Consider the following 112013-nt stretch of genomic DNA (forward strand, 5'->3'; position numbering starts at 1 on the left):
TCGACCCTGCTGCTGAGCGCCGGCGGCATCGCCGACGGCCGGGGCCTGGCCGCCGCGCTGATGCTGGGCGCCGACGGCGTGCTGATGGGCACCCGCTTCTGGGCGACCCGCGAAGCCCTGATCCATCCCAACGCCAAGGCCCTGGTGGTGAAAGCCCGGGGGGCGCAGACCCTGCGCACCTCCGTCTACGACATCGCCCGCGGCCGCCGCTGGCCCGCCGAATACACCGGGCGCCTGCTGGTCAACGACTTCATCCGCCAGTGGCACGGCAAGGAGGAGGCGCTGGCGGCGGTGCAGCCCGAGGAGCAGGCCAGGGTGGAGCAGGCCTACGACGGCGGCGACTGCGACTGCGCCAACGTCACCGTCGGCCAGGCCGTGGGGCTGATCCACGACATCCCTTCGGCGGGCGAGGTGGTGTCGGCCGTGGCGCGGCAGGCCAGCGCCTTGCTGCACCGCGAGCCTGTCGCCGCCTGAGGCCTCGGCCGATCCGCCATCCATCCCCCACATCCCCCACATCCCCCACATCCCCGATACCCCCGGAGCTTCCATGCCAAACACCCCTGATGCACTCGACGACGAAAAGACGGGCCTGGGCCTGCTGCTCACCGCCCTCCAGGTCCTCGTCTATTTCTCCTTCATCGCCTTCTGCTGCTTCCACAGGCCGTCGGCGCCGCCGCAGGGCGTGCCCGCCGTCTTCTATTTCGGCCTCGCCGTCATCGCCAGCGGCGTGGCGATGACCGTCGTCTATGTCCTGGCCACCAACCGAAAAGAGAGCGCCAAATGAAAAAGATCCTTTGCCTGTCGCTCGCCTTCCTGGCGGCCGGCGCCTGGGCGCAGGGCCAGCCGGCGCGGCAGGCCAGCGCCACCTCGCTGTCGCTGTTCGCGGTGGTGATCGCCATCACGCTCGGCATCACCTGGTGGGCGGCGCGCCGCACCAGCTCCACCAGCGACTTCTATGCGGCCGGCGGCGGCATCACCGGCTTCCAGAATGGCCTGGCGATCACCGGCGACGCGCTGTCGGCCGGCGCCTTCCTCGGCCTCACCGCCCTGGTCTTCGGCGCCGGCTTCGACGGCCTGTACTACGCCATCGGCTACACCACCGGCCTGCCCATCGTGGTCTTCCTGATGGCCGGCAAGCTGCGCAAGCTCGGCAAGTACACCTTCACCGACGTGGTCTGCGCCAGGCTGCCGGGCAATGGCGTGCGGGTGTTCTCGGCTTGCGCCTCGCTCACCATCGTCTGCTTCTACCTGATCGCGCAGATGGTCGGCGCGGGGCAGCTGGTGCAGCTGCTCTTCGGCATCGACTACAGCCTGGCCATCACCCTGGTGGGCGCGCTGATGATCCTGTACGTGGTCTTCGGCGGCATGCTGGCCACCACCTGGGTGCAGATCGTGAAGGCGGTGCTGATGCTCTGCGTCGGTGTCGTCATGGCCCTGCTGGTGCTCGGCCGCTTCGGCTTCGATTTCGGCGCGCTGCTGGCGCAGGCGGTGCAGGTGCATCCGCGCGGCATCGACATCCTGGGCTCGGGCACGATGGCCAAGGATCCCTGGTCGGCCTTCTCCCTGGGGCTGGCGCTCATGTTCGGCACCGCCGGCCTGCCGCATGTGCTGATGCGCTTCTTCACCGTGAAGGACGCCCGTGCGGCGCGCAGCTCGGTGATGTGGGCGGCGATCTTCATGAACGGCTTCTATGCGCTGATCTTCGTCATCGGCTTCGGCGCGCTCGCGCTGGTGCGTTCCAACCCGGCCTATCTCGACGCCAGGGGCGCGCTGATTGGCGGCGGCAACACGGCGGCGCTGCATCTCTCGCACCTGCTGGGCGGCGACGTGATGTTCGGCGTGGTGTCGGCGGTGGCCTTCGCCACCATCCTGGCGGTGGTCGCGGGGCTGACGCTGTCGGGCGCCTCGGCCATCAGCCACGACATCTACGGCGCGATCTTCAAGCGCCGCAACGCCTCGGAGGCCGAGGAGTTCCGCATCGTGCGTATCGCCACCGTGGTGCTGGGCGCGCTGGCGGTGGTGCTGGGCATCGCCTTCAAGAGCCAGAACGTGGCCTACATGATCAGCCTGGCGTTCTCCATCGCCTGCTCCTCGACCTTCCCGGTGCTGCTGCTGGCGATCTGCTGGAAGAAGCTGACGGCCTTCGGCGCCATCCTGGGCGGCACGGTCGGCATCCTGGGATCGCTGGTGCTGACGGTGATGGGCCCCTCGGTCTGGGTGAAGGTGCTGGGCCATGCGGCGCCGCTGGTCAGCCTGGACCCGCCGGCGCTCATCACCGTGCCCCTGGCCTTCGCGGCCTGCTGGATCGGCAGCCTGCTCAGCGCCGGGGTGGTCGCCCACCGGCCGGCGCAAGCCACTGCCTAGCAGATTGCGCCGCTGCCCGTGCGCGCCGGTACCGACAAGCCGGGCGTGTTACTGCGGCAAGCAAGAGTCGGCTAGTGGTTAACCCTTGGTTTCCATTAAGCTGGTGGATGGACCCGCCATGCGTGGGTCGTCTTCCACGGGCACATCCGTGCCTTCCTCTTGCTCCAGCCCGGGCCGGTTCCCGGGCTGCACCGTCCCAGGTCGCCCATGTCCACCACGCCTCCCGCGCGTTCCCACACCCGTCTTTGCCTGGCCCTCGCCCTGGCCGCGATCGCGGCGCTTGCCGGATGCGACAGCAAGAAGGCCGCCGCGCCGGCCGCCCAGGTACCGGAGGTGGGTGTCATCACCGTCGCCACCAGCGCGGTTCCCGTGATCAGCGAGCTGCCCGGCCGCACCAGCGCCTACCAGGTGGCCCAGGTGCGCGCGCGGGTCGATGGCATCGTGCTCAGCCGCGACTTCACCGAAGGCGCCAACGTCAAGGCCGGCCAGCGGCTCTACAAGATCGATCCGGCGCCCTACATCGCCACCCTCAACAGCGCCAAGGCCACGCTGGCGCGCGCCCAGGCCAACCTGGTGGCGCAGAACGCCCAGGTGGAACGCTACAAGGTGCTGGTGGCCGGCAACGCGGTCAGCAAGCAGAATTACGACAACGCCCTGGCCACCCAGGGCCAGGCCGCGGCCGACGTGGCCGCCGGCCAGGCCGCGGTGGCCACGGCGCAGATCAACCTGGGCTATACCGACGTGGTCGCGCCGATCAGCGGCCGCATCGGCCTGTCGCAGGTCACGCCCGGCGCCTATGTTCAGGCCAGCGGCGCCACCCTGCTGGCCACGGTGCAGCAGCTCGATCCGATGTACGTGGACCTGACGCAGTCCAGCGTCGACGGCCTGCAGCTGCGCACCGACATCCGCGAAGGCCGGCTGCAGACCAGCGGCGCCAATGCCGCGCAGATCGCACTCACGCTGGAGAACGGCGCCCGCTACGAAGCCGCCGGCAAGCTGCAGTTCTCCGACGTCAGCGTGGACCAGGGCACCGGCTCCGTCACGGTGCGCGCGGTGTTCCCCAACAAGAACAACATCCTGCTGCCCGGCATGTTCGTGCGTGCCCGCCTGGAGCAGGGCGTCAACAACAACGCCATGCTGATTCCCCAGGTTGGCGTGACGCACGACCAGAGCGGCCGCCCGGTCGCGCTGGTGGTGGGCGGCGACGGCAAGGTCAACCAGGTGGTGCTGACCACCTCGGGCACCCGCGGCGCCGACTGGATCGTCACCGACGGCGTCAAGCCGGGTGACCAGGTGGTGGTGCAGGGCACCGACAAGGTCCGCTCCGGCGCCCAGGCCAAGGCCGTGCCCGCCAAGCTGCCCCCGGCCGCGGGCGCGCCCGCCGCAGCCGCCGCGCCCGCGGCCCCGGCCCCCGCCAAAACCGGTTCGGGCTCCTGAGCCGGCCCCACATGAAGAGCGAGTTCCTGCTACATGGCTAATTTCTTCATCGATCGCCCCATCTTCGCGTGGGTCATCGCGATCATCCTGATGCTGACCGGCGTGGGGGCGATCTACACCCTGCCGGTCTCCCAATACCCGACCATCGCGCCGCCCGCCGTGTCGATCCGCGCGAACTACGCGGGCGCCTCGGCCAGCACGGTCGAGAACACGGTCACCCAGGTGATCGAGCAGCAGATGAGCGGCCTCGACCACCTGCTCTACCTCTCCTCCAACAGCGACGACTCCGGCGCCGCCACCATCACCCTGACCTTCGCCGCCGGCACCAACCCCGACATCGCGCAGGTGCAGGTGCAGAACAAGCTGCAGCTGGCCACCCCGCTGCTGCCGACGGCGGTGCAGCAGGCCGGCATCTCGGTGACCAAGTCCAGCTCCAGCTTCCTGATGGTGATGGCCTTCGTCTCCGAAGACGGCAAGATGGACCGCTACGCCCTGGCCAACTACATCGCCTCGAAGATCCAGGACCCGGTCAGCCGCCTCGACGGCGTGGGCACCGTCACCCTGTTCGGCTCGCAGTACGCGATGCGCATCTGGCTCGACGCGGCCAAGCTCAACAACTACAAGCTCAACGCCACCGACGTCACCGCCGCCATCACCGCGCAGAACGTGCAGGTGGCCGGCGGCTCGCTGGGCGGCACGCCGCCGGTGCCGGGCCAGATGCTGCAGGCCACCATCACCGAGGCCACGCTGCTGCGCACGCCCGAGGAGTTCGGCAACATCCTGCTGAAGGTCAACACCGACGGCTCGCAGGTGCGCATCAAGGACGTGGCGCGCATCGGCCTGGGCGGCGAGAACTACAACATCACCACCCAGTACAACGGCATGCCGGCCGCCGGCCTGGGCATCCAGCTGGCCACCGGCGCCAACGCGCTCAACACCGCCGACGTGGTGCGCAAGCGCGTGGCCGAGCTGCAGCCCTTCTTCCCGCCGGGCATGACGGTGAAGTACCCCTACGACACCACGCCCTTCGTCACGCAATCGATCGAGGAAGTGGTCAAGACACTTATCGAAGGCGTGGTGCTGGTGTTCCTGGTTATGTATCTCTTCCTGCAGAACATCCGCGCCACCCTGATCCCCACGATCGCCGTGCCGGTGGTGCTGCTGGGCACCTTCGCCGCCATGTCGGTGGCGGGCTTCTCGATCAACACCCTGTCGATGTTCGGCCTGGTGCTGGCCATCGGCCTGCTGGTGGACGATGCCATCGTGGTGGTGGAGAACGTCGAGCGGGTGATGGCCGAGGAGGGCCTGGGCCCGCGCGACGCCACCCGCAAGGCCATGGGCCAGATCACCGGCGCGCTGGTGGGCGTGGCCCTGGTGCTGTCTGCGGTGTTCGTGCCGGTGGCCTTCTCGGGCGGCTCGGTGGGCGCCATCTACCGCCAGTTCTCGCTGACCATCGTAGTGGCCATGATCCTGTCGGTGCTGACCGCGCTGATCCTGACGCCGGCGCTCTGCGCCACGCTGCTCAAGCCGGTCGAGAAAGGCCACGAGAAGAAGACCGGCTTCTTCGGCTGGTTCAACCGCGTGTTCGACCGCAGCCAGAACAGGTATCACAGCGGCGTGCAGGGCGTGATCAAGCGCTCGGGCCGCTGGCTGATCCTGTACGCGCTGCTGCTGGTGGTGGTGGGCTTCATGTTCACGAAGATCCCCAAGTCCTTCCTGCCGGACGAGGACCAGGGCACCATGTTCGTGATCGTGCAGACCCCGGCCGGCTCCACCCAGGAACGCACCGCCCATGCCCTGAAGGACGTCAGCGCCTATCTGCATGACGACGAGGGCGCGCTGGTCGAATCGACCTTCGAGATCAACGGCTTCAGCTTCGCCGGCCGCGGCCAGAACTCGGGCCTGGTCTTCGTGCGCCTGAAGGGCTATGAAGACCGGCAGGGCGCCGACCAGAAACTGCAGGCCCTGGCCAAGCGCCTGAACATGCATTTCGGCAGCTACAAGGACGCGCTGGTGATCGGCGTCAACCCGCCGTCGATCCCCGAACTGGGCACCGCCTCCGGCTTCGACCTGGAGCTGGTCGACCGCGCCGGCCTCGGCCACGAGGCGCTGATCGCCGCGCGCAACCAGCTGCTCGGCATGGCGGCGCAGGACCCGGCGCTGGCGCAGGTGCGGCCCAACGGCCTGAACGACACGCCCAAGTTCCAGGTCGTCATCGACCGCGAGAAGGCGCAGGCCCTGGGCCTGACCGCCGCCGGCATCGACCAGGCCTTCGCGGTGGCATGGGGCTCCTCGTACGTCAACAACTTCCTCGATACCGACAACCGCATCAAGAAGGTCTACGTGCAGGGCGATTCCAAGTGGCGCATGAACCCGGAGAACCTCAACGACTGGTACCTGCGCAACAGCGCCGGCGCCATGGTGCCCTTCAGCGCCTTCGGCAGCGGCAAGTGGACCTACGGCTCGCCCAAGCTGGAACGCTACAACGGCGTCTCGGCCGTCGAACTCCAGGGCGCGGCCGCGCCCGGCAAGTCGACCGGCGATGCCATGGCCGCGATGGAAGCCCTGGTCGCCAAGCTGCCCGCGGGCATCAGCTACGAATGGACCGGGCTGTCCTTCCAGGAACGCCAGTCCGGCTCGCAGGCGCCCTTCCTCTACGGCGTGTCGATCCTGGTGGTGTTCCTGTGCCTGGCCGCGCTCTACGAGAGCTGGGCGATCCCGGTCTCGGTGATCATGGTGGTGCCCCTGGGCATCCTGGGCGCGCTGGCCGCGACCCTGGTGCGCGGGCTGGAGAACGACGTGTTCTTCCAGGTCGGCCTGCTGACCACCGTCGGCCTGGCGGCGAAGAACGCCATCCTGATCGTGGAGTTCGCCCGCGAGCTGGAGGCCCAGGGCATGGGTGTGGTGGAGGCCGCCGTCGAGGCGGCACGCCTGCGCCTGCGCCCCATCCTGATGACCTCGCTGGCCTTCATCCTGGGCGTGCTGCCGCTGGCCATCAGCAACGGCGCCGGCTCGGGCAGCCAGCATGCGATCGGCACCGGCGTGATCGGCGGCATGCTGACGGCGACCTTCCTGGCCATCTTCATGATCCCGATGTTCTTCGTGGTGATCAGCAAGCTGGCCGGCCAGACCAAACCCAAGGAGCATCCGCACGACGACAAGCCGCCGCCGGACGCCCATGCGCCGCAGGCCGCAGGAGCCCACTGAGATGCGAACCGTCTTCCCCAAGAGCCTGATGGCTTCGGCGGCACTGCTCGCCCTGCTGGCCGGCTGCAGCCTGCAGCCGGTGTACCAACGCCCGGCCGCGCCGGTGGGCGCGGCCTTCCCCGCGGGTGCTGTGTACGAGCGCCAGCCCGGCGCCGCCTCGCCCGAGGGCCAGGCGCGTTCGGCGGACGGCCGCGCCGCCGCCGACATCGGCTGGCGCGACTTCTTCGCCGACCCGCGCCTGCAGGCCATCGTCGGCCTGGCGCTGCAGAACAACCGCGACCTGCGGGTGTCCATGCTCAACGTCGAGGCCGCGCGGGCCCAGTACCAGATCACCCGCGCCTCGCTGCTGCCCACGGTGGACGGCACCGCCTCGGCCACCCGCCAGCGCACGCCGACCAACCTGTCCTCCTCGGGCCGCAACTACAGCACCGTGTATTCGGTGGGCGCTTCCGTGTCCTGGGAGATCGACTTCTTCGGCCGCGTGGGCAGCCTGCGCGACCAGGCCCTGGCGCAGTACCTCTCGCTGGCCGAGACCCGCAAGGCCGCCGAGATCGCGCTGGTCTCCCAGGTGGCGGTGCAGTACCTCACCATGCTGGGCGACGAGGACCAGCTCGCCGTCACCCGGGCCACGCTGAAGAACGCGCAGGAATCCCTGCGCATCAACCAGCTGAGCTACGACAACGGCGTGGCCACCGAACTCGACCTGCAGCAGGCGCAAGGCATCTTCGAGCAGGCCTCGGCCAGCCTGGAGGCTTACAGCCGCGCCCGCGCGCAGGACGAGAACGCCCTGGTGCTGCTGGTGGGCCAGCAACTGCCGGCCGACCTGCCGGCGGGCCTGCCGCTGGTAGGCCAGCAGCTGCTGACCGACATCCCGGCCGGCCTGCCCTCCGAACTGCTGCAGCGCCGCCCCGACATCGCTGCGGCCGAGCAGGCGCTGCGGGCCGCCAACGCCAACATCGGCGCGGCGCGCGCGGCTTTCTTCCCCAGCGTTTCGCTGACCGGGGATTTCGGCACGCTCTCGCCCACCACCGGCGGCCTGTTCCGCGGCGCCCAGCGCTCGTGGAGCTTCGCGCCGCAGATCTCGGTGCCCATCTTCAGCGGCGGCGCCCTCGCGGCCAACCTGGAGCTGGCCCAGGTGCAGAAACGCATCGAGATCGCCGACTACGAACGCAGCATCCAGACGGCCTTCCGCGAAGTGTCCGACGGCCTGGCCGCGCGCGGCACCTACGACCGGCAAATCCAGTCGCTGCAGCGCTACGAGGCCAGCCAGCGGCGCCGGCTGGAGCTGTCGGACATGCGCTACAAGAACGGCGTGGACGACTACCTGTCGGTGCTGCAGGCGCAGACCGACCTGTTCGGCGCGCAGCAGAGTCTGGTGTCGGCCCGGCTGGCGCGGGCGGCCAACCTGGTCACGCTGTACAAGGCGCTGGGCGGAGGATGGATCGCGAATTCGGGCGAGCCGCCGCGCGATGCGGCTGCCGCGGATCCTGTACTGTCCAGCGCTGCACCGAAACTGAAACCGACCACGGAATCCCGATGAGCATCCAAAGACTGACCCGCGACGCCGCCCTGGCCCTTCCCCTGCAGGCGCTCGACAGCGTCAACGGCGCCCCGCGCAGCGCCACCGAACTCCAGCTGCCCGGCCGCGAGAAGGCCGAATTCGGCATCTGGGAATCCGAGCCCGGCCGCTTCCAGCGCACGGTGGAAGAGGGCGAGATCATGGTGATCCTGTCCGGCTACGCCGTCTTCACCGGCACCGACGGCCAGCGCACCGAGATGGCCGAGGGCGACACGCTGATGTTCCCGCCGATGACCAAGGGCGAGTGGGTGGTCGAGAAGAAGCTGCGCAAGCTCTACGTGCTGCTCTGAGCCTCTTGCGTCCGCCGGGCCGAAGCCATCGGCCGGCGGGCGCCCGACGCCCGGCTACTTGAAGATGACGGTCTTGTGGCCGTTCTGCAGCACCCGGTGCTCGCTGTGCCACTTCACGGCGCGGGCCAGCACCTGGCTCTCGGTGTCGCGGCCCTGGGCGGTGAAGTCTTCCACCGTCTTGCTGTGGTCCACCCGGGCCACGTCCTGTTCGATGATCGGGCCTTCGTCGAGGTCGGCCGTCACGTAGTGGGCGGTGGCGCCGATCAGCTTCACGCCCCGGTCGTGCGCCTGGTAGTAGGGCTTGGCGCCCTTGAAGCTCGGCAGGAAGCTGTGGTGGATGTTGATCGCCCGGCCGTCGAGCTTGCGGCACAGGTCGTCCGACAGCACCTGCATGTAGCGCGCCAGCACCACCAGCTCGGCGCCCTCGGCCTGGATGATCTCGAACTGCTTGGCTTCGGCCTGCGGCTTGGTCGCGGCCGTCACCGGGATGTGGTGGAAGGGCACGTTGTAGCTGGCCGCCAGCTGGTAGAAATCGCGGTGGTTGCTGACGATGGCGCGGATGTCCAGCGCCAGCAGGCCGCTCTTCCAGCGGAACAGCAGGTCGTTGAGGCAGTGGCCCTCCTTGCTCACCATGATGACCGTCTTCATCGGCTCGTCCTGGCGGTGCAGGCTCCAGGCCATCGGATGCTGGGCGGCGAAACCGCCCAGGGCCTCGCGCAGGGCCGGCGTGTCGAGTTCGCAGCGGAACTGCATGCGCATGAAGAAGAGGCCGGTGGCGTGGTCGTTGTACTGGGCCGCCTCTTCGATGTTGGCGCCGCGCTCGAACAGGAAACCGGAGACGGCGTGGACGATGCCCGGACGGTCGGGGCAGGACAGCGTGAGGATGTAGGCGTGCGTCATAGGGCGGCGATTGTCGCAGGGCAGGCCTAAACTTCCGGCGCGTGGTGGCGAGAACTCTCGGAACAGCACGGGATTTGACGAATCCCGAACTTCAACCGAGCCGCGAAACCACCCATGACCGACCTGGCGGAATCCACACCCTGTCTGCTGCAGCAGACCGAACTGCAGGCCCAGCGAGAGAGCCTGCGCCAGGCCATCGTGCGCGACGCACTGCGCCTGGGCCCCACGCTCACCTTCGACCTCAAGCGGGTGCTGACCCAGGCCGGCCTCTGCCACACCGCCGGCCGGCTGCTGTGGCAGGCCATCCGGCACCTGCAGCCCCGGCTGCTGATCGGCCCCGGCTTCGGCGGCCTGCCCCTGGCCTATGCGGTCGCCCACCATGCGCTGGAAGCCGACGGCGTGGACCTGGCCCTGTGGCTGGTGCGGGACAAACGCAAGACCTACTACTCCCAGCGCTGGATCGAGGGGCCGGAGCTGCCCGCCGACGTGCGGGCGGTCGTCATCGACGACTTCCTGGGCGCCGGCTCGGTGCTCGACCTGGTCGAGCAGGCCATGGCCGACGAGAAACGCCAGGCCCGGCTGTGCGGCCTGGGTGTGCTGCTCGACAACTGGACCCCGCTGGGCTCGCGCCAGATCGGCCTGCGGCTGTTCCCGGTGCTGTCGGTCTTCCGGCGCCACGACCTGGGCCTGAGCCGCGACTGCTTCGACGCCCGCCCGCCCGACATGCAGGGCGCGGCACCGCCCTTCGTGCGCCGCATGGCCTGGTGGCGCTTCGCCTTCAACGGGCATACCCGCCATCCCTTCAAGTCCTCGCCCGCCGTCGCCGACGACTCGGTGTTCGCGGTGGACGACGGCGGCACGGCCTGGCGTTTCGACGGCGCCAGCGGCGAGGCGCTCTGGCGCACCCCGCCCGCCGGCGTCCACTACAAGGGCGTGGTGCAGCGCCTGCAGCATGTGGACGGCAGCATCGTCTACGGCAGCTACGACGGCACCCTGACACGGCTGTGCGCGCGCAGCGGTGCCATCGTCTGGCGGCTGCGGGTGGATTCGAGTGTGCATGCCACATCCTGGGTCGATGCTGCTTCGGGCCGGCTGTTCATCAACACCGAGCAGTCGAACCGGGGCGAGCCGTGCGGCCATCTGCAGGCCCTGGACTGGGCCTGCGGCCGGCCGCTGTGGCGCCGCCCGCAGGCTTTCTGGCCGCCGGGCTCACCGGTGTTCGACCGGCAGGCTGCGGCGGTGCTGGCCACCGCCAACGACGGCTTGCTGGTCTGTGTGGACGCGGCCAGCGGTGAACTGCGCTGGTCGGTGCAGACCCAGGGGCTGGTGCGCGGGCAGCCGGTGGTCACGCCGGACCGGCGGGTGGCCGTCGCGACCGAGGACGGCCATCTGCAGGCCTTCGACCTCGCCACCGGCGCCTTGCTGGCATCCCGGCCTTACGGGCCCGGGCTGCGGCACCAGGTGCTGCTGTCCTCGGCGTCATGCCTCTACGCCTTCGACGCCCGGTCCCATCTGCTGGCCTTGCGGCATGGCGACCTGGCGCTGCAGTGGCTGTCGCGCCTGCGCAGCCCCGGCGCGGTCGGCCCGCTGCGCTGGGGGCGGTACCTGCTGGTGCTGTCCGAAGAAGGGCACCTGGCCGTCTTCGACGAGAGCCGCGGCCTGAAGTTGTGGGAAGGCGCGATCAAGGGACAGTACCGCCAGCTGCCCGCGTTGGGCACGGTGGCGGGCCGCCCGGTGCTGGCCTGCGCGAGCGAGGCCTCGGGCCTGCTGCTCTACGAAATCGATGCTTTTTACGGAGATTCGCCCGATGCCTGAGCTTGCCGAAACCGCCGCCCGCTGGTTCATCGTGTCCCAGGTGAAGTCCAACCGCGTCGTGTACTTCACGGACGACCCGGACTACCAGCCGCCGATGGAAGGCAACTGGTACTTCGTCTCGGTCTTCCAGGGCGATCTGCCCGAGGCCATGACCTTGCGCAACTGCTGGAGCTGGCGCTTCAATGGCGACAGCTTCCAGGATGCGCAGGAGCCCCCTGTGCCCGAGCCGCAGCAGGCACTGCTGGCCGCCAACCGCTCGGCCTTGCGCTACCTGCTGCGCGAGAAGATCAACCGCTGGCGCACCCCCACGGCCGCCAACTGCTACCTGGGCGAAATGCTGTGGGCCGACAAGCTGGAGGAGGCTCGCCGTCATGCAGCGGCGGCCGGGGAAGGGCGCTTCGTGCTGCTGCAGAGCCTGGCCGCCGCGCGCGGGATCGGCCTGGCCGAGGCGGCGGAGCTGATCCTGGCGGCATCCGCCCGGCGCGAGGCGGTCCTGCACGAGAGCGAGGCGGTACGCGAGCGTTTTGCCCATGCCATCGAGCAGGCCGACTCGCAGGAAGCCTTGATGGCCCTGCGCCAGGACTTGATGGACATGGTGCATCCCCACGACGCCCCGCGGACCGCCATGACCATCAACCCGATGACGCCCCAGGAATGGACCCGGCCGCTCGCGCCGCAGCAGCTGCTGCAGGAGGTGCAGCGCCTGCGCACCCAGCTGCGGCTGGCCATCGACCAGCTGCGCCGGCAGGGCAGTGTGGGCTGCCTCTTCGACGAGACGCTGGCTGCCGCCCGCCTGCATGCCGCGCTGGAGCTGCTGGCGGGCAGGGCGCCTTCCGGAAGCATGGAGCACCGGGCCCTGGCGCAGTTCGCCGCCGCACGCGATCTGCCGCTGCAGGAAGCGGCCCGGCTGGTGAAGGCCCAAGCCGAGCAGATGCAGGAACTGCTGCTGTCGACCGAGGCGCGACGCGACGAGATCGATGCGGCCATCGGCCGCATGGTCAACCTGCGTGATCTCCAGGCGGTACAGAAAGCGATCGCCGCGATCGCCGTGCTCGCTTCGCCTGCCGCGTCATGACACCGGCTGCGGCGCTGGAATGTCGTCCAGCGAACGGCCGGCCGGCGCCCGCAGGCCCTCAGGGTGCAGCAGGTCGAAGATGAGGTGGACCCGTGGCGAAGACGAATCGTTGAAGGCCGCATGCACCTGGCGGTTGTCGAACCACCAGCATTCGCCTTCGCGCATCACGACTTCCTCACCGCCGCACACCATGCGGCTGCCCTCCGTGCTCTGCAGCACCAGGTGGTAGCGGCCCCGGCGGGCGTAGTAGGAGCCGCCATCCCGGTGCGGATAGACCTGCCCGCCGGGCGGCAGCCGGGCCAGCAGCGCCCGGCCCGGTTCACCTTGCAGGGCCGTGGCCGCGTCGTGCAGCCAGGCCGTCAGCAGGGGGAAACGCATTGCCGTCGGTGTTGCGCGAGACTCCTGCACATCCGCCAGCAACATCCCCGGGCCGGGATCGACGCCACAGCGCAGGAAGATCGACTCTGTCTCGCGCTGGCAGGCCAGGGTGCGCTGCCGGATGGTGTTGATGGCCCAGGCCTCGGGCTGCGACAGGACCTCGGTGCGCAAGGCCTGGCATGCCCGCGCTGCTTGGCCGAGGAGTGCGAAGTTTTTCATGCGCTATCGCCGCCGCCGCCGTTGTTGTTCCACTGGTCGTCTTTATCTCCGCTACCGCCGCCTGACCCGCCGCTGCCTCCAATTACTTCATCCATCGATTCGCAGTCCGGGACTTGTACGTAACCCATGGAATACGGTAGATCCCACAGTTCATCGTTGTCCATCGTCGGGTAGTGGGCCTCGGAGGCCGGGTACATCTCGGGGTTCATGCTCATGCTCCTTCAGTTGATCGACTCGTGTTGCGGCTGCGGGTTGAGCAGCCGGGCCTGTGACTCGGTACCGGGCACCATGGCGGCCAGCATGGGTCCGTAGACCAGGGGATGCACAGCCGGATTGCTGTTCATCTCCAGGAACCAGATGCGCCCGTCCTGCTCCCGCACCGCATCGACGGTGTAGACCGTCAGTGGACGGATCGGAGCAGGAATCAGGGTGTCGAAAAAGTGGCCGGCCTGTTGCAGCAGCCCGTCGCCAAACCAGGGTTCGCGCGCCAGCGACACGAGCTTGTAGTCACGTCCGAGGAGAAAGGGCGAGCCATAGCGGAAGTCCGCCGCTTGTCGCTCGCCCTCGGGCAATACCGTGTCGATCGTCCGGCCGGCCAGGGCGAACAGCTCCAGGCTGCGTTGCGTCATGGCGGTGCATTCGTCCGCGGCGATGCGGACCGACAGGCCCAGGCGCTCTGCCATCAACTGCCCCAGCGTGCTGCGCCCATCACCGACGATGGTGGGCGTGGCTTCCCGCTCCACCGCCACCGCCTGGGTGTTGAGGTACCAGATCTTCAAGGACTCGCCTCGCACGAATTTCTCGTAGAACTGACCCGGCTGCAGCGGCTGTTCAGCCACCGATGCGAAAGCCCAGGGCCCGCCGATGCCTCGCCCGAACGAAGACGCCGTGCTCTTGACCAGGCAGGGCGAGGGCGCATCGCCGGCCTCCTGCGACCAGCGCGGCGTGGGCAGCCCGGCCTTGTGCACCTCGGCCTTGAACAAAAGCTTGTCCGAAGCCGCGGGCCAGCGTTTGTTGCGATAGGGCAGCCAGCCGGCGAAGGCCACGGTCTGCTCGTCCGGCGCGGCGCGGTACTGCGCCACGCCATCGGCCTCGGCATGGAATTGCGGATGCAGGGCCCAGTGCACGGCACCCCGGCGCACCAGCGCGCGCACCGAGTCGCCGGTCACCAGGAACTCGCCGCCCAGCGCCTGCATGGCCGCACGCATCGCCAGGACGTGATGCAGGAAATTGTTTCTGACGAAGCGCAAAAAAAGTCCCCCTTGCTTGCGGCCAGGCCGCTTCGACGCGCGATCGCACAAGCGCGATGAACACCTCGGTCTGCTGGAGTTGTCGCCTTCCGCCAGGCTTTGTTTAGGCCTGCAAAAAAATTTTCCGCAGCCCTAAACCTTGCGCCGCCGATCCAGATAACTCCCGCAGATGCCCAGGTCAGTCTGACGCGGGCCATGGGCCTGCATGGGCCAAGGAGCACAAGCAAGATGGTGGCGATCGTCAGCGGCAACAGCCTGGGTCTCAATCTCACATCCGCGGCCCAACTCGGCGATGCCGGCGTGCTGGGCAATGCCGCGCTCGGCCAGGCGCGGGAGGCGGCTTATCTCAACGTGGCCAACGGCAATCTCGTCCTGCAGGACCAGGACGGCCTGCTGCAGGGCCGGGGCGACAGCGACATCGCCAACCCGCGCACCTACAACTCGCAGGGCCAGTACGGCGGCGGCGCCTGGCAGGTCGGCGGCTACAAGACCCTGACCGTCAGCGGCCTCACGGCGCTGCGCACCGACAGCGACGGCGCCACCGCCGCCTATGCCTGGAACAGCGTTTCGCGCAGCTACGTGGAGACCGATGCCCACGGCGGCGCGCTCGACGAGGTGAAGATCGCCTCTGACGGCTCCCTGCTCTGGACCGACGGCAGCACCGGCCGCACCGAGCGCTACCAGGGCGGCGGCGCCGGCCTGCTGCTGCAGCAGACCGACACGGCGGGCAACACCACCAGCTTCGCCTACGACACCAGCGGCCACCTGAGCAGCGTCACCGACGCCAGCGGGGAAAGCATCCGCTACACCTACACCTCCATCGCCGGAACCCTGCGGCTGGCCTCGGCCACCTGTGTGCTATCCGGCGGCGCCACGGCCCGCGGCGTGCAATACGGCTACGACACACTCGCCCGCCTGGTGGACGTGGCCCTCACCGTCGGTGTCGGTGTGCAGTACCACACCCGCTACAGCTACGACGGCGCCAGCCAGCGGGTGGCCGGCATCCGGCAGAGCGATAGCAGCGCGCTCGGCTTCGGCTATGTGCTGGCCGGCGGCAGCTACCGCATCGCCAGCATCACCTCCAGCATCGACGGCGCCGCACGCACCACACGGATCGACTACGACCTCGCCCGGCGCGTCACCACCGTCACCGAGCCCAACGGCGTGGCCAGCAGCTACGCCTGCGACAGCCAGGGCCGGCTGGTGCAGATCAACACCGGTGTCACCGCCTCCCGGCCCGCCGGCGGCACGCAGGTGGCCTATGCCTACAACGCGCTCGGCGAAGTCTCCCGCATCACCGACGGCATGGGCCGCCAGACCGTCCTGCAATACGACGCCAGGGGCAATCTCACCAGCCAGGTCGATGCTCTCGGCGACACCCTGCAGCGCAGCTACAACACGCAGAACCAGCTGCTGACCGAGACCCGCTCCGGCGCGGGCCAGGCGCTGTCCACCGAGCGGCGGGTGTACGCGGCGGCCCAGGGTACCCAGCTGCGCTTCACCATCGATGCCGACGGCGCCGTCACCGAATACCGCTGGAACGGCAGCGGCCTGCTGGCCTCCACCGTCGTCTATGCCGGTGCCCCTTACGCCATCGCCGCGCTGGCGCAGACCGCCTCGCCCAGCGAAGCCCAACTGCAGTCCTGGGCCGCGCTGCAGGACCTGAGCACCACCCAGCGCCGGGACTTCAGCTACGACTTCCGCGGCCAGCTGCAGGCCAGCGTCCGCTACGGCCAGGTCGATGCCTACGGTGTCGGCGATGCGTCCACCGCATCCATCACCCACTACGTGCGCGATGCCCACGGCCAGCTGCTGCAGACCTTGTCTCCCGATGGCGCCGGCATGGAGGTCTATACCTACGACGGCCTCGGCCGCGTGCTCTCCAGCAGCCAACGTTCGGCCGACGGCTTGCAGGACATCACCACCCTGGTCCAGTACGACGACGCCCACGGCCGGGTGCTCACGCAGTACGCCAGCGGCCTGCAGTCCATCGCCAGTTACGACGGCTCGGGCCGGTTGATTGATCTGCAGCAGCTCGCGGCCGGCGACCTCTTGCCCGGCGGCGACACCACCCACCACCACTACGACGCCGAAGGCCGCCTGCTCAGCACCACCAGCGCCGCCGGCACGGTGAGCTACCTCTACGACGACAGCGGCAACCGCATCGCCAGGATCGACGCGGCCGGTGGTTTGACCGAGTTCAGCTACGACCGCAGCGGCCAGTTGGTCCACAGCATCGGGTATGCCAGGCCCGTGGATGCGCAGGGCCTGCAGTTGCTGCGCGAGCAGGCGGACGCCCAGCCCGGCAATACCCTCCTCGCGCAGATCCGCCCCGATCCCGAGCCCTCGGACAGCAGCACCTGGCACCTCTACGACGCGGCCGGCCGGCTGGCCTGGCAGGTCGATGGCCTGGGCTACGTCACCGAGACGGTCTACGACAGCGCATCGCGCATCACCGATGTGCGCCGGCTGGCCACGCCCATCGACACCCACCGCCTGGGCGACGGCATCGGGGTGGTGCTGGCGCCGGTGCTGGGCCTGCGGTCGAGCAGCACCACCTTCAGCGATGCGGTCAGCGGCAGCGGGCCGACCGCCGTCCACACGCTGACCGCGCAGGTGACCGTCTCGGACGGCAGCGCTGCGCAGGGGAGCGTGAGTTTCTTCGGCGGCAACGCGGGCGACACCCTGTTGGGCACCGCTGCCCTGATCGACGGAGTGGCCCGCTTCACCGCCACCGGCCTGGCCGCGCACCAGGAACTGCTGAGTGCGGTCTACAGCGGCGCTGCCGACACCCTGGGCAGCACGGCAGAGCCCCTGCTCGAAGAGATCCAGCCGACGGGCGCCGCGCCCCTGCTCGACACCCACGTCACGCTGGCCGTGCGCAGCCTGGGCATGGGCGCGCCGATCGAACTGAGCGCCACCCTCGACGACCCGCAGGCCGGCGGCCAGATCGTGTTCTACAGCGACGACGTGCCCGTGGCCTGGACGGACGTGGTCGATGGCCAGGCCCGCGTCACCGTCGGCACCCTGACCGCGGGCAGCCACCGGCTGCAGGCCGTCTACCAGGGTGATGACCAGCACTACGGCTGCACCTCCACCGAGTGGGTGCAAAGCATCGGCGCCACGGCCACCACCGCGACCAGCACGACCACCACCCTGCAGGTGCACCGGGATCCCCTCGCCACGGGCGCCAAGGTCGTGCTGACAGCGGCCGTCACCGGCAACATCAGTGGCGGTGGTGGTGGTGGCACCGTCAGCTTCTACAACGGCACCCGCCTGCTCGGCAGCGCCCGGCTCGTTGCCGGCATCGCCAGCCTGAGCTTGCCCGACCTGCCCCCGGGCACCGACACCCTTACCGCGGCCTACGGCGGCGACAGCCTCAACCTGGCCAGCCGTTCGGACCAGGTCGCGCTGGTGGTGCCCACACCGTCGCAGCTGAGCCTGTCGCTGTCCTCTCCCGAGCCCACCCTGGGCAGCGCGCTGGTGCTGACGGCCACGCTGGGCATGTTCGGGGCCGGCACGCCGCAGCCCACCGGCAGCGTCACGTTCTTCAACGGCGCCACGCTGCTGGGCAGCGCCGAGATGCACGGGGGCATCGCCCGGCTGCCCCTCTCCACGCTGCCGGTCGGCAACGCCGCGCTGCGTGCGGTGTACGGCGGGGATGCCGTCACCGACGCCGCTGCCTCGGCCGTGGTCACCACCGCCGTGCGCGCGGCACCCACCGGCACCCGGCTGGCCGTGACCCTGTCGGCGGATGGCTCCGCGCTGGATCTGCAGGCGAGCGTGGCCGCATCCCTTGGCGATATCGATGCGACCGGCGGACTGCCGGGCGGCACGGTGAGTTTCTACAGCGGCGGTGTGCTGCTCGGCCAGGTCGCGGCCGTCGATGCTGCGGCCCGCCTGCAGGTGGCCCGGTCGGCGGTGACCAGCGATCTGCTCACCGCCGTCTATGCCGGCGATGCGCTGCATGCCGCCAGCACTTCGGCTGTTGCCAGTGCCAGTGCGGCACTGATGCCGACCCGCCTGAGCCTGGTGTCGTCAACGGCCAGTACCGCACAAGGCAATGCCGTGACCTTCACGGCCACGGTGGCAGAGGCAGGTAGTCCAAGTAGCGCGGCACCCGGCGGCACCGTCACCTTTCTCAACGGCAGCACCGTGCTCGGCACGGCCGTCCTCAGCCAGGGTAAAGCCAGCCTGACCGTGACCGGCCTGCTGGCGGGCAGCCAGAACATCACCGCAAGCTACGGCGGTGACCCGCTGCATGCCGGCAGCGTGGCGGCTGCCTTGCCCCAGGCCATCACCGCAGCACCCACCACAACGGTACTCTCGCTCGGCAGCAACAACGTCGTGGCCGGCACACCGCTGGTGCTCACCGCCCAGATCGGCCAGCCGGCAACGCCCGGCGCCCTGCCGCCCACCGGCACGGCGAACTTCTACGTCGGCAGCCGCCTGCTGGGCAGCGCGAGTGTGGTCAACGGCGTGGCGGCCTTGACCGTGAGCAGCCTGCCCGCCGGCAGCAGCTCCCTCAGCGTGCGCTACGAAGGCGATGCCAACCATGCCCCCAGCGTATCGGCCGCCACGACCGCCACCCTCGTGGCCACCACCAGCGCCACCCTGTTCGCATCGGCCACCACCGCGCCGCGCAGCGCCACCGTGAGTTTTACCGTCCGGGTGGACGGTGCCGTCAACGGCGGCCTGGTGACCTTTTTCAACGGCAGCACGGTGCTGGGCACGGCGTCTGTCTCGGGCGGCGTGGCGAGCCTGTCGACCCGGCTGCTGCCCGCAGGTGTCAACAGCATCGGCGCCACTTATGCGGACACCACCGGTGCCGCGACCTGCGTCAGCGCGCGGGTCAATGTGAACATCACCCTGGCCGGCGGCATTAGCCCCAAGCCGCCCAGCCCGCCGGCGACGGCCTTGGCGCTGGCCTTGTCCACGACCGGCACCGCCCGGGGCACGCCGGTGCAACTCAGCGCGACCGTCTCGGGCGGCACGGCGGGGCAAGTGCCGGGAGGCAGCGTGTCCTTCTTCGCGGGCGCCACCTTGCTGGGCAGTGCGGTGGTGGTCAAGGGTGTGGCCAGGCTGTCGGTCAGCACGCTGGGCTTGGGCACCAGCGCGATCCAGGCGGTGTATTCGGGTGACGGCTACTCCGCCACCAGCACCTCGGCCGTCGCCAACGAGACCGTGTCGCTGGCGACCCCCACCGTGGCGCTGCGGGCCTCGGCCACGCAACTCATCCAGGGCACACCCGTCACCCTGCTGGCCCAGGTGAGCAGCGCGACCGGCGCGGTGGGCCCGGCCAGCGGCAAGGTGACCTTCTACGACGGCAGCACGGTGCTGGGCACGGTCAACCTGATCGATGGGCTGGCCAGTTTGACCACCAGCAGCCTGCCGGCCGGCAGCTCGCGCATCGTCGCGCGCTACCTGGGGGATGCCAACCACAGCAGCGCCGATGCGCCGGTGTTCTCGTTGGCCATCAGCCCGGCGCCGGTGAGCAGCCGGACCAGCCTGTCGGCCTCCAGCACCGCCGCCCGTGCAGGGGCGCCGGTGGTGCTCACGGCCACGATCACCGGCACGGCACCGCAGGGCACTGTGAGCTTCTTCAACGGTACTCAACTGCTGGGCAGCGCCAGCGTGAACAGCGGCACGGCGCGCCTGACGGTGTCCGATCTGCCGGTGGGGCTGGACACGCTGCGAGCGGTGTATTGCGGCGATGGGGTCAACGCGGCCAGCAGTTCGTCGGCGCTCACCGAGACCGTCCAGGCCGCCGTCAGCACGGTCCGCCTGGACACCGCCTGGTCGGGCGCCGATCTGGTCCTGACCGCCCGGGTGTCCTCGGCCACCGCATCGGCGGCCACCAGCGGCAGCGTCACCTTCTACCGCAATGGCCGGGCCATCGGCACTGCCAGCCTCAACCAGGGCGTGGCGAGCCTCACGCTGCGCGCCGAAGCGGCCAGCGCCGATCTCTTCACGGCCTCTTATGCCGGGGACGCCCTGAACCTCTCCAGCGCCTCCATCGCCGCAGCCGAGCCCGCGGTGGCCGCACCGCTGATGACCCTCTCCAGCACCGCCTCGGTGGCGCTGGACGGCAGCATCGAGATCCAGCTCACGCCAGAAGCCGGCGGCAGCGTCACCCTGCTGCGCGACGGCGTTGCGCTCCAGACCGCGCCGGTGCTGCACGGCCAGGCCCGCTTCGATGCCAGCCTGCTGCCTGTGGGCACCACCAAAGGCCTGGTGCTCAGCTACACCGGCGCCGGCGGCCTGGCCTGCAGCAGCCTGACGTTCAGCCAGACGGTGACCCCGGCCACCAGCAGCGTGGCCCTGCGCCTGGTGGCCAGCGACTACACCCCGCAAGGCGCGGTGTATCAGCTCCGCGCCCAGGTCCACGGCAGCGAGCCGGGCGGGCTGGTGCGCTTCTACCGGGGCGACACGCTTCTGGGCAGCGCCACCGTGGTCGATGGCATCGCGGCGATCAGCCTGCGCGAGCTGCCGCTTGGCACCTTGTCCTTCAGCGCCGCCTACACCGGAGATGCCCGCAACACCGCGAGCACCTCCGCTGCGCTGTCGCGACAGATCGAGGCGCTGCCCGGCACCGTCACGCTCAAGACCTCCAGCACGGCGCTGGCTCAAGGCTCGGCCCTCACGTTGACGGCCCATGTGGGCGGTACGACCCCTACCGGCCTGGTCACCTTCCTCTGCGGCCAGGTGGTGCTCGGCACGGCCACGGTCGATGCGTCCGGCAACGCGGTGCTGGCGGTTCCGGCGCTCAGCCTGCCGGCCGGCCGCGAGGAGATCTTCGCCATCTACAGCGGCGACGAACACCACGTAGAGGCGCGCTCCGCCCCGGTCACCGAGCAGCTCTCCACCGGCGTTTTCGCCGTGCAGGCTCTGCGCAGCGCCGCCGACGAGGTCACCAGCCAGATCCTCACCGCGGCCGGCCACCTGGCGGCCAGCGTGGACGCCGAGGGCTATCTCACCGAATACCGCTACAACGCGGCGGGCCAGCTGGTGCAGACCATCGCTTATGCCAACCGCATCCCCGGCGCCACCGACCCGCAGGCCAGAACGCAGGCCATCACCCAGGCCGTGGCCCAGGCCCGCGCCGCCCACTCGGTCCAGAACCTGCTGCCCGCGGCCTCCGACCAGGACATCCGCAGCTTCACCTACTACGACGCCAGCGGGCGTGTCATCGGCCAGATCGACGGCGAGGGCTATCTCACCGAGACCGTCTACGACACCAACGGCCACATCGCGCGCAGCATCCGCTACGCCCGTGCGGTCACCACGAAGCCCACCCCGTCGGCCACCCTCGCCGCCCTGCGCCCCGCCTCCGACCCGCAGGACCACATCCAGTCCAACCGCTACGACACCCTCGGCCGCCTGGCCTCCCAGGTCAACGCCGAAGGCACGCTCACCCGCTACACCTACGACGCAGCCGGCCGGCTCGTGCAGACCAGCGTCGCCGCCAACACCGAGGACCAGGCCAGCACCACCGCCCGCTATGACGCCCGCGGCCGGCTCGTCGCCGAACTCGACGCCGCCGGCACCGCCCGGCTCACCGGCAACCTGACCCAGGCGCAGATCGAGGCGATCTGGCAGGCCCAGGCCGTGCACCACCGCTACGACGCCGCCGGCCGCCGCACCAGCAGCACCGACGCGCTGGGCCATCGAACCTTCTTCTTCTACGACGAGGCCGGCCGCCTGCGTCTGACGCTCGACGCCGCGGGCGATGTGACCGAACAGCGCTACGACGCCCTGGGCCGCACCGTCGCCACCATCGCCTACGGCCAGCGGCTGGACGCCGCCACCCTCGCCAGCCTCGACCCCCAGGCCGGCGGCGTGCTCAGCGACACGGTCAACGCCTCCGTGATCGCCGCCCTGAAGGCCCTGCAGGCTCGCGACGCCGCCACCGCCAGCACCGCCACGACCACCGTCGCCTACGACGCCGACGGGCGAGCCCGCCGCAGCACCGATGCGCTGGGCAACGTGACCACGCTCCGCTACGACGCCTTTGGCAACCTCGTCTCCCGCCAGTTGACGGACGCCACCGGCACCGTGGCCGCGGCCAGCACAAGCAGCTTCGACCACCGCAACCAGCAGACGAGCAGCACGACCCAGGCGCTGAAGCCAGACCAGTCAATCGCCACCCAGTCCGCCACCTACGACGCCTTCGGCCGCCTCGTCTCCCGCACCGACACGCTAGGCCGCACCACCACCGCCCGCTACGACCGCGACGGCCGCGTCGTGCAAGCCTTCGATCCCGCCACCGGCGCCGCCACCAGCACCTACGACGCCTTCGACCAGATCCTCACCCGCACCGACGCCCTGGGCCAGTTGACCACCTGGCGCTACGACCTGGCCGCACGCAGCAGCACCCTCACCACCCCCGAGGGCCTCACGGTCAAGACCGTGCACACCCGCCGCGGCCAGACCCGCTCCATCACCGACGGCCTGGGCAACACCACCAGCTACCAATACGACGGCGAAGGCCGCCTGCTCTCGACGAGCACACCGCTGAGCTTCCAATCCCAGCGCTACGACACGACCGGCAACCTGGTCGAGAGCACCGACGCCGCCGGCAGCACCGTCGCCTACCGCTACGACCCCGCCCACCGCCTGCTCGAACGGGTGGTCGACCCGCAAGGCCTGGCGCTCACCACCCGCTACACCTACAACGGCCGCGGCGAAGTCCTCACCACCACCGACCCCGACGGCACCGTCACCGCCACCGGCCACGACCTGGCCGGCCACACCGTCAGCGAGACACGCGACCCCGGCGGTCTCGCGCTGACCACCCGCTACCAATCCGACCCGCTCGGCCAGGTGCTGTCGGTCACCGATGCACGCGGCAGCGTCACCCGCTACACCTACGACCACCAGGGCCGGCGTGTCTCCATGGTGGTCGATGCCGAGGGCCTGGCGCTGACCACCCGCTACGACTACGACGACAGCGGCAACCTCGCGGTCACCGACCCGGCCGGCGGGCGCAGCCTCACGGTCTATGACGCGGGCGGACACCTGGCCTATACCGTCTCGGCCGAGGGGCGGGTGGAACAGCATGTCTACGACGCGGCCGGCCGCGAGGTGCGCACCATCCACTACCTCGAGGCCCTGAGCCCGCAGAGCCTGGCGGGCCCCGTCACCAGTGAAGCCCTGCAGCGCCTGCTGGCCGACCGGCAGGACACCGCCCAGCAGACCAGCGACCACCGCGTCTACGACCACGACAACCGCCTGCGCTACCGCATCGATGCCGCCGGCGGCGTGACCGAACTGCGCTACGACGCCAACGGCCAAGTGGTGCAGCAGACCCGCTACGCCACCCGCATCGACCTGGCCCAGTGGACCCCCGGCACCCCACCTGCCGTCCAGCCCGACCCCGGCCAGGACCAGACCACCCGCACCGTCCACGACGAACTCGGCCGTGCGATCTACACGCTCTCCAGCGCCGGCGACGGCAGCCTGGCCAGCGTGGTGGGCCGCAGCTACGACCAGACCGGCCGCGTGATCGCCAGCACCGCCTATGCGGGCTTCATCCCGAGCAGCACCCAGGCCACGGCCACCGGCGTGGCCGCCGCCATCGCCACCCTGCGTCAACCCGGCGTCGATGCCGCCTCCCGCAACATCTACGACGCCGCCGGCCGCCTGGCCTGGACCGTGGACGGCCTGGGCGGCGTCACCCAATACCGCTACGACGCCAACGGTAATGTGCTGAACCAGCGCGAGTACGCCCAGCCCCTCGGCGACGGCCAGTCGCCCACGGAAGTACGGCCCTCGGCCGCGGACCGCCTCACCCTCCACGCCTACGACGCCGCCAACCGCCTCGTCGTCACCGTCGATGCGGCCGGCGACGTCACCCGCAACACCTACGACAACAACGGCAACCTGAGCAGCCAGCGGGTCTACGCACAGGCCGCCAGCGCACCGCTGGCCAGACCCGACGCCACCGCCCTGGAGCTGGCCGCAGAAGTCGACCCCAGCGCCGCCGACCGCCTGACCCACTTCGCCTACGACGCAGACAACCGCCGCATCTACACCGTCGATGCCGAAGGCGCCGTCATCCGCACCGAGTACCTCGACGGCGGCCGCACGCAGCGCATCACCGCTTACGCCAACCGCCTCGACCCCATGGCGCTGCCCGATGCGGTATCGGCCCCGCAGATCCAGAGCCTGCTGCACCCCGATGCGGCACAGGACCGCAGCACCTCGCGCCGCTACGACGCCGACGGCCTGCTGACCGAAGAACGCGACGGCGAGAACGGCCTCACCACCCACCGCTACGACACCCTCGGCCGCCTCACCCAACTGAGCACCGGCAGCACCGACGGCACCCAGCGCCACGACCAGATCTTTGTCTACGACGCCGCCGGCTACGTCATCGAAGAACGCCAGTCCGGGCAAGAAAGCCAATACCACGACCGCAACGCCCTGGGCCAGACCACCCGCGACCACAGCGAACACAGCGCCACCACCGACTACCGCCACGACGCCGCCGGCCAGCTCATCGTGTCCGAGGCGCACGACAGCGCCAACACCGCCATCCGCACCCGCATCAGCTACGACGCCCTGGGCCGCGTCCTCACCCGCACCGAGGCCGCCGACTCCGCCCAGAGCCGCACCACCGGCTACCGCTACGACGCCCTCGGCCACCAGGTCCAGACCCTGTTCCCCACCATCACCGGCGACACGACGATCGAAGTCGTTCTTGAGGACGGCAGCCCCGGGCGGATCCAGGGCGCATCCAGCACCGTCGCCTACAACCGCTTCGGCGAGGCCATCACCAACACCGACACCGCCGGCAATGTGAGCGCCAAGGCCTACGACAGCCTGGGCCGTGTGCGCTTCGACATCGATGCCCTGGGCTACGTCAGCGCCTACAGCTACGACACCTTCGGCAACGTGGCGGGCCTCACGCGCTACGCCAACGGCATCGGCATCGGCGATGGAAGACGCGACGCAACAGCCGTCAGCGCCGCCCTGCAGCACTCGGGCGCCGACCGCACCATCACCACGCAGTACGACCGCAACGGCCGGGCAGTGCAGACCACCCAGCCGCAGGCCTGGGCCAGCACGGGTCTTCCCGGCGTCATCGGCAGCCTGCAAAGCGCCGTCACCCGCACCAGCTACAACGCCTTCGGCGAAGCCGTCCTCACCAGCGCCTTGCTCGATGGCCCCAGCCAGCGCTGGGCCACGACCCGAGCCTTCTTCGACCATGCTGCGCGCCAGACCGCCTCCATCGATGCCATGGGCTACGCCACGGCCACCGCCTACGACAGCTTCGGCAACGTGGTGCGGGTCACCGAATACGCCAGCTTCGGCGCCTCCCAGGATGCCCAGGGCCGCTTCCTGCCGCCCGTCTCCAGCGTGGACGACCGCAGCACCGTCTTCACCTACGACGTCGCCCACCACCTCATCGGCCAGACCCGCCTGGCCGCGCAGATCCACGAAGACGGCAGCCGCTCCGACCTCGCCACCCGCTACACCTATGACCTGCTCGGCCGCCAGACCTCCGTCGCCGACCCGCTCGACCAGGTCACCTTCACCTACTACGACGCCTTCGGCTACATCCGCGCCACCGCCGGCCCCGCCACCGTCGTCAACGGCCGCGCCTTCATCCCCCTCACCGAATACACCCGCGACAGCCTCGGCCAGGTCATCCGCCAGATCGAATACGCCGCCGGCGCCGAACAAGCCGACCTGCAGGGCTACCAGCGCCACGCCCCCGCCACCGGCGCGGACCCAGCCTACTTCGCCTTTCCGCAAACCGCCAACACCTTCGGATCGAGCTTCGACGGCTCCATCGTCGACCACGAGACCCACTACACCTACGACCGCCTGGGCCACCTCACCGACCTCACCACCCCCGACGGCCAGCACCAGTACCGCGCCTACGACACCCGCGGCCAGCTCATACTGCAGTGGCAGAACGACGCTGGCCTGCTGCGCTACACCGAATACCGCTACGACGCCCTCGGCCGCCAGACCGCCGTCATCACCCCGAGTTCGGCCAGCACCATCGGCGGCGCACCGGGCCGCCAGCTCACCGGCCTGCTCTGGAACGCCTTCGGCGAACTCACCGCCCGCGGCACCTGGGCCGAGGGCAGTGCGGCGTCCTTCAGCGAGTTCTTCCAGTACGACAACGCCGGCCACCTCTGGCGCAGCAACGCGGGCGACGGCCAGACCACGGTGATGCTGTACGACCTGCTGGGCCGCCAGACCGCGCAGATCACCAGCGCCGGCAGCCTCGACCTGCTGCGCTCCTTCGGCGATGCGGGAAGCGTCGACGCCCAGGGCCACAACGGCCTGCGCCGCACCGACTTCGAACTCGACGCCCTCGGCCGCGCCCTCGTCCAGCGTGAAGCCGCCCGCGCCAACCCCCAGCACACCGAGACCTACCGCCCCACCACCTTCAGAACCTTCGACCGCTGGGGCAACACCCTCAGCCAGAGCGACCCGCGCGACGCCCGCATCCTCACCCGCTTCGCCTACAACGCCGCCAACCAGCTCGTCCGCCAGGTCCAGCCCGACGCCGACGGCAACATCTCCGCGGCCAGCCCCCTCACCATCCTCGTCTACGACGCGCTGGGCCGGCAGGTCGCGCTCAACGACGCCAACGGCCACATCAGCCGCCAGGTCTGGGATGCCACGAACCACCTGCTGGCCGAAGTACACGCCGACGGCGGCGTCGTCCAGCACAGCTACGACGCCTTCGGCGACGAGACCCGCACCCAGGACGCCGAGAACTTCGTCACCCTCAGCGACTACGACCGCATGGGCCGGCTCACCTACCGCGAACATGTCGGCGACGGCCGCTTCCAGGTCGTCGTCGACGGTGCCGGCGCCCCCCAGCTCCAGCAGACCGGCAACAGCAGCTGGCAGCTCTTCGCCTACGACGCGGCCGGCCACCGCACGCTGCAGGTCGACGGCGAAGGCGCCCTCACCCAGTACCGCTACGACGCCCGCGGCAACCTCGCCGCCACCATCGACGCCGACGGTTTTACGACCCGCAACGCCTACGACCTGCACGACCGCCTCGCCGCCACCCAGGACCCCAACGGCGCCATCGCCACCTGGGCCTATGACGACTTCGGCCAGCTGCAGAGCCACACCGACATCGGCGGCGCCGGCTACTGGTTCCTGTACGACAGCGCAAGAGAACTCATCGCCCAGGGCAGCAGCCGCGGCGAGTCCATCGCCTACACCTACGACGCCGCCGGCCAGCTCGTGCGCATCGACGACGCTGGCACCGACCGCCACACCTACTACGAATACGACAGCGCCGGCCGCCACACCTACGAACAGGTGATGCAGGGCGGCGGCGGCTACCAGGGCCAGGCACTCGCCTACGACAGCCTGGGCCGGCTGTCGCGCGTGAGCAGCTTCGACGGCGTGAACATCGCCATGGCCTACGACGCCGTCGGCAACAAGATCTTCCAGTCCACCGGCTACCCCGGCGGCGGCCAGGCCGCCTGGTTCGCCTACGACGCCATGAACCGGCAGATCCTCTCGGACGGCGCAGTCGACGGCAACGCGCAGAACCTGGCCAACATCACCGTCAACCGCGGCCACATCCTGGCCTACGACCACAACGGCAACCGCATCCAGGACACCTCCTGGGGCCAGCGGGTGGTGGCGCAGTACGCCCAGCATGTGGACGAGTCCGGCACCCCGGTGGGCCCGGTCGGCTTTACCGGCTACCAGGCCTACGCGGGCCCCGTCACCCATTACTACGGCTACGACAGCGCCAACCGCCTGTCGGGCGTGGCGGTCGAGGCCTATGCCGATGTGTTCACCACCCTCGACGAGTCCGGCCGGGCGATCTCCGTCAGCGGCATCGAACCGATCCCGCTGGGCCGTTCGCAGGCCGTCTTCATCGACAGGCGCTACTACGACAACGCCGGCCGCCTGGCGCAGAGCGGCCCCGGCGGCACCGTGCCGGCCGCCTACCTCGCCGCCCTGGCCATCGCCAACCCCGGCACCGTCGGCACCAGCACCCTGCAGAACCGCTACGACCCCGCCGGCCGTCTGGAGTGGCAGCGCACCGTCGACGAGACCAGGCCCATCCCCGACGCCGCGCGCACCCGCGACACCTGGTTCGTGCACGCCGTCGACATCACCGAGCAGGTCCTCACCGGCCACGACGAGTCCGGCGTGCCGACCTACCAGACGGTCACCCGCACCGACAGCAGCACCGGCTACGACCCCGCCGGCAACCTGATCTACAGCCGCAGCGTGCAGGTCATCCCGGACGAGGGCACCATCGTCACCGACACCGTCACCGGCCTGGAGCGGGCCGAGGGCTACCGGCAGGCCTTCCAGCACACCTTCAGCCGCAACGCGAACTCCGGCAACCACCAGGAGGCGCGGGTCAGCCAGTACTACGACGCCGACGGGTTCCTGAGCAGCATCACCGACAGCAGCAGTGCGCAGGGCAACCGGCAGATCTACACCGATGCCAATGGCGTGGTTCTGCTCAACGTGCAGAACGGCACGTACCTGCGCCAGTTGGTGGTCAACGGCGAGGTTCTCGGGGTGTATGGCGCAGGCGTCGACCCGCACAACCCGAGCGCGGGCAACGGCAACCTGAACTTCGTCTCGCAAGCCGACTTCAACCTTGGCTACAAACCGGTCACGGCAAGCTATCCCGAAACCAGCACCGGGCAGTACACGGTCCGCGGCGGCGACACCCTCCGAAGCATCGCCCAGTCGGCCTACGGAGATGCCGACCTCTGGTACCAGATCGCCCTGGCCAACGGGCTGGAGGGCGACAGCGATCTAAGGATCGGCGCCAGCCTCACCATCCCGACGCAGATCGCCGGCACGCACAACAGCGCCGGCACCTTCAGTCCCTACGACCCGAGCCGTGTGGTGGGCTCGACGAGTCCGGTGAACCTGCCGATCCCGCTGGGCAACCACCCGAGCGGTGGTGGTGGGTGCGGGGGTGTGGGCAAGATCATCACGGTGGTGGTCGCCGTGGTGGCGACGTACATCACCGTGGGTGCCACCGCGGAATACCTGGCGTTCACGCTGGAAACGGGCTTTGCCGCCACAGCCGCAGCCAGCGCCGCCATCGCAGCTGCAGCCGGCTCGATTGCGAGCCAAGTGGTTGGCAATCTCACCGGGGTACAGGACGGCTTCAGCTGGCAGGCCGTCGCGCTCAGCGCGATCAGTGCCGGGGTGGGGCAGAGCGTAGCCGAGCTGATACCGGCCGCGGGCGGGCCGATCACGACGGCGATGGCCCGGCAAGCCGCGGCCAGCATGCTGATCCAGGGCGCCGCAGTAGCCCTGGGTGCGCAGAAGAGCTTCAGCTGGACCCAGGTGGCCGCATCTGCTGCGGGGGCTGGCGTTGGCGCGGGACTCAACTCAGCCATGAGCAACAACCCAATGACCGACTTCGATTGGGTCAATCGTTCGTTGTCGGCTACGGCTGCGTCGGCCACCACGGCTGTGATGCACGGTGGCAGGGTATCGATTACGCAAGTTGCGGTGGATGCGTTTGGAAATGTGCTGGCTAATGGGTTGGCCGAAGTCAACACCCAGAGTTCCAAAAGTATTGCTCGCGGTGACTCTTTAAGCGCGCTCTTGGTGTTGAACGACAACTTCAGCGGAGAGGACACTACCGGTAATTTTTCAGTGGTCAACGATCGTTTTTCCGGACTGAAATCTGGGATAACACATGACGTTATTGATTCGCCCAACGTGACCGGCAGCGAGGCGTTTGACTTTATGTATGATTCTCGCAACGGCAGCGATATCGCCAGCGACAATTACAACGGCAGTCGTCGCACAGCCTTCGTGGGTATGGGGCAGGGGCCACTCGCTGCGTTGGCGGAAATAGGGCTTGACCAAGCGCAGCGGCTTGCAGCATACGGGTATTTGCTGAGTACTGGGCAGGTTCAACTCAGCCATAAAGGCGTGTCGATGGTGCAGCCGGGTCAAGAACTCCATATTGATCTTGACAACGCGAACGAAACGAATTTGGCTATGGCCGCAATTGTCCAGGAAAATACTGCTAGAGCAGCAAGGTCAACTATTTTCGATTTCGAACCGGTTTCTTACTCTAACTCCCAGTTTCCATCCTTAAATAATTTCAATAATATTGATCCGCTATTGAGTACCGGTCACAGTGTCCATGCAGGCGTCACTCAGAATTCCAACGACAAGACAGAAAGCCAAAGCATTCACCAGAAATTAATGGAGGAACGCTACGGGTGGATATTTGACGGAGGCAGCTTTTATGTGCCCGATCGTTTGTCGCTGAATGCTGCTGCAACCCATTTTATGCAGGGGAACGGCGAGTTGGTTAAAGTTCGTGGCGACACGGTAAACTTGAACTATATAGAGCCAGAAAAAATTGACGCCGTCCTACAGGCTCAAATTAATACACGTGGCAAACCACAAACGTCACTAACAGCGTCTTGGGGTGGAGGCATGCGCGGCGCCGCCTTGGAAGATCGTTATGTTTACGGTAGTGTTACAGCGAATCCAGACGGCAAGGGCGGGTTGCTTCTCCGCGACAACTACGATTTTGAAAGCCATAGTCAATCAGGGGAGTTTTTGCGTAATGTTGCGACTGCTGGCGGAGACATGATGAATCGATTTATTGGCGGAAAATTTGGCAACGGCAGTCCGCTGAATTTTTTCACTCGGGGGACGCCATTTAAAATTGAGTTCATAGGCTCGACGCCAAAACCAGGAAAATAACGGCAATGATTAAAAAAGAAATGTTAATTAAATGTATTTGTTGGGCATGGCGATTGATTGTTGTGATGCCTGTTTTGCTTGTTGTGATGGCTTTTGTCTGGTATTTGCTAGCAGCTTATGATCGCCAAGGTCTAAATCGAAAGGTAGCCCATGCGCGCGCAACGAATTTAATGATCAATCTATGTAAGGATAATTGCGAAAAATTAGGGATTCAACCTGTTGATTTGAAAGAGCGTGCCAGCCCCTCCGGCATGCTGACAGACTACGAGCTAGCATTAAAAGCTGAAGATTTACAAAAAAAATACATGTTCAGCTGGCTATCGAAAAATGGAGTCGAACTAAATATTATGGTCTGGGATAACGGGTTGTACGTTGACTCCCAATATTCGTGGGATGTGTCCGCCCAACATTAGGATCAAAGACTCCTGAATCTTGACCCGCTTCGCCGACACCCAGCTCGCCCAGCAAATCCAGCCCGACACCAACGGCCGTACCAGCCGCCCAGGTGTGGAATGCCGGCGATCACGTCCTCACCGAGATCCACGCCGACGGCGACACCGTCGAACACCGCTACGACGCCTTCGGCGACGAGACCCGCACCCAGGACGCCGAGAACTTCGTCACCCTCAGCGACTACGACCGCGGCACCAGCACCGCCGACAACATCTACGACCCCGCCGGCCGCCTGCTGTGGCAGCGCACTGTCGATGAAACCAAGGCCAGGAACGACGCCTTGCGTGTCCGCGACACCGCCTTCTCCCACGGCATAGACACCACCGAGCAGGTCCTCACCGGCCACGACGAGTCCGGCGTGCCGACCTACCAGACGGTCACCCGCACCGACAGCAGCACCGGCTACGACCCCGCCGGCAACCTGATCTACAGCCGCAGCGTGCAGGTCATCCCGGACGAGGGCACCATCGTCACCGACACCGTCACCGGCCTGGAGCGGGCCGAGGGCTACCGGCAGGCCTTCCAGCACACCTTCAGCCGCAACGCGAACTCCGGCAACCACCAGGAAGCGCGGGTCAGCCAGTACTACGACGCCGACGGCTTCCTCGCCAGCATCAACGACAGCAGCAGTGCGCAGGGCAACCGGCAGATCTACACCGATGCCAATGGCGTGGTCCTGCTCAACGTGCAGAACGGCACCTACCTGCGCCAGTTGGTGGTCAATGGCGAGGTCCTCGGGGTGTATGGCGCAGGCGTCGATCCGCACAACCCGAGCGCGGGCAACGGCAACCTGAACTTCGTCTCGCAAGCCGACTTCAACCTTGGCTACAAGCCGGTCACGGCGAGTTACCCGGAGGCCAGCACCGTGCAGTACACGGTCCGCGGCGGCGACACCCTCCGAAGCATCGCCCAGGCGGCCTACGGCGATGCCGACCTCTGGTACCAGATCGCCCTGGCCAACGGGCTGGAAGGCGACAGCGATCTCAGGATTGGCGCCAGCCTCACCATCCCGACCCAGATCGCGGGCACGCACAACAGCGCCGGCACCTTCAGTCCCTACGACCCGAGCCGTGTGGTGGGCTCGACGAGTCCGGTGAACCTGCCGATCCCGCTGGGCAACCACCCGAGCGGTGGTGGTGGGTGCGGGGGTGTGGGCAGGATCATCACGGTGGTGGTCGCCGTGGTGGCGACGGTGTATCTGGGACCTATTGCAGGCAACCTGATTGGTCAGGTGGTCGGCAACATCACCGGCGTGCAGCATGGAATCAGCTGGAACAGCGTCGCCATTGCAGACATCACAGCAGGAATAGGCGCGCAGTTCACGCAGGGCGCGGGTGCTGTCATCAACACGGGCAGCACTGCTGCCGATGCCTTCATCGCGCAAGCAGCGACCAATACTATCGCGCAGGGCATCTCCGTAGCGCTGGGACTGCAGAAAGACTTCAGCTGGATGCAGGTCGCGGCATCCGCTGCAGGTGCCGCCGTGGGGGCCGGCGTGAACTCGGCCTTGCACTACAACGCATCGACCAGCTTTGACTGGATCAAGAGTTCCTTGTCTGCAACGGCCGCGTCCGCCACAACGGCTGTGATGCATGGCGGCAGGGTGTCGATCACGCAAGTCGCTGTGGATGCGTTTGGGAATGTGCTGGGTAGCCGCCTGGCGGCCACTGCGAGTAGCGGCTCGGACATGAGCCCGTACAGCCTGGCGAGCGCATCCGATGCATCGGGCCAGGGCATGGGTCTGATGCCTGGCGCGGGCGGATTGGGTTTGGGTGATGTCAATAGCGGCGTGGCTGGCAGCGGCACGGGACTCAATGGGTCTGACGTACAGGATGACCTGTATGTAGCCCGCAATGGGCTGGGCATCGTGAGCAATGTGCAGATATCCACTGCTGGGGACGACGCATCTGCAGCCATCAATGACGGCCGAAGCATGTTTGCGGAGGTCCGGAGCGCGATATCCACTCCGGTTGCAATGGGCAGCGCTGTCGGCACACCGCTGCCGAGCAGCCCGTATCACTGGGTTTCTGCATCGATTGGCTCAGATGGGCAGACGGTTGCCGCGCACTGGTCAGACGATGGCAGTAATCCGGCATTCTTGGCCGGGATGATCCCCACTTCTGGGTATCCTGCCGCTCCGCCGCCAACCCCAAGGCTGACGGGTGTGCTTGGGGCCGCGGCAGACTGGCTGGACTACTCAGAGCCGGGCAAGGCGTTGCAAGGAATCATGCCTGGCGAGTCCTTCGTGGCGGGCGGAGCCAAGGCCACCATGTTGTTCCTGGCTGGGCACATCGGTGTTGGCGACGTTGGCAAGGCTGCGCAGGTCGCCGACAATTTGCTGAGAATTGGAAACTCCGAAAAAATAGGCGCGTTTTACAACGTGTCCTCGGAAGGCTTGCGTGGAGAAGTTCCGCTGATGCTAGAACAGCGGGCGCAAATCCAAAGTTATCTATCCAAATTCAATATGGACGATGTAACCGTTAGATGGGTTGATGACCGAAATTTGAATACGGCTTATGGAAACATCTTCGGCGAGCGAATACTTAATATCGGTTCAGACGTTGTTCCGGGGAATCTAGCCGTGGGAACCTTGACAGCAAATTCACGTGTCAGCATCAACGCTACCTTGGCACACGAATTGGTGGGGCACATGGAAGCCGGAATGGCGGGATATACGCAGGACCTTTTGTATTTAGAAGAAGCGCAAGCCAGTATTCGCGCCGCTCGCTTTGGTCCGGACCTTACTTCGACTGAAAGGTTTACCCTCTTGCGGGATGCTATTACCCGGCTGCAGAGTGTGCCCGGCGGCCCCGTGAAAATTAGGGATGTCAAGGCCTCACTCTACATTCAGCATCGTTAAGGAAGTAAATTATGGAACTTATGATCGTGAAGGATGTGATGCTCGCTAAAAGTGGTCAAACCATTCTTACAGGGCCTTTGTTATTAAAAACGTTCTCGCGGCGGAGTGAGATCGAACGCTTCTTCGGATCGAGTGTGAAGGTGTCAAGCATCAGCGGCGAGCATGCGCCCGTGCCGGTACTGGGTTTTTCGATAAGTCAAGCAATGTCCGGAACTTGGCAGGTTAGCTTGGCAATTGCTTACCCGGGGGGAATTCATGAAATATCTCTCAACAGTTTGGTTGTTAATGATGAGGCGATTCAGAGCGAAAAAACAGCTTAAAAAACAAACTCATTGAAAACACGTGTGTGCTTGCAGTCCTGCCGAACTGGCATTCGAGTGCCAGCCAATCTGCGTAGTTTTTGGAGTTCCATATCGGCGGCTCCAAAACTCTCCTATTCAGTGCGATCGCGGTGGAAAAGTCTGTACTTGAAAGAACGGCTGCGCTCATTGCCAAGAGCAACCTTAGCCCACGGGTCGCTGGCGTCTGCGTAGCGTGGGAAGAAGCCTCGGCCAAGTTGGTAGTTTGATACTTTATCGACGGGAAAGTGCATGAAGACGAAAAAGAATTTTGTGAGTTAGCCGTAGCTGAACTGATAGCGGAGTTCCCTGAAATACGCGTTGCTGATACAGAGTGCCTTATATATCCCCAAGGCGGTCTATCCATATTCGACGGGGTTGTTTTTCAACGCGCATGATTTGCGCACGAAAATATGAGTAAAGTTGGCGGGGTCTAAAAGACGAACGCCCTCGTCAAGCCGTTGGGAATCTCATCGTTGCACAGGACCATCAGCGTGGGCGTCAGCGCCGAGGTCGGCACGCCATTCCGATTAGCATCGGCTCGACCCTCGGCGCCGCAGCGCTCCACCAAGCTGTGAGTCTGGATGGTGGAGTGCGGCGCTTTGATGCTGACCCTGATATGGTTAATTCCTGGTAGAGCCTGTTTCAACACGAATTTGTCCAAGACCACCTTTACTTTTCACAGCACGAACGCTTCGAGGTAAAGTTCGAATCGATCTTTCAGACCAACTATAGAACTGCTTGCGACGCTGCAATCCGGTCGGGCAGGACTTCGATATTGGAGTAATCATGACCTTCTATGTAAAGCTCGAAAAGCAGGTTGAAAATGAAGTGTCTGCTGTATATCCGTTTTGGTCAATGGTGGGGAGTGTTGGCTCCTTAGAGGTTAGCAAAAACTCTGGCGAGATTACGCTGCTAAAGCCGGTGTTGAATGACAACCATGGGCGCCTATTCATTCGTGCCGCCGCCAAGCTCAAACGCGAATGGCAAGAGGGTCTATTCCCCGAAATTATAGAGTGGGCATCCTGAGTCGGCTTGATGATCGGCCCACCTATCTTGAAAGAGGTTTCGCGTCCAAGTGAATTCGAGCTAGCTTGTCCTGATAACGTCATCGATTGGGTGGCGGAAAGCAGCTTTTTGTAGCCGTGAAGGGGTATCGATTACCTAAGCCATGCCGGGAAGTTGGCAGGTGAGCTTGGCCGTCAACCATCGACAAGACCCGAAGCGACAATCGACGCATTTGGCTTTAAAAAGCAGGTTCCCACGCTGCGCAAATCGGAGGTCATCGGACAATGACTGAATTGAAGCAAGACCCGACGCCCTATGTCGCAATGAAGAATGCAGGGGCGTCCGCCGAAGATGTGTTCGTTAAGGCACTGGTAGATGGCTACAAGAACTTCGAGTGCATCGCCCTAGTTTGTGGAGTGTTCGACCTGTCGCTTCACGAGGCTAGAAACATTGCGCACAAACTACACCAGGCGAGTCAGGGCGCATAGCTGCACGAGCAGCCCACGGCGCGGCCAGCAGCGGCATGGGGCTCAATGGATTTGACGTGCAGGATGACCTGTATGTAGCCCGTAATGAGCAGGGCATCGTGAGCAATGTCCAGATCTCCACTGCTGGGGACTGCGTCTTAAGCCATCCATGACGGCCGAAGCATGTTTGCCGAGGTTCGGAGCGCTACATCCACTCCGGTTGCGTTGGGAAGCGCTGTCGGCATATCGCTGCCGAGCAGCCCGTATCACTGGGTTTCTGCATCGATTGGTTCAGATGGGCAGACGGTTGCCGCGCACTGGTCAGACGGTGGCAGTAATCCGGCATTCTTGGCCGGGATGATCCCCACTTCTGGGTATCCTGCCGCTCCGCCGCCAACCCCAAAGCTGACGGGTGTGCTTGGGGCCCCGGCAGACTGGCTGGACTACTCAGAGCCGGGCAAGGCGTTGCAAGGAATCATGCCTGGCGAGTCCTTCGTTGCGGGCGGAGCCAAGGCCACCATGTTGTTCCTGGCTGGGCACATCGGTGTTGGCGACGTTGGCAAGGCTGCGCAGGTTGCTGACGATATTTTGAGAGTTGGCAAGACCGGCCTGAACCCTGCCTCCGATTTGACGCTTGGTCTTCGCACCCTTGACCCCGCTGCGGTCAGCTTCACTCAAAGTTCGGTTTCATTCGCCAAGGCGGGCGCGGAATACAACTTGGACACCCTGGTAAAAAACATGTCGACGGAAGGCTGGATCGGAAAGCCCATTGACGTTGTGGCGATGCCGGACGGCACGCTCGCGTCCATTGACAACACGCGTGTTCTTGCAGCCCGCCGAGCTGGCATTGACGTGGAAGCCAATGTGCGCGGTTTTGATGAAGCAATCACCGATCCGGCGAGACAGCTATCGCTGATCGAAAGGGGGCAACGTTCCAAATACATGGGGTGACGCGGCACTCCTGCGCATCAACAAGCCCATTCAGAACGCGACGTTTCCTGGAATGAACCCTGGGTGGTCTGTACGATTTCCCTATGGGTCTATCTATGACCCGGTCGTGAAGTATTGAGGAGGAAGATGATGGCCAAGTTTGAACTTTACGCAGCCGAACAATTGCCCCAAGGGTTTGAATTTCCCGCCGAGATCAAAGATTTCGCCGCTACTGGGAAGCATCCTGACTTGGGGCCTTGGTGGTTCATTGATGCGAATTCCAGGGCTGGCAAGCTTGCCTATTCAGCTAGACAACATGATGGGCGGAACCTGATTCCGTTTGCCAAGGTCGATGACGGCCGTGGGGATGTGGCCTGTTTTGATGGTGATGACCTCTCTGGTGACCCAAAGGTGTTAATGCTTGTGCTCGATGACTCGGGACGAAGCTATTCCTTCACGAACTTCTCGCAGTGGAAAGCAGCTGCCCTGAAGGACGCCGCGAACTGAATGGCGCAGAAATTTTGGAGGTGCCGCCGGCTCGATTGCCAGCCAGCTTTCAAAAGTGCAGCCATGAGCAGAGATTGAGGGCCACTTCGATGGCCTGTTTTTTGCGGGATGCATCCTCAGCCCTGCGCAGGTGCAATGCCAAAGTGAATCGCGCAGATTTCCCTACTTCATGGTGTGGAGCAACGCGCTTTCATAGCTGCTGCCTTCGCTGTTTGCCGAAGGCGCGTTTCAAGAGTTGAGGCCTGTTCAAACCCCTGAGGGATTCATACCGCAGGCGATGGCCAACAGGCGCGATATGACGGAGCCAAGCGTCATGTCTGCCCTTCCTCGGAATCGTCGGACGAGGAGTCGTCATGACGGCGATTCGTCTGCTGCCCCATCACCCTCCGCGCCAACTCCCGCAAACGCACCGGATCCCGCATCTCCCCCGACAGCACCGCCTGGGCATACAGCGCCGACGGTCCCTGCGGGTCCAGCCCCTGGGCCAGCCGGATGCTGGCCTGCGCCTCGGTCACCTTGCCCTGCAGCGCCTGCGCGGCGGCCAGCCCGCCGTGGCTTTCGGCGAAGTTGCGGTCCAGCGAAATCGCCGCCGCGAAGGCTGCTTCGGCGGCCGGCAGGCGGCCCTGCGCGATCTCGGTCCATGCCAGGGCGAGCCGGGTGCCGATGTGCTGCGGCATCAGGGCGACGGCGCGGGTCAGGGCCTGGTGGGCCAGGTCCAGGCGGCCGGCCAGCATATGGGCCAGGCCGGTGGCGGACCAGCTCCGGCCGTCCTGGTCATGGCGCTGCGTGGCCGGCAGCAGCATCTGCAGGGCGGCGTCGGGCTGTTCCTGCTCGACCAGCAAGGTGCCCTGGGCGACGCAGGCTTCCCACTGGGTCGGGTCGCGGGCCAGCGCGCGTGATGCCAGCTCGCCGGCCACCTCGAACTTCTCCAGGTCCAGCGCCAGCAGGCTGGCGGCGCCCAGGGCGTCGGCGGTCCAGCAGGATGGGTCGGCCTTGCCGATGGCCTGCCAGGCCTCGTCGAGCCGGTGCAGCTGGTGCAGGGCGCGCAGCTGCAGCGAGAAGGCCTGCGGCAGGCTGCCGCTGCTGCCGGGGCGCAGCGCGGCGATGCGCTCCAGTGCGCCGGCATGGTCGCCCAGCGCATGGTGGGTGTAGGCCAGGTGGTAGCTGAGGGTGGTGGTGTCCTGGCTGCCCTGGCTGTTCTGGCCGTGGGCCGGTGCATCGGTGACCAGGGCTTGCAGCAGGCTTCGTGCGTCCTCCCAGTCGCCTTGCTGCATGGCGAGCAAGGCGGTGTTGTGGCGCCAGGCCGGGTCGGCGGCGCAGCGCGGGCGGGACCATTCGATCTGCTCGCGGGCCAGCGTGGCATTGCCCTCGGCCAGGGCGGCGTGGAAGACCTCCTTGCGCAGGGCCTGGTTGTCCGGGTCGGTGACGAGGAAGCGGCAGAGCAGGGCCAGCCGGGCGGCCGGGGATGGAGCGGCGGATGGTGCGGGGGATGGGCTGGGGAATGCAGTGTGGGTGTTCATGGATGGCTTTCTTCATGCGCCCAGCAGCAGGCGCAGTTTGCGCAGGGCCTGTTCATGCAGCTGGCTGATGCGGCCCTTGGTGAGGGCCAGGGAGCGGGCGATGGATTCGAATGGAAGGCCTTGCAGGTAGTGCAGCCGGATCACGCTTTGCTCGCGCTGCGTGAGCTGGCCGAGCAGGTCCAGCACACGCTGGCGTTCCTGCTTGAAGCACAGCGCCCGGTAGCCGCCGTCGGGTATGCCGGCGGTGTCGTCCTGGTACATGCCGGTGCCGTCCAGCATGAATCCCAGCATCAGGCCGACGGCGACTTCGGCCATGTCCTCCATCAGCGCCGGTCCGTCGTGGAGTTTGCCGGCTGGAAGGGCGGCCTTGGCGGCGGCGATGCGTTCGGCGACGAGGCGGCGTTTGAGCGCGAGCTGCTCCTGCTGCTCGCTGATGTGTTCCAGGCCGTCGTGGATGGTGCCCTGCATGCGCCGGTGGGCGTAGGTGCGGAACTGGGCGCCGCGGGTGGGGTCGTAGCGGTCCACCGCCTCGATCAGGCCCAGGGTGGCCAGCTGCAGGTATTCGGCGAATTCGATCCCGTGGTAGCCGTGCCGGCAGAAGAGGCCGGTGGCGATGACCCGGGCGTAGGGCAGGTGCAGCATGATGATTCTTTCGCGCGCCTCGGCGTCCTGCTGTTCGATGTGGCGGCGCCAGAGTCCGGCTTCGATGTCGCGTTGCAGCTGGCGTTGCTGGGCGGCGGTTTCCTCGGCGCTGCTGAGGCTCTGCCGAGCCGCGGCCGGGCCGAGTTCGGGTGCGCCGTAGGGCGCTGTCACCAGGGCGCTGACCATGGCCGTGCCGCATTCAGTGGAACGAGCCGACCAGGGCCTTCAGCAGCAGGCCCCAGCCGTCCATCAGGATGAACATCAGGATCTTCAGCGGCAGGCTGATGGTGGCCGGCGGCATCATCATCATGCCCAGCGCCATGAGGATGCTGGCGACGATCAGGTCGATCAGCAGGAAGGGCAGGAACACTACGAAGCCGATCTGGAAGGCGGCGCGCAGCTCCGACAGCATGAAGGCGGGGATCAGCTGCAGGTTGCCGATGTCGTCCGGGCTGCGGGGCTGCGGCGCCTTGGAGAGTTCCACCATCAGCGCCAGGTCCTGCTCGCGGGTCTGGCGGAACATGAAGTCGCGCAGCGGCGCGCTGCCGCGTTCGTAGGCCTGCTCCACCGTCTGCCTGCCGTTCATGAAGGGGGTGAAGGCGTCCTGGTTGAGCTTCTGCAGCACCGGGGACATGGTGAACAGCGTGAGGAACAGGGCCAGGCCCAGCAGCACGGTGTTGGGCGGCGTCTCCTGCATGCCCAGCGCATGGCGCAGCATCGAGAGAACGATGATGGTGCGCAGGAAGGAGGTGACGCAGACCAGCAGCGCCGGCAGCACGGCCAGCAGGGTCAGGCCGAGCACGATGCGCAGGGCCTGGGTGGTTTCGCCGCTGGCCAGGCCGCCGTGGGGGAAGGCCGATGCGGCCGTGGCGGCGCGGGCGCCGCAGCAGGCGAGTGCCGCCAGTGCCGTCAGGGCGCCGATGGCTGCGGCGCGATGGGCGAGGGCTGGGCGCTTCATGGCTTGGCCGGCTCCGGGCTGTCGGGTGGGCTGTCGGGCAGGGCATCCGGCGCGGAGGCGGGCGCGGGCTGGCGGTCCAGCACGGCGATGCCGGCATCGGTGCAGCCCAGCAGCAGCTGGCGGCCGCGCCATTCCACCAGGTGCAGGCTGGCGCGCGGCGTGAGGCGTCTGGAGGAACGGACGCTGAACTCCGGCGCGGCGAGCACCGGCGCGAACAGGCGGCGCAGTGTGCCGCCGTGCGTCGTCTGCGCCCTGGCCGCGGGCGGCGCCTTGCGTTGGCGCAGCCAGTGCCGCTGCAGCGCGACGGCTGCGATCAGCACCAGCACCAGCAGCACCGCGGCGGCGATGGTGGGTGTGCCCTCGGGCTCCTCGCGGCGCACTGGGATGGAGGAGGGCAGCGGTTCGGCGCTGCCGGTGGATGCGCTGGGCATGTGGGTCTGCTCCTGGCGGATGGATGGCCGGTGCTCAGACCGCCAGCGGCCGGGGCAGCTCGGTGATGCGCACGCCGAAGCAGTCGTCCACCGCCACCAGCACGCCGCGCGCGACCAGCTGGCCTTCGAGCAGGACATCGACCGGCTCTTCGATCGGCTGGTCCATGCGCAGCACCTGCTGCTCGCGCGCGGTGATCAGCTCGCCGATGGAGATGGCGACCGTGCCCAGCTGCACCGTGAGCTGGGTGCGCACGCCGTGCAGCGGGTTGGCGGGCTGGGCCGCGCCGTGCGCCAGTCCGGGGAAGGCGGGGCGGGCGTCGGTTTCGGGCTGGTGGTCGATTTCGGTGAAGGCCAGGGGCTGCACCAGATGCGGCGTGTCGGGATGGGTGTCTTCGGAGTGCATGGTCTTGTTTTGCGAAAGAGGCGGGGAGCGGATCGGCGCCGGGGTTCAGGCCGGCGGCGCGGCGCCCAGGATTTCCACCGCCCGGTGGCCGCGCAGGCGGCCGAGGAAGGCCTGGCCGACGGCGGCCGCGCCGTGCGGGGTGCAGGGGCGGCCCTGCATCAGCAGCTGCACCGGGGTTTCCAGGGAATGCGTGCTGCGCAGCACGTCGCCGGGCTGCAGTGCGCTCAGGGCGCCGATGGCGATTTCCAGCGGCTGCAGCGCCACCTGCAGCTGCAGCGCCGCGCCGCCGGCCGCCTGCAGCACGGGCTGCGGCGCGGGCTGCCGGGGGCGATGCCCGGCTGCGGGCGCGGGCAGGCCACGCATGTCCAGCAGCAGCATCAGGCGGCCGCCCAGCCAGTCGGCGGACAGCACGGCCGCACCCGACCAGGGCCGCAGGGCTTCGGCCGGTGTGCGGAAGCCGGCGAGCCCCGGCACCGCAGCCTGCAATCCGGCGAGGGCGGCGCACAGGGCGTCCCAGGCCTGGTGCAGCAGCCCATGGGCGATCGAGTCCTGGGGCGCGCGGACGGCGGCCAGGCCGGGGCTGTCCGGCAAGGTCATGAGCCGCGCCTGCAGCCGCTCCAGCGGGTCGGCCGTGCGGCCGTCGTGGTCCTGCAGGCACCACCAGAAGCCTTGCTGCGCCTGCCACGCGCACAGGGCCCGGGCCGGGTGGTGGAAGCCGGCATCCGCGCCCGTCTCGCAGCGCACGCCGCTCGCCGCGGGTGCGCCCGCGGGCAGCCAGTCCGCCGACCATGCAGCCGTCGCGTCGAGGAAACCCCCGGCCAATGCCGCACGATCGGCGCCGCGCAGGCAGGCCAGCGTGGCGGGCCCATGCTCCGAAGGCGCTGGCATCACGCGCCCATCATCCCGAACAGCGAGCCGATCATCTCGCCGGCGGTGGAGACGATCTGGGAGCAGGCCTGGTAGCCGCGCTGCATGATCACCAGGTTGCTGAACTCCTGCGACAGGTCGACGTTGGACATCTCCACCGCGCCCGACTGCACGCTGCCGAAGCCGCCGCCGCCGGCCACGCCCAGCCGCCAGTGCGAGCCCGGCCGGGCGCCGTATTCGTTGTTGCCCAGGGCCTCGATGTCATCGACCGAATCGAAGGTGGCCACGGCCAGCTGGCGGCCCTTGACCGTCTGTCCGTTCGAATACACCAGCTGCAGCACGCCGGCGCTGTCGAAGCTCTCGCCCACCAGGGTGCCCGCGCCGTGGCCGTCCTGGCCGGACACGGCCACTGTGGAGCTGGTGCCGGTGTTGTTGGAGCTGACGCCGCTGGAGAAGTCCAGCGTGAGCGCCATGGCGCTGGCGCCCGCGGGCGAGTAGGCGTAGGCCAGCCGGGTGGTGCCGCTGGGCAGGCCGTCGGTGAAGCTCAGGGTGGCGGTGCCGACGGTGTTGCCGCCCTCGCTGAGGGTGGCCGTCCAGCTGCCGGGGCTGCCGGTCTGGGGCGCCAGGGCCAGGCTGAGGGTGTGGGTGCTACCGGCGCTGTCGATCACCTCGATGGCGGACACGCTGGCGCCGGTGCTGGTGGACAGCAGGTTGCCGGCGAAGGTGACGTTGGCGGTGGCCTGCGCCGGGCTGGCGCGCAGCGTGGCCAGCGATACCTCGCCCAGCACACCGCTGGCATCGAAGGCCATGACCTTCTCGCCGCTGCCGTTGACCAGGCTGCCGCTGTCGTCGAAACGGAACTGGCCATCGCGGGTGTAGCGCAGCTGGCCGGCGGCGTCGCGCACCACGAAGAAGCCCTGGCCGTCGACCGCCAGGTCCAGGCTGTTGCCGGTGCTCTGCAGCTCGCCGGCGCTCAGCTGCAGCCGGGTGCCGACGGTGCGCAGGCCCAGGCCGGCAGTGCTGGCGGTGCTGCCGCCGGCGGCAGCAGTGCCATGGGGCGCGAGCATGTCGGCGAAGACGGTGGTCGAACTCCGAAAGCCTGGGGTGTTGAGGTTGGCCGTGTTGTGGGAGATGGTGCGCAGGCCCTGCTCGTAGCCGCGCAGCCCGGTCTGGGCGACGAAGATGGAATCGATCACGGTTGGGTCCTCATGGCACGGCGGTGGTCACGGTGGTGATGCGGGACAGGGCCACGTCCCGCAAGGTGCCGGCGTCGGTGGCGATCGACAGCAGCGGCGCGCTGCCCGCCATGTCGATGCCCTGCACCGTGCCGGTGGCCGTGCCTTCGGCGGTGGTGACGGTGACGGTGCGGCCCAGCAGGCCGACCGACTGCTGCGCCGCCTGGTTGGCCAGCAGGCTCTGCACATTGGTGTTGACCTGCTGGGTCTGCTCCAGGGTGGTGAACTGGGCGATCTGCGCCATGAACTCCTGGTTGTCCATGGGCTTGAGCGGATCCTGATAGGTGAGCTGGGTCATCAGCACCTGCAGGAAGTCCTGCAGGCTGATGGCCGAATTGGCGTGGCTGCTGCTCACGGCCGCGGTGTTGATGCTCATGGGGTCTCCCTGGGGATGAGGGGCGGGTGGGAAGAAAACTCGGGAATGGCGCCGTGCATGGCATGCGCCGGCCGGACGGGGCGGCCGTTGCACATCAGGGACAGCAGCTGCTGGCCGTGAAGCCGCAGCCAGGGGCCGATGGCGGCCTGCACCGAAGGGAGCGAGGGCAGGGCCCGGGCGTCTGCGCCCAGCCAGATGCGGACGCCTTGTGCGGTCCAGTGGGCCGACAGGCGCAGGGGCTCCGGGGTGCCGGTCGGCGGATCGAAGCGGCGGGCGGTGGCGGGGGGCTCGGCCGCTGCTTCGTCGGTGTCCGGCACCGGCGTGCGGGCGATGGCTTGGAGGGCAGTGGGCGAGGTTGGCGCGGGTGGGGCTGCGCACGGGGCGGCGTCCGGCGGGAGGCCGGGCTGAGGCGCGATGGCGGCGTCCACGGATGGGCTTGGCGGCTGCCCTGGCAGGGCTGTGGGTGGCCGGGTTTCGAGTAATGCCTGAGCCGGCATGGGCGCTGGCGGCTGCGCTGGCACGCGCACGGGTGCTGCCGTGCCGGTGGCGGCGGGCGTCTCGCTCATGCGGCGGCTCCACCCGGTGTCTTCGGGGGCGTCGCCAGAGGTCCGGGTGGCCGGGGCATGGACAGGGCCGTCGTGGTCCGGAGCGGCGCTGGAGGGGCGCCCGGTGGCGGCCGCTCCTGGCGCCGCGTCTCGCGACGGCGGGGCGCGGTCGGCCGGTCGGGTGACGGCATGCGTCGATGCCGCTGCCTGCATGGCGGGCGGGGGCGCGGGCGGCAGGCCGCTCCGCATCCGCGTTGGCTGCGGCGGCGGCGCGGCAGGCCCGGGCCGTGGCGGGGCCGGAAAGGGCGCGGCCGCACTGGCGACCGAGGTGGCGAGCCAGCCGGCGTGGTCCTCCCTGCGGGCGCGCTCGAACATGCGGTGCCAGGCCTGCTCGTCATGGGCGCTCAGGCGGCCGATGGGACCGCTCGCGAGCCGACGGGCCTGCGCGCTCGCGGCCTGTGGACCGGCGTCCGGCAGGAGCGGCAGCGTGTTCACGCCGGGTCTTCCTCGTCCGGCAGGCACAGGCGGGCGAGCCAGTCCTGGTCGGACTGCCGGGCCTCGCCTTGCAGGGCGTTGATCAGGAACTCGGCCAGGGCTTCGGCGCGGTGCGCATCCAGCACATCGGCCTTCTGCTGATGGCGCAGGCAGTCGACCAGCACCTGCTTGATCTGCTGGCGCAGCGCGGCGGCCTGGGTCTGCCGCTGGCTGGACTGCTCACGCTCCTGGTCGAACCACTGGCGGGCCTGGAGCTGGCGCGCGGGATCGATCGGCTGGCCGGCGGCCGGCGTCAGCACCGCCTGCTGCGCGGCGGCTTCCTGCTGCGCCGCCCGCTGGTCCGCTTCGAGGCGCTCGAGTTCGGCGCGCAGCTGCGCCAGGCGCGACTGCAGCGTGTTGAGCTCCGCTGCGGTGCAGCCTTGCAGCAGCTCCAGTGCGTAGCGGAAACCGCGGATTTCACCGCTCTTGGGAATGGTGTGGTTCATGCTGTTGCTCCTTGTGGGATGGGGGTGGGGGTGGGGCTCCAGGCGGCGTGCCAGTCCTGGAGCCCTTGCATCGCCTGCGCGCGCGGCATGCCGCCTTCGGTTTGGCGCAGCCATTCGCGCAGGGGTGCTTCGTGGGCCAGGGCGTGATCGAGCTCGGGATTGCTGCCTCTTTCATAGAGGCCGAGCTCCACGGCCTGGCGGTTGCGTTCCAGCAGGGCCAGCACCCGGACGGCGTGCTGCAGCAGGGCGCGTTCATGCGGCCCGACGATGTCGCCCAGCACCCGGCTGGCGCTCTGCAGCACATCGACCGCGGGGTACTGGCCGCGCTGCGCCAGCTGGCGCGACAGCACGATGTGGCCGTCGAGCACGGCGCGCAGCGTGTCCGAGATCGGCTCGTTGAAATCGTCGCCTTCCACCAGCACGGTGAACAGCGCGGTGATGCTGCCGCCCGATGGCGCGGTGCCGCAGCGCTCGCACAGGGCGGGCAGCTCGGCGAAGACCGAGGGGGTGTAGCCGCGTGCGGTGGGCGGCTCGCCGGCGGCCAGGCCCACCTCCCGCCGCGCCATGGCCAGGCGGGTGACCGAGTCCATGGTCAGCACCACATGGCGGCCCAGGGCGCGGAAATGCTCGGCGATGGCCACGGCGGCATGCGCCGCGCGGATGCGCGCCAGCGCCGGCTGGTCGGCCGATGCCACCACCACCACCGAACGCGCCAGGCCTTCGGGGCCGAGTTGCCGGTCGATGAATTCGCGCACCTCGCGGCCACGCTCGCCGATCAGCGCGATCACGTTCACATCGGCCTGCACATGGCGGGCGATCATGCCGAGCAGGGTGCTCTTGCCGACACCGGAGCCGGCGAAGATGCCGACCCGCTGGCCGCGGCCCAGGGTGAGCAGGCCGTCGATGGCGCGCACGCCGGTCTCCAGCACGCTGGCGATGCGCGGGCGCTGCATCGGGTTCTGCGGCGCGGCGTGCAGCGGCACCAGGCGGTCGGTGCGCGGCGCCGCAAGGCCGTCGAGCGGCGCGCCGAAGGCATCGATCACCCGGCCGAGCAAGCCATCGCCCACCCGCACGCCGCCGCTGGCGCCGAGCGCCTGCACGGTGCAGCCCGGCGCCAGGCCCTGCACCGCACCGAAGGGCATCAGCGTGACCAGGCCGGCGCGCACGCCGACGACCTCGGCCAGGGTGGCGGCGCCGTCCCCGGCGTGCGCGCCCGCGCATGGCGGGCCGGCCGTGTCCCGCCCGTCCGGCCAGGGGGAGCCCAGGGGCCATATCGCGCAGAGTTCACCGACGGCGCAGGCCGGTCCTTCGGCCTCGATGGCCAGGCCGCGCAGGGTGCGTACCGTGCCGAACTGGCGCAGCAGGGCGGGCGGGGTGAGCCGTGTGCAGCGGTTGCCGGCCCAGCGGCGCAGGCGGTTTTCAGGCAGGGATGTGGTCATGCGGTGGCGTTCCGTCGGGTGCGGGTTGAGGGGGGTGGTGGTCGGCCTGGCGCAGCAGCTGCGAGAGGGCGGCGAGCTGGGTTTCCAGGCGCGCGTCCACGGTGCCGGCGGCGCTGCGGATCAGGCAGCCGCCGAGGGCCACACGCGCATCGGCCCGCCAGGCGATGGCGGCGCTGCCGCGGTCCTGCAGCCAGGCTTGCAGTTCCGGGTCGGCGGCCAGGGCTTCGTGGTCCTGTGGATGCACGAAGACCGTGACGGCGGTGTTCTCGCGGTCCTGCTGCGCCCAGGTCCGCAGGGCCTGGCGCACGGCGGCCGGGGCGCCGGCGGCGGCGAGTTTGTCGCCCAGCAGCACGCAGACGGCCTGCTGGACCAGGGCGGCCATCGTTTCCTCCAGGCCGAGCAGGCAGTGTTCGCGGGCTTCGGCCAGGGCCTGGGGCAGGGCTTGCAGCAGGGTCTGCAGGCGGGTCTTGTGTTGTTCGCAGCTCTGCTGTGCCGCTTGCAGGGCCTGCCCTGCCTGGCGGGCTTGCTGTTCGCCCTGGGCGCGGGCCTCGGCCAGGCCCTGCCGCAGGCCTTCGGCATGGCCGGCGCGGACCGCTTGTTCGCGGGCTTGTTCAAACAAGGCATGGTGGTGTTCGGACGGCGGGGCGGTCCTCGGATGGGACGCTGCATGCAGGGGCGGCGCGGTCTCGCGTGCGGCGGCCGTGCGGATGGCGCGGGCCGCGGCCGGTGTCATCAGCAGGCGTGCTTCGCCGCGCGGCGCGTGTGTTTTCACGACGGTGGGGGAGCGGCGGTTCATGCGTGCTCCCTGCGGCTGACGCTGCGCCGGCCGGCTGGCCACCAGCGGCGCGGACGGGCGGGGGCCGGGGCAAGCTCCGTTTCCCGTCCAATGCGCAGCACCGCCTGGGCCAGGGTGTCGATGAGGGACCGGGCCAGGGCCGGCGGCAGCGGCGCGGGCATGGGGTGGCGGGACAGCCAGGCCCTGGCGGCGGCGCCGGCCGCGCTGCAGGTGGCCAGCTGCGCCAGCAATGCATCGCGCCACGGCCAGGGATGCAGCGACAGCAGATGCACCAGCAGCATGGCGGGCTCGCGCCGCAGCAGCCGCACCAGGGTGGCGGTGTCCGCCGCCTGGAGCACGGCGCGGCTGTCCTGGGGCGGGCTGGCCGAGCTGTCGGTGATGGCGGGCCGGTCCAGCACGGCCTGGAGCAGGGACGGGTCGCGCGCCAGCCGCAGCTGCCGCAACTCTTGCAGCAGTGCCTGCAGCCGGGTCTGTTGTGGGGTGTCCAGCCGGGCCAGCAGCCAGCGGCGGTCCGCATCGCCGGCCGCGTGCAGCAGCAGCGCGGCGCGGCGTTCGGCCACCGCAACCGCTTCGACTGCGCGGGCGAAGCTGCCGTCCTGCATCACGGCGCCCCCTCTGCATGGGCCGAAGCCGTGCCGGGCGCCGGGCCCTGTCGCAGCCAGCCGCGCAGCTGTTCGAGCGCGGCCTGGCGCTGCTCGGGTGTCATGGCGGCTGGTTCGGCGGGCTGCGCTTGCGGCCGCCGCAGCCCCAGCCAGAGCAGCAGGGCGGCGATCAGCGCGATGGCGGCCACGAGCAGGCGCAGGCCGTAGGGCGGCAGGGCCGGGTCCCGCCGCGGTGGCGCCGCGGCCTCGGCGACCGGGGCCGATATCGGTCCGGTCGCCGGGGCGGCGGCCGGCGCTTCGGCGGCGAAGGCGGCCAGGGTCTGCACCACCACCGTGTCGCCGCGTTCGGTGTTGGCGCCCGTGCTGGCGGCCACGATCTGGCGCAGATGCCCGGCCTGTACCTCGGTCAGCGGCTGGCGCACCACCACGGCCACCTGCAGGCGGCGGATGGAGCCGGGCTGGCGCACCACCTGTTCCACGCGGCGGCCCACGGCGTATTCCACTTCGCGCTGCGAACTGCCGCCACTGGCGGCGGGATCGGAGCCGGCGGCGGCCAGGGGCGGCGCGGTGTCGCGGCTGGTCTCGCGTTCGCGCAGCACCACGCCGGTGGCGGCGCCGCCGGGCCTGGCGGGCGCGCCGATGATCTCCTCGGTGCTGCTCTGGATGCGGTCCAGGTCCAGGCTCACGTCCACGCTGGCCAGCGCCTGGCCCGCGCCCAGCGCATGCTCCAGCACGGCGGTGGCCTTGCGGGCGAGATAGGCCTCGGTTTCCTTCTGCAGGTCGAGCCGGCCGCCGCCGCTTTCGGTGTCGCCCTCGCCCGGCGAACGGGTGAGCGCCACGCCGGCCTGGTCCACCAGGGTGACGTCGGCGGTGGCGATGCCCGGCACCGCGGCCGCCACCAGGCGCTGGATGCCGGCGATCTGCTGCGGCCGCAGCGCGGCGCCGTTGCGCAGGGTCAGGGTGACCGATGCCTTGGCTTTGCTGGCGGCCTGCTTGAACAGGCCCTGCTCCGGCAGCGCCAGCAGCACCCGCGCGTCGCGCACCTCCGCCAGCGACAGGATGGTGCGGGTGAGTTCACCCTGCAGCGCCCGCTGGTAGTTGATCTTCTGGGTGAACTCGGTCATGCCGATGTCGCCGCCGTTGAAGAGTTCGAAGCCGACCGCGCCGTGCAGCGGCAGCTCGCGGCCCATCAGCTTCATGCGGGTGCGCAGCACGTCCTGCGCTTCGACCAGGAGGGTGCCGCCGCCCTGCTCGCCGGGCTCCAGCCGGTAGGGGAGCTTCTGGCGGTCGAGTTCGGCGGCCATGGCGGACATGTCCTGGGCCGTCAGGTCGGCGAACAGCACCTGGTAGTCCGGCCGCAGCAGCCAGGCGCCCAGGGCGGTGGCGCCGGCCAGGATGAGCACGGTGCCGACCCACAGGCCGGTCCAGGCCCGGGGGCCGAGCTGGCGTGCGACGGATTGACGCAGACGATCGATCATTTTCTTGAGACGCTTCGGCGGTGCCCGCGGGGCACGAAGGAAAGAAGGGGCGGCGACAGTGGCAGGGGCGTCGGCGGCTCAGACCTGCATCTTCATGACCTCCTGGTAGGCCTCCAGCACCCGGTTGCGCACCTGCATGAAGAGCTGGAAGGACAGCCGGGTCTCCTCCAGCTTCGCCATGGTTCGGTGCAGGCTGCCCGCCTGGCCGCTGGCCAGGGACTGCAGCTCCGCGGCGGAGGCGGCCAGGTCCTGGTCGACCGACGCGATGCCCTGGGCCACCAGGGCGCCGAAGCCGGTGCCGCCGGGGCTGGCGGCGGTCGCGGCCGTCCATGCGGGCATCGCGGCCGGGGCAAGCTGCGCGACTGGCGCAACTTCCGCGATCGCCTGGAGCGCGTCGATGCTCATGCCGAGCCTCCGATCTCCAGGGCCTTGAGCGCCAGCACCTTGGCGGTGTTCATGGCCACCACATTGGCCTCGTAGGCGCGCAGGGCGTCCATCATGGTGAGCATTTCGCGGGCGGTGTCCGTGCCCGGATAGCTGACGAAACCCTGGGCGTCGGCGAACGGGTTGGCGGGTTCATGGACACGCCGGGGCGCGGTGCCGGCCGGCAGCACGGCGGCTTGCGGCAAGGGGAATGCGGACTGCATCGACGGCCACTCGTCCAGCCCGTCGGCGATCCGGCTGGCGAAGCCCGGCTGCGGTGCCGGCGCCACGCTGCGTGCCGACACCTGCAGCGGCTCGAAGCGGCTGCCGTCGGGCATCTGGATGGTGTGCAGGTTGGCGAGGTTCAGGGTCGCGACCTCGATGCGGGTGCGCTCCAGGTCCATGCCGGCGGCGCTGATGGCGAAGGTTTGGGAATAGGGCATGAAGAGGTCTCCGGCTTCACTTCCTGCCGTCGCCGACGGCGGTGGAAAGCAGCGCGTAGTGATGGGACAGCGCCTTGACCAGGGCCTGGTAGTGCACGGCGTTCTGCGCCAGGGCGGCGGCCTCGCGGTCGAGCTGGACCGGGACAGCGCCGGCCAGGCCTGCGATGCCTGCGGGTAGGGCCGGCACCAGGCGCGGGGCGATGCCGGCAAGGTCGGCCGCGCCGGTGTCGCGCCCGGCCTGCAGGCCGTTGCCGAGCTGGTCCTCGAAGCTCACGGCCAGCGGGCGGTAGCCCGGCGTGCCGGCGTTGGCGATGTTGGCGGCGATGGCCTGCTGGCGCAGTTCGGCGGCGTCCAGGGCCAGGACCGCGAGGCGGGTGTCCAGGCTTGCGATGGCTTCGTTCATGGATCGTTTCAGCGGTTCGGGAAAAGGGGCCGGACAGTGCTACTGCACGATCAGGTCGGCATGCAGGGCACCCGCGGCCTTGATGGCGCGCAGGATGGAAATCACGTCGCGGGTGTTGGTCTTGAGCCGGGCCAGCGACTGCACCAGGTCGGCCACGGTGCTGCTGCCGGGCGGCAGGAATGCGCCGCCGGCTTGTTCGTTGACATCGACGGTGGAATTGGCGACGAGGGCGGTGCGCCCGCCGGCGGCCGCGCCCCAGGCCGCGCCCGGCTGCGACACGCTGTTGACGGTGGCGATGGAAATCCGCAGATCCCCCTGCGACACGGCCACCGGGGAGATGCGCACCTCGCCGCCGGCCACCACCGTGCCGGTGCGTTCGTTGATGACCACCCGGGCATGGCCGTCGGGCTCGACCAGCAGGCCTTCGATGCGGGCGATGAAGCCGACGGGCTGGGCGCGCTGGTCGGCCGGCACCTCGATGTCGATGGCCTCGGCGTCGCGCGCCCGTGCGCTGCCCAGGCCGGGCTGGGCATTGATGGCCGAGGCGATGCGGGCGGCGGTGGTGTAGTCGGGGTTGGCCAGCACGAAGGTCAGCCGGCCGTCTTCTGCCAGCACTGCGGACTGCAGGCCCTTCTCCACCTTGGCGCCGCCGGGGACCGAGCCGACGGTGGGATGGTTCTTCTGCACCACGTTGCCGTTGGCGTCGTAGCGGTAGCCGCCCACCGACAGCGGCCCTTCCGCCAGCGCATAGGTGTGGCCGTCGGCCGCCTTGAGCGGGGCCAGCAGCAGGCTGCCGCCCAGCAGGCTGCGGGCATCGCCGGCCGAGGTGACGGTGATGTCCAGCGTGTCGCCCTCGCGGCTGAAGGGCGGCAGGCTGGCGGCGATCATCACCACCGCCACGTTGCGGCTCTGGATCTGCGCGGCGGGAATCGCGAGATTGAACTGCGAGAACACATTGGCCAGCGCCTGCCGGGTGGCGGCGTTGCCGGGCGAGTCGCCGGTGCCGGCCAAGCCGGTGACGATGCCCCAGCCGACCAGGGCGTTGTCGCGCCACCCCTGGAGCTTGCCGAGGTCCTTCACACGGGTGGCGCCGGCCGCGGGTGCGGCCAGGGCCGTGCAGGCGATCAGGCAGGACAGGACGGCGAGTGCCAGGCCTGGCAGCAGGCGCGGTGGATGACGGCGGGTGGCGGGGGTGAAGGGGGAGACGGTGGTGCCCATGGTCCGCCTCACAGTCCGAGCCAGTCCAGCGCCGCGCGCCACCAGGACCGGCGCTGGCGTTCGCTCAGATCGCCCTCGCCCAGGTAGTCGATGCGGGCGTCGGCCAGGCGGGTGGACAGCACCACGTTGTCGCCGGAGATGTCCTGCGGCCGCACCCGGCCGGTGAGGTCGACCATGCGGTGTTCCTGGTTGACGGTGAGCTGCTGGCGCCCCGAAACCGTCAGGTCGCCGTTGGGCAGCACCTCGCGCACGCTGACACTCAGCGTGGCCAGCAGCTTGCTCGCGCGCTGGGTGGAGCCGCCGCCGGCGAAATTGCCGCCCTGGGCTATGCTGCCGCCGCGCTGGCGGCCGGAGACGACCGAGGCGATGCCCAGGTTCAGGCCGTTGTTGCGCTCGGTGCTGGTGTCGGTGCTGCTGGAGGCGGAGGACTGCTCGTAGACCTGCACTGTCAACAGGTCGCCGACACGCCATGCCTTGTGGTCGCCTGCCAGCGCGCGGTAGCCGTCTTCGCGGAACAGGCTTTCCGCCCAGGCGCCGCCGGGCTGGCAGGCCATGGCGGCCAGCAGCAGGGCGGCTGCGGTGCGCTGCTGTTTCATTCGGCCAGCTCCACGGCGCCGGGGCCGGTCACGCGGGCCTTGAGGGAGGTCGCGGCGCCGGGCAGGCGCACCCGCACGGCCTGGCCGGGGGCTGCGTCGTCCAGCACTTCCGCGCGGCTTTCCAGCGCGACCGGGCCCTGGCCGGTCAGCAGCCGGACGAAGCTGCCCTGGCGGACGGCCGGCACGGCTTCGACGTCCGACTGGGTGAGGGGGCGGCCGGCGGCCACGGGCCTGCGCAGGCGCAGCGCTGCGGTGTCCGGCCGCAGGGCCGCGGGCAGGGGGGCCGACATGCGGCCGGACCACTCCACTTCATGCACGGCTGCCTGGCCGGCGGCGGCGGGATCAGGCGCCAGTTCTTCGCCCGCGCCCAGGTCGCGGGCAGCCAGCAGGCCGGTGCCGTAGAGATGCACATCGAAGACCACCGGCACCAGGCGCAGGAAACGTTCGTCGGCCCACAGTTCCACCCAGACGGTGCGCCGGGTGGGCATGCCGGCCGCCCTGTTGCCGCCCTGTGCGGCCAGGGGCAGGCTGAGGGGCAGCTCGGTCGGGCGCGGGCGCAGCTGGATGTCCTGGCCGGGCGCCTGCACATCCCGCGGCGGCTGGGCGAGTTCGATCTCGGCGCGCAGCGGCTGCTCCTGCAACTGCTGCTGCAGCTGGCCGCGGGCGGCAGCCGCGATGCGGGCGCCGCTGACGGTGTGCAGCGCCAGGCGTACCTGCACGGCCTCGGGCCCGCTCCAGGCCAGTGCCGTTTGCGCCAGGCCTTGCTGCGAGCGGATCCAGCGGGAGACACGGGCGCGTTCCAGCACCGAGGCCTCGCCGTTGACCGCCACCTGGCCGATGGGCAGGGCCATGAGTCGCTGCAGCAGCGGCAGCGAGCTGGTGCGGATCAGCGCCACGTCGGTCAGCCGCACCTCGGCGCGTGTGACGCTGGCTTCGGGGCGCAGCTCCAGGCTGGCCACGGCTTGCGCGGCGCGGCCCGGCGCGGGCCAGGCCGCAAGCAGCAGCAAGCCGGCCAGGGCTGCCGGCAGGGCGTGGAGGGCACGGTGGTGGCGCAGCATCGCGGGCCTCCTGCTACTTGCGCAGGTTGTTGACCAGGCCGAGCATTTCATCGGCCGCCTGCATCACCTTGAGGCTGGCCTCGTAGGCGCGCCTGGCGATCATCAGATCGACCATCTCGTCGCTCATCTTCACGTTCGAGCTTTCCAGAAAGCCTTGCTGCAGCGTGCCCAGGCCCTCCTGGCCCGGCATGCCGGCGATGGGCTCGCCGGCGCTGTCGCCGGCCTTGTAGAGGCCGTCGCCCAGAGCCGTCAGGCCGGCAGGGTTGGCGAAACGCACCAGCTCGATCTGGCCGAGCTGGGCTGGGCGGCTCTGGTGGGGCAGCACGGCGCTGACCTGGCCGTCGGCCGCGATGCTCAGGCTGGTGGCATGCGGCGGGATGGCGATGCCGGGCTTGAGGGCCTGGCCCGACAGTGTTGCCAGTTGGCCGTCGGCATTGGTCTTGAGGCTGCCGCCGCGCGAATAGGCCAGGCTGCCGTCGGCCAGCAGCACCGGCAGGAAACCGTCGCCCTGGATCGCCAGGTCCCAGGCCGAATCGGTCTGGTTGAGGGGGCCGGCGTCGAAGAGCTTGGCCAGGGTGGCGATGCCCACGCCGTCGCCCAGCCGGGCCGCGCCGCCGCCGGCCTGCAGGGGCAGGCGGGGATCGGCCAGCGGATCGGCCATGGCCGCGCGCTGGGCGGCGATCGCATCGGTGGAGACCAGGTCGGTGAAGCTGACCCGCGTCTTCTTGTAGGCCGGCGTGTTGAGGTTGGCCAGGTTGTTGGCGATGGTGTCGATGGACAGCTGCTGGGCCTGCAGGCCCGTGGCGCTGATGGAGAGTGCGTCCAGCATGGGAGGTGGTCGGTAGGGGTGGGAGAAATCAGGACAGCTCGCCGAGCTTGCGCACCGCCGTGCCCATGGCTTCGTCGTAGCTCTGCACTGCCTTCTGCACCGACTCGAAGTGGCGCAGGGTGGACATCAGCTCGGTCATCTCGTGCAGCACGTCGACGTTGGATTTCTCCAGCGCGCCCTGGCGCAGGCGCGGCTGCGGCTCCAGGGCGACCGTGCCGCGGCTCTGCAGCAGGCCGTTGCCGGCGCGCTCCAGGCTGCGCGGGTCGTCGATGTGGACGATCTTGAGTTGCCCGACCGGCTCGGCGGTGGGCGTCTGGGCATCGGGCTCGCTGACCCGGCCCTGGGCATCGATGACGGGGGTGCGGGTGGACAGGACGATCTCGCCGCCCAGCCCCATCACGGCATCGCCCTGGGCGGTCACCAGCCGGCCGCGGGCGTCGGTGTGGAAGTCGCCCTGGCGGGTATAGGCCGGACCGGTGGCGGTGGCGATCTCGAAGAAGCCCTCGCCTTCCAGGGCCAGGTCCAGGCGCTGGCCGGTGCTGGCGAGGGTGCCGGCGCGGGTGTCCAGCCGCACCTGCAACGCCGCGCCGCCGGCGGCCTGCGCCGCATCGAAAGCATCCACCGTCGCGGCGAATGCCGGCACCAGGGGCGGGGATGCCGGCACGCCGCGCTTGTAGCCGGGGGTGGTGGCATGGGCCAGGCTGGAGGCGATGTGGGCCAGCCGCTGGCTGTGCTGGTCCAGGCTGGCGAGGGCGATGGCGAGAGTGGCTTGCATGGCGATACCGGGTGATCAGAGGCCGACGACGGCCCAGGACTTGAGTTCGACGTTCTGCGGCACCTCGGCCATGGAGAGCACCCGCAGATGCGGCATGACCCGTTCGGACATGGCGCGCAGGTGGCGGCGCAGCTCGGGTGCGCACAGCAGCACCGGCAGGAGGTTGTTCTTCATCATTCGTTCGGCCTGCTGCACCAGGCGCAGCAGCAGTTGCTCGGCCAGCTGGGGCTCGATGGCGAACTGCGCCTGGGCCTCCGGGCGCGGCGCGGTGAAGCTGCCCAGCAGGCGGCTTTCGGCGGCCGGGTCCAGCGTCATCACCTGCAGCGCGCCAGGGTCGGCCGCGTCGCCCGGCAGCAGGCTCTGGCAGATGGCGTGGCCCAGGCGCTGGCGCACCTGCTCGGCCAGCAGCACCGCGTCCCGGGTGTGGCGGCCTGCGTCGGCCAGGGTTTCCAGGATGGCTTCGAGATTGCGGATCGAGACCTTTTCCCTGAGCAGGGCCTGCAGCACCTTCTGCACGTCGGTCAGCGAGAGCACGGTGGGCACGATGTCCTCGACCAGGCCGGGCTGGCTGCCGCGCACCCGGGCCAGCAGCTTCTCGACCTCCGCGCGGCTGAGCAGCGTGGCCGCCTCGCGGCGCAGGACTTCGCCCAGGTGGGTGAGGAAGACCGTGGGGCCGTCCACCAGCGTGTAGCGGGCGGCCTGGGCCGCCGCCCTCTGGCTTTCCTCGATCCACAGCGCCGGCAGGTGGTAGGTGGGGTCGCGGGTGAGTTCGCCGGGCACGCTCTTGACGTCGCCGGCCGGGTGGATGGCCAGCAGCCGGTCCTGGCGCACCTCGGCCCGGGCGCAGGCCACGCCGTCGATCAGGATCTCGTAGCGGTCCGGGGCCAGCCGGGACGATTCGCGCAGGCGGATCGGCGGAAGCACCATGCCGAGTTCGAGGGCGAAGCCGCGGCGGAACTCCTGGATGCGCGGCAGCAGGGGGCCGGCATCGCCGGCCAGGCCGGTCCAGCGGCTGCCGATGGCGACCTCCACCGGCGGCACGCGCAGGCTTTCGTAGGCCTGTGCGGCGGCGCTGTCGGGCGCGCTGTTTTCTTCCTGCGGCGGCGTGTCCTGCGTTTGCAGCGCCGCATTCGCGCGGACCCGCATCGACAGGGCGGCCGCGCCCAGCAGGCAGGCGATCAGCAGCGAGGACGGCAGCAGGGGCAGGCCCGGCAGCAAGAGCAGCCCGCCGAGCACGGCGGCCACCAGCACCAGGGTCTTGGGAAAGGAGGTGATCTGGCGCAGCACCTCGGCGCTGAGGTTCCGGTCCGAGGAAGAGCGGGTGACGATGATGCCGGTGCCCACCGCGATCACCAGCGCCGGCACCTGGGTGACGATGCCGTCGCCGATGGTCATCAGGGTGTAGGTCTGCAGCGCCTGGCTCCAGCCGTAGCCGTGCTGCATCACGCCGATCACCAGGCCGCCCACGATGTTGATCAGCATGATGACGATGCCGGCCACGGCATCGCCCTTGACGAACTTGCTGGCGCCGTCCATGGCGCCGTAGAAGCCGGCCTCCTTCTCCAGGTTGCGGCGGCGTGCCTGGGCCTGCTCCTGGTCGATGAAACCCATGTTGAGGTCGGCATCGATGCTCATCTGCTGGCCGGGCATGCTGTCGAGCGTGAAGCGGGCCGCGACTTCCGACACCCGCTGGGCGCCGCTGGTGACCACCACGTACTGCACCACGATCAGGATCAGGAAGACGATCAGGCCGATCACGTAGTTGCCGCCCACCACGAAGGAGCCGATGGCCGAGATGACCCGGCCGGCGCTGGCGTCCGACAGGATGAGGCGGGTGGCCGACACGTTCAGCGAGAGGCGGAACAGGGTGGCGATCAGCAGCAGCGAGGGGAAGGTGGAGAACTCCACCGGGCGCGCCACGTAGAAGGTCAGCAGCAGGATCAGGAAGGCGAAGCTGAAGTTGGTGAGGATGAGGAAATCCAGCAGCGCGGGCGGCACCGGCGCGAACAGCACGATGAGCACACCCAGCACGAGCGCGATCAGCAGGACATCGCCATGGCGGGAGAACAGCTGCTTCATGAGGGGACGGCTCCGCTGGCGGCGGCTGCCGCGTCCCGGCGCCGGGCCAAGACCCAGACGACGATGCGCGCCACCGGGCCGTAGAGATGCGGCGGCACATGGCCATCGACCGGCAGCTCGCGAAACAGCGCGCGTGCGAGCGCGGGGCTGTGCACGACCGGAATCGCATGGCGCGCGGCGATCTTGCGCATCGCCGCCGCCAGCAGGCCCTGGCCCTTGGCGATCAGCTGGGGCGCGGCCATCTCGCCGTGCACATAACGCAGGGCGACGCAGAGGTGGGTGGGGTTGGCGATCAGCACGTCGGCCTCGCCCGTGCGGCGCACCGAGCGGCTGCGTTTGAGGGACTCGCGCATCAGCTTGCGGATACGGGCGCGGATGCGGGGGTCGCCATCGCGGCTCTTGTGCTCGTCGCGCAGCTCGCGGCGGCTCATGCGCATGCGTTGCTGGAAGCTGCGGCGGGTGTAGGCGTAGTCGAGGAGGGCGACCAGGCCTAGGGTGGCGGCCAGCTTCAGGCCGAGCGAGGACAGGTCTTCGACGATGGCCTGCAGCCAGCCCTGCGCCGACAGCGTGGCCAGCCCGAAGAACTGCGGCAGCAAGGCCTGGAGCGCCATCCAAGTCACCACCACCAAGATCGCCAGCTTGAGCAGCGAGCGCAGCAGCTGGAACAGGGTGTGAGTGGAGAACAGGCGCTTGAAGCCGGCGGCCGGATCGAGGCGCTCGAACCGCGGCGACAGGGCTTCGAAGGACAGCACCCAGCCGAACTGCAGCACGTTGCCGAGCACCGCCGCGATGGCGATGGCGCCGAGAAAGGGCGCCGACTGCAACAGCGCGGCCTTCAATCCTTGCGAGGCCAGCCCGGCCAGTTCGATGCCATCGAGCGTCCCGGGCCGGGACAGGAGCCGGCCGCACAGCTGGAAGACCGACTGCCAGTCGTCGAGCCCGCGCCAGGCCATGAAGGCCATGGCGACGGCAAAGACCAGCGCCGCGCTCAGGTGCGGACTGCGCGCCACCTGGCCCTGCTCGCGTGCACGCTGGAGCTTGTGGGCAGTGGCCGGCTGGCTGCGGTCGAGGTCGGACTGCGACATGGGACTTCAGCGGAGTGCGGAGCCGCCCGTGGCGAACCACTGGCTCCATGCCGAGAACAGGGCCGCGTACACCGCCCGCACGGTCGCGCCGCCGACGGCGATCCAGAGCGACAGGGCGCCCAGGCCCACGACGATCTTGGCCGCGATGCCCAGCGCGATTAGGTTCATGCCCGGCAGGCTGCGCGCCAGCACGCCGAGCGCGAATTCCACCAGCAGGATGCAGACGACCACCGGCGCGGCCATGGCGAAACCCAGCGTGGCCATGGCGCCGACCTGGCGCAGCACGGTGGGGGCGGCCCCGGCCAGCGGCCAGGGCGCACCCAGGGGGAACTGCTGCAGGCTGGCGCCGAAGCCGCGCAGCAGCGCATGGTGGGCATCCGACAGGAAGAAGCAGACGACACCCAGCTGGGTGAAGGCGGCGCTCAGCACCGGCTGGCTGGTGTTGGAGAGCGGATCGAGCACCTGTGCCAGGCCGTAGCCGATCTGCACATCCAGCAGCCGGCCGGCCAGCGCGAAGGAGGCGAAGGCCAGGTGGATGCCCAGGGCCAGCGTGGCGCCGAACGCCAGCTCCTGCAGGACGGCCGCCGGGGTGGCCTGGCTCGCGGCCAGGGATGGCGCCGTGCCGCCCACCAGGCAGGCCGCCAGGCCCAGGATGAAGAACACCCGGGCGGTGGCGGGAATGCCGCTGCTGGCGAAGATGGGTGTCAGCAGCAGGGCGCTGCCCAGTCTTGCCGATGCCAGGAGCACCGGCTGCAGCCCGTGCAGCCACTCCTGGGCGCCTGCCGCCAGCGTGTTCATCGCGATCGGGGGACCGGGGCTTAGAAAAGAGCGGGGATGCCGTCCCACAGGCCGGTGGCGAAATGCGTGAGCTTTCGCATCATCCAGGGGCCCAGGAGGATGACCGTGAGGCCCGCGGTGAGCAGCTTGGGCACGAAGGTCAGCGAGGCTTCCTGGATCTGGGTCACCACCTGCAGCATGCTGACGACCACGCCGACCAGCAGGGTCAGCCCCAGGATTGGGCCGCAGATGACGAGGGCCATCCAGCAAAGCTCGCTGGTCATTTTGAGGGCAAGGTCGGAATGCATGGTGAATACGCCGAAGGAAGGGCGCGACGATAACCAAGCGAATCCGCCGGCGGTAATCAGGTGAGCGTAATATTAAAATTAAGTTGAGTTCAAGTATTACGACCGCCTGGTGTACGCGTATGGTGTTTCATGAGATGTGGCATATGACGCAATGTGTTTTTTGTTTTCTTCTAAACTTTCCGCGCGGCACCGCGATAACTGCCAGGTATTCACCTTTCAAGGCACCTCCATGACATCTCCGCAGTTCGACGACCTGATGGCCGAGGCCCTCCGGCGCATGGCGCAGGGCGATACCGAAAACGCCGATGCGGCGCTGCAGAAGGCGGGCAGCCTGCGAGCGGCGGACGGCCTGCCCCATTTCCTGCTGGGCGCCAACGCGGCCCAGGCCGGCGACACGGAACGCGCGCAGGAGGAATTCCGCGCGGCCCTGCTGTTGTCGCCCACGCTGGATATCGCCCGCTTCCAGCTGGGCCTGCTGCAGGCGACCGGCGGGCATTACCACGATGCCCTGCAGACATGGGCGCCATTCCTGAATGCGCAGCCGCAGACTTATCTGGCGCATTTCGCCTGGGCATTACGCGCCTTGTTTCTGGGCGATGCGGCGCAGGCCGGCCGATATTTGCAGTCAGGCCTGGAAATGAATACGGAAAATGCGCCCTTGAATGCCGACATGGTGAATCTGGCCCGGCGGCTGGAGGCCTTGGGGCATGGCGAGAGCGGGCAGGCCGAAAGCGCTTCGGCCTTCCTGATCTCGTCCTACCGAAGCGCCTGATGGTGGGCCCGGTGCGGCTCGGGCCGCTCGATCTTGCGGGGCCGCTGGCGGCCGTGCTGCAGGTGCAGGCCGGGCGGCTGGGGGTGCGGGCCCGGCGCACGGCCGCGGGGGCTGGCAGTGGCGGCGCAGGAGCGGCCGGTGCCAGGCGGCCCGGTCTGCAGGAGGCGGTGGTCGCTCAGGTGGCGCAGGTCGCGAGCCAGGGGCCGGCTTCGCCGCGCGCGCTGCTGGATGCTTTCCTGCGCGGCGTGCTGGTGCATGTTTTCGGCGAGCAGGTGGGCGAGCAAGTGATCGAGGACACGGAGTTTCAGAAGATCGTCGTCGCGACCCGGCAGGCCATCGAGTCGGACCCGCAACTGGCCCGCAAGGCGCACGGATTGACGAGTCATCTGATGGAAGAACTCGCGCGCACCGGGCCGGCGGCCCGGGCGCCTGACCAGGCCTGACGCGCTCAGCGGCCGGCCGGCGCGGGCATGTGGCCGGCCAGGGCCGTGCAGGGGTCGTCGCGCGATGCGGCCGGCGTGGCCCAGGTGGCGTCGAAGCGGCCGGAGGTGCGGTCGCCATCGGCCAGCAGGACGATGCTGCGCACGGTCAGGTGCGTGGGCAGGTGCTGCGGCACGCCGAGGGCGCTGTCGACATGGCCGGAACCCGCCAGCAGCACGGCGGTACGGCCGCTGACCACCGATTCGGCCATGACATGGGCCATGCTGCGGTCGCGGGCGATCTGCACCCGCAGCATGGCGGGGATGCGGCTTTCGGGCAGCAGTCCGCAGTGGCCGTCGCGCAGGGCGACGGCCAGCTGCGCGCGGGCGGGTTCGGCCAGTTGGGCGTCCAGCGACACATCGGCCATCGCCTTGGCCATGTCGGCCCGCGGCAGGTTGGCGCCCAGCACCGGTACGCCGGCCACGACGGCCGCAGTGATGGCGGGGGCGTAACGCTCCCAGGGCCAGGCCTTGTCGTCCCATTGCAGGGCCTGCCGGATGGACAGCGCGGCCGCGCTGCGCGGCAGGGCGGCGGTGCTGGTGCCGGCGGGGGCCATTTCGATGGCGAATGCGGCCAGGCGATCCCGGGCGGCGAGCTGGCGCAGGGCATCGGCCACCCGATCGATCTGTCCCGGCGCGTCGTGGCGTTCGCCGAACAGCAGCAGGTCGGGATCCTCGGCACTGGCGGGGCGGGTGCCGGCACTGGCACCGGCGCCGTCGCGGCGCATCCGGCCAGCATCAGGAAGGAAAAAGCGGCGGTGAGGGCGAGGAGTCGGCGGCGCATGGCCACACTATGCCCGGGTCGCACGCCAAAAAGAAACGCGCCGCCGGATCGCTCCGCGGCGCGTCTTGCGGCAAAAGCCGAATACGGGTTGGATCAGTGGACGATCACCGGGTTCTGCGCCAGCCCGGCGTAGCCGTCCAGCGTGTCTTCGACCTCTTCCTGGGTCGGCGTGTTCTTCTGCCAGTCGAGGATCTTCTCCTGGAACATTTCCGCCCAGGAGCCGTCGAGGTAGACCTCCTTGCCGGAGCGCTTGTCGACGATCTCGAAACCATGGCGCGCGAGTTGCGGGCCGGCGGTGTCGGGTGTGTCCTCGTCTTCGTCGGGGACCATGTGGACTACGACAAAGCTCTCGGAGTCATACAGCATCTGCATGGTGCTTGCCTTTCATCGGTCTCTGACAGATAGCAACCTTGATGCCAGTTTCAAGGGCGCCGGACTTTTCAGGAGGTTGCCGACAGAGCATAACCGGGTAGGACAAAGTCCTCGCGCGGCCGTTGCTTTCAAGGTCTTTCGGCCGATTCCAGGGTCTGCTCGATGTAGTCCCCGGTCTGCTGGGTGATGCGCATGCGCACCGGCAGATAGCCCAACGCCGGGGCGAACCACACTTCCACGCGGGTGTCGTATTCCTTGCGCGGCGCGCGTTCGAGCTTGATGGTGGGCTGGCTGCCGAGGCGCAATTGCAGGGTCTCCGGCGCGCCGACGACGAAGGACCAGTCGGCCAGGTCGCGCGGTCCGGCGGTGGGAATGGTGATGGTGCTGCCCTCCGGGTAGCGCCCGGGATCGCCGGCCAGTTGCGAGGACAGCTGCAGGAACACGCTCAGCCGGTCCTGCACGCCGGGCGGCAGGGGCATCTCCGGCGTGTTGGCGCTGAAGACGATGCGGTGCTGGTCCCGGTCGAAATGCGTGGCCTGCTCGCGCCTGGCCTTGTCGGCGAAGCGTTCGGGTTCGAGCCCGCCGGCGCCGATGGCGCCCTCGCTGGTCTGCACACGCGAGCCGATCAGGAAGGCGCTGACTTCCATGCGCGCCGAGTAGCGCGCGCCGTCCTGCTGCCAGAGCAGTTCGGCGCCGGCGTGGTAGAGCAGCTTCTTGTATTCGCCCTGCATGTCGTACTTCAGGCGCACCGATTGCGGCAGGCCGACCGGTGGTGGCGGGGCGGTGCTGGCCACTGCCGGCTCGGCGGGTGTTTCGGCGGGCGCGGCGGTTTCGGGCGGTGCGCTGGCGGCTTCGGTGGATGCTGGCGCGGCCATGCTGTCCGTGCCGGTATCGGCGGCGGTGGTGGTGGCGGTGTCGGTGCTGGTTTCGCTGGCGGCCGGCTCGGCTGCCGGCGCGGGGACGGCCGGCGCCGGCGGCGTGACCGGCCGGGGGCGCGGGGGCGGCTTGGGCGGTGCCGGAGGCGGCGCGGGCAGCACGCGGGTGACGAGGTGCAGCGTCTTCTCGTCCAGCGCCTGGCCGCGGCTCGAGCCCATCGGCAGCCAGCCCAGCACCGCCAGATGCGCCAGCAGCACCGCCGCCGCCAGCAGGACCAGGCAGGCGATGGGGCGCCGGGTGGGCGTCAGGGCGGGCAGGGAGAACAGGCGCATGGGCGGCGAGGCGGCGTCAGGGGGGCGTCACGGGAGGCCAGAGGCTGCGGCGACAATCGACCGATGAAACTCGCGACCTATCAGGACGGATCGCGCGACGGCCAATTGGTGCTCGTGTCGCGCGATCTGGCTTCGGCTCATTATGCGACCGGTGTCGCCAGCCGCCTGCAGGCGGTGCTGGACGACTGGAACTTCCTCTCGCCGCAGCTGCAGGACCTCTACGACGAACTCAACGCCGGCCGGGCCCGGCATGCATTTCCCTTCGATCCGCGCCACTGCATGGCGCCCCTGCCGCGCGCCTACGGCCATTTCGAAGGCGGTGGTTTCGCGCAGGCCCAGGCCATGCTGCAAGCGGCCGCGGGCACCGATGCCGCGGCGCCGTCCGAACCGCGCATGGCACGCCTGGGCGGCGGCGAACTGCTGGGCGCGACCGAATACCTGCGTTTGCCGCGCGGCGGACTGGAGGCCGACTTCGAAGCGGGCCTGGCCGTCGTCACCGGCGACATTCCGGCCGGCTGCACGGCCGAGCGCGCCATCGAGGGCATCCGGCTGGTCCTGCTGGCCAACGGCCTGGCCTTGCGCGGCCCGGGCGAGGAGGCGGCCGCATTCGACGCACGACCGGCGACCGCGTTCAGCCCCGTGGCGGTGACCGTCGATGAGCTGGGCCCGGCCTGGTCGGGCGGACGCCTGAACGGCACGCTGCAGACGGTGTGGAACGGGCGCAAGGTCGGCCTCAACGAAGCCGGCCCGGAGATGGACTTCCACTTCGGCCAGTTGATCGCCCGTGTCGCGCGCAACGGCCGGCTGCGCGCCGGCACGCTGGTGGGCTGCGGGCCGGTGAGCAACAAGGCGGTGCCGCGCGAGGGCGCCAGGGAAGGCCGGCGCGCGGCCAAGGCGGCAGCCGCCGCGGCCGCCTTGGAGTGGCCGCGCGGCTATGCCTGCATCGCCGACAAACGCGCGATGGAGACCTTGCAGGACGGCAGCGCCAAGACCGGCTGGCTGCAGCCGCACGACACGATCCGCATCGAGATGAAGGGCCGCGACGGGCTGTCGATCTTCGGTGCCATCGAGCAGGAAGTGACGGTCGGCGGGAGCACCGCCGTGGCCGCGGGCTGAGGGCTTCAGCGCGCCGCGGTGGGCGGACGGCGCGAGCCGTCGTCCTGCAACTCGTCGTCGCGCAGCACCGTGCCCGACGCATCCCAGATGCGCTCGCGCACCAGCCGGCCGCGCGGGTCGTACACCGTCTCCGACTTGGGCCGGCCCTGCATGTCGAACTGCCGGTGCGTGCCGACGGGCGTAGGCGCGTAGCGGCCGGTGTCGATGTAGCTGCCCTCGGCCGACAGCACGCCGTTCTCGAAATAGTCCTGCGTTTCCAGGGTGCGGTTGCTGCCGCTGCTGGTGTAGCGCGCCTTGCTGCGCGGCTGGCCGTTGAGATAGAAGGTCTGTTCGCTGGACAGCTCGCCCTGCAGCCAGCGGCGCTCGCGGGTCAGCGAGCCGGTGGCGGAAAACTCCTGCTCGCGGTCGCGCTGGCTCACCCCGTCGCGCAGCGCCCAGTGCACTTCGCGGCGGCGCACGCCGTCGGTGCCGAAGATGCGTTCGATGCGGCCGGCGGCCTGGAGTTCTTCCTGGGTGGCGGGCTGGCCGTTGTCCTGGAAGGTTTCATAGCGCACACGCTTGCCGTTGAGGAAGGTGGCGCGTGCCCGGAGCGCGCCGTTCTCGGCGACGAAGCTCACCTGCGAGCTGCGCGACGCGAAGCCGCAGAGCCGGGCATCGTCGACGGCCGGGCCCAGCAGCGGGCGGTCGGCGCAGCGCAGCGAGCGCAGGTCGCCGCGGCGGGTGAATTCGGCGTAGGCCAGCTCGCCCTCGGGGCCGTAGAAGCTGGCGCGCTGCAGCCGGCCGTCGGGGTGGAAGCTGCGGCTCAGGCCTGCGAGGTTGCCGTTGTCGAAATTGCTCTCGCGCAGCACCTGGCCGTTGGCGCCGTACTCGCGGCTGCGGCCCTGCGGATTGCCCTTGTCGTTGAGGACCTGTTCGCGGCTCAGGCGGCCATTGCTGAACTGGCGCACGGTGCCGGCCAGGCGGCCGTTCTGCACTTCTTCCTCGCGCACGAGCTGCCCGCTGGCCTCGTCGCGGCAGCGCAGCACGCCCGAGCGGCCCTGCAGGCTGCTGCGTTCGGCGGGCTGGACGGCCACGCCGTTGACTTCGCACAGGGTCGCGCCGCAGGCGCCGTGCATCGCCAGCAGGCCCGCCAATGCCACCGCAGCCGCAGTGCTGCTGCGGGCGCCTGGCCGCACCGGGCGTCGGGCCGACCGCGTTCTCTTGCGCATCTCCTGGAATTCGCTTTCGTGTCGATTGCTGCGCAGGTCCCATGCCGGCGAGCGAATCGAGCTTAGCAGCCACTATCGTGGGAAGCCGCGATACAGCGACACTCGTTACATCACGAGACAGACTCATACAACCTTCTGGGTAATAGAGGAGTTCTCACGATTGCCGGCCGCGCCGGACTTGGCCCTGCGGCGCGGCCCCGTGCAGGGCTTGGAGTAAGCTGGCGCGACGCCGGCTTCCGAGACAGGCCTGCGAGTCAGGACACACCCATGAGCGAAAACAAACCGTTCGGCTTCGGTGCATTCGTGCCCGGTTTCGACTTTCTTCAAGGCCTGGTGCAGTCGGCCGCCCAGGGCACGACGGGGGGCCGGCCGCCGGGCATGCCGGACTGGTCCAAGTGGGTGGCGCCCACGCTGCAGCCCGAGGAGATCGAAAAGCGCGTCAGCGAGCTCAAGACCGTGCAGTTCTGGCTGGAGCAGAACGCCAAGGCACTCTCGGCCACCATCCAGGCGCTGGAGGTGCAGAAGATGAGCCTGGCCACCCTGCGCAGCATGAATGTGCCGATGCAGGATTTCAGCCAGGCATTCGGATTCGGCCAGGGTGGCGCGGCGGCGACGGCGGCTGCGCCGACCGGCGGTCCCGGCCGCTACGACGACATGTTCACGCAGCGGCCGGCCGACGCGCCCGCGGCACCTGCGCCAGCCCCGGCGCCCGCGCCAGAGCCCGAAGCCGCCGCGGCGCCCGCGCCGGCCGCATCTCCCGCGGCATCCCCCGCCGTCGATCCGCTGCAGTGGTGGAACGCCCTGGCCGGCCAGTTCCAGCAGATCGCCGCCGGTGCCATGCAGGAAGCCGCGGCGCGGGCCGCCCAGAGCCCGGGCCTGCAGGATGCCGCACGCCAGGCCTTCGACGCGGCCGGCCGCATGGCCGCCGAGGTGGCGTCGGCCGCCGTCAAGCCAGCCGCCCGGCCGCGCGCCAAGGCCGCGCCCCAAGCGCCGGCCCGCAAGCAGGCGGCCGCCGTCAAGAAGAAAGCCGTGCCCCCACGCAAGCAGGCCGCCGCGGCGCCCGCGCGCAAGAAGACCGCCGCCCGCAAGACCAGGCCCTGAGCCGTTCACCATCCACCGGTCCAGGCCATCAGCAGAAGCACCCCTCCATGCAACTTTTTCCTTGCGGGCATGCCACCCACCCCCAGTGGCGGATGGCCGTCGGCCTCGTCGTGGCGCAGCTGCGGGCGCAGCTGGCCCTGCCGGGCCATGCGCACCATCCCACGCTGGGCCTGATCTACATCACCGACCACTACGCCGATGCCGCCGAGGAGATCCTCGCCACGCTGGGCGCCGAGCTGCCGGAGATCACCGACTGGTCCGGCACCGTGGGTGTCGGCGTGGCGGTGAACAACGCCGAGTACCTCGACGAGCCGGCGCTGTGCGTGATGCTCTGCGAGCTGCCGGCGGACCAGTACCGCGTCTTCTCCGGCGTGGCGCCGCTGGGCGCGCTGGCCACCGGCAGTTTCGAGGCCCACACCGCCTTGCTGCATGCCGATGCGCACACGCCCGACATCGCCGAACTGGTGGCCGAGCTGGCCGGCCGCACGGCCACCGGGTATCTTTTCGGCGGGCTGGCGTCGAGCCGGCGCAGCGCGGTGCAGTTCGCCATCGGCGGCGACGGCAACATTCGCGGCCAGGGCGCGGCCAGCGGCGTTTTCATCGGCGGACTATCGGGCGTGGCCTTCGGTGAGGGCGTCTCGGTGATCTCGCGGGTCTCGCAGGGCTGCCAGCCGCTGGGACCGGTGCATACGGTGACCGAGGCGGACGAGCATGTCATCGTGCGCATCGATCACCGGCCGGCCTTGGAGATGCTGCTGTCGGAACTCGACATCACGCTGGAGCAGCCGCAGCAGGCGCTGGCCACGGTGCGCCGCACGCTGGTCGGCATGCTCGATCCCGCGGACGGCGGCGATCTGGAACTGGTCGGGCGCGCCGGCCATTTCGGTGCCGACACCCGCGTGCGCCACATCATCGGCCTGGACACCACACGCGAAGGCGTGGCGGTGGCCGAGAAGGTGAAGCTGGGTGAACGCGTGGCCTTCTGCCAGCGCGATGCGGCGGCGGCGCGGGCCGACCTGGTGCGGGTCTGCGCGGAGATCCGGGAAGAGCTGGAGCCGGAGGAACTGCCGGTGGCGATGGGCGCATCCGGCCCCGCCTATACGCTGCCGAACCAGCCCGGCCGGCACATCATGGGCGGCATCTACGTGAGCTGCGCCGGCCGTGGCGGGCCGCACTTCGGCGCGCCGAATGCCGAGATGCAGATCATCCGCCACGCCCTGGGCGATGTGCCGCTGGTGGGCTTCTTCGCCGGCGGCGAGATCGCCCGCCACCACATCTATGGCTACAGCGGCGTGCTCACCGTCTTCGTGTCGAACGGCTGAGCCGGATTTTCAGTAGCGGCGGGGATTGTTGGGCCGGCGGTCGGCCCGGTTCGGCACGCCGTCGCCGTCGCGGTCCCAGCCGCCGCGCTGCATGGCCCAGCGGTCGCCGCGCTGCTCCCAGGCCGGTGCGCGGTAGACATAGCCGGGGCGGGCACGCATGTAATTGCCGCGCATCCAGACATGGCGGTTGCCACGCCATTCCCAATGTCCCGGTGCCCAGACATAACCCGCCCGCGGTGGCGGCACGCGTTCGTAGCGCGGCGGCGGCGGCGCCACCTGCACGACGATCTGCGCCTGCGCGGCGGTCGGCACGGTGGCCAGGGTGCCCAGCGACAGCAGGGCGATGGCGGCGGCAGTGGCGGTGTTGCGGATGTTCATGGTGTCTCTTTCATGGTGAACACAAGCCCATGCTGGACGCTTTCGGTGAAGACCGTGTAGGTCCGCGACGAAGAATTGTGTGTCCATGTATCGCCGCCAAGGCCCTTGGCTGGCGGGCACAATGCCCCGGCCCTTTGACGTCAGCCGCGCAGGAGACCCCGCCCCCATGACCGCCGCCCCGCCACCCAACCAGTTCGCGCTGCTGCGCCAGCGCCGCTTCGCCCCCTTCTTCTGGACGCAGTTCGCGGGCGCCGCCAACGACAACCTCTTCAAGTTCGCCTTCACCGTGATGGTGACCTACCAGCTCTCGGTGTCCTGGCTGCCGCCGTCGCTGGCAGGCCTGGCGATCGGCGCCCTGTTCGTGCTGCCCTTCCTGCTGTTCTCGGCCACCGCCGGCCAGCTGGCCGACAAGCTCGACAAGACCGGCCTGATGCGCATGGTGAAGAACCTGGAGATCGCCGTCATGCTGCTGGCCGGTTTCGGCTTCTGGATGGGCAACGCGGTGGTGCTGCTGGCCTGCGTGTTCCTGATGGGCCTGCACTCCACCGCCTTCGGGCCGGTGAAGTACGCCTATCTGCCGCAGGTGCTGCAGCCAAGGGAACTCACCGGCGGCAACGGCATGGTGGAGATGGGCACCTTCGTGGCCATCCTGCTGGGCAACCTGGCCGGCGGCGTGCTGGTGGCGATTCCCGAGGTCGGCCATGCCACCGTGGCCGTCGCCTGCGTGACGCTGGCGCTGGTCGGACGGGCCACGGCGCAGCGCATTCCGCCGCTGGGCGCCACCGATGCGGGGCTGCGCATCAACTGGAATCCGGTCACCGAGACCTGGCGCAACCTCAAGCTCGCGGCGGGCAACCCGGTGGTGTTCCGCTCGCTGCTGGGCATCAGCTGGATGTGGTTCTTCGGCGCGGTCTTCCTCAGCCAGTTCCCCAGCTTCGCCAAGGAGGTGCTGCATGGCGATGCGCATGTGGCCTCGCTGCTGCTGGTGGTGTTCTCGGTGGGCATTGGAACGGGCTCGCTGCTGTGCGAGGTGCTGAGCCGGCGCCAGGTGGAGATCGGCCTGGTGCCGCTGGGCGCCATCGGCATGAGTGTGTTCGCCATCGACCTGTATTTCGCCTCGCGGTCGCTGCCGCCTTCGGGCCTGCTGGGCCTGGCCGAATTCGTCTCGCGCGCGGCCCATTGGCGGGTGATGGCCGACCTGCTGCTGCTGTCGCTGTTCGCCGGCCTCTACAGCGTGCCGATGTATGCGCTGATCCAGATGCGCAGCCAGCCCACGCACCGGGCCCGGATCATCGCGGCCAACAACATTCTCAACTCGCTCTTCATGATCGCCAGCGCGCTGCTGGCGGGCGCCCTGCTGTCGGCGGGCTTCAGCGTGCCGCAGGTGTTCCTGTTCACCGGCATCGCCAATGCGCTGGTGGCGGCCTATGTGTTCTGGCTGGTGCCGGAGTACCTGCTGCGTTTCCTGGCCTGGATCGTCTCCAACCTGGTCTACCGCTTCCGGGTGCAGGGCGCCGAACACATTCCCGCCGAGGGCCCGGCGCTGCTCGTCTGCAACCATGTGAGCCTGGCCGATCCGGTGCTGTTGATGGGAGCCAGCCCGCGGCCCATCCATTTCGTGATGGACCACCGCATCTTCGCCACGCCGGTGCTGGGCGGCGTGTTCCGGCTGGCCGGGGCCATTCCCGTCGCGCCGCGCAAGGAAGACCCCGCGATCTACGAAGCCGCCTTCGCCAGCGCCGCCGAGGTGCTGCGCCGTGGCGAGCTGCTGGCGATCTTTCCCGAGGGCGGCCTGACCACCGACGGCGAGCTGCAGGCCTTCCAGCCCGGCCTGATGAAGATCCTGGAGCAGGCACGCGCGGACGGCATAGCTCCGCCGGTCGTGCCCATGGCCCTGCAGGGCCTGTGGGGCTCCTTCTTCAGCCGCATCGAACGCCGCGAGGGCCGGCCCAAGGCCATGGCCCGGCCGTTCCGGCGCGGCTTGTTCAACCGGGTGGCGCTGCGCATCGCCGAGCCGCTGGCAGCGGCCGAAGTACAGCCGGAAACGCTGCGCGCTCGGGTCGCGCAGATGCTGTCGGCTCCCGCATGACTCCTGCTGCAAGACCATGGCCCGTGTCCCCGCCAAAGCCGACTTCCCCCTCGAACAGGTACGCCGCTACCTGGAACCCGGCCCGGTCGTCCTGCTGACCTCGTCCTGGCAGGGCGAGCAGGACGTGATGACCATGGGCTGGCACCTGGTGATGGAGTTCACGCCCGCGCTCATCGGCTGCGTCATCGCCCGCGGCAACCACAGCCGAGAGCTGATCGAGCGGAGCGGCGAATGCGCGATCAACCTGCCGACGCGCGAACTGGCCGACACCGTCGCCCGCATCGGCAATTCCAGCGGTACCGAGATCGACAAGTTCCAGGCCTTCGGACTGACGACCGAGCCAGGCGAGAAGGTCGCCGCCCCGCTGATCCGCGAATGCCACGCCCAGTTCGAATGCAAGGTGCACGACCGGCGTCTGGTGAAGGACTACGACTTCTTCGTGCTCGAAGTCGTGCGTGCCCGCGCCGCGAAGACGCCGCGCGATCCGCGCACCCTGCACTACCAGGGCGAAGGCCGCTTCATGGTGGCGGGCGACAGCATCAGCCGCCGGCGGCTCTTCGACCAGGGCAAGCTGTAGACGCTTCGCTGCATTGCTGCGTTTTTCGCTGAACGCTCGTCCGTGCGCCCGCGCCGCTGGTCCGATGGCCGCCTCGCGGAGACCCACCCATGCTCGACGAACAGAACGATTGCGTCCGAATCATCCGTGTTTCGCAAAGCCGTCTCGACGGCCCGCTACCGGACGGCTCCTCTGCCGGGCCGACCGCCAAGGCATGCACAGAGTCGATGCACATCGCCCTCGCGCCGCTCGAAAGCCTTCCACAGGAACTGAAAGCCCACATCTTCCGCCATATCGACTGGCCGGACTGGGCCGCCCTGCGCCTGACCAGCCGCGCCCTGCGCGACGGTTCCGACCAGGCCGCGCGCGATGCGGTGGCGGCCCGCCTCCACACCATGACGGCCACACCCGACTCGCTGATGTGGGGGATGCGCCGTGTGCTGACACGGTGGTTCGAATGTCCCGGCAGCAATCTGGGCCAGATCGTGGCCTGGGCGCGCATCGCCCTGGGACCGCTGGAGCATCTCGACGCGGAGCGGGTCGCGTGCATTCTCGAGGTCGTCGAATCGCGTCTGTTTTTCCTGCTGAATTTCCCGGGGCAGGGAGGCTCGTCGTGTTCCGAGTGCTACCAGCTGCTGGGCGGTTTCGCACTGGAGCTGGCCGGCCGCTGCGCGGCCATGCTGCCGGCCGATCCGCCACGGCAACTCCGGGACGGCCTCCACCATCGGACATTGAGCCTGCTGCAGCTTGGGCTGTCCGCCATGCACCGGGATCCCGTGGCGATCCTGCACGCCTCGGCCGAGCAGTGCGACAGGGTGCCGCGCTGCGCCTTGCACCTGCTCGCCTTTTTGCGCGACTCTGTGCTGGACGTGCGCCAGACGGAGTACCCCGAGCAGATCCTCCTGATGGCCTCGCCGGTGCATCTGCAGACGGTGCTGCATGTGCTGCGCAAGGTATTCGACGAATACGGCGATGCCTACGAAAGCGTGGTGTACGACAAGCGCGATCTGCTGGATGTCTGCGCGTACTGCCTCCAGGGCCTGACCGACCCGAGATCGCCGGTCGCCAGCGATCCGCAGGTCGTGCAGCTGCAGGCCGAGTGGCGGGCGCTCGATGCGTTCGATCGTGGCGCGCCCCGGTCGCAGTGAGGCCCGCCCTTCAATGCGGCACTTCTGCCGGTCCGCTCGCCGCCGCCCGTTTCGGCCGCTTGATCAGCAGCAGCAGCGGGATGGACACCAGCGTGATCACCATCATGATGCTGAAGTCCTCCAGGTAGCCGATCATGGCCGCCTGCCTGGACAGCTCGACGTTGAGCTGCGCCAGCGCGGCCATGCCGCTGTCCAGCGACAGCCCCGGCGGCAAATCGGCCAGGCCGCGGTTGTCCGGCCCCACCAGAGCGGCCAGGTTGGCGTGTGCGGTGGCGGTGTTCTCGGTGAGCAAGGCCTGCACGATGGAGATGCCCACGCTGCTGCCGATGTTGCGCAGCAGGCTGAAGATGGGCGTGCCCTGGTGGCGCAGCCGCGGCGCCAGGGTGGCGAAGGCGGCGGTCGACAGCGGCACGAAGGTGAAGCCGATGCCCAGGCCCTGCAGGAAGCCCGAGACGATGATCAGCGAGCTGTCCATCTGCGGCGTCAGCCGGGTCATCTGCCACAGCGAGAAGGCGGTCAGGCCGAAGCCCACCGCCATGATGGCGCGCACATCCACCTTCTGCACGATGCGGCCCACCACCAGCATCGCCAGCATGGTGCCCACGCCGCGCGGCGCGGTCACCTCGCCGGTGTAGACCACCGGATAGTCCATCAGCCCCTGCAGGAAGGTCGGCAGCAGCGCCATGGTGGCGAACAGGATCATGCCGACGATGAAGGCGAACAGCAGGCCGGTGAGGAAGTTGCGGTCCTTGAGCAGGTCCCGGTCGAAGAAGGACACGCCGCGCACGGTCGCCGTGTGCACCACGAAGAACAGGAAGGAGACCAGGGCGATGGCCGCCTCGATGCGGATCTCCCAGGAATCGAACCAGTCCATCTGCTCGCCGCGGTCCAGGAACATCTGCAGCATGCCGATCGCCAGGCTCAGCGTGACGAAGCCGAAGATGTCCAGCCGTTCGCCCTGCGGCCGGCTCTCCGGCAGGAAACGCAGGATGCCCCACAGCGCCAGCATGCCCACCGGCAGGTTGATGAAGAAGACCCAGCGCCAGTCCAGGTTCTCGGTCAGCCAGCCGCCCAGCAGCGGCCCCAGGATGGGCCCGACCATGATGCCGGCGCCCCAGATCGCCATCGCCTGGCCGACCTTGTCGGGCGGGTTGATGTCCAGCAGCACCGCCTGCGACAGCGGCACCAGCGCCGCGCCGAACACGCCCTGCAGCAGCCGCGCGGCGACGATGCCGGCCATCGAGGTCGCCATGCCGCACAGGGCCGAGGAAATCGTGAAGCCCACCACCGAGATGATGAAGACCTTGCGCCGCCCCAGTGGCCGCAGAGCCAGCCGGTCAGCGGCAGGGTGATGGCCGAGGCCACGATGTAGGAGGTGAGCACCCAGGTGATCTGGTCCTGCGAGGCCTGCAGGCTGCCCTGCATGTGCGGCAGGGCGACGTTGGCGATGGTGGTGTCCAGCGCCTGCATGATGGTGGCGAGCATCACCGCCACGGTGATCATGCCCTTGTGGCGGGCGGCCTCGGCGAGCGACGGGGCGGGGCTCATGCCTCGTCCTCCGCCTGCCAGGCCTGCAGGCCTGAGCGGGCCTTCTGCAGCAGGGCGACCAGCTGCGTGCGCTCGGCGGCGCTGAGTTCGGCCAGGCCGTTCTTCTGGACTTCGTCGCTGATCTTCAGGGCCTCGTCGAGCGCGCCATGGGCCTTGTCTTCCAGGTGCACCCAGCGGGTGCGGCGGTCGTTGGGCGGCGTCTCGCGGCGCAGCCAGCCGGCGGCTTCCATGCGTTCGCACATGGTGGCGACGGACATGGCGCTCAGCCCCATGCGCTGCGCCAGTTCGGCCTGCGACAGCGGCACCTCGCCGCCATGCATGGCCAGGGTGCCGATCACCTTGCACTGCGCCTTCGACAGGCCGAGCCTGGCGCGCGCCAGGCGGTCGAAGTGTTCGCCGTAGAGCTTGGCGACCTCGCTGACCAGGAAACTGAAACGGTGGGAGAAGTCTCTTTTTTTCATAAGCCTGCTGATTGTAAGCAGGCTTATGAATTCGCGGTCAATTCCCTGCAGAGTTCGGGCAGGCCCAGTGCGCGGATGTCCTTGCCGAGCGGGAAGGACTCGGTGCCCGGGTACACCACCAGCTTGCGGCTGGGCTTCAGGTCCTCGCAGGCCGAGTGGAAGCCGCGTTCGACCTTGGGCGAAGTGCTGCGCTTGATCTCGATCGCCCACAGCACGCCGTCGGGCCAGCTCAGCAGCAGGTCGATCTCGGCGCCGCCGCTGGTGCGGTAGAAAAAGGGCTGGACGGTGGGCGGCACGCAGGCCAGCAGGTTCTCGATCACGAAGCCCTCCCAGCTCGCGCCCACGACGGGGTGCGAGAGCAGGGCGTCGCGGTTGGGTATGTCGAGCAGGGCGTGCACCAGGCCGCTGTCGCGCACGTAGATCTTGGGCGAGCGGGTCAGGCGCTTGCCGATGTTGGCGTGCCAGGGCGGCAGGCGGCGCACCAGCAGCAGGTCGCAGAGCAGGTCGATGTAGCGCTCGGCCGTCTTGGCATCGACGCCCAGGTTGCGCGCCAGCTGCGCCACGTTGAGCAGGCTGCCCTGCAGGTGCGCCAGCATGGTCCAGAAGCGGCGCAGGGTCTGCGGCGGGATGCGCGGGCCGAATTGCGGCACGTCGCGTTCGAGATAGGTGCGGATGAAGTCCTGGCGCCACTTCAGGCTGCGGGCATCGCTGGGCGCCTGCAGGCTGTCGGGAAAGCCGCCGCGCGACCAGAGGCGTTCCAGCGGCTCGGATGCCGCTTCCAGCACGTCGAGCGGATGCAGTTCCAGGAAGGCGATGCGGCCGGCCAGGGTTTCGCCGGACTGCTTGAGCAGCTCGATCGAGGCCGAGCCCAGCAGCAGGTAGAGACCGTTGCGCCGGCCTTCGCGCCGGCCCCGGTCGATCAGGCCGCGCAGCACGCCGAAGAGGTCGGGGGCGAGGTGGACCTCGTCCAGGATCACCAGCTTGTCGAGATGCTCGCTCAGGTACAGCTCGGGCTGGGCGAGGCGGGCGCGGTCGCGTTCGGACTCCAGGTCGAGGTAGATGTTCTGGTCGTTTGGGGCGCAGTCGAGTGCCAGGGTGGTCTTGCCGACCTGGCGCGGCCCCAGCAGCGCCACGGCGGGCGAGTGGGCCAGTTCCTCGTGCAGGAGCGGGGTCAGGCGGCGGGAAAACATCCTTGCAATTCTGGAGTTTGATTCCTGGATTTGCAAGGATAAATTTGCGGAGCCTTTATACGCCCCGGGCCCGTTCAGCCTTGAATTTCGCCCTGAACGCGGTGAACTGCCCCGCATCCAGCGCATCGCGCACTTCCTGCATCAGGTTCAGGTAGTAGTGCAGGTTGTGGATGGTGGTGAGCATCGGCCCGAGCATCTCGCCGCAGCGGTCGAGGTGGTGCAGGTAGGCGCGCGAGAAGCCCTCGCGGCCGCCCTGTTCCCAGGACACGCCGGAGGTGCCCGCGCAGGCGTGGCAGGTGCAGCTGGTGTCCAGCGGCTGGTGGTCGGTCTTGTGGCGGGCGTTGCGGATCTTCAGGTCGCCCCAGCGGGTGAAGATGGTGCCGTTGCGCGCATTGCGGGTGGGCATGACGCAGTCGAACATGTCCACGCCCTGGGCCACGCCTTCCACCAGGTCTTCCGGCGTGCCCACGCCCATCAGGTAGCGGGGCTTTGCGGCCGGCAGGCGGTGCGGCGTGTGGGCCATGATGCGCAGCATCTCGTCCTTGGGCTCGCCCACGCTCACGCCGCCGACGGCGTAGCCGGGGAAGTCCATCTCGACCAGCTGGTCGAGCGACTCCTGGCGCAGGTTCTCGAACATGCCGCCCTGCACGATGCCGAAGAGCGCGTTCGGGTTCTCCAGCCGGGTGAACTCGGCCTGGCAGCGTTTGGCCCAGCGCAGGCTGAGCTCCATCGACTTGCGCGCCTCGTCCTCGGTGGTGATGTGGCCGTTGGTGTCGTAGGGCGTGCACTCGTCGAACTGCATGACGATGTCGCTGTTGAGGATGGCCTGGATCTGCATCGAGACCTCGGGCGTGAGCAGCAGCTTGTCGCCGTTGACCGGCGAGGCGAAACGCACGCCTTCCTCGCTGATCTTGCGCATGGCGCCCAGCGACCAGACCTGGAAGCCGCCCGAGTCGGTGAGGATGGGCTTCTTCCACTGCTCGAAGCCGTGCAGGCCGCCGAAGGACTGCATCACGTCCAGGCCGGGGCGCATCCACAGGTGGAAAGTGTTGCCCAGGATGATCTGCGCGCCCATTTCCTCCAGCGAGCGCGGCATCACGCCCTTGACGGTGCCGTAGGTGCCCACGGGCATGAAGATGGGGGTCTGGACCGGGCCGTGGTTCAGGGTCAGCGTGCCGCGGCGGGCGTGGCTGTCGGGGTCGGTTTTGAGAAGGTCGAACGCAAGCATGGGAGGGATTGTCGGCGAGCGGGCCGCGCGCCTGGTCTGGAAGTCGGATGAAAATGTGAGTGATGACTCACAACGGATCGCGGGATGGGGTTGGCGGCGAGGCGCCGTGGTTCTGGTCGTGCTGGTGCTGCACGGCACCGGTTTCTGGCTGCTGGTGCCGGGGCGGGGAGAGCGTCTGCCGCAGGCTGCGCCGGTGCTGTGGGTGGAGGGCACGCGTGTGCTGGAGCGATCCGTGGCACCGAAGCCGCGCCATGCCCGCGCGCCGCATCTCGCGCCGCCGGGCCGGTCGGCCGCATCGACACCAGCGGCGCCGCCAGCGTTGCCGAACGAACCGGCAGTCGCGATATCCGCCCCGCCGGTTCCAGCGTCTCCGCCGCCCCTGGCCCTCAGCCCGGAAACCTTGGGCCGCATCCTGGACCACGCCCGCCGCGAGGCACCTGCGGCACAAGCACAGGCACAACGCTGGCAGGCTCCCTCGCTCGCATCGGACGGCTCCGTCCGCATGACCGAATCGACAGGCGCCAGCGGCAGCCGTGTCACCCGGGTCGAAGGCCCGTGGGGCGTCTGGTGCATCCGTTCGCCCCAGCCGGGCCGGCCGCCGACGACGGGCGCCGGGCCGGAACTCGCCCTGCCGACCACCTGCCCTTGAGGCTCAGCGCCGCTGCAGCAGCATCGAATCCCCGTAGCTGAAGAACCGGTAGCCGTGTTCCACCGCATGTCGGTACAGCCCCATCACGTGTTCGTAGCCGGCGAAGGCGCTGACCAGCATCATCAGCGTGGACTTGGGCAGGTGGAAGTTGGTCAGCAGCACATCGACCACCTGGAAGGAAAAGCCGGGGGTGATGAAGATGTCGGTATCGCCGCTGGCCTGGCCGGTGGCGGCCCAGCTCTCCAGCGTGCGCACGCTGGTCGTGCCCACCGCCACCACCCGGCCGCCGCGGGCGCGGGTTTCGGCGATGGCCTGCTGCGTGGCCTCGGGCACGGCGTAGCGCTCGTGGTGCATGTGGTGGTCGGCGATGCGCTCCACCTTCACCGGCTGGAAGGTGCCGGCGCCCACATGCAGGGTGACGGCGGCGCGGCGGATGCCGCGGGCTTCCAGCGCGGCCAGCACCTCCTCGTCGAAATGCAGGGCGGCGGTGGGCGCGGCCACGGCGCCGGGCACCCGGGCGAAGACGGTCTGGTAGCGCCGCGCGTCCTCGGCCGAATCGGCGTGGGTGATGTAAGGCGGGAGCGGAACGTGGCCGTGGCGCTCCATCAGGTCGTAGGGGGTGTCGTCCGGGCCGCCTTCGAAGCGGAAGCGGAAGAGGGGCCCGTCGGCATCGGGCCAGCGGCCGAGCAGCACGGCGCGAAAGCCCCCGTCCATCTCCAGCGCGGCGCCGGGCAGGGGGCGTTTGCTCACCCGCATGTGGCAGGCCACGTCGCCGTCGGGCAATACGCGTTCGACCAGCAGCTCGGCCTTGCCGCCGCTGGTCTTCTGGCCGAAGAGCCGGGCCTTCACCACCTGCGTGTCGTTGAAGACCAGCAGGTCGCCCGGCAGTAGCAGGCCGGGCAGGCTGTCGAAGATGCGGTCGACCGGCGCTTCGGCGCGGCCGTCGAGCAGGCGCGAGCCGCTGCGGCGCTCGGCGGGATGCTGGGCGATGAGGGCTTCGGGGAGTTCGAAATCGAAGTCGACGACGGTGAAGTCGCGCACGGTGGGGGAGGCGGTCATGGCGCTTGAGGACGGGACACGTCCGTACCAAGGAAAGGAGGGACGCACGGCGAAAACCGGGCGCATGAAAGGGCAGAATTCTCCCATGTCCGTTTCCGCCGCCCGCCCGCCCGAGTCCGCCTTGCCCGCCGCACCCGCGCGCAAGACCCTCAGCCCGGCCCAGCAGGCGCTGCGCAAGCTCGGCCTGGTGCGCGACATCGACCTGGCCCTGCACCTGCCCCTGCGCTGGGAGGACCAGACCCGCATCGTGCGCATCGCCGACACCCGCAACGGCGATGTCGCCCAGGTCGAGGGCACGGTGGTGCACAGCGACATCTCGCTGCAGGGCCGGCGCCAGCTGAAGGTGCTGATCGACGACGGCAGCGACCAGCTGGAACTGCGCTTCTTCACCTTCTATCCATCGCACCGCAAGGCCCTGGCCGAGGGCCAGCAGGTGCGGGTGCGCGGCGAGGTGCGGGGCGGCTTCATCGGCCGCACCATGCTGCATCCGTCCTTCAGTTCGGTGGAGGCGCCGCTGCCCGAGGCCCTGAGCCCGATCTACCCGGCCAGCGCGCAACTGCCGCAGGCCTATGTACGCCGCGCGGTGCAGTCGGGCCTGCAGCGGGCCGACCTGTCGGAGACCCTGCCGCGCAACGCCGATCCCTATCCCCACGGCCCCGGCCCGTACCAGCCGCCCTGGCTGCTGGCGGATGCCCTGCGTTTCCTACACCACCCGACCGCCGACGTGGCCCTGGCCACGCTGGAGGACCGCAGCCATCCCGCCTGGCGCCGCCTGAAGGCCGAGGAGCTGCTGGCCCAGCAGCTGTCCCAGCTCGAAGCCCGCCGCGCTCGCGACGGCTTGCGCGCACCCCTGTTGCCGATCGCGACCGAGGCCGGCGCGCTGCCCATGCAGCTGCTCGCCGCGCTGCCCTTCGACCTGACGGCCGCCCAGCGCCGGGTGGTGGAGGAAATCGCCGCCGACATGGCCCGGCCGGCTGAGGGCGGCGAGGCCCATCCCATGCACCGCCTGCTGCAGGGCGACGTCGGTGCCGGCAAGACCGTGGTGGCCGCGCTGGCCGCCTGCATCTGCATCGAGGCCGGCCACCAGTGCGCCTTGATGGCGCCCACCGAGATCCTGGCCTCCCAGCATTTCGAGAAGCTGGTCGGCTGGCTGCAGCCCCTGCTGGCGGCACGCGGCCGGCAGGTCGCCTGGCTCACCGGCGGGCAGAAGAAGAAGCAGCGCAGCGAAGCCCTGGCCCTGATCGCCAGCGGCGAGGCCGCGCTGATCGTGGGCACCCATGCGGTGATCCAGGGCCCGGTGGTGTTCGAGAGCCTGGCCCTGGCGGTGATCGACGAGCAGCACCGTTTCGGCGTGGCCCAGCGACTGGCTTTGCGCGAGAAGGCCGGCGGCCATATCGGCGGCGCGCCGCGCGAGCCGCATCTGCTGATGATGACGGCCACGCCCATCCCGCGCACCCTGGCGATGAGCTACTACGCCGACCTGGACGTCTCCACCATCGACGAACTGCCGCCCGGCCGCACGCCGGTGGTCACCAAACTCGTGGCCGACAGCCGGCGCGACGAGGTCGTGGGCCGCATCGCCTCGCAGCTGGCGCAGGGCCGGCAGGTGTACTGGGTGTGCCCGCTGATCGAGGAGAGCGAGGCGGTCGACCTGGTCAACGCCACCCAGACCCATGCCGACCTGCAGGAGGCGCTGCCCGGCACGACGGTGGGCCTGCTGCATTCGCGCATGCCGGCGGCCGAGAAGAAGGCGGTGATGGCCGAGTTCAGCGCTGGCCGCACCGGCGTGCTGGTCAGCACCACGGTGATCGAGGTGGGTGTCGATGTGCCCAATGCCTCGCTGATGGTGATCGAGCATGCCGAGCGCTTCGGCCTTTCGCAGCTGCATCAGCTGCGCGGCCGGGTGGGGCGCGGCGCGGCGGCATCTGCCTGCGTGCTGCTGTATGCGCCCAACGAGGGCGGCCGGGTCAGCGAAGCGGCGCGCGAGCGGCTGCGGGCCATGGCCGAGACCTCGGACGGCTTCGAGATCGCCCGGCGCGATCTGGAGATCCGCGGCCCCGGCGAGTTCCTCGGCGCCCGCCAGTCGGGCGCCGCGCTGCTGCGTTTCGCCGACCTGGAGCAGGATGCCGACCTGCTGGCCTGGGCGCGCGATCTCGCCCCGAAGATGCTGAAGTTCGATCCGGCGCTGGCGGCGCGCCATGTGGCGCGCTGGCTTGGCACCCGCTCGGAATTCCTCAAGGCGTGAACAGGCGGCGCCTCCCATAATCCCTCGCACTGCACCACCACACGGAAATACAAAGATGACGATGCGCCGCCGCCTGCCCCTGTTCGTCGCCCTGGCCGCCGCCTTCTCGGCCGGCATCTTCAGCGCCCGCTGGATGCCCGCCGCCGAGGCCCAGGCCGATGTCCCGCTGGTGCCCACCATCATCCATGTGGGCCAGCTGAGCGACGACGACCTGTCCGCCGCCCGGCCCGGGGTGGATCTGCGCTCGCGCACCTATGTCAACAAGCCGGGCGCCACGGTGGCGGTGCAGTCGGGCAATGTGTTCAAGCACTATCACCGCGATGCCGACGAGATCCAGTTCATCGTCGAAGGCAGCGGCAGTTTCTGGCTGGGCGACAAGCAGCAGCAGATCGGCCCGGGCGACCTGATCATCATTCCCAAGGGCACGGCCCATGCGGGCTCCATGGCGACCACCGGCCGCTTCAAGGCGATCGCGATCAAGACGCCGCCCCAGGCAGCGGACGACACGCATCGGCTCGACTGAAGGCGGCCGGGTGTCCTTCATGGTCATGGCTGCGTATGATCGCCGCCAATCATGACGCTCACCGAACTCAAATACATCGTCGCCGTCGCACGCGAAAAGCACTTCGGCAAGGCGGCTGAGGCCTGCTACGTGTCGCAACCGACGCTGTCGGTCGCGATCCGCAAGCTGGAGGACGAACTCGAGGTCAAGCTCTTCGAACGCAGCGCCAACGAAGTGGCCGTGACCTCGCTCGGCGAGGAGATCGTGCGCCAGGCGCAAAGCGTGCTGGAGCAGGCCGCCGGCATCAAGGAGATCGCCAAGCGCGGCAAGGATCCGCTGGCCGGCGCGCTCACGCTGGGCATCATCTACACCATCGGCCCCTACCTGCTGCCCGACCTGGTGCGCCAGTCGCTCAGCCGCACGCCGCAGATGCCGCTGATGCTGCAGGAGAACTTCACCGTCAAGCTGCTGGAGATGCTGCGCACCGGCGAGATCGACTGCGCCATCGTGGCCGAGCCCTTCCCCGACACCGGCCTGGCCACCGCCGCGCTCTACGACGAACCCTTCCTGGCGGCGGTGCCCAGCACCCATCCGCTGGCGCAGCGCGAGAGCGTCACCGCCGAGGAGATGAAGGGCGAGACCATGCTGCTGCTGGGCACCGGCCACTGCTTTCGCGACCATGTGCTGGAGGTCTGCCCGGAGTTCGCGCGTTTCTCCAGCAATGCCGAAGGCATCCGAAAGAGCTTCGAGGGCTCCTCGCTGGAGACCATCAAACACATGGTGGCCGCCGGCATGGGCGTGACCCTGGTGCCGCGCCTGTCGGTGCCCAAGAGCGCCTTCTCGCCGCGCGTCAAGGCGCGCCGCGCCGACGACGACGCGCCGCATGTGCGCTACATCCCCTTCTCGGGCGCGCCGCCGACGCGCCGTGTCTCCCTGGCCTGGCGCCGCAGCTTCACCCGCTACGAGGCGATCGCCGCGCTGCGCAACGCGATCTACGCCTGCGAGCTGCCGGGCGTGCAGCGGCTGTCCTGAGCCGGGCGCCAATCGCGGCCATAGGCGCTCGCTGTTGTCTGGTGGGTGGTGCCTGGCCTAAAGTCGGGCACATCTGTTTTCTCTCGCAATCCCCGTAGAAGGACGTTCGACATGGCAAGCAAATCGAAGAGCAGCAAGAAGACCGGCGGCACCACCCTGCCCGAAGGCACGGTGCCGACCAAGGGCGACGTCGCGGTCGCGCCGGCATCCGGCAGCCGCCGCGCGCCGGCCATCAACATCGGCATCGGCGATGCCGACCGGGCTTCCATCGCCGAAGGCCTGTCGCGGGTGCTGGCCGATACCTACACGCTCTACCTGACGACCCACAACTTCCACTGGAACGTCACCGGACCGCACTTCAACTCGCTGCACGCCATGTTCATGGCCCAGTACACCGAGCTGTGGAACTCCACCGACGTGATCGCCGAACGCATCCGCTCGCTGGGCCATTACGCGCCGGGCTCGTATGCCGAGTTCAGCAAGATCGCCACCGTGCCCGACGTGCCCGCCACGCCGCCCAAGGCGATGCAGATGGTGGCGATCCTGGTGCAGGGCCACGAGACCGTCTCGCGCATCGCCCGCAGCTTCATCCCGGTGGCGGCTGCCGCCGGCGACGATCCGACGGCCGACATGCTGACCGCCCGCTGCACCGTGCACGACCAGACCGCCTGGATGCTGCGTTCGCTGCTGGAAGACTGATCCGCGCATTCGTCCCTGGAAACGGAGCGGCACAATGGCCGCTCCGTTTTTTTATGCCCGTCTCCCGATGCCCGCTGGCCGCCTTTCGCTCTACCTCGACCTGATCCGATGGAACCGGCCCGCCGGCTGGCTGCTGCTGCTGTGGCCGACGCTGGTGGCGCTGTGGGTGGCGGCCGATGGCTTTCCGGGCTGGCATCTGCTGCTGGTGTTCGTGGCCGGCACGGTGCTGATGCGCAGCGCCGGCTGCTGCGTCAACGACGTGGCCGACCGCGACTTCGACCGCCATGTCAAACGCACGGCGCAGCGGCCCATCACCAGCGGGCGCATCTCCACCCGGGAGGCGCTGCTGCTGGGCGCGGTGCTGGCGCTGGTCGCCTTCGCGTTGGTGCTGACCACCAACACCACCACCGTGCTGTGGTCCTTCGGCGCGCTGGCGGTGACGGTGTTCTATCCCTATGCCAAGCGCTGGGTGTCCATGCCCCAGGCGGTGCTGGGCCTGGCCTTCAGCTTCGGCATTCCGATGGCCTTCACGGCGGTGCGCGGCGCCGTGCCGGCGATGGTGTGGCTGCTGGTGGTGGCCAACCTCTGCTGGGTGCTGGCCTACGACACCGAATACGCCATGGTGGACCGCGACGACGACCTGAAGATCGGCATGAAGACCTCGGCCATCACGCTCGGCCGCCGGGATGTGCCGGCGGTGATGGCCTTCTACGCCGCGGCCATCGTGCTGCAGATCGCGGCGCTGAAGGACGCGGGACTGGGCTGGCCCTTCTGGCTGGCCATGGCCGCGGCGGCGGCGCAGGCCTTCTGGCATTGGCGCCTGATCCGCGACCGCAGCCGCGATGGCTGCTTCCGCGCTTTCCGGCTCAACCATTGGCTGGGCGCCACGGTGTTCGCCGGCGTGGCCCTGGGCTACCTGCTGCGCTGAATCAGCGGCCGAACTCTTCGCCGAGTTCGCGCGCGCGCTGCTCGGCCGCGCGGATCGCCTTCACGAAGCTGGGCTTGACGCCGTCCTGCTCCATCGAACTCAGCGCCGCGTAGGTGGTGCCGCCCTTGGAGGTGACCCGCTGGCGCAGCACCGAGGCCGGCTCGCTCGATTGCGCCGCCAGCGCCGTGGCGCCGGAGAAGGTGGCCACGGCCAGCTGGTAGGCCTGGGCCTCGTCCATGCCCATGTCCACGCCGGCCTGGGTCATGGCTTCCAGGAAATAGAACACATAGGCCGGGCCGGAGCCCGACAGGGCGGTCACCGCATCGAGCTGCGCCTCGGCCTGCATCCAGGCCAGGCGGCCGGTGGCCGACAGCAGCTGCTCGACCAGCTCGCGCTGCGCCTGGCTGACGGCCTCGCGGGCATAGAGCCCGGTCATGCCCTGGCCGACCAGGGCGGGTGTGTTGGGCATGGCGCGAACCACCCGTTCGGTGCCCAGCCAGGCGGCGATGGTGCCGCTCTGGATGCCGGCGGCCACACTCAGGTGCAGGGCCTTGGCCGTCAGCGGCGCGACCGGCGCGGCGGCCTCGCCGAAGACCTGGGGCTTGACGGCCCAGACCACCACGGCGGCGCGTGCCAGCGCGGGGCCGGGCGTCGGCTGGGCGGTGACGCCGAGTTCGCGCGCCAGGCGCTCGCGGGTTTCTTCGAAAGGTTCGACCACGTCGATGCGGGTCGGGTCCATGCCCTGGCGGATCAGGCCGCCCATGATGGCGCTGGCCATGTTGCCGCCGCCGATGAAGGCGATCGGCAGGTCGGGCGCGATGGTGGAGACGGGAGTGGCGATATCGGTTGGGAGCTGCTTGTCAGTCATCCCGCGATTCTTACCCGGCCGTGGCCTGCCGCACCGCGTGTTCCCACTGTTGCATTCTTTGCTCGGCCGCAGCACGGTCGAGAGACGGCTCGAAACGCCGCTCGGCCTGCCACAGCGTGGACAGTTCCCCGGTGCCGCTGAACACGCCGCAGGACAGGCCCGCCAGATAGGCCGCGCCCAGCGCCGTGGTCTCGACCACGGCCGGCCGCACCACCGGAATGCCCAACAGGTCGGCCTGGAACTGCATCAGCAGGTCGTTGACGCAGGCGCCGCCGTCCACCCGCAGTTCACGCATGGGCGCCACGCCGGCCGCGGCCGCGTCGCGCTGCATGGCCAGCAGCAGGGCGGCGCTCTGGAAGGCGATGCTTTCCAGCGCGGCGCGGGCGATGTGGGCCATGGTGGTGCCGCGGGTCAGGCCGGTCAGCGTGCCGCGCGCCTCGGGTTTCCAGTAGGGCGCGCCCAGGCCGGTGAAGGCGGGCACCAGCACCACGCCGCCGGCATCGGGCACGGTCTCGGCCAGGCCCTGCACCTCGCCGCTGCTGCCGATGGCGCGCAGGCCGTCGCGCAGCCATTGCACCACCGCGCCGCCGACGAAGACGCTGCCTTCCAGCGCGAATTCCGGCTTGTCGCCGATCTGCGCGGCGCTGGTGGTGACCAGGCCGTTCTGCGAGGTCTGGAAGCGGTGGCCGGTGTGCATCAGCATGAAGCAGCCGGTGCCGTAGGTGTTCTTGGCCATGCCTTCGTGGAAGCAGGCCTGGCCGTAGGTGGCGGCCTGCTGGTCGCCCGCGATGCCGCCCACGGGCAGGGCGTGGCCGAGCAGGCCGGCGTCGGTGGTGCCGAAGTCGGCGCTGGAAGGCAGCACCTTCGGCATCATGGCCGCGGGGATGTCGAGGGCCTGCAGCAGCTCCTCGTCCCAGCGGTTGTCGTGCACGTTGAAGAGCATGGTGCGCGAGGCATTGGTGACATCGGTGGCATGCACCCGGCCGCCGGTCAGCTGCCAGAGCAGCCAGCTGTCCACCGTGCCGAAGGCCAGCTCGCCGCGCGCGGCCTGCTCGCGGGCGCCCGGCACCTGGTCGAGGATCCAGCGCAGCTTGGTGCCGGAGAAATAGGCGTCGATGCGCAGGCCGGTCTTCTCGCGCACCCGCGGCTCCCAGCCCTGCTCGCGCAGCCGGGCGCAGTCGGGCTCGGCGCGGCGGTCCTGCCAGACGATGGCGTTGTGGATCGGCTCGCCCGTCCTGCGGTTCCACACCAGCGTGGTCTCGCGCTGGTTGGTGATGCCGATGCTGCGGATCTCGGATGCGGCGATGCCGGCCTTGGCCAGCACCTCGCGCGCGGTATCGATCTGGGTCTGCCAGATCAGCCGCGGATCATGCTCCACCCAGCCGGGCTGCGGATAGATCTGCGGCAGCTCCTGCTGGGCCTGGGCGACGATGCGGCCCTGCCGGTCGAAGACGATGCTGCGCGAGCTGGAGGTGCCCTGGTCGAGCGCGAGGAGGTAGGTCATGGGCGATGCAATCTCAGTCGTCTTCGGCGACGTCCAGGCGGACGCCGGCCTCGGCCAGCAGGGCGGGGAAGGGCTCGGGCGGCGGCTGGTCGGTGAACAGCCGCTGGATCTGCGACAGCGTGGCGGCCTCCACCATCGCCGCGCGGTTGAACTTGCTGGCATCGGCCGCCAGCCAGACCTCGCGGGCGTGCTGGATGATGGTCTGCGCCACCTTCACCTCGCGGTAGTCGAAGTCGCGCAGGGTGCCGTCGGCCTCGATGCCGGAGATGCCGATCAGGGCGATGTCGACCTTGAACTGGCGGATGAAATCGACCGCCGCCTCGCCCACGATGCCCAGGTCGCGCGCACGCACCACGCCGCCGGCCACGATCACCTCGCACTCCGGGTTCTGGCTGAGGATGGTGGCCACGTTGAGGTTGTTGGTGATCACGCGCAGCCCCCGGTGCTGCAGCAGCGCCTTGGCGATGGCCTCGGTGGTGGTGCCGATGTTGAGCATCAGCGAGCAGTCGTGCGGCACCTGGCGGGCCACGGCGCGGGCGATGCGCGCCTTGCCCTCGGCGTTGAGCACCTCGCGCTGGCGGTGGCCCAGGTTCTCGATGGTGGAGTGGGGGATGCGCACGCCGCCGTGGAAGCGGGTGAGGGCGCCGTCGTCGGCCAGGCGCTGCACGTCGCGCCGCACCGTCTGCAGTGTCACGCCGAGCATGTCGGCGAGCTGGTCCACGGACATGGAGCCGCGTTCGCGCACGGCGGCCAGCAGTTGGAGTTGTCGGGGGTTGGTGTTCAAGACGGCGGGTGCGGGCAAGGGCGTAAAGGAACCGTCATTGTGCGCACGGTGGTGCCGGACTTTAAAAGCGAACCGAAGCGAACGGATCCAGGGTAAGTACCAGACTTCATCGCGCCAAAAAGAACAAAAATGAAGAAATATGAGCAATAACGAAAGCCGCTGATGGAGCTGACGCTGGACAAGGTCGGCAAGGTCGTGGGAGCCGAAACCTGGCTGCGGGACATCGACCTCACGCTGCAGCCCGGCGCCGTCACGGTGCTGCTGGGCGTGACCCAGGCCGGCAAGACCAGCCTGATGCGGGTGATGGCGGGGCTGGATGCGCCCTCGTCCGGCCAGGTGCGGGTGGATGGCCGCGACGTGACCGGCGTGCCGGTGCGCGAGCGCAATGTCTCCATGGTCTACCAGCAGTTCATCAACTACCCCTCCTTCAAGGTGTTCGACAACATCGCCTCGCCGCTCAAGCTGCGCGGCGAGAAGAACATCGCCGAGCGGGTGCGTGCGCTGGCCGGCCGGCTGCACATCGAGCCCTTCCTCGACCGCTACCCGGCCGAGCTTTCCGGCGGCCAGCAGCAGCGCGTGGCGCTGGCCCGGGCGCTGGCCAAGGGCGCGCCGCTGATGCTGCTGGACGAACCCCTGGTCAACCTCGACTACAAGCTGCGCGAGGGCCTGCGCGAGGAACTCACCCAGCTCTTCGCGGCGGGCGACTCCACCGTCGTCTACGCCACCACCGAGCCGGCCGAGGCCCTGCTGCTGGGCGGCTATACGGCCGTGATGGACAAGGGCCGGGTGCTGCAGTACGGCCCCACCGCCGAGGTCTTCCACGCCCCGCGTTCGCTGCAGGTGGCGCGTGCCTTCAGCGATCCGCCGATGAACCTGCTGGCGGGCGAGGCCGGTGCCGGCCGCCTGCGCCTGCCGGGCGGGCTCGACCTGCCCCTGCCGCGCGCCATGCCCGGCCTGGTCGGCCCGGTGACGCTCGGCGTGCGGGCCGGCGCCCTGCGCACCGCGCCCAGGCTGGGCGACGTGGCGCTGCCGGGCACGGTGGAGCTGAGCGAGATCTCCGGCTCCGACACCTTCGTGCATGTCTCCACCACCGCCGGCGAGATGGTGGCCCAGTTCACCGGCGTGCATCACTTCGCGCTGGGCGACGCGATCACGCTGCACCTGCATCCCGAACACGTCCACCTCTTCGATGCCGCCGGCCTGCTGCTGTCGGCCCCCGAACGTTCTTCCCTGGCTTGACCACATGGCACGCATAGACCTCGACCTGGCGCACGCCTACCGGCCCGATCCGCAACAGGACAGCGACTACGCCCTGCTGCCGCTGAAGATGAGCTTCCGCGACGGCGGCGCCTACGCGCTGCTCGGCCCCTCGGGCTGCGGCAAGACGACCATGCTCAACATCATCTCGGGCCTGGTCACGCCCTCGCAGGGCACGGTGAAGTTCGACGGGCGCGACGTCACCGGCGCATCGCCGCAGCAGCGCAACATCGCCCAGGTGTTCCAGTTCCCGGTGATCTACGACACGATGACCGTGGCTCAGAACCTGGCCTTCCCCCTGCGCAACCGCAAGGTGCCCGAGGCGCAGATCAAGGAGCGTGTCGGCCGCATCGCCGAGATGCTGGACCTGAGCGGCCAGCTCGACCAACGCGCGGCCAACCTGGCGGCCGATGCCAAGCAGAAGATCTCGCTGGGCCGCGGCCTGGTGCGGCCCGATGTGTCGGCGGTGCTGTTCGACGAGCCGCTGACGGTGATCGATCCCCACCTCAAGTGGCAGCTGCGGCGCAAGCTGAAGCAGATCCACCAGGAACTCAAGCTGACGCTGGTTTATGTGACCCACGACCAGGTCGAGGCCCTGACCTTCGCCGAGGAGGTGGTGGTGATGACCCGCGGCCGCGCGGTGCAGGTGGGCTCGGCCGAGGCCCTGTTCGAGCGGCCGCAGCACACCTTCGTCGGCCACTTCATCGGCTCGCCGGGCATGAACTTCCTGAAGGCCGAGGCGCGCGGCGGCTCGATCCAGCTGGGCACGCAGACGCTGCTGGCGCCGGCCAGCCTGGAGCCCGGCGACGGCCCGCTGACCCTGGGCATCCGGCCCGAATACCTGGGCCTGGTCGCCGCCGGCAGCGCCGGTTCGGTGCGCGCCGCCGTGACCCGTGTGCAGGACATCGGCACCTATGTGCTGGTGGCCGCCGAAGTGGAGGGCCAGCCGGTGAAGCTGCGCCTGCCGCTGGACGAGACCGCGCCCGCCGTGGGCGAGCGGGTGGGGCTGCAGGTGCTCAACGAACACACCTGCTTCTATCGCAACGAGGAGCTGGTCGCGTGACTACCAAACCCGTCAACCAGAAAGCCTGGTTCCTGATACTGCCCGTGCTGGTCTGCGTGGCCTTCTCGGCCATCCTGCCGCTGATGACGGTGGTGAACTACTCGGTGCAGGACATCATCTCGCCCGAGCGCCGCGTCTTCGTCGGCACCGAATGGTTCGCCCAGGTGATGCGCGACAGCGAGCTGCACGAGGCGCTGGTGCGCCAGCTGCTGTTCTCGCTGTCGGTGCTGCTGGTGGAGATACCGCTGGGCATCGGCCTGGCGCTGTCCATGCCGGCGCAGGGCTGGAAGTCGTCCGCCGTGCTGGTGCTGGTGTCGCTGTCGCTGCTGATCCCGTGGAACGTGGTGGGCACCATCTGGCAGATCTTCGGCCGTCCCGACATCGGCCTGCTCGGCCGCGCCATGGCGGCGCTGGGCGTGGACTACAACTACACCGGCGATGCCACCTGGGCCTGGCTCACCGTGCTGCTGATGGATGTCTGGCACTGGACGCCGCTGGTGGCGCTGCTGGCCTTCGCCGGGCTGCGCTCCATCCCCGACGCCTACTACCAGGCCGCGCGCATCGACGGCGCCAGCAAGTTCGCGGTGTTCCGCTACATCCAGCTGCCCAAGATGCGCGGGGTGCTGATGATCGCCGTGCTGCTGCGTTTCATGGACAGCTTCATGATCTACACCGAGCCCTTCGTGCTGACCGGCGGCGGGCCCGGCAACGCGACCACCTTCCTGTCGCAGTACCTCACGCAGAAGGCGGTCGGCCAGTTCGACCTGGGCCCGGCCGCGGCCTTCTCGCTGATCTATTTCTTCATCATCCTGCTGCTGTGCTTCGTCCTCTACAACTGGATGCAGCGTGTCGGCACCGCACAGCCGGAGGGCGCTGGCCATGAATGAACGCCGATTCCGCAAGCGCAGCCTGTTCCTGCTGGCCTACCTGGTCTTCGCGCTGCTGCCGATCTACTGGATGCTCAACATGAGCTTCAAGACCAACACCGAGATCCTGTCGGGCTTCTCGCTGTGGCCGGTGGGCTTCACGCTGGACAACTACCGCACCATCCTGACCGATCCGTCCTGGTACCAGGGCTACATCAACTCGATGATCTACGTGGCCATGAACATGGTCATCTCGCTGGCCGTGGCGCTGCCGGCGGCCTATGCGTTCTCGCGCTACAGCTTCCTGGGCGACAAGCATGTCTTCTTCTGGCTGCTGACCAACCGGATGACGCCGCCGGCCGTCTTCCTGCTGCCCTTCTTCCAGCTCTACACCACGCTGGGCCTGATGGACACGCATATCGCCGTGGCCCTGGCCCACCTGCTGTTCAACGTGCCGCTGGCGGTGTGGATCCTGGAAGGCTTCATGAGCGGCATCCCGCGCGAGATCGACGAGACGGCCTATATCGACGGCTACTCCTTCCCGCGCTTCTTCCTCACCGTGTTCCTGCCGCTGATCAAGGCGGGCGTGGGTGTGGCGGCCTTCTTCTGCTTCATGTTCAGCTGGGTGGAGCTGCTGCTGGCGCGCACGCTGACCAGCGTCAACGCCAAGCCCATCGTGGCCACCATGACCCGCACCGTGTCGGCCTCCGGCATGGACTGGGCCACGCTGGCCGCGGCGGGTGTGCTGACCATCGTGCCGGGCGCCATCGTGATCTGGTTCGTGCGCAGCTATATCGCCAAGGGCTTCGCCATGGGCCGCGTCTGAGCCGCCCGGGAAAAAGGAAACAACCATGTTCGATTGGATGGCCTGGACCACCCCGGTGGCCGTGTTCTTCAGCTGCGTCGTGCTGATGCTGGCCGGCATGACGGTCTGGGAAGTGAAGTCGCCCACGCGGGAGCGGCGCGGCTGGCTGCCGATCGCCACCACACGCGGCGACCGGCTCTTCATCGGCCTGCTCGCCGCTGCTTACGTGAACCTGGCCTGGGTGGGCCTGGGCGAAAAGATGATGGCCTGGTTCAGCCTGCAGGCCGAACCCACGGTATGGATCAGCTTCGTGGCCTCGATGGCGCTGCTGGCGCTGGTCATGCGCAAGGGCTGAGCAAGGGCCAAACAAGATTTCCCGCAGCGCGCGGACCCTCCCGTCCCCCGGGGTCCGCATCGCGCCAGGAACGAGAAGAAGGGGGCGTTCCACCAAGAGGAGACAGACATGAAATTGCGCTACACCGTGCTGGCCCTGGCCGCCGCCATGGCCACCGGCCAGATGGCCGCCGCCGCCGAGGCCGATGCCAAGAAATGGATCGACGCCGAGTTCCAGCCCTCGACCCTGTCGAAGGACCAGCAGATGGCCGAGATGAAGTGGTTCATCGACGCGGCCAAGAAGCTGCAGGCCAAGGGTGTCAACAGCATCTCGGTGGTGTCGGAGACGCTCACCACCCACGAATACGAATCCAAGACCCTGGCCAAGGCCTTCACCGAGATCACCGGCATCAAGGTGACGCACGACCTGATCCAGGAAGGCGACGTGGTCGAGAAGCTGCAGACCTCGATGCAGTCCGGCAAGTCGATCTACGACGGCTGGATCAGCGACTCCGACCTGATCGGCACCCACTACCGCTACGGCAAGATCCTCTCGCTGACCGACTACATGAGCGGCGCCGGCAAGGAATACACCAACCCCGGCCTGGACGTGAACGACTTCATCGGCCGCAGCTTCACCACCGCGCCCGACGGCAAGATGTACCAGCTGCCCGACCAGCAGTTCGCCAACCTCTACTGGTTCCGCGCCGACCTGTTCGCCCGCAAGGACCTGCAGGACAAGTTCAAGGCCAAGTACGGCTACGACCTGGGCGTGCCGCAGAACTGGAGCGCCTACGAGGACATCGCCGACTTCTTCACCAACGACGTCAAGCAGATCGACGGCAAGCCGATCTACGGCCACATGGACTACGGCAAGAAGGACCCGTCGCTGGGCTGGCGCTTCACCGATGCCTGGCTGTCCATGGCCGGCGCCGCCGACAAGGGCATCCCCAACGGCCTGCCGGTCGATGAATGGGGCATCCGCGTGGCCGACGACAAGTGCACGCCGGTGGGCGCCAGCGTGTCGCGCGGCGGCGCCACCAACTCGCCCGCGGCCGTCTATGCGCTGACCAAGTACATCGACTGGATGAAGAAGTACGCGCCCAAGGAAGCCATGGGCATGACCTTCGGCGAATCCGGCCCGGTGCCGGCGCAGGGCCATATCGCCCAGCAGATCTTCTGGTACACCGCGTTCACCGCCGACATGAACAAGCCCGGCCTGCCGGTGGTCAATGCCGACGGCACGCCCAAGTGGCGCATGGCGCCCGGCCCCAACGGCCCCTACTGGAAGGCCGGCATGCAGAACGGCTACCAGGACGTGGGCTCCTGGACCTTCTTCAAGGACCACGACGCCAACCGTGTCGCCGCCGCCTGGCTCTACGCCCAGTTCGTGACCGCCAAGACCACTTCGCTGAAGAAGACCATCGTCGGCCTGACGCCGATCCGCGAGTCCGACATCCGCTCCCAGGCCATGACCGACGCCGCGCCCAAGCTCGGCGGCCTGGTCGAGTTCTACCGCAGCCCGGCGCGCGTGGCCTGGACCCCCACCGGCAACAACGTGCCCGACTATCCCAAGCTGGCCCAGCTCTGGTGGAAGAACGTGGCCACGGCCGTCACCGCCGAGAAGACCCCGCAGGCCGCCATGGACAACCTGGCCAAGGAAATGGACGACGTCATGGCGCGCCTGCAACGCGCCGGCATGGCGCGCTGCGCACCCAAGCTCAATCCGGTGAGCGATCCGGCCAAGTGGCTGGGCACCACCGGCGGCGCGCCCTGGGCCAAGCTGGCCAACGAAAAGCCCAAGGGCGAGACGGTGGCCTACGACAAGCTGCTGCAGGCCTGGAAGGACGGCAAGGTCCGCTGAACGAAAATGGCCCGAGCCCGCTGCATCCATGACCCACATCCCCGCACCCATCCCCACCGATCGCGCCGCCCTGATCGCGCGCCTGGCCGAAGGCCGCCGTTATGACATCGCGGTCGTGGGGGGCGGGGCGACGGGGCTGGGGGTGGCCCTGGATGCGGCGGCGCGGGGCCTGTCCGTGGTGCTGCTGGAGGCCACGGACTTCGCCAAGGGCTCGTCCTCGCGCGCCACCAAGCTGGTCCATGGCGGCGTGCGTTATCTCGCCCAGGGCAATGTCGCCCTGGTGCGCGAGGCCCTGCGCGAACGCAGCACCCTGCTGGCCAATGCGCCGCACCTGGCCCAGCCGGTGGCATTCGTCATGCCGGCCTATCGGTTCTGGGAACTGCCCTTCTACGGCATCGGGCTGAAGCTGTACGACGCGCTGGCGGGCAAGGCCGGCCTCGGCAGCACCGAGCTGATGGGCCGGGCCCGGACGCTGGAGCGCATCCCCGGCGTGCGCGCGGAAGGCCTGATGGGCGGCGTGCAGTACTGGGACGGCCAGTTCGACGACGCCCGGCTGGCCGTGGCGCTGGCGCGCACGGCGGCATCGCAAGGTGCGCTGCTGGTCAACCATTGCCCGGTGGAGCGCCTGCTCTACGAGAACGGCAAGGTCAGCGGCCTGACCTGCCGCGACGCGGAAGGCGGCGGCAGCTACACGATCCAGGCCGGCTGCGTGGTGAACGCCACCGGCGTCTGGGTGGATGCCCTGCGCGCCCAGGATTCCGCGGCCGCCGGCCAGACGGCCGAGCCGCTGGTCTCGCCCAGCCAGGGCGTGCACCTGGTGGTCGACGCCGAATTCATGCCCGGCCGCAATGCGCTGCTGGTGCCGCGCACGTCGGACGGCCGTGTGCTCTTTGCCGTGCCCTGGCTCGGCAAGGTCATCCTGGGCACCACCGACACGCCGCGGCCCGACGCCGTGGCCGAGCCCCGGCCCTTCCAGGAAGAGATCGACTTCATCCTCACCGAATCGGCCCGCTACCTGCGGCGCGCGCCCACCGCCGCCGACGTGCGCAGCACCTGGGTCGGCCTGCGCCCCCTGGTGCGGCCCCAGGCCTCGCACGGCTCGGCCGAGGCGACCAAGAAGATCAGCCGCGAGCACACGGTGCTCAGCGGCGCCGGTGGCCTGGTCACCGTCACCGGCGGCAAATGGACCACTTACCGCGCCATGGCCGAGGACGTGCTGCGCCATTGCGAGGGCGAAGGCCTGATCCCCGCCCGGCCCGAGGGCGCCACGCTGGACTTGCCGCTGGTGGGCGCGCCCGCGCCGGGCGGCCAGAAGGTGCCGATCGCGCAGGCGCCGGGCGCACATCTCTATGGCAGCGAGGCGGCGCTGCTCGCGGGTCTGCCGGGCGCGGATGTCTGGCTGGCTCCGGGCCTGTCGGAGGCCATGGTGCGTTTCGCCGCACGTTATGAATACGCCCGCAGCGTCGAGGACGTGCTGGCCCGCCGCAGCCGCCTGCTGTTCCTGGACGCCGCCGCCGCTGCAGCCGTGGCTCCGCGCGTGGCGCAATTGCTGGCCGAGGAGGGCGCCCCCCGGCCGGATGCCGACGCTTTCGCCATTTTGTCGCGGCAATTCAACGCCACTTCGCAAACGGCTGCTTGACGAACCCGCCCGCATTTGCCAGAATCGCGGGCTTCGCCTCTCAAAGGTGAAATATCTGCCCAATAAGAAGCGCCGCAAAATGGTTTTGCAGCGTGGACGACGGGCCCAAGACTGACCTAATTGCCAGGTCGCTGGACGAAGCTCCGGTGAGTGGCGTTCGGTACAAGTTGGGAATATTGCAATGATCCAGACAGAAACCCGGTTGGAAGTCGCCGACAACACCGGCGCCAAGTCCGTGCTGTGCATCAAGGTGCTCGGCGGTTCGAAGCGTCGCTATGCCAGCGTCGGAGACATCATCAAGGTCAGCATCAAAGAAGCTGCCCCGCGTGGTCGCGTCAAAAAAGGCGAGATCTACAGTGCTGTTGTCGTGCGCACCGCCAAGGGCATCCGCCGCGGCGACGGCTCGCTCGTGAAGTTCGACAGCAACGCTGCCGTGCTGCTCAACGCCAAGCTGGAGCCGATTGGCACCCGCATCTTCGGACCCGTGACGCGCGAACTGCGTACCGAGAAGTTCATGAAGATCGTGTCCCTGGCTCCCGAAGTTCTTTAATTTCCAGGACACGCCATGAACAAGATTCGCACCGGCGACGAAGTCATCGTGCTGACCGGCCGTGACAAGGGCAAGCGCGGCACCGTCACCTCGCGTACCGACGACGCCCACCTGCTCATCGACGGCATCAACGTCGTCAAGAAGCACGCCAAGCCCAACCCCATGAAGGGCACGACCGGCGGCATCGTCGAGAAGGCCATGCCGATCCACCAGTCCAACGTGGCCATCTTCAATGCCGCTACCGGCAAGGGCGATCGCGTGGGCATCAAGCTGCTGGCCGACGGAAAGCGCGTTCGCGTTTTCAAGTCCAGCGGCGAACAAATCCAGTCTGCCTGAGGGTTATCGACATGGCACGCCTCCAAGAGTTTTACCGCGACAAGCTCGCACCCGAACTGGTCAAGCAGTTCGGCTACAAGTCGCCGATGCAGGTCCCGCGTCTGCTGAAGATCACCCTGAACATGGGTGTCTCCGAAGCCGTCTCCGACAAGAAGGTCATGGACAACGCCGTCGCCGACCTGACCAAGATCGCCGGCCAGAAGCCCGTCGTCACCAAGGCCAAGAAGGCCATCGCCGGTTTCAAGATCCGCGAACAGCAACCCATCGGCTGCATGGTCACCCTGCGTGGCGTGCAAATGTATGAGTTCCTGGACCGTTTCGTCACCGTGGCCCTGCCCCGTGTGCGTGACTTCCGCGGCATCTCCGGCCGTGCCTTCGACGGCCGCGGCAACTACAACATCGGTGTCAAGGAACAGATCATTTTCCCTGAGATCGAGTACGACAAGGTCGACGCACTGCGCGGCCTGAACATCAGCATCACCACGACGGCCAAGACCGACGCAGAAGCCAAGGCGCTTCTCGCTGGCTTCCGCTTCCCGTTCAAGAACTGAGGTCAGCTGTGGCTAAACAAGCTCTCATCCAGCGCGAACTCAAGCGCGAAAAGCTGGCAGCCAAGTACGCTGCCAAGTACACGGAACTCAAGGCGATCGCTTCTGACATGAAGAAGAGCGATGGCGAGCGCGAAGCTGCACGCCTGGGCCTGCAGAAGCTGCCCCGCAACGCCAACCCGACCCGTCAGCGCAACCGTTGCGAAATGACCGGCCGCCCGCGTGGCACCTTCCGTCAATTCGGCCTGGCTCGCGCCAAGATCCGGGAACTGGCATTCGCCGGTGACATCCCCGGCATCACCAAGGCCAGCTGGTAAGTCGGCAGGAGATATTCAACATGAGCATGAGTGATCCCATTGCCGACCTGCTGACGCGTATCCGTAACGCGCAGATGGTGTCCAAGGCAACCGTGTCGGTGCCGTCTTCCAAAGTGAAGATCGCCATCTCCCAGGTGCTGAAGGACGAAGGCTACATCGACAGCTTCGAAGTCAAGACCGTGGACAACAAGTCCGAGATCGTGATTACCCTGAAGTACTACGCCGGCCGTCCGGTGATCGAGCGCATCGAGCGCGTGAGCCGCCCCGGCCTGCGTGTGTACAAGGGCCACGACGCCATCCCCCAGGTCATGAATGGCCTCGGCGTCGCCATCGTCACCACCCCGCAAGGCGTGATGACCGACCGCAAGGCACGTGCTACCGGTATCGGTGGCGAAGTGCTCTGCTACGTCGCCTAAGCGGGCATCAAGGAGTATTTGAAATGTCCCGCGTAGGAAAAATGCCGGTCGCTATCCCGCAAGGCGTGGATGTCGCGATCAAAGACGACCAGATCAATGTCAAGGGCACCGGCGGTTCGCTGTCGCTGACCCAGCACGCCCTGGTCAAGGTCGTCAACAAGGATGGCAAGCTGAGTTTCACCCCGGCCGACGAGTCGCGTGAAGCCAATGCCATGAGCGGTACGCTGCGCCAGTTGGTCAACAACATGGTGGTCGGCGTGAGCAAGGGCTTCGAGAAGAAGCTGTCGCTCGTCGGCGTGGGCTACAAGGCCAGCGCTTCGGGCACCAAGCTGAACCTCCAGGTCGGCTACTCGCACCCCGTCAACGTGGAGATGCCCGCCGGCATCACGGTGGCCACCCCCACCCCCACGGAAGTCGTGATCAAGGGCGCCGATCGCCAGCGCGTCGGCCAGATCGCCGCGGAAATCCGCGCGATCCGTCCTCCCGAGCCTTACAAGGGCAAGGGCATCCGTTATTCGGATGAAAAGATCACGATCAAAGAGACCAAGAAGAAGTAAGGAGTCGCAGCATGTCTTTGACCAAGAAAGCGCAGCGTCTTCGTCGTTCGCGCCAGACCCGGATCCGCATCGCCAACCAAGGCGTTGCCCGTCTGACCGTGAACCGCACCAACCTGCACATCTACGCCACCGTGATCTCCGGCGACGGCACCAAGGTGCTGGCCTCGGCCTCCACGGCGGAAGCCTCCGTGCGCGCCGAACTCGGCGGCTCCGGCAAGGGTGGCAATGCTGCCGCCGCAACCGCCATCGGCAAACGCATCGCCGAGAAGGCGAAAGCCGCCGGTGTTGAAAAGGTCGCTTTCGACCGCGCCGGTTTCGCCTACCACGGCCGCGTCAAGGCGCTGGCTGACGCTGCCCGCGAAGCGGGTCTGCAGTTCTAAGCAGGACGGATCATCATGGCTAAGTTTCAACCCAAAGTGCAGACCGAGGCACAGGACGACGGTCTCAAGGAAAAGATGATCGCGGTCAACCGCGTCACCAAGGTCGTCAAAGGCGGCCGTATCCTTGGTTTCGCAGCACTGACCGTGGTCGGCGACGGCGACGGCAAGGTCGGCATGGGCAAGGGCAAGTCGAAGGAAGTGCCTGCTGCCGTTCAGAAGGCGATGGAAGAAGCCCGTCGCAACCTGAAGACCGTGGCGCTGAAGAACGGCACCCTGCACCACGCAGTCACCGGTCACCACGGCGCTGCCGTCGTGATGATGGCGCCGGCCCCAAGGGTACCGGCATCATCGCCGGCGGCCCGATGCGCGCCGTCTTCGAAGTGCTGGGCGTGACCGACATCGTGGCCAAGAGCCACGGCTCGTCCAACCCCTACAACATGGTTCGCGCCACGTTCGATGCCCTGACCAAGTCCACCACGCCTGGCCGCATCGCTGCCAAGCGCGGCAAGTCGGTCGAAGACATCTTCGCCGGCTGATCGGAGCAAAGAAATGACCACCGCACAAACCGTCAAGGTTCAACTGGTTCGCAGTCCCATCGGCACCAAGGAATCGCATCGCGCGACCGTCCGCGGCCTGGGCCTGCGCAAGCTGAACAGCGTGAGCGAACTCCAGGACACCCCTGAAGTGCGCGGCATGATCAACAAGATCGCCTACCTGGTCCGCGTGCTGTAAGCGCGCCGACCTGAATGTAGAACAGAGGCTCTCATGGAACTCAACAGCATCAAGCCGGCCGCCGGCGCCAAGCACGCCAAGCGTCGCGTTGGCCGCGGTATCGGCTCTGGCCTGGGCAAGACCGCAGGTCGTGGCCACAAGGGCCAGAAGTCCCGCGCCGGCGGCTACCACAAGGTTGGCTTCGAAGGCGGCCAAATGCCGCTGCAACGTCGCCTGCCCAAGCGTGGCTTCAAGTCGCAGACGCTCAAGTACAACGCCGAAGTCACCCTCGCTTCCCTGGAAGTGCTGGGCCTGGCCGAAGTCGACATGCTCGCGCTCAAGCAAGCTGGCCTCGTCGGCCAGATGGCCAAGGTGGTGAAGATCATCAACACGGGTGCCATCACCCGTTCGGTGAAGCTCACCGGCGTCGGTGCAACGGCAGCCGCCAAGTCGGCTATCGAAGCCGCCGGCGGCAGCGTGGCCTAATCAGCCAAGCCGAGCAGATTCAAGTTCGTCCAGCAGATCAGTTGAAAGAGCATTCACGTGGCTACTAGCGCAGCAACCCTGGCAAAGACCGGCAAGTTCGGCGACCTCCGTCGTCGGCTCGTCTTCTTGCTGCTCGCGCTCGTCGTCTATCGGATCGGCGCGCACATCCCCGTGCCCGGTATCGATCCGACGCAGCTGCAGCAGCTCTTCTCCGGTCAGCAGGGCGGCATCCTGAACCTGTTCAACATGTTCTCCGGCGGCGCGCTCTCACGGTTCACCGTGTTCGCCCTGGGGATCATGCCGTACATCTCGGCCTCGATCATCATGCAGCTGCTGGGCTACGTACTGCCCAGCTTCGAACAGATGAAGAAAGAGGGCGAAGCCGGTCGCCGCAAGATCACCCAGTACACCCGCTACGGCACGCTGGGCCTGGCCTTGTTCCAGTCCTTCGGCATCGCGGTTGCGCTGGAAAGCTCGGCCGGCCTGGTGCTGAGCCCGGGCTTCGGCTTCCGCATGACGGCAGTGGTCAGCCTCACGGCCGGCACCATGTTCCTGATGTGGCTCGGCGAGCAGATCACCGAACGCGGCCTGGGCAACGGGATCTCGATCCTGATCTTCGGCGGTATCGCGGCGGGCCTGCCCAACGCGGTCGGCGGCTTGTTCGAGCTGGTGCGTACCGGTGCGATGAGTGTGCTGGTGGCGCTGTTCATCATCGTGGTGATCGTGCTGGTGACCTACTTCGTCGTGTTCGTCGAACGTGGCCAGCGCAAGATCCTCGTGAACTATGCGCGGCGCCAGGTCGGCAACAAGGTCTACGGCGGCCAGTCCTCGCACCTGCCGCTGAAGCTGAACATGGCTGGCGTGATCCCGCCGATCTTCGCGTCGTCGATCATCCTGCTGCCGGCCACGGTCGTGAACTGGTTCAGCTCCGGCGATTCGATGCGCTGGCTGAAGGATATCGCTGGAGCTCTGACCCCGGCCAGCCGATCTATGTGCTGCTGTATGTCATCGCCATCGTGTTCTTCTGCTTCTTCTACACGGCGTTGGTCTTCAACAGCCGTGAGACCGCGGACAACCTGAAGAAGAGCGGCGCCTTTATCCCCGGGATCCGTCCCGGCGACCAGACGGCCCGCTACATCGACAAGATCCTGCTGCGGCTGACGCTGGCTGGCGCGGTGTACATCACCTTCGTCTGCCTGCTGCCCGAGTTCCTGATTCTGAAATACAACGTGCCGTTCTACTTCGGTGGAACCTCCCTGCTGATCATCGTGGTCGTCACGATGGACTTCATGGCCCAGGTCCAGAACTACCTGATGAGCCAGCAGTACGAGTCGTTGTTGAAGAAGGCCAATTTCAAGCGCTCTCCTGGCTGAACGCCGCGAGGGTTGTAGTTAACCTGCCCAGCGCAACTGTTGCGCGAAGCTGATCGTGTTCCGGGTCTTCGGTTGAGGACAGCGGGGCAGGGAAATGAGTTTTAGGAGAAAGCAATGAGAGTCTCGGCTTCGGTCAAGAAAATCTGCCGCAATTGCAAGATCATCCGCCGCAAAGGTGTGGTGCGTGTGATCTGTATCGACCAGCGCCACAAGCAGCGCCAGGGTTAAAGAGTTTTAGAGGACGAACATGGCACGTATCGCTGGCATCAATATTCCGCCGCACAAGCACGCAGAGATTGGCCTGACGGCCATCTTCGGCATCGGCCGCACCCGCGCTCGCATGATCTGCGAAGCATCCGGTGTCGCTTACTCCAAGAAGATCAAGGATCTGACGGACGGCGACCTGGAAAAAATCCGCGACCAGATCGCGCTGTTCACCATCGAAGGTGACCTGCGTCGCGAAACGACGATGAACATCAAGCGTTTGATGGACATCGGCTGCTACCGCGGCTTTCGTCACCGCCGCGGCCTGCCGATGCGCGGTCAGCGCACCCGCACCAATGCCCGCACCCGCAAGGGTCCGCGCAAGGGCGCAGCGGCTCTGAAGAAATAAAGCCTGAAAGAAGAACATGGCCAAGTCTCCCGCCAATAACGCCGCGCAGCGCGTGCGCAAGAAGGTCCGCAAGAACGTCTCCGACGGTGTGGCCCACGTGCATGCTTCGTTCAACAACACCATCATCACGATCACCGATCGCCAGGGCAACGCCCTGTCGTGGGCTTCGTCGGGTGGCCAAGGCTTCAAGGGCTCGCGCAAGTCGACCCCCTTCGCAGCACAGGTCGCTTCCGAAGTCGCCGGCCGTGCCGCGATGGAACAAGGCATCAAGAACCTGGACGTCGAGATCAAGGGTCCCGGCCCGGGTCGCGAATCCTCGGTTCGCGCCCTGGGCGCACTGGGCATCCGCATCACCTCGATCGCTGATGTGACCCCGGTGCCGCACAACGGCTGCCGTCCGCAGAAGCGTCGTCGTATCTAAGACTGCGTTGTCCGCCCTTTACGGCGGATGAAGCCTGCGGCTATAATCGCAGGCTTTTCGTTTTTCGACGACTGCTGCATATCCACGGATATCTGCAGTCGTTCAATTAAGCCCACCGCCTGGTGCTCAGGCACCAGGCTCCCGCATGGACCACTTTCGTTTCGCGTTCGTGGCCTGCATGCGGCAGCTGATCAAACAAGGACACTCACGTGGCACGCTATCTCGGCCCCAAGGCCAAACTTTCCCGCCGCGAAGGCACCGACCTGTTCCTGAAGAGCGCCCGCCGCTCCATCTCGGACAAGGCCAAGTTCGACTCCAAGCCCGGCCAGCACGGCCGCACCTCGGGTCAGCGCACTTCCGACTTCGGCCTGCAACTGCGTGAAAAGCAGAAGGTCAAGCGCATGTACGGCATCCTGGAAAAGCAGTTCCGCCGCTACTTCGAGGAAGCCGACCGCCGCAAGGGCAACACCGGCGCCAACCTGCTGTTCCTGCTGGAATCGCGCCTGGACAACGTCGTCTACCGCATGGGCTTCGGCTCGACCCGCGCGGAAGCCCGCCAGCTGGTTTCGCACAAGGCCATCACGGTCAACGGCAAGTCGGTCAACATCGCCTCCTTCATGATCAAGGTCGGCGACGTGGTTGCCGTGCGCGAGAAGTCCGCCAAGCAGGCCCGCATCGCCGAGTCGCTGCAGCTGGCCGCACAGGTCGGCATGCCCGCCTGGGTCGAAGTGACCGCCGACAAGGCTACCGGCGTCTTCAAGAAGGTTCCGGATCGCGACGAATTCGGCGCCGACATCAACGAATCGCTGATCGTCGAACTGTATTCGCGTTGATCGCAGCGAGTCGCTCGTTGTCGAGGCGCCCTTGGGCGCCTCTTTTCGATTGTTTTCACTCCTTGTCTCATGGGGCACCGTGCGACAGGGCTTCGCAGCCTTACCGGTGTAACGAGCTGGGGGTATTGAGAGGAAGTCCATGCAAACCAACCTGCTGAAACCTAAAGCGATCAACGTCGAGCAACTGGGCCTGAACCGGGCCAAGGTCGCTCTGGAACCGTTCGAGCGCGGCTATGGCCATACGCTGGGCAACGCGATCCGTCGTGTGCTGCTGTCCTCGATGGTCGGCTACGCCGCCACCGAAGTCACGATCGCCGGCGTTCTGCACGAGTACTCCTCCATCGACGGTGTCCAGGAAGATGTCGTCAACATCCTGCTGAACCTCAAGGGCGTGGTCTTCAAGCTCCACAACCGCGATGAAGTGACCCTGTCCTTGCGCAAGGACGGCGAAGGCGTCGTCACCGCCGGCGACATCCAGACCCCGCACGACGTCGAGATCATCAATCCCGACCACGTGATCGCCCACCTGTCGGCCGGCGGCAAGCTCGACATGCAGATCAAGGTCGAAAAGGGCCGTGGTTATGTGCCGGGCACGATGCGCCGCTATGCGGACGAATCGACCAAGTCGATCGGCCGGATCGTCCTGGACGCCTCGTTCTCGCCGGTCAAGCGCGTCAGCTACACCGTCGAAAGCGCCCGCGTCGAACAGCGTACCGACCTGGACAAGCTGGTCGTCGAGATCGAAACCAACGGTGCCATCTCGGCCGAAGACGCCGTGCGCGCCTCCGCCAAGATCCTGGTCGAGCAGCTGGCCGTGTTCGCCCAGCTCGAAGGCGGCGAACTGGCTGCATTCGATGCGCCGGCTCCGCGCGGCGGCAACACGCCGTTCGATCCGATCCTGCTGCGTCCGGTCGACGAACTCGAACTGACGGTGCGTTCGGCCAACTGCCTGAAGGCCGAAAATATCTACTACATCGGTGACCTGATCCAGCGCACCGAGAACGAGCTGCTCAAGACCCCCAACCTGGGTCGCAAGTCGCTCAACGAAATCAAGGAAGTGCTGGCCTCGCGCGGCCTGACCCTGGGCATGAAGCTGGAAAGCTGGCCGCCCGCAGGTCTGGACAAGCGCTGAGATCCAGCCGGATCCACAACCGAATTCGGCCCATAGGGGGCCGGTGCCCGGGCAGTACCTGATACGGCTGCCTGTTTAACAAAGAAGGAAAAGCACCATGCGCCACGGACACGGTCTCCGTAAACTCAATCGCACCACCTCGCACCGCCTGGCGATGCTTCAGAACATGATGAACTCCCTCATCGAACATGAAGCCATCAAGACCACGCTGCCGAAGGCCAAGGAACTGCGCCGCGTCATCGAACCGATGATCACGCTTGCCAAGGAAGACACGCTGGCCAACCGCCGCCTGGCTTTCGATCGCCTGCGCGACCGCGATTCGGTCACCAAGCTGTTCAACGTCCTGGGCCCGCTGTTCAAGGCGCGTCCGGGCGGCTACACCCGCATTCTGAAGATGGGCTTCCGCGTGGGCGACAACGCCCCCATGGCCTATGTCGAGCTGGTCGAGCGTTCCGCTGCTGCCGAAGATAATTCTTCGGAAGTCGCCAAGAGCGAATAAAATCTGCTATAGTTCATCTCTTGCCGCGCGGTGGAGCAGTCTGGTAGCTCGTTGGGCTCATAACCCAAAGGTCGGAGGTTCAAATCCTTCCCGCGCAACCAACTCAGGGCAGGCAACTGCCCCTCAAAAACGCCAACCTTCGGGTTGGCGTTTTTGTTTGTGCGTTTGATTTCGAGCAAAGACAGTGCTGTGTGCCGGTTGGTATACTGGCCTCGCTTTCAGGAACCCGAAGGACCCCACCATGGCGGAGACCGCCGCATCCGACAGCATCGTCGAGGTCGTGTACGAACAGCTCAAGCGCATGAGCGTCGGATACGAGTTCAAACCCGGCGAGCGTTTGAACGAGGGTGTGCTGGCCAAGTCCCTGGGTGTGAGCCGCACGCCGCTGCGCGAGGCGCTGACCCGGCTGTTCGCCGAAGGGCTGCTGCTCTTCGTGCCGGGCAAGGGCTTCTTCTGCCGCAAGCTCGATGTGACCGAGGTGTTCTCGCTCTACGAGATGCGCAAGGTCATCGAGGTGGAGGCGCTGCGCATCTCCATCGAGCGGGCGAAGGACGAGGACATCGATGCGCTCCTGGCCTTCCTGGACAGCACCGGCCCGGAGCCGGGCGACCGCACGGTCGACGAGCTGGTCCGGCTCGACGAGATTTTCCACGAACGCCTGATGGCCATGTCCGGCAATGCCGAGATGCTGCGGGTGCTGCAGAACATCAATGCCCGCATCCGTTTCGTACGCTGGATCGACATGGAGCAGTGCGACCGCACGGTGAGCCAGCAGACCCACCGCGACATCCTGATCGGCCTGAAGGCGCGGAATGCCGGGGCCTGCGTGCCCGAACTCGGCAGGCACATCAACCGCCGCCTGGACGAGATCTCCGCCGCTCTCAAGGAAGGCTACGCGCAGATCTACATGAACGCGGCGCCGGCCTGAGGCCTGAGCGCCGCGCCGGGCGCTCAGTCGACCTGGGCCCCGGATTCCTTGACGATCTTCGCCCAGCGCACCAGATCGGCCTCCTGCGTCTGCTTGAAGGCGGCCGGCGAGCCGTCGGCGATCGGCGCGATGCCCTGGTCGACCAGCCACTTGCGAAAGCCATCGCTGCCGATGGCACTCAACACCGCCTTCGACATCCTGGCCTGGATCGCGGGCGGAATGCCGGCCGGCCCGAAGAGGCCGTACCAGGTCGTGCTCTCGAAGCCGGGTAGGCCGCAGGCCTCGGCCACCGTCGGCACGTCGGGCAGGGCCGCGATCCGCTGCGTCGAGGTGACGGCCAGCGCGCGTGCCTTGCCCGAATGCACGATCGGAATGCTGGGTGAGCTCTGGTTGAAGAAGAAATCGACCTCGCCGGCCAGCAGCGCGGTCATCGCCGGGCCCTGGCCGCGGTAGGGCACATGGGTGTAGCTGGTGCCGCTGGCGCCGGCGAACTGCACGCCCGCCAGGTGGCCCGATGCGCCATTGCCGGTCGACGCGTAGTTCATCTGGCCAGGCTGCTTGCGCGCGGCGGCCAGCAGATCCTTGCAGGTCTTGATCTCCGGATGCTTCTCGGGATTGACCAGCAGCACGTTCGGCAGATTGCCGAGCAGCGCGATGCGCGAGAAATCGTTCACCGGATCGAAGCCGAGCTTCTTGTACAGCGCAGGGTTGATCGCATGCGTGCCGGCCGTGCCCAGCAGGTAGGTGTAGCCGTCCGGCCGCGCCTGGGCCACATAGGCAGAGGCGATATTGCCGCCAGCGCCGGTCTTGCTGTCCGCCACGAAAGACACACCGAGCACCGGGGCCAGTTCCGCGCCGAGCTTGCGTGCATAGAGGTCGGTCGCCGCACCGCCGGGAAAGCCGCCGATGATGGTGATCGGCTGGCTCGGCCAATTCGCCTCCTGGGCCAGGGCGGCCGTCGAAACCAGGGCCAGCGCGGCCCCGAGAAAACGCAACTTCATGCTGTCACTCCGGTGAGTTGAATCGATGGACATGCCGTTTCCGCCCGATGCGGCGAGCCGTGCTCCGTCCTGAATACAGACTATAACTATTGCGTTGTATTCCAACAAGAGTTACGCTCTGTGCACTATTTTGCGAACCATGCACCGTTCTGGCGTGTTTTCGCAGGTTCCCGATTCACTCTCGCCACCGCCCACCATGACCATGCAGGAATCCAGCCAAGCCGCCAAGGCATGTTTCGTCGACGCCAACGCCACGCTGTCCAAGGTGTTTGCCCAACTCCATCGGCCCGCCGAGTTCGCCCTGGCCGTGAATGGCCAGCCGGATGTGACGTCCGCCGACCTGCCGCGCCTGCTGGCCGGCCAGTCGATCGCCATCGTCGACCACACCGCCGTGCCCACCGACATCGCCCGCCAGTGCCCGGACCTCAAGCACATCGTCTTCCTGGGCACCGGCGCGCGCAGCTACATGAACCCGGAAGCGCTGGCCGAACTCGGCATCGAGGTGCACATCATCAAGGGCTACGGCGATACGGCGGTCGCCGAATGCGCCTTCTCGCTGATGTGGGCGGCGGCCAAGGGCTTCAGCCGCATGGACCGCGAGATGCGCGCCGGCAACTGGCTGCGTACCGATGCGATCCAGCTCAGCGGCAAGACGCTGGGCCTGGTCGGCTTCGGCGGCATCGCCGACGAGATGGCGCGCCTGGCGCTCGGCGCCGGCATGCGGGTGCTGGCCTGGAACCGCACGCCCAAGACCCGTGCGGGCGTGGAGTTCGTCGCCATCGAGGAACTGCTGGCCCGGAGCGACGTGGTCTCGCTGCACCTGCTGCTCAACGACGAGACCAAGGGTTTCCTGTCTGGCGAGCGCATCGCCGGCATGAAGGACGGCGCGATCCTGATCAACACCGCCCGCGGCGCGCTGGTGGACGAAGACGCGATGGTCGCCGCCCTGCAGTCGGGCAAGCTGTTCCACGCGGGCCTGGATGTGTTCACCGTCGAGCCGCTGCCGGCCGGACATGTGCTGACCACGCTGCCCAACGTCACGCTGTCGGCCCATTCGGCCTTCCGCACTCCCGAAGCCAATGCCAACCTGGTCGGCGCCGCGCTCGACCACTGCCGCCGCATCGTCGGCCAGGCCTGAAAGCGAGCGAACACCATGAGCACCCGCAACCCCGACATCCGCCGCATCGACCAGAACGCCCGCCGCAGCCGCGCGGTGGTGGCCGCCGGAATGGCTTACCTGGCTGGCCAGGTCGCCGACGACAAATCCCTGGACATCGCCGGCCAGGCCGCCCAGGTGCTGGCCAAGATCGACGACCTGCTGGCCCAGGCCGGCACCGACAAGTCGCGGCTGATCACCGCGCAGATCTGGCTGTCCTCCATGTCCGATTTCAACGGCTTCAATGCGGTCTGGGACGCCTGGGTGGTGGCCGGCCACACGCCCACCCGCTGCTGCGGCGAGGTGAAACTCGCCGACCCGGGCTACCGCGTCGAGATCGTCGTCAGCGCCTTGCTGCCCTGAGCCCGAGGGAGGACCGCCATGATCTCCACCACCGATCCCCACCGCAACCGCCAGCCGCGCAATGTCAGCGACGCCGAATGGCAGGTGCGTGTGCAGCTGGCCGCCGCCTACCGCCTGGCCGCGAAATTCCAGCTGACCGACCTGATCTACACCCACCTCTCGGTGCGTGTGCCCGGCCGGCACGACCAGTTCCTGATCAACCCGCACGGATGGTTCTTCGACGAGATCACCGCCTCCAGCCTGGTGAAGATCGACGTCGAAGGCCGCCCGGTCGACGACGAGCGCTTCGAGGTCAACGCCGCCGGTTTCACCATCCACAGCGCCCTGCACCAGAGCCGTCCGGACGTGGAATGCGTGGTGCACCTGCACACCGACGCCGGCATGGCCGTGGCCGCGCTGCAGTGCGGCCTGCTGCCGCTCAACCAGATCAGCATGCAGTTCTACAACCGCGTGCACTACCACGACTACGAGGGCATCTCGCTGGACCTGGACGAGCGCTCGCGCATCGTGCAGTCCATGGGCGATGCGCACTACCTGATCCTGCGCAACCACGGCCTGCTGACCACCGGCCGTTCGGTGGCCGAGGCCTTCACCCGCATGTTCTACCTGAACCGGGCCTGCGAGATCCAGGTGAAGACGCTGTCCATGGGCCAGCCCTACGTGCTGCCTTCGCCCGAGGTCTGCGAGCACGCGGCCCAGCAGCACGACGACTACGCCTACCTGGACACGGTGCACCTGGACCGCGAATGGACCGCGCTGCTGCGCCTGATCGACCGCGAGGGCGGCGACTACAAGTGCTGACCCGCCTTCAGGCGGCGCCCAGGCAATCCCGGTTGCGCGGATCGCGCAGCGCGCGCCGGGCGTAGTAGGCGAAGGCGATCGCATTGCGCTGGGGCCGCAGCACCCAGTCGTGCGCCTGACGGGCCAGGTCCGGGTCGATGGCCCGGATCTCGCCCGCCGCCTCCGCCAGCAGCTGCATGCGGGCCGCGCGTTCGAAGGCGATGCCCAGCACCACCGCCTCCTCCACGCTGGCGGCCGCGATCAGCAGGCCATGGTGCGCCAGCATCAGCGCACGTTTGTCGCCCAGGGCCGCGGAGATCAGTTCGCCTTCCTCGTTGCCCACCGGAATGCCCGGCCAATGCGGCACGAAGGCCACGTCCTCGTAGAGCACGCAGTTGTCCATGTGCGAGATCTGCAGCGGCCGCTCCAGCATGCCCAGCGCCGCCGTGTGCGCCGCATGGGTGTGCACGATGCAGTTCACATCCGGCCGTGCCCGGTAGACCCAGGAGTGGAACCGGTTGGCCGGATTGGCCATGCCCCGGCCTTCGAGCACACGCAGGTCCTCGTCGACCAGCAGCAGGTTGTCCTGCGAGATCTCGTCGAAACCCAGGCCCAGGCGCTGGGTGAGATAGGTTCCGGGCGTGTCCGCGCGGGCGGTGATCTGGCCGGCCAGGCCGGAGTCGTGGCCGTTGTCGAAGAGGATGCGGCAGGTCAGCGCGAGCTTCTGGCGCAGGCTGTAGGCGCTGTCCTCGTGATGGGCGTCCATCTGGCGGTAGGAGTCCTGGATCAGGGTCTCCTTGTCCAGCGTGAAGGTGTCTTGCGTGCTCATGGCGGGTCTTTTGTCAGGGATGACGGAAATTCAAAGGGCGGCGGTTTCCGCGGTCGAGAAATTGAGGTCCGGCCGGCCCGGGAACAAGGGCTGGTAGCCGGGCAGGGCCTCGATCCGGCCCAGCCAGCCGAGGATGGCGGGATAGGCCGCCAGATCGATGCCGCCCATGCCCGCCAGCCGGGTATACGGATAGAGGGCGATGTCGGCGATGCTGGGCAGCGTGGGCGTCGCCACCCATGGCGCCGTGCCGGGGCGCGACAGCTGCGCCTCGAGTATCTCCAGCGCCAGGGCGGCTTCGGCCGCATGGTGGCGCATGTCGGCATCCTCCGGCCTGCGGTCGCGGTGCAGGCCCAGGTGCAGGCGGAGCTGGGCCAGGGGTTTCATGTGGCGCTCCTGCTCGAAGGACATCCACGACAGCACCCGTGCCTGCTCCACCGGGGCCAGCGGCCACCAGAGGCTGTCCTGCGCGAGGTAGAACAGGATGGCCATGGACTCGCACAGCGTGCCGCCGCCGTCCAGCTCCAGCACCGGCACCTGGCGCATCGGCGCGATGGCGCAAAAGGACTCGGAGCGCAGCTCGCCGCGGTCGATCGACAGCGTCCGGCGCTCCAGCGTGAGGCCGAGCAGGCCCGCCATCAGCCGCACCTTCCAGGCATTGCCGGATCGTTGGGTGTCGTAGAGGCGCATGGTCGTCAATCGAGTTTGGTGCCGGCCGCCTGGGTCACCCGCGACCACTTCGCGGTCTCCGCCTGCAGGTGTTTCTGATAGGCGGCAACGCCCGCGGGCATCGGCTCGATGCCCAGCTCGGCCAGCCGCGCCACCACCTCCGGCCGCGCCAGCACCCGGCCGAGCGCGGCCGACAGCACCTCGACCACCGCGGCCGGCGTGCCCTGCGGCGCGACGATCGCATTCCAGGACCCGATCTGGAAGCCCGGCACGCCTTGCTCGGCGCTGGTGCGCAGATCGGGCACGGCGGCGTTGCGCCGCGCGTCGGCGATGGCCAGCGCCTTCAGCCGGCCGGCCTTGACCTGCGGCTGGATCACCGGAATCGCGTCGATCACGATCTGCACCTGGCCGGCCAGGGCGGCATTCACCGCCTCGGCGCCGCTCTTGAACGGGATGTGCACGATGTACGAGCGGGTCGACAGCTTCAGCAGCTCGATGCCCAGGTGCGGCGAACTGCCGTTGCCGGCCGAGCCGAAGTTGAGCTGGCCCGGATGCGCATGCGCATAGGCCACCAGCCCCTGCAGGTCGTTCACGCCCGGGATGTCGCCGATCGCCAGCATGTAGGGCGAATTGCTCACCAGCGAGACCGGCGCGAAGGCGGCCGGGTCGTAGGCCAGCTTGCTGTAGATCATCTTGTTGACCACCTGCGTGCCCACCGTGGCCAGCAGCAGGGTGTAGCCGTCCGGCGCCGCCTGAGCCACCGCCTGCGCGGCGATGCTGCCGCCGGCACCGGCGCGGTTGTCGATGATGACCGGTTGCTTGAGCTCCTCGCCCAGCTGCTGCCCGATCAGCCGGCCGACCACGTCGGTGATGCCGCCCGCGCCGAAGGGAATCACCAGCCGGATCGGCCTGGACGGATAGTTGCCCTGGGCGGCGGCCGGCAGCGCCGCGGCGCACAGCGCCAGGGCGCCGAGCGCAGGCGCCAGCAGCGCGGCGCGGCGGGAAAGAAGACGGGAAACAAACGACATGACAATACTCCTGGGTTCCGGGATGGGTGCGTGAGTGGCGCCCTGGAAGCAAGAGGCGGGCCCGAATGACCCAAGTTTAATATCGGACACATGTGTCCAACAAGATCCAGATGTCGATCAAGCTGAAATTGTTGCGGGTGCAGGCGGGGCTGACGCTCGAAGCCCTGGCCCAGGCCTCGGATCTGACCCGAAGTTATGTCTCCAAGGTCGAACGCGGTGCTTCCACGCCCTCGATCGGTGCGGCGCTGAAGCTGGCCAAGGCGCTGAAGGTGCCGGTGGAGGAGTTGTTCGGTGAACCCTCGGAGAGCGATCCGGTGACCATCACCCGCGTGGCCGATGCCCGCGCGCCTGCGCCGGCGCAGGGCGAGCCGCGGGTGGTGGCCGGCACCTCGCCCGGCCACCGCATGCTGGCCTTCGTGCTGCAGCCCGGCAAGGAGCGCGGACGCGGGCATCCGATGAGCCATCACGAGGGCGAGGAGATCCTCTATGTGCTCAAGGGCGCCATTCAGCTGCAGCTGGCCAACCGCACCGAGGCCCTGCAGGCCGGCGACTGCGCGCACTTCAATTCCACGGTGCCGCACAAGATCACCAGCACCGGCGAATCGCCGGCGGAAGTGCTGCTGGTGATCGCGGCTTGAGGCGGCGGGGATAATCCGGCCGGTCCCATCAACCCGTCTCCAGAATCCCCATGAAAATCAGCGCCCGCAACGTCCTCCCCGGCACCGTCATCAAGATCGTGCGTGGTCCGGTCACCACCGAAGTCACCCTGGAGATCGCCGCCGGCGTGCAGATCGTCTCCACCATCACCAGCAGCTCGGCCGAGTCGCTACAACTCGTCGAAGGCGGCAAGGCCTATGGCGTGATCAAGGCTTCCAGCGTAATGGTCGGCACCGACTGAGGACGGTCCGCTCAGCCGGCCAGCAGCTGGCGCAGCCTGCTGCGCAGCGGCGTCTCGGCCGGCCGGGGCGGCAGCAGGTCCTGCAGCGCCA

At 68.3% G+C, this 112013-nt stretch carries 106 protein-coding genes, 1 tRNA gene and 3 pseudogenes (2 of these 110 running past the window's edge); 61 read left to right on the top strand and 49 right to left on the bottom strand.

All coding sequences use genetic code 11. From position 1 onward, the window contains the following. The 7 genes from GT347_RS14750 to GT347_RS14780 all read left to right on the top strand — a co-directional run. Nucleotides 1–474 carry the 3' end of an NAD(P)H-dependent flavin oxidoreductase gene (locus tag GT347_RS14750; RefSeq protein ID WP_160552914.1) on the top strand. 498 nt of this gene lie to the left of the window's left edge, so 474 of the gene's 972 nt are visible here — the last part of the coding sequence; its start codon lies off the left edge, out of view; it ends in the stop codon at nucleotides 472–474. 73 nt (nucleotides 475–547) lie between these two features. Further along, nucleotides 548–784 carry a hypothetical protein gene (locus GT347_RS14755; protein WP_160552915.1) on the top strand — a complete coding sequence of 79 codons (237 nt, stop codon included), beginning with the start codon at nucleotides 548–550 and terminating at the stop codon, nucleotides 782–784. Next, on the top strand, nucleotides 781–2364 hold the full coding sequence (locus GT347_RS14760) for a sodium:solute symporter family transporter (protein ID WP_160552916.1): 1584 nt from the start codon (nucleotides 781–783) through the stop codon (nucleotides 2362–2364). The genes GT347_RS14755 and GT347_RS14760 overlap by 4 nt, the downstream gene beginning before the upstream one ends. Before the next feature lie 207 nt (nucleotides 2365–2571). Next, nucleotides 2572–3801, top strand: a complete 1230-nt coding sequence (locus tag GT347_RS14765; RefSeq protein WP_160552917.1) for an efflux RND transporter periplasmic adaptor subunit — start codon at nucleotides 2572–2574, stop codon at nucleotides 3799–3801. Nucleotides 3802–3834: 33 nt separating this feature from the next. Next, a complete protein-coding gene (locus GT347_RS14770; RefSeq protein WP_160552918.1) occupies nucleotides 3835–7008 on the top strand; it encodes an efflux RND transporter permease subunit in 3174 nt (1057 codons plus the stop codon). A 1-nt stretch (nucleotide 7009) separates the two neighbouring features. Beyond that, nucleotides 7010–8548, top strand: coding sequence for an efflux transporter outer membrane subunit (locus GT347_RS14775; RefSeq protein WP_160552919.1), 1539 nt, complete (start codon nucleotides 7010–7012; stop codon nucleotides 8546–8548). After that, a complete protein-coding gene (locus tag GT347_RS14780; RefSeq protein ID WP_160552920.1) occupies nucleotides 8545–8877 on the top strand; it encodes a cupin domain-containing protein in 333 nt (110 codons plus the stop codon). Before GT347_RS14775 ends, GT347_RS14780 begins: the two co-directional genes overlap by 4 nt. Before the next feature lie 54 nt (nucleotides 8878–8931). Here GT347_RS14780 and purU read toward each other — a convergent pair whose 3' ends face one another. Beyond that, a complete protein-coding gene (purU, locus tag GT347_RS14785) occupies nucleotides 8932–9777 on the bottom strand; it encodes a formyltetrahydrofolate deformylase (protein ID WP_160552921.1) in 846 nt (281 codons plus the stop codon). A gap of 114 nt (nucleotides 9778–9891) precedes the next feature. On the opposite strand from purU, the gene GT347_RS14790 reads away from it, so the two are divergent. Continuing rightward, nucleotides 9892–11592 (top strand): outer membrane protein assembly factor BamB family protein, encoded by a 1701-nt coding sequence (locus GT347_RS14790; RefSeq protein ID WP_160552922.1) that lies wholly within the window; start codon nucleotides 9892–9894, stop codon nucleotides 11590–11592. After that, a complete protein-coding gene (locus GT347_RS14795; protein WP_160552923.1) occupies nucleotides 11585–12667 on the top strand; it encodes a hypothetical protein in 1083 nt (360 codons plus the stop codon). The genes GT347_RS14790 and GT347_RS14795 overlap by 8 nt, the downstream gene beginning before the upstream one ends. Here GT347_RS14795 and GT347_RS14800 read toward each other — a convergent pair. From GT347_RS14800 to GT347_RS14810, 3 genes are read right to left on the bottom strand one after another with little or no spacing between them, the layout of a single operon-like run. Beyond that, nucleotides 12662–13264 carry an aspartyl/asparaginyl beta-hydroxylase domain-containing protein gene (locus GT347_RS14800; protein WP_160552924.1) on the bottom strand — a complete coding sequence of 201 codons (603 nt, stop codon included), beginning with the start codon at nucleotides 13262–13264 and terminating at the stop codon, nucleotides 12662–12664. The genes GT347_RS14795 and GT347_RS14800 overlap by 6 nt on opposite strands. Further along, nucleotides 13261–13473 (bottom strand): hypothetical protein, encoded by a 213-nt coding sequence (locus GT347_RS14805; RefSeq protein ID WP_160552925.1) that lies wholly within the window; start codon nucleotides 13471–13473, stop codon nucleotides 13261–13263. Before GT347_RS14805 ends, GT347_RS14800 begins: the two co-directional genes overlap by 4 nt. Nucleotides 13474–13485: 12 nt before the next feature. Next, entirely contained in the window at nucleotides 13486–14514 is a 1029-nt protein-coding gene (locus GT347_RS14810; protein ID WP_160552926.1) for a hypothetical protein, read from the bottom strand. Nucleotides 14515–14742: 228 nt separating this feature from the next. Here GT347_RS14810 and GT347_RS27290 point away from each other — a divergent pair, with 228 nt between their 5' ends. The 4 genes from GT347_RS27290 to GT347_RS14895 all read left to right on the top strand — a co-directional run bounded on the left by GT347_RS27290 (nucleotide 14743) and on the right by GT347_RS14895 (nucleotide 34848). Then, nucleotides 14743–31215 (top strand): Ig-like domain repeat protein, encoded by a 16473-nt coding sequence (locus tag GT347_RS27290; RefSeq protein ID WP_195812351.1) that lies wholly within the window; start codon nucleotides 14743–14745, stop codon nucleotides 31213–31215. 5 nt (nucleotides 31216–31220) lie between these two features. After that, nucleotides 31221–31628, top strand: coding sequence for a hypothetical protein (locus GT347_RS14885; RefSeq protein WP_160552928.1), 408 nt, complete (start codon nucleotides 31221–31223; stop codon nucleotides 31626–31628). 92 nt (nucleotides 31629–31720) lie between these two features. Then, on the top strand, nucleotides 31721–34528 hold the full coding sequence (locus GT347_RS14890) for a LysM peptidoglycan-binding domain-containing protein (RefSeq protein WP_160552929.1): 2808 nt from the start codon (nucleotides 31721–31723) through the stop codon (nucleotides 34526–34528). Nucleotides 34529–34539: 11 nt separating this feature from the next. Then, complete coding sequence (locus tag GT347_RS14895) at nucleotides 34540–34848, top strand: hypothetical protein (protein WP_160552930.1); 309 nt, start codon at nucleotides 34540–34542, stop codon at nucleotides 34846–34848. 451 nt (nucleotides 34849–35299) lie between these two features. Here GT347_RS14895 and GT347_RS14900 read toward each other — a convergent pair whose 3' ends face one another. Continuing rightward, nucleotides 35300–35530, bottom strand: coding sequence for a hypothetical protein (locus GT347_RS14900; RefSeq protein WP_160552931.1), 231 nt, complete (start codon nucleotides 35528–35530; stop codon nucleotides 35300–35302). 125 nt (nucleotides 35531–35655) lie between these two features. Between GT347_RS14900 and GT347_RS14905 the strand changes: the two genes are divergently transcribed. The 3 genes from GT347_RS14905 to GT347_RS14915 all read left to right on the top strand — a co-directional run bounded on the left by GT347_RS14905 (nucleotide 35656) and on the right by GT347_RS14915 (nucleotide 37778). Further along, nucleotides 35656–35895 carry a hypothetical protein gene (locus tag GT347_RS14905; RefSeq protein ID WP_160552932.1) on the top strand — a complete coding sequence of 80 codons (240 nt, stop codon included), beginning with the start codon at nucleotides 35656–35658 and terminating at the stop codon, nucleotides 35893–35895. A 629-nt stretch (nucleotides 35896–36524) separates the two neighbouring features. Further along, nucleotides 36525–37292, top strand: coding sequence for a hypothetical protein (locus tag GT347_RS27555; RefSeq protein ID WP_160552933.1), 768 nt, complete (start codon nucleotides 36525–36527; stop codon nucleotides 37290–37292). A gap of 129 nt (nucleotides 37293–37421) precedes the next feature. Beyond that, nucleotides 37422–37778, top strand: coding sequence for an SMI1/KNR4 family protein (locus GT347_RS14915; RefSeq protein ID WP_160552934.1), 357 nt, complete (start codon nucleotides 37422–37424; stop codon nucleotides 37776–37778). A 311-nt stretch (nucleotides 37779–38089) separates the two neighbouring features. Here GT347_RS14915 and GT347_RS14920 read toward each other — a convergent pair whose 3' ends face one another. The 26 genes from GT347_RS14920 to GT347_RS15045 form a co-directional block, all read right to left on the bottom strand. Further along, a complete protein-coding gene (locus tag GT347_RS14920; RefSeq protein WP_160552935.1) occupies nucleotides 38090–39298 on the bottom strand; it encodes a tetratricopeptide repeat protein in 1209 nt (402 codons plus the stop codon). A 12-nt stretch (nucleotides 39299–39310) separates the two neighbouring features. Further along, nucleotides 39311–40126, bottom strand: a complete 816-nt coding sequence (locus tag GT347_RS14925; protein ID WP_160552936.1) for a sigma-70 family RNA polymerase sigma factor — start codon at nucleotides 40124–40126, stop codon at nucleotides 39311–39313. Nucleotides 40127–40139: 13 nt separating this feature from the next. Then, complete coding sequence (gene fliP / locus GT347_RS14930; RefSeq protein WP_160552937.1) at nucleotides 40140–40898, bottom strand: flagellar type III secretion system pore protein FliP; 759 nt, start codon at nucleotides 40896–40898, stop codon at nucleotides 40140–40142. Next, complete coding sequence (locus tag GT347_RS14935) at nucleotides 40895–41329, bottom strand: flagellar biosynthetic protein FliO (protein WP_160552938.1); 435 nt, start codon at nucleotides 41327–41329, stop codon at nucleotides 40895–40897. Before GT347_RS14935 ends, fliP begins: the two co-directional genes overlap by 4 nt. A gap of 34 nt (nucleotides 41330–41363) precedes the next feature. Then, on the bottom strand, nucleotides 41364–41732 hold the full coding sequence (locus GT347_RS14940; protein WP_160552939.1) for a FliM/FliN family flagellar motor switch protein: 369 nt from the start codon (nucleotides 41730–41732) through the stop codon (nucleotides 41364–41366). A gap of 45 nt (nucleotides 41733–41777) precedes the next feature. Beyond that, on the bottom strand, nucleotides 41778–42620 hold the full coding sequence (locus GT347_RS14945) for a FliM/FliN family flagellar motor C-terminal domain-containing protein (protein ID WP_160552940.1): 843 nt from the start codon (nucleotides 42618–42620) through the stop codon (nucleotides 41778–41780). Continuing rightward, complete coding sequence (locus GT347_RS14950; RefSeq protein WP_160552941.1) at nucleotides 42620–43795, bottom strand: flagellar hook protein FlgE; 1176 nt, start codon at nucleotides 43793–43795, stop codon at nucleotides 42620–42622. The genes GT347_RS14945 and GT347_RS14950 overlap by 1 nt, the downstream gene beginning before the upstream one ends. 10 nt (nucleotides 43796–43805) lie before the next feature. Further along, on the bottom strand, nucleotides 43806–44210 hold the full coding sequence (locus GT347_RS14955) for a flagellar hook assembly protein FlgD (protein WP_160552942.1): 405 nt from the start codon (nucleotides 44208–44210) through the stop codon (nucleotides 43806–43808). Beyond that, complete coding sequence (locus tag GT347_RS14960) at nucleotides 44207–44638, bottom strand: hypothetical protein (protein ID WP_229722323.1); 432 nt, start codon at nucleotides 44636–44638, stop codon at nucleotides 44207–44209. The genes GT347_RS14955 and GT347_RS14960 overlap by 4 nt, the downstream gene beginning before the upstream one ends. Nucleotides 44639–45246: 608 nt before the next feature. Then, entirely contained in the window at nucleotides 45247–45735 is a 489-nt protein-coding gene (locus tag GT347_RS14965) for a hypothetical protein (RefSeq protein ID WP_160552944.1), read from the bottom strand. Then, on the bottom strand, nucleotides 45732–47174 hold the full coding sequence (locus GT347_RS14970) for a FliI/YscN family ATPase (RefSeq protein ID WP_160552945.1): 1443 nt from the start codon (nucleotides 47172–47174) through the stop codon (nucleotides 45732–45734). Before GT347_RS14970 ends, GT347_RS14965 begins: the two co-directional genes overlap by 4 nt. Further along, the gene (locus GT347_RS14975) at nucleotides 47155–47970 is read right to left on the bottom strand and encodes a FliH/SctL family protein (RefSeq protein WP_160552946.1); all 816 of its coding nucleotides are present in this window, start codon (nucleotides 47968–47970) and stop codon (nucleotides 47155–47157) included. Before GT347_RS14975 ends, GT347_RS14970 begins: the two co-directional genes overlap by 20 nt. Next, nucleotides 47967–48572, bottom strand: a complete 606-nt coding sequence (locus GT347_RS14980) for a hypothetical protein (RefSeq protein ID WP_229722324.1) — start codon at nucleotides 48570–48572, stop codon at nucleotides 47967–47969. The genes GT347_RS14975 and GT347_RS14980 overlap by 4 nt, the downstream gene beginning before the upstream one ends. Then, nucleotides 48572–50050 (bottom strand): flagellar basal-body MS-ring/collar protein FliF, encoded by a 1479-nt coding sequence (fliF, locus tag GT347_RS14985; protein ID WP_160552948.1) that lies wholly within the window; start codon nucleotides 50048–50050, stop codon nucleotides 48572–48574. The genes GT347_RS14980 and fliF overlap by 1 nt, the downstream gene beginning before the upstream one ends. Before the next feature lie 78 nt (nucleotides 50051–50128). Continuing rightward, the gene (locus GT347_RS14990) at nucleotides 50129–50455 is read right to left on the bottom strand and encodes a flagellar hook-basal body complex protein FliE (RefSeq protein ID WP_229722325.1); all 327 of its coding nucleotides are present in this window, start codon (nucleotides 50453–50455) and stop codon (nucleotides 50129–50131) included. Continuing rightward, nucleotides 50452–50916 carry a flagellar basal body rod protein FlgC gene (locus GT347_RS14995; RefSeq protein ID WP_160552949.1) on the bottom strand — a complete coding sequence of 155 codons (465 nt, stop codon included), beginning with the start codon at nucleotides 50914–50916 and terminating at the stop codon, nucleotides 50452–50454. Before GT347_RS14995 ends, GT347_RS14990 begins: the two co-directional genes overlap by 4 nt. A 16-nt stretch (nucleotides 50917–50932) precedes the next feature. After that, nucleotides 50933–51319, bottom strand: a complete 387-nt coding sequence (locus GT347_RS15000; protein ID WP_160552950.1) for a flagellar basal body rod protein FlgB — start codon at nucleotides 51317–51319, stop codon at nucleotides 50933–50935. A gap of 39 nt (nucleotides 51320–51358) precedes the next feature. Next, nucleotides 51359–52537 (bottom strand): flagellar basal body P-ring protein FlgI, encoded by a 1179-nt coding sequence (locus GT347_RS15005; RefSeq protein WP_160552951.1) that lies wholly within the window; start codon nucleotides 52535–52537, stop codon nucleotides 51359–51361. An 8-nt stretch (nucleotides 52538–52545) separates the two neighbouring features. Then, the gene (locus GT347_RS15010) at nucleotides 52546–53133 is read right to left on the bottom strand and encodes a flagellar basal body L-ring protein FlgH (RefSeq protein WP_229722326.1); all 588 of its coding nucleotides are present in this window, start codon (nucleotides 53131–53133) and stop codon (nucleotides 52546–52548) included. Continuing rightward, nucleotides 53130–54191 carry a flagella basal body P-ring formation protein FlgA gene (locus GT347_RS15015; protein WP_160552952.1) on the bottom strand — a complete coding sequence of 354 codons (1062 nt, stop codon included), beginning with the start codon at nucleotides 54189–54191 and terminating at the stop codon, nucleotides 53130–53132. Before GT347_RS15015 ends, GT347_RS15010 begins: the two co-directional genes overlap by 4 nt. Before the next feature lie 13 nt (nucleotides 54192–54204). After that, a complete protein-coding gene (flgG, locus tag GT347_RS15020; protein WP_160552953.1) occupies nucleotides 54205–55020 on the bottom strand; it encodes a flagellar basal-body rod protein FlgG in 816 nt (271 codons plus the stop codon). Nucleotides 55021–55048: 28 nt separating this feature from the next. Continuing rightward, nucleotides 55049–55795, bottom strand: a complete 747-nt coding sequence (locus GT347_RS15025; protein ID WP_160552954.1) for a flagellar hook-basal body protein — start codon at nucleotides 55793–55795, stop codon at nucleotides 55049–55051. A 15-nt stretch (nucleotides 55796–55810) separates the two neighbouring features. Then, the gene (locus GT347_RS15030) at nucleotides 55811–57874 is read right to left on the bottom strand and encodes a flagellar biosynthesis protein FlhA (protein ID WP_160552955.1); all 2064 of its coding nucleotides are present in this window, start codon (nucleotides 57872–57874) and stop codon (nucleotides 55811–55813) included. Further along, a complete protein-coding gene (locus GT347_RS15035; RefSeq protein ID WP_160552956.1) occupies nucleotides 57871–58959 on the bottom strand; it encodes an EscU/YscU/HrcU family type III secretion system export apparatus switch protein in 1089 nt (362 codons plus the stop codon). Before GT347_RS15035 ends, GT347_RS15030 begins: the two co-directional genes overlap by 4 nt. Before the next feature lie 6 nt (nucleotides 58960–58965). Beyond that, entirely contained in the window at nucleotides 58966–59757 is a 792-nt protein-coding gene (locus tag GT347_RS15040; RefSeq protein WP_160552957.1) for a flagellar biosynthetic protein FliR, read from the bottom strand. A gap of 20 nt (nucleotides 59758–59777) precedes the next feature. Next, on the bottom strand, nucleotides 59778–60044 hold the full coding sequence (locus GT347_RS15045) for a flagellar biosynthetic protein FliQ (protein WP_160552958.1): 267 nt from the start codon (nucleotides 60042–60044) through the stop codon (nucleotides 59778–59780). 136 nt (nucleotides 60045–60180) lie between these two features. Between GT347_RS15045 and GT347_RS15050 the strand changes: the two genes are divergently transcribed. Together GT347_RS15050 and GT347_RS15055 are read left to right on the top strand one after the other, a co-directional pair. After that, nucleotides 60181–60816 (top strand): tetratricopeptide repeat protein, encoded by a 636-nt coding sequence (locus GT347_RS15050; RefSeq protein ID WP_160552959.1) that lies wholly within the window; start codon nucleotides 60181–60183, stop codon nucleotides 60814–60816. Further along, complete coding sequence (locus GT347_RS15055; protein WP_160552960.1) at nucleotides 60816–61259, top strand: hypothetical protein; 444 nt, start codon at nucleotides 60816–60818, stop codon at nucleotides 61257–61259. Before GT347_RS15050 ends, GT347_RS15055 begins: the two co-directional genes overlap by 1 nt. A gap of 5 nt (nucleotides 61260–61264) precedes the next feature. On the opposite strand, the gene GT347_RS15060 is transcribed toward GT347_RS15055, so the two are convergent. From GT347_RS15060 to GT347_RS15070, 3 genes are all read right to left on the bottom strand, one after another. After that, entirely contained in the window at nucleotides 61265–62023 is a 759-nt protein-coding gene (locus tag GT347_RS15060) for a ChaN family lipoprotein (protein WP_160552961.1), read from the bottom strand. Nucleotides 62024–62172: 149 nt separating this feature from the next. After that, nucleotides 62173–62451 carry a BTH_I0359 family protein gene (locus tag GT347_RS15065; RefSeq protein ID WP_160552962.1) on the bottom strand — a complete coding sequence of 93 codons (279 nt, stop codon included), beginning with the start codon at nucleotides 62449–62451 and terminating at the stop codon, nucleotides 62173–62175. Nucleotides 62452–62579: 128 nt separating this feature from the next. Then, nucleotides 62580–63659: a DUF3108 domain-containing protein gene (locus tag GT347_RS15070; RefSeq protein WP_160552963.1), complete on the bottom strand. Its 1080-nt coding sequence runs from the start codon at nucleotides 63657–63659 to the stop codon at nucleotides 62580–62582. Nucleotides 63660–63722: 63 nt separating this feature from the next. On the opposite strand from GT347_RS15070, the gene GT347_RS15075 reads away from it, so the two are divergent. After that, entirely contained in the window at nucleotides 63723–64775 is a 1053-nt protein-coding gene (locus GT347_RS15075) for a fumarylacetoacetate hydrolase family protein (protein WP_160552964.1), read from the top strand. Between the two features lie 5 nt (nucleotides 64776–64780). Here GT347_RS15075 and GT347_RS15080 read toward each other — a convergent pair whose 3' ends face one another. Beyond that, nucleotides 64781–65983: a toxin-antitoxin system YwqK family antitoxin gene (locus tag GT347_RS15080; protein ID WP_160552965.1), complete on the bottom strand. Its 1203-nt coding sequence runs from the start codon at nucleotides 65981–65983 to the stop codon at nucleotides 64781–64783. A gap of 267 nt (nucleotides 65984–66250) precedes the next feature. Here GT347_RS15080 and GT347_RS15085 point away from each other — a divergent pair, with 267 nt between their 5' ends. Together GT347_RS15085 and GT347_RS15090 are read left to right on the top strand one after the other, a co-directional pair. Then, nucleotides 66251–67084, top strand: a complete 834-nt coding sequence (locus tag GT347_RS15085; protein ID WP_160552966.1) for a PhaM family polyhydroxyalkanoate granule multifunctional regulatory protein — start codon at nucleotides 66251–66253, stop codon at nucleotides 67082–67084. Between the two features lie 47 nt (nucleotides 67085–67131). After that, nucleotides 67132–68406 carry an FIST signal transduction protein gene (locus GT347_RS15090; protein ID WP_160552967.1) on the top strand — a complete coding sequence of 425 codons (1275 nt, stop codon included), beginning with the start codon at nucleotides 67132–67134 and terminating at the stop codon, nucleotides 68404–68406. 9 nt (nucleotides 68407–68415) lie between these two features. Here the strand turns inward: GT347_RS15090 and GT347_RS15095 are convergent, their stop codons facing one another. Next, nucleotides 68416–68784 (bottom strand): YXWGXW repeat-containing protein, encoded by a 369-nt coding sequence (locus GT347_RS15095; protein ID WP_160552968.1) that lies wholly within the window; start codon nucleotides 68782–68784, stop codon nucleotides 68416–68418. A 166-nt stretch (nucleotides 68785–68950) separates the two neighbouring features. On the opposite strand from GT347_RS15095, the gene GT347_RS15100 reads away from it, so the two are divergent. The 3 genes from GT347_RS15100 (at nucleotide 68951) to GT347_RS15110 (ending at nucleotide 72577) form a co-directional block, all read left to right on the top strand. Beyond that, nucleotides 68951–70873, top strand: coding sequence for an MFS transporter (locus tag GT347_RS15100; protein WP_195812352.1), 1923 nt, complete (start codon nucleotides 68951–68953; stop codon nucleotides 70871–70873). A 16-nt stretch (nucleotides 70874–70889) separates the two neighbouring features. Continuing rightward, a complete protein-coding gene (locus GT347_RS15105; RefSeq protein ID WP_160552970.1) occupies nucleotides 70890–71450 on the top strand; it encodes a flavin reductase family protein in 561 nt (186 codons plus the stop codon). 89 nt (nucleotides 71451–71539) lie between these two features. Beyond that, on the top strand, nucleotides 71540–72577 hold the full coding sequence (locus tag GT347_RS15110) for an F-box protein (RefSeq protein ID WP_160552971.1): 1038 nt from the start codon (nucleotides 71540–71542) through the stop codon (nucleotides 72575–72577). Between the two features lie 10 nt (nucleotides 72578–72587). On the opposite strand, the pseudogene GT347_RS15115 reads toward GT347_RS15110, so the two are convergent. The 4 genes and pseudogenes from GT347_RS15115 to tgt form a co-directional block, all read right to left on the bottom strand. Then, nucleotides 72588–74125 (bottom strand): annotated as a pseudogene (locus tag GT347_RS15115) (DHA2 family efflux MFS transporter permease subunit). Continuing rightward, a complete protein-coding gene (locus tag GT347_RS15120; protein WP_160552972.1) occupies nucleotides 74122–74586 on the bottom strand; it encodes a MarR family winged helix-turn-helix transcriptional regulator in 465 nt (154 codons plus the stop codon). Before GT347_RS15120 ends, GT347_RS15115 begins: the two are co-directional and overlap by 4 nt. A 23-nt stretch (nucleotides 74587–74609) precedes the next feature. After that, on the bottom strand, nucleotides 74610–75776 hold the full coding sequence (locus GT347_RS15125) for an ATP-binding protein (RefSeq protein ID WP_160552973.1): 1167 nt from the start codon (nucleotides 75774–75776) through the stop codon (nucleotides 74610–74612). Nucleotides 75777–75831: 55 nt separating this feature from the next. Next, entirely contained in the window at nucleotides 75832–77004 is a 1173-nt protein-coding gene (tgt, locus tag GT347_RS15130; RefSeq protein WP_160552974.1) for a tRNA guanosine(34) transglycosylase Tgt, read from the bottom strand. Between the two features lie 106 nt (nucleotides 77005–77110). Between tgt and GT347_RS15135 the strand changes: the two genes are divergently transcribed. After that, a complete protein-coding gene (locus GT347_RS15135; protein WP_160552975.1) occupies nucleotides 77111–77653 on the top strand; it encodes a hypothetical protein in 543 nt (180 codons plus the stop codon). A 3-nt stretch (nucleotides 77654–77656) separates the two neighbouring features. On the opposite strand, the gene queA is transcribed toward GT347_RS15135, so the two are convergent. Continuing rightward, nucleotides 77657–78712, bottom strand: coding sequence for a tRNA preQ1(34) S-adenosylmethionine ribosyltransferase-isomerase QueA (queA, locus tag GT347_RS15140; protein ID WP_160552976.1), 1056 nt, complete (start codon nucleotides 78710–78712; stop codon nucleotides 77657–77659). An 85-nt stretch (nucleotides 78713–78797) separates the two neighbouring features. Here queA and recG point away from each other — a divergent pair, with 85 nt between their 5' ends. From recG to ubiA, 5 genes are all read left to right on the top strand, one after another. Next, on the top strand, nucleotides 78798–80957 hold the full coding sequence (recG, locus tag GT347_RS15145) for an ATP-dependent DNA helicase RecG (protein WP_160552977.1): 2160 nt from the start codon (nucleotides 78798–78800) through the stop codon (nucleotides 80955–80957). 55 nt (nucleotides 80958–81012) lie between these two features. Continuing rightward, nucleotides 81013–81480, top strand: coding sequence for a cupin domain-containing protein (locus GT347_RS15150; protein ID WP_229722327.1), 468 nt, complete (start codon nucleotides 81013–81015; stop codon nucleotides 81478–81480). Between the two features lie 51 nt (nucleotides 81481–81531). Continuing rightward, a complete protein-coding gene (locus GT347_RS15155) occupies nucleotides 81532–82491 on the top strand; it encodes a LysR substrate-binding domain-containing protein (protein WP_160552978.1) in 960 nt (319 codons plus the stop codon). A gap of 111 nt (nucleotides 82492–82602) precedes the next feature. Further along, on the top strand, nucleotides 82603–83190 hold the full coding sequence (locus GT347_RS15160; protein ID WP_160552979.1) for a Dps family protein: 588 nt from the start codon (nucleotides 82603–82605) through the stop codon (nucleotides 83188–83190). Nucleotides 83191–83257: 67 nt separating this feature from the next. Next, complete coding sequence (gene ubiA, locus GT347_RS15165; protein ID WP_160552980.1) at nucleotides 83258–84118, top strand: 4-hydroxybenzoate octaprenyltransferase; 861 nt, start codon at nucleotides 83258–83260, stop codon at nucleotides 84116–84118. Between the two features lies 1 nt (nucleotide 84119). Here the strand turns inward: ubiA and proC are convergent, their stop codons facing one another. The 3 genes from proC to GT347_RS15180 are packed head-to-tail and all read right to left on the bottom strand — an operon-like array spanning nucleotide 84120 to nucleotide 87274. Then, nucleotides 84120–84986: a pyrroline-5-carboxylate reductase gene (gene proC / locus GT347_RS15170; RefSeq protein ID WP_160552981.1), complete on the bottom strand. Its 867-nt coding sequence runs from the start codon at nucleotides 84984–84986 to the stop codon at nucleotides 84120–84122. A gap of 10 nt (nucleotides 84987–84996) precedes the next feature. Further along, complete coding sequence (gene glpK / locus GT347_RS15175) at nucleotides 84997–86490, bottom strand: glycerol kinase GlpK (protein WP_160552982.1); 1494 nt, start codon at nucleotides 86488–86490, stop codon at nucleotides 84997–84999. A gap of 13 nt (nucleotides 86491–86503) precedes the next feature. Further along, complete coding sequence (locus tag GT347_RS15180) at nucleotides 86504–87274, bottom strand: DeoR/GlpR family DNA-binding transcription regulator (protein ID WP_160552983.1); 771 nt, start codon at nucleotides 87272–87274, stop codon at nucleotides 86504–86506. 162 nt (nucleotides 87275–87436) lie between these two features. Between GT347_RS15180 and GT347_RS15185 the strand changes: the two genes are divergently transcribed. From GT347_RS15185 to GT347_RS15310, 26 genes and pseudogenes are all read left to right on the top strand, one after another. After that, the gene (locus GT347_RS15185; RefSeq protein WP_160552984.1) at nucleotides 87437–88513 is read left to right on the top strand and encodes an ABC transporter ATP-binding protein; all 1077 of its coding nucleotides are present in this window, start codon (nucleotides 87437–87439) and stop codon (nucleotides 88511–88513) included. Between the two features lie 4 nt (nucleotides 88514–88517). Then, complete coding sequence (locus tag GT347_RS15190) at nucleotides 88518–89594, top strand: ABC transporter ATP-binding protein (protein ID WP_160552985.1); 1077 nt, start codon at nucleotides 88518–88520, stop codon at nucleotides 89592–89594. After that, nucleotides 89591–90481 (top strand): carbohydrate ABC transporter permease, encoded by an 891-nt coding sequence (locus GT347_RS15195; RefSeq protein WP_160552986.1) that lies wholly within the window; start codon nucleotides 89591–89593, stop codon nucleotides 90479–90481. The genes GT347_RS15190 and GT347_RS15195 overlap by 4 nt, the downstream gene beginning before the upstream one ends. Continuing rightward, nucleotides 90474–91286 (top strand): carbohydrate ABC transporter permease, encoded by an 813-nt coding sequence (locus GT347_RS15200; protein ID WP_160552987.1) that lies wholly within the window; start codon nucleotides 90474–90476, stop codon nucleotides 91284–91286. The genes GT347_RS15195 and GT347_RS15200 overlap by 8 nt, the downstream gene beginning before the upstream one ends. 25 nt (nucleotides 91287–91311) lie before the next feature. Beyond that, nucleotides 91312–91620, top strand: coding sequence for a DUF2160 domain-containing protein (locus tag GT347_RS15205; RefSeq protein ID WP_160552988.1), 309 nt, complete (start codon nucleotides 91312–91314; stop codon nucleotides 91618–91620). 108 nt (nucleotides 91621–91728) lie between these two features. Beyond that, complete coding sequence (locus tag GT347_RS15210; protein WP_160552989.1) at nucleotides 91729–93462, top strand: ABC transporter substrate-binding protein; 1734 nt, start codon at nucleotides 91729–91731, stop codon at nucleotides 93460–93462. A gap of 28 nt (nucleotides 93463–93490) precedes the next feature. Beyond that, nucleotides 93491–95101 carry a glycerol-3-phosphate dehydrogenase/oxidase gene (locus GT347_RS15215; RefSeq protein ID WP_160552990.1) on the top strand — a complete coding sequence of 537 codons (1611 nt, stop codon included), beginning with the start codon at nucleotides 93491–93493 and terminating at the stop codon, nucleotides 95099–95101. 181 nt (nucleotides 95102–95282) lie between these two features. Continuing rightward, complete coding sequence (gene rplN / locus GT347_RS15220) at nucleotides 95283–95651, top strand: 50S ribosomal protein L14 (protein ID WP_160552991.1); 369 nt, start codon at nucleotides 95283–95285, stop codon at nucleotides 95649–95651. A 15-nt stretch (nucleotides 95652–95666) separates the two neighbouring features. Next, nucleotides 95667–95987, top strand: coding sequence for a 50S ribosomal protein L24 (gene rplX, locus GT347_RS15225; RefSeq protein ID WP_160552992.1), 321 nt, complete (start codon nucleotides 95667–95669; stop codon nucleotides 95985–95987). An 11-nt stretch (nucleotides 95988–95998) separates the two neighbouring features. Next, a complete protein-coding gene (gene rplE / locus GT347_RS15230) occupies nucleotides 95999–96538 on the top strand; it encodes a 50S ribosomal protein L5 (RefSeq protein WP_160552993.1) in 540 nt (179 codons plus the stop codon). An 8-nt stretch (nucleotides 96539–96546) separates the two neighbouring features. Further along, entirely contained in the window at nucleotides 96547–96852 is a 306-nt protein-coding gene (gene rpsN, locus GT347_RS15235; RefSeq protein ID WP_160552994.1) for a 30S ribosomal protein S14, read from the top strand. Nucleotides 96853–96872: 20 nt separating this feature from the next. Further along, complete coding sequence (rpsH, locus tag GT347_RS15240; protein WP_160552995.1) at nucleotides 96873–97268, top strand: 30S ribosomal protein S8; 396 nt, start codon at nucleotides 96873–96875, stop codon at nucleotides 97266–97268. Nucleotides 97269–97291: 23 nt separating this feature from the next. Beyond that, nucleotides 97292–97825, top strand: coding sequence for a 50S ribosomal protein L6 (gene rplF / locus GT347_RS15245; protein ID WP_160552996.1), 534 nt, complete (start codon nucleotides 97292–97294; stop codon nucleotides 97823–97825). Between the two features lie 11 nt (nucleotides 97826–97836). Beyond that, nucleotides 97837–98205, top strand: a complete 369-nt coding sequence (gene rplR, locus GT347_RS15250; RefSeq protein ID WP_160552997.1) for a 50S ribosomal protein L18 — start codon at nucleotides 97837–97839, stop codon at nucleotides 98203–98205. A 15-nt stretch (nucleotides 98206–98220) separates the two neighbouring features. Then, nucleotides 98221–98741 (top strand): annotated as a pseudogene (gene rpsE, locus GT347_RS15255) (30S ribosomal protein S5). A gap of 13 nt (nucleotides 98742–98754) precedes the next feature. Further along, nucleotides 98755–98937, top strand: a complete 183-nt coding sequence (gene rpmD / locus GT347_RS15260) for a 50S ribosomal protein L30 (RefSeq protein WP_160552998.1) — start codon at nucleotides 98755–98757, stop codon at nucleotides 98935–98937. Nucleotides 98938–98970: 33 nt separating this feature from the next. Then, nucleotides 98971–99402, top strand: a complete 432-nt coding sequence (gene rplO / locus GT347_RS15265; protein WP_160552999.1) for a 50S ribosomal protein L15 — start codon at nucleotides 98971–98973, stop codon at nucleotides 99400–99402. A gap of 57 nt (nucleotides 99403–99459) precedes the next feature. After that, nucleotides 99460–100775 (top strand): annotated as a pseudogene (secY, locus tag GT347_RS15270) (preprotein translocase subunit SecY). Between the two features lie 114 nt (nucleotides 100776–100889). Then, nucleotides 100890–101003, top strand: coding sequence for a 50S ribosomal protein L36 (gene rpmJ, locus GT347_RS15275; protein ID WP_160553000.1), 114 nt, complete (start codon nucleotides 100890–100892; stop codon nucleotides 101001–101003). A 19-nt stretch (nucleotides 101004–101022) separates the two neighbouring features. Then, complete coding sequence (gene rpsM / locus GT347_RS15280; RefSeq protein ID WP_160553001.1) at nucleotides 101023–101388, top strand: 30S ribosomal protein S13; 366 nt, start codon at nucleotides 101023–101025, stop codon at nucleotides 101386–101388. A gap of 16 nt (nucleotides 101389–101404) precedes the next feature. Next, nucleotides 101405–101809 carry a 30S ribosomal protein S11 gene (rpsK, locus tag GT347_RS15285; RefSeq protein ID WP_160553002.1) on the top strand — a complete coding sequence of 135 codons (405 nt, stop codon included), beginning with the start codon at nucleotides 101405–101407 and terminating at the stop codon, nucleotides 101807–101809. A 209-nt stretch (nucleotides 101810–102018) separates the two neighbouring features. Beyond that, the gene (gene rpsD / locus GT347_RS15290) at nucleotides 102019–102642 is read left to right on the top strand and encodes a 30S ribosomal protein S4 (RefSeq protein ID WP_160553003.1); all 624 of its coding nucleotides are present in this window, start codon (nucleotides 102019–102021) and stop codon (nucleotides 102640–102642) included. Nucleotides 102643–102781: 139 nt separating this feature from the next. Continuing rightward, entirely contained in the window at nucleotides 102782–103774 is a 993-nt protein-coding gene (locus tag GT347_RS15295; protein ID WP_160553004.1) for a DNA-directed RNA polymerase subunit alpha, read from the top strand. A 97-nt stretch (nucleotides 103775–103871) separates the two neighbouring features. Next, nucleotides 103872–104273 (top strand): 50S ribosomal protein L17, encoded by a 402-nt coding sequence (gene rplQ / locus GT347_RS15300; RefSeq protein ID WP_160553005.1) that lies wholly within the window; start codon nucleotides 103872–103874, stop codon nucleotides 104271–104273. 24 nt (nucleotides 104274–104297) lie between these two features. Further along, a tRNA-Met gene (locus GT347_RS15305) sits at nucleotides 104298–104374 on the top strand. A 140-nt stretch (nucleotides 104375–104514) separates the two neighbouring features. Then, nucleotides 104515–105201, top strand: a complete 687-nt coding sequence (locus GT347_RS15310) for a GntR family transcriptional regulator (protein ID WP_160553006.1) — start codon at nucleotides 104515–104517, stop codon at nucleotides 105199–105201. A gap of 23 nt (nucleotides 105202–105224) precedes the next feature. On the opposite strand, the gene GT347_RS15315 is transcribed toward GT347_RS15310, so the two are convergent. Next, nucleotides 105225–106202, bottom strand: coding sequence for a Bug family tripartite tricarboxylate transporter substrate binding protein (locus GT347_RS15315; protein WP_160553007.1), 978 nt, complete (start codon nucleotides 106200–106202; stop codon nucleotides 105225–105227). 196 nt (nucleotides 106203–106398) lie between these two features. Between GT347_RS15315 and GT347_RS15320 the strand changes: the two genes are divergently transcribed. Genes GT347_RS15320 through GT347_RS15330 form a run of 3 tightly spaced genes read left to right on the top strand, consistent with a single transcriptional unit; the run spans nucleotide 106399 to nucleotide 108522 of the window. Further along, a complete protein-coding gene (locus GT347_RS15320) occupies nucleotides 106399–107340 on the top strand; it encodes an NAD(P)-dependent oxidoreductase (RefSeq protein WP_229722328.1) in 942 nt (313 codons plus the stop codon). A 15-nt stretch (nucleotides 107341–107355) separates the two neighbouring features. After that, nucleotides 107356–107721 carry a RidA family protein gene (locus GT347_RS15325; RefSeq protein WP_160553008.1) on the top strand — a complete coding sequence of 122 codons (366 nt, stop codon included), beginning with the start codon at nucleotides 107356–107358 and terminating at the stop codon, nucleotides 107719–107721. Nucleotides 107722–107739: 18 nt separating this feature from the next. Then, on the top strand, nucleotides 107740–108522 hold the full coding sequence (locus tag GT347_RS15330; protein WP_160553009.1) for a class II aldolase/adducin family protein: 783 nt from the start codon (nucleotides 107740–107742) through the stop codon (nucleotides 108520–108522). Between the two features lie 7 nt (nucleotides 108523–108529). Here the strand turns inward: GT347_RS15330 and GT347_RS15335 are convergent, their stop codons facing one another. Genes GT347_RS15335 through GT347_RS15345 form a run of 3 tightly spaced genes read right to left on the bottom strand, consistent with a single transcriptional unit; the run spans nucleotide 108530 to nucleotide 111024 of the window. Further along, nucleotides 108530–109330 (bottom strand): aldolase, encoded by an 801-nt coding sequence (locus GT347_RS15335; protein WP_160553010.1) that lies wholly within the window; start codon nucleotides 109328–109330, stop codon nucleotides 108530–108532. A gap of 30 nt (nucleotides 109331–109360) precedes the next feature. Continuing rightward, nucleotides 109361–110017 (bottom strand): glutathione S-transferase family protein, encoded by a 657-nt coding sequence (locus tag GT347_RS15340; RefSeq protein WP_160553011.1) that lies wholly within the window; start codon nucleotides 110015–110017, stop codon nucleotides 109361–109363. 5 nt (nucleotides 110018–110022) lie between these two features. Continuing rightward, a complete protein-coding gene (locus GT347_RS15345) occupies nucleotides 110023–111024 on the bottom strand; it encodes a Bug family tripartite tricarboxylate transporter substrate binding protein (RefSeq protein WP_160553012.1) in 1002 nt (333 codons plus the stop codon). 92 nt (nucleotides 111025–111116) lie between these two features. On the opposite strand from GT347_RS15345, the gene GT347_RS15350 reads away from it, so the two are divergent. Together GT347_RS15350 and GT347_RS15355 are read left to right on the top strand one after the other, a co-directional pair. Then, complete coding sequence (locus GT347_RS15350; protein ID WP_229722329.1) at nucleotides 111117–111662, top strand: helix-turn-helix domain-containing protein; 546 nt, start codon at nucleotides 111117–111119, stop codon at nucleotides 111660–111662. A gap of 50 nt (nucleotides 111663–111712) precedes the next feature. Beyond that, nucleotides 111713–111922: a TOBE domain-containing protein gene (locus GT347_RS15355; protein ID WP_160553013.1), complete on the top strand. Its 210-nt coding sequence runs from the start codon at nucleotides 111713–111715 to the stop codon at nucleotides 111920–111922. An 11-nt stretch (nucleotides 111923–111933) separates the two neighbouring features. Here GT347_RS15355 and GT347_RS15360 read toward each other — a convergent pair whose 3' ends face one another. After that, on the bottom strand, nucleotides 111934–112013 hold the end of the coding sequence (locus tag GT347_RS15360) for a sulfate/molybdate ABC transporter ATP-binding protein (RefSeq protein WP_160553014.1). Its footprint extends 694 nt past the window's final position; only the last 80 of its 774 coding nucleotides appear in the window; its start codon lies off the right edge, out of view; its stop codon occupies nucleotides 111934–111936.

Origin of the sequence: Xylophilus rhododendri (genome assembly GCF_009906855.1) — a bacterium.
Taxonomy (GTDB): domain Bacteria; phylum Pseudomonadota; class Gammaproteobacteria; order Burkholderiales; family Burkholderiaceae_C; genus Xylophilus; species Xylophilus rhododendri.

Coding starts and splice junctions, on each gene's coding strand:
- ubiA (WP_160552980.1), top strand. CDS start 83,258: ATGCCCGCTGGCCGCCTTTCGCTCTACCTCGACCTGATCCGATGGAAC.
- GT347_RS15045 (WP_160552958.1), bottom strand. CDS start 60,044: ATGCATTCCGACCTTGCCCTCAAAATGACCAGCGAGCTTTGCTGGATG.
- GT347_RS15190 (WP_160552985.1), top strand. CDS start 88,518: ATGGCACGCATAGACCTCGACCTGGCGCACGCCTACCGGCCCGATCCG.
- GT347_RS15325 (WP_160553008.1), top strand. CDS start 107,356: ATGAGCACCCGCAACCCCGACATCCGCCGCATCGACCAGAACGCCCGC.
- rplQ (WP_160553005.1), top strand. CDS start 103,872: ATGCGCCACGGACACGGTCTCCGTAAACTCAATCGCACCACCTCGCAC.
- GT347_RS15035 (WP_160552956.1), bottom strand. CDS start 58,959: ATGTCGCAGTCCGACCTCGACCGCAGCCAGCCGGCCACTGCCCACAAG.
- GT347_RS15200 (WP_160552987.1), top strand. CDS start 90,474: ATGAATGAACGCCGATTCCGCAAGCGCAGCCTGTTCCTGCTGGCCTAC.
- GT347_RS14805 (WP_160552925.1), bottom strand. CDS start 13,473: ATGAACCCCGAGATGTACCCGGCCTCCGAGGCCCACTACCCGACGATG.
- GT347_RS15210 (WP_160552989.1), top strand. CDS start 91,729: ATGAAATTGCGCTACACCGTGCTGGCCCTGGCCGCCGCCATGGCCACC.
- GT347_RS15335 (WP_160553010.1), bottom strand. CDS start 109,330: ATGAGCACGCAAGACACCTTCACGCTGGACAAGGAGACCCTGATCCAG.
- GT347_RS15005 (WP_160552951.1), bottom strand. CDS start 52,537: ATGGGCACCACCGTCTCCCCCTTCACCCCCGCCACCCGCCGTCATCCA.
- GT347_RS15355 (WP_160553013.1), top strand. CDS start 111,713: ATGAAAATCAGCGCCCGCAACGTCCTCCCCGGCACCGTCATCAAGATC.
- rpsM (WP_160553001.1), top strand. CDS start 101,023: ATGGCACGTATCGCTGGCATCAATATTCCGCCGCACAAGCACGCAGAG.
- flgG (WP_160552953.1), bottom strand. CDS start 55,020: ATGCTGGACGCACTCTCCATCAGCGCCACGGGCCTGCAGGCCCAGCAG.
- GT347_RS15205 (WP_160552988.1), top strand. CDS start 91,312: ATGTTCGATTGGATGGCCTGGACCACCCCGGTGGCCGTGTTCTTCAGC.
- fliP (WP_160552937.1), bottom strand. CDS start 40,898: ATGAAGCGCCCAGCCCTCGCCCATCGCGCCGCAGCCATCGGCGCCCTG.
- GT347_RS15080 (WP_160552965.1), bottom strand. CDS start 65,983: ATGCGCAAGAGAACGCGGTCGGCCCGACGCCCGGTGCGGCCAGGCGCC.
- GT347_RS15090 (WP_160552967.1), top strand. CDS start 67,132: ATGCAACTTTTTCCTTGCGGGCATGCCACCCACCCCCAGTGGCGGATG.
- GT347_RS15330 (WP_160553009.1), top strand. CDS start 107,740: ATGATCTCCACCACCGATCCCCACCGCAACCGCCAGCCGCGCAATGTC.
- GT347_RS15345 (WP_160553012.1), bottom strand. CDS start 111,024: ATGTCGTTTGTTTCCCGTCTTCTTTCCCGCCGCGCCGCGCTGCTGGCG.
- GT347_RS15315 (WP_160553007.1), bottom strand. CDS start 106,202: ATGAAGTTGCGTTTTCTCGGGGCCGCGCTGGCCCTGGTTTCGACGGCC.
- GT347_RS14755 (WP_160552915.1), top strand. CDS start 548: ATGCCAAACACCCCTGATGCACTCGACGACGAAAAGACGGGCCTGGGC.
- GT347_RS15025 (WP_160552954.1), bottom strand. CDS start 55,795: ATGCAAGCCACTCTCGCCATCGCCCTCGCCAGCCTGGACCAGCACAGC.
- GT347_RS15295 (WP_160553004.1), top strand. CDS start 102,782: ATGCAAACCAACCTGCTGAAACCTAAAGCGATCAACGTCGAGCAACTG.
- GT347_RS14885 (WP_160552928.1), top strand. CDS start 31,221: ATGATTAAAAAAGAAATGTTAATTAAATGTATTTGTTGGGCATGGCGA.
- GT347_RS15070 (WP_160552963.1), bottom strand. CDS start 63,659: ATGCGCCTGTTCTCCCTGCCCGCCCTGACGCCCACCCGGCGCCCCATC.
- GT347_RS14760 (WP_160552916.1), top strand. CDS start 781: ATGAAAAAGATCCTTTGCCTGTCGCTCGCCTTCCTGGCGGCCGGCGCC.
- rplR (WP_160552997.1), top strand. CDS start 97,837: ATGTCTTTGACCAAGAAAGCGCAGCGTCTTCGTCGTTCGCGCCAGACC.
- fliF (WP_160552948.1), bottom strand. CDS start 50,050: ATGATCGATCGTCTGCGTCAATCCGTCGCACGCCAGCTCGGCCCCCGG.
- purU (WP_160552921.1), bottom strand. CDS start 9,777: ATGACGCACGCCTACATCCTCACGCTGTCCTGCCCCGACCGTCCGGGC.
- GT347_RS15075 (WP_160552964.1), top strand. CDS start 63,723: ATGAAACTCGCGACCTATCAGGACGGATCGCGCGACGGCCAATTGGTG.
- GT347_RS15215 (WP_160552990.1), top strand. CDS start 93,491: ATGACCCACATCCCCGCACCCATCCCCACCGATCGCGCCGCCCTGATC.
- rplN (WP_160552991.1), top strand. CDS start 95,283: ATGATCCAGACAGAAACCCGGTTGGAAGTCGCCGACAACACCGGCGCC.
- GT347_RS15040 (WP_160552957.1), bottom strand. CDS start 59,757: ATGAACACGCTGGCGGCAGGCGCCCAGGAGTGGCTGCACGGGCTGCAG.
- GT347_RS14935 (WP_160552938.1), bottom strand. CDS start 41,329: ATGCCCAGCGCATCCACCGGCAGCGCCGAACCGCTGCCCTCCTCCATC.
- rplE (WP_160552993.1), top strand. CDS start 95,999: ATGGCACGCCTCCAAGAGTTTTACCGCGACAAGCTCGCACCCGAACTG.
- GT347_RS15010 (WP_229722326.1), bottom strand. CDS start 53,133: ATGAAACAGCAGCGCACCGCAGCCGCCCTGCTGCTGGCCGCCATGGCC.
- rplO (WP_160552999.1), top strand. CDS start 98,971: ATGGAACTCAACAGCATCAAGCCGGCCGCCGGCGCCAAGCACGCCAAG.
- GT347_RS15055 (WP_160552960.1), top strand. CDS start 60,816: ATGGTGGGCCCGGTGCGGCTCGGGCCGCTCGATCTTGCGGGGCCGCTG.
- GT347_RS15150 (WP_229722327.1), top strand. CDS start 81,013: ATGACGATGCGCCGCCGCCTGCCCCTGTTCGTCGCCCTGGCCGCCGCC.
- GT347_RS15030 (WP_160552955.1), bottom strand. CDS start 57,874: ATGAAGCAGCTGTTCTCCCGCCATGGCGATGTCCTGCTGATCGCGCTC.
- GT347_RS14955 (WP_160552942.1), bottom strand. CDS start 44,210: ATGAGCATCAACACCGCGGCCGTGAGCAGCAGCCACGCCAATTCGGCC.
- GT347_RS15125 (WP_160552973.1), bottom strand. CDS start 75,776: ATGTTTTCCCGCCGCCTGACCCCGCTCCTGCACGAGGAACTGGCCCAC.
- GT347_RS14980 (WP_229722324.1), bottom strand. CDS start 48,572: ATGCAGGACGGCAGCTTCGCCCGCGCAGTCGAAGCGGTTGCGGTGGCC.
- GT347_RS15340 (WP_160553011.1), bottom strand. CDS start 110,017: ATGCGCCTCTACGACACCCAACGATCCGGCAATGCCTGGAAGGTGCGG.
- proC (WP_160552981.1), bottom strand. CDS start 84,986: ATGACTGACAAGCAGCTCCCAACCGATATCGCCACTCCCGTCTCCACC.
- GT347_RS15015 (WP_160552952.1), bottom strand. CDS start 54,191: ATGCTGCGCCACCACCGTGCCCTCCACGCCCTGCCGGCAGCCCTGGCC.
- GT347_RS15185 (WP_160552984.1), top strand. CDS start 87,437: ATGGAGCTGACGCTGGACAAGGTCGGCAAGGTCGTGGGAGCCGAAACC.
- GT347_RS14970 (WP_160552945.1), bottom strand. CDS start 47,174: ATGACCACATCCCTGCCTGAAAACCGCCTGCGCCGCTGGGCCGGCAAC.
- GT347_RS14940 (WP_160552939.1), bottom strand. CDS start 41,732: ATGCACTCCGAAGACACCCATCCCGACACGCCGCATCTGGTGCAGCCC.
- GT347_RS14990 (WP_229722325.1), bottom strand. CDS start 50,455: ATGAGCATCGACGCGCTCCAGGCGATCGCGGAAGTTGCGCCAGTCGCG.
- recG (WP_160552977.1), top strand. CDS start 78,798: ATGTCCGTTTCCGCCGCCCGCCCGCCCGAGTCCGCCTTGCCCGCCGCA.
- queA (WP_160552976.1), bottom strand. CDS start 78,712: ATGACCGCCTCCCCCACCGTGCGCGACTTCACCGTCGTCGACTTCGAT.
- GT347_RS14895 (WP_160552930.1), top strand. CDS start 34,540: ATGGAACTTATGATCGTGAAGGATGTGATGCTCGCTAAAAGTGGTCAA.
- GT347_RS15110 (WP_160552971.1), top strand. CDS start 71,540: ATGCTCGACGAACAGAACGATTGCGTCCGAATCATCCGTGTTTCGCAA.
- rpmD (WP_160552998.1), top strand. CDS start 98,755: ATGACCACCGCACAAACCGTCAAGGTTCAACTGGTTCGCAGTCCCATC.
- GT347_RS14945 (WP_160552940.1), bottom strand. CDS start 42,620: ATGCCAGCGCCTTCGGAGCATGGGCCCGCCACGCTGGCCTGCCTGCGC.
- GT347_RS15120 (WP_160552972.1), bottom strand. CDS start 74,586: ATGAAAAAAAGAGACTTCTCCCACCGTTTCAGTTTCCTGGTCAGCGAG.
- GT347_RS15000 (WP_160552950.1), bottom strand. CDS start 51,319: ATGAACGAAGCCATCGCAAGCCTGGACACCCGCCTCGCGGTCCTGGCC.
- GT347_RS14915 (WP_160552934.1), top strand. CDS start 37,422: ATGGCCAAGTTTGAACTTTACGCAGCCGAACAATTGCCCCAAGGGTTT.
- tgt (WP_160552974.1), bottom strand. CDS start 77,004: ATGCTTGCGTTCGACCTTCTCAAAACCGACCCCGACAGCCACGCCCGC.
- GT347_RS15320 (WP_229722328.1), top strand. CDS start 106,399: ATGACCATGCAGGAATCCAGCCAAGCCGCCAAGGCATGTTTCGTCGAC.
- rpsK (WP_160553002.1), top strand. CDS start 101,405: ATGGCCAAGTCTCCCGCCAATAACGCCGCGCAGCGCGTGCGCAAGAAG.
- GT347_RS15160 (WP_160552979.1), top strand. CDS start 82,603: ATGGCAAGCAAATCGAAGAGCAGCAAGAAGACCGGCGGCACCACCCTG.
- GT347_RS14765 (WP_160552917.1), top strand. CDS start 2,572: ATGTCCACCACGCCTCCCGCGCGTTCCCACACCCGTCTTTGCCTGGCC.
- GT347_RS14905 (WP_160552932.1), top strand. CDS start 35,656: ATGACCTTCTATGTAAAGCTCGAAAAGCAGGTTGAAAATGAAGTGTCT.
- GT347_RS27555 (WP_160552933.1), top strand. CDS start 36,525: ATGTTTGCCGAGGTTCGGAGCGCTACATCCACTCCGGTTGCGTTGGGA.
- GT347_RS14780 (WP_160552920.1), top strand. CDS start 8,545: ATGAGCATCCAAAGACTGACCCGCGACGCCGCCCTGGCCCTTCCCCTG.
- GT347_RS27290 (WP_195812351.1), top strand. CDS start 14,743: ATGGTGGCGATCGTCAGCGGCAACAGCCTGGGTCTCAATCTCACATCC.
- GT347_RS15155 (WP_160552978.1), top strand. CDS start 81,532: ATGACGCTCACCGAACTCAAATACATCGTCGCCGTCGCACGCGAAAAG.
- GT347_RS15095 (WP_160552968.1), bottom strand. CDS start 68,784: ATGAACATCCGCAACACCGCCACTGCCGCCGCCATCGCCCTGCTGTCG.
- GT347_RS14995 (WP_160552949.1), bottom strand. CDS start 50,916: ATGCCCTATTCCCAAACCTTCGCCATCAGCGCCGCCGGCATGGACCTG.
- rplX (WP_160552992.1), top strand. CDS start 95,667: ATGAACAAGATTCGCACCGGCGACGAAGTCATCGTGCTGACCGGCCGT.
- GT347_RS15310 (WP_160553006.1), top strand. CDS start 104,515: ATGGCGGAGACCGCCGCATCCGACAGCATCGTCGAGGTCGTGTACGAA.
- GT347_RS15100 (WP_195812352.1), top strand. CDS start 68,951: ATGACCGCCGCCCCGCCACCCAACCAGTTCGCGCTGCTGCGCCAGCGC.
- GT347_RS14800 (WP_160552924.1), bottom strand. CDS start 13,264: ATGAAAAACTTCGCACTCCTCGGCCAAGCAGCGCGGGCATGCCAGGCC.
- GT347_RS15065 (WP_160552962.1), bottom strand. CDS start 62,451: ATGCAGATGCTGTATGACTCCGAGAGCTTTGTCGTAGTCCACATGGTC.
- GT347_RS15085 (WP_160552966.1), top strand. CDS start 66,251: ATGAGCGAAAACAAACCGTTCGGCTTCGGTGCATTCGTGCCCGGTTTC.
- GT347_RS14965 (WP_160552944.1), bottom strand. CDS start 45,735: ATGAACCACACCATTCCCAAGAGCGGTGAAATCCGCGGTTTCCGCTAC.
- GT347_RS15105 (WP_160552970.1), top strand. CDS start 70,890: ATGGCCCGTGTCCCCGCCAAAGCCGACTTCCCCCTCGAACAGGTACGC.
- glpK (WP_160552982.1), bottom strand. CDS start 86,490: ATGACCTACCTCCTCGCGCTCGACCAGGGCACCTCCAGCTCGCGCAGC.
- GT347_RS14795 (WP_160552923.1), top strand. CDS start 11,585: ATGCCTGAGCTTGCCGAAACCGCCGCCCGCTGGTTCATCGTGTCCCAG.
- rpmJ (WP_160553000.1), top strand. CDS start 100,890: ATGAGAGTCTCGGCTTCGGTCAAGAAAATCTGCCGCAATTGCAAGATC.
- GT347_RS15060 (WP_160552961.1), bottom strand. CDS start 62,023: ATGCGCCGCGACGGCGCCGGTGCCAGTGCCGGCACCCGCCCCGCCAGT.
- GT347_RS14775 (WP_160552919.1), top strand. CDS start 7,010: ATGCGAACCGTCTTCCCCAAGAGCCTGATGGCTTCGGCGGCACTGCTC.
- GT347_RS14790 (WP_160552922.1), top strand. CDS start 9,892: ATGACCGACCTGGCGGAATCCACACCCTGTCTGCTGCAGCAGACCGAA.
- GT347_RS14920 (WP_160552935.1), bottom strand. CDS start 39,298: ATGAACACCCACACTGCATTCCCCAGCCCATCCCCCGCACCATCCGCC.
- GT347_RS14925 (WP_160552936.1), bottom strand. CDS start 40,126: ATGGTCAGCGCCCTGGTGACAGCGCCCTACGGCGCACCCGAACTCGGC.
- rplF (WP_160552996.1), top strand. CDS start 97,292: ATGTCCCGCGTAGGAAAAATGCCGGTCGCTATCCCGCAAGGCGTGGAT.
- rpsH (WP_160552995.1), top strand. CDS start 96,873: ATGAGCATGAGTGATCCCATTGCCGACCTGCTGACGCGTATCCGTAAC.
- GT347_RS14770 (WP_160552918.1), top strand. CDS start 3,835: ATGGCTAATTTCTTCATCGATCGCCCCATCTTCGCGTGGGTCATCGCG.
- GT347_RS14975 (WP_160552946.1), bottom strand. CDS start 47,970: ATGAACCGCCGCTCCCCCACCGTCGTGAAAACACACGCGCCGCGCGGC.